Source organism: Actinacidiphila polyblastidii (assembly GCF_036353415.1).
Taxonomy (GTDB): Bacteria; Actinomycetota; Actinomycetes; order Streptomycetales; family Streptomycetaceae; genus Actinacidiphila; species Actinacidiphila polyblastidii.
Genome location: NZ_JAZEWV010000003.1, coordinates 288358 through 371761, shown reverse-complemented (window position 1 = coordinate 371761; position 83404 = coordinate 288358). Strand labels below are relative to the sequence as shown.

Sequence of the window (83404 nt, the reverse complement as noted above, 5' to 3'; positions counted from 1 at the left end):
GGGCGCAGCCCGGGGTTGTTGAGGGGCGCGGGGAACTGCGCGGCCAGCCACGACGACGGCTGCACGTCGTCACCGGCCCGGAGGGGGCTGTTGCTGTCGCTCCCGCACCACCGTCCGGCGGCCGGTTCCCCGCGCCCCTGCTCGGGCGCAGCCCGGGGTTGTTGAGGGGCGCGGGGAACTGCGCGGCCAGCCACGACGACGGCTGCACGTCGTCACCGGCCCGGTGGGGCTGTTGCTGTCGCTGCCGGACCACCGTCCGGCGGTGGGTCGCCCGCGCCCCTGCTCGGGCGCGATGCCCACCGCATTCCGGGCGCAGCCCGGGTTCCAGGGCGCGAGCCCAGCGCGGTCCGGGCGCCAGCCCGGGGGAGGGGGCGGCGCGGCAGCGTCAGGGCTTGAGGGCGCGAGCCAACCCGGCGGTGGTCAGCAGGACATGCTCGGACTCCGCCGCCACGGCCGCGTTGAGCCGCCCCAGCTCGTCGCGGAAGCGACGCCCCGCCGCGGTCGGCGGGACGACGCCGGAGCCGACCTCGTTGGAGACGGCGACGGCGGTGCGCCGGGTGGCGCGCCACGCGGAGGCGAACTCCTCGGCGCGCCGCCGCACCTCCCGCTCCGCCCCGTCGCGCCACGCGCGGTCCTCCCACGCGTTCGCCGCGTCCATGACGTTGGTGAGCCACAGCCCGAGGCAGTCGACGAGCAGCGGCGGCCCGTCCGCGGCGAGCAGCGGCAGCAGGTCGCAGGTCTCCTCGGTGTGCCAGCCGGCCGGCCGCCGGTCGCGGTGGGCGGCCACCCGGTGCGCCCAGTCGGGATCGTCCTCCCGGGCGCCGCCGGTCGCCACGTAGACCACCTCGGGGTAGGCGGCGAGCCGCCGCTCCGCCTCCGCGGACTTGCCCGACCTGGCGCCGCCCAGCACCAGGGTGCGCCGCGGCACGTCCGGCACCTGCTGGAGGTCCCCGGCGGCCAGCGTCGTGCCGTCGGGCACCGCGCGGGCGCCGAGCGCGGCGAGCTGCCGGCCGAGCTCGGGCTCGGGCGGCGCGCTGTGCCCGATGTGGACGGCCACCACGTCCGTGGTGGCCGTGACGGCGCCCGCCGCCCGCAGCCGCGCCAGCGCGTCGGGCCGGCCCACGACGTCGAGGAGCACCAGGTCGTACGGCTCCCGGCCGTGCTCCGCCAGGCCGGCCGGCGCGCTGCCCGGCGGCAGGTAGAGCGCGCGCAGCCCGTCGGGCGACTCGATCGCGTAGCCGGTGCCCGGCGCGTCGGTGGCGACGGCCAGCACCCGGTGGCCGGTGGTGAGCGGCAGCCGCTCCCCGTCGGGCACCCGGGCGGGCGCCGGCAGCCCGGCCGGGATCTCCACCGGCGGCCCGTCGTGCGGGTGCGACAGCAGGACCAGCCGCAGCCCCGCCAGGCTCCGCCCGGCGCGGGCCGCGGCGAGCGCGACCCCGGGGGTCAGGTCGAGCAGCGCCACCCCGTCGACCAGGACGGCGGTCGCGGCGCGGGCGGCGGGGCCGGTGGCCAGCGCGCAGGCCGCGCAGGGGCAGTCGGGCAGCGGCAGCCCCTCGGGGCCGCCGGTGCCGAGCAGAGTCAGTTCCACGGGACGATCGTCTCGTGTCCGCGCGGGGCGGGCGCGCGGGGGCCGCCATGCGGAGACGCCGGTCACAGGTCCGCATAAGGCCGATACGCTGCGAGAGCAGCACGTAAGGATCACCGGAGGGCGCCCCCGGGCGACCGGCGCAGCGGCCTCAGGCGACCCCAACGACCGAGGAGACACACATGGCGTGGACGTGGCGGTTCGAGAAGACCGACGGCACGGAGGTGCCTCCGGCGGTGGAGCCGGAGGAGTTCACCACGCAGGGCGACGCCGAGTCGTGGGTCGGCGAGGTCTGGAAGGACCTGGTGGAGGGGGGCGCGGACCAGGTGGTGCTGTTCGAGGGCGAGACCAAGATCTACGGGCCGATGAGCCTGCACGGCGAGAGCACCGACGCCGCACCTGACGCCGCCGCGGGCGCCGCGGAGCCGGACGCCGCGGAGCCCGGCGCCGCCGGATCCGCCACGCCGGCCGGCGCGGAGGCCGGCGCCGAGCCCGCCGCGGAGGCCGCGTCCGAGGACGCCTGACGCCGCGGCCGCCCGACGGCGTCGGGGCGGCGGTCAGAGGGAGCCGAGGGTGACCTGGGCGGTCTTCCGGCTGCCGTCCCTGGCGTACACCACCGTCACCTGCTGGCCCGGCTTGTCCGCGGCCAGCGCCTCGGTGAGGGACTGCACGGTGGTGACCGGCGCGTCGCCGACCTTGGTGATGACGTCGCCTGCCCGCAGGCCCGCCTTGTCGGCGGCGCCGCCCTTGGTGACCGAGACGACCGCCACGCCGGCCGGCTGGAAGTCCTGGCCGACCACGCCGCGCACGGTGACGCCGAGCGCGGCCCGGCCGGAGTCGGTGACCTTGCCGCTGTCGATGATCTGGTCGGCGATCCGCTTCACCGCGCTGGACGGGATGGCGAAGCCGATGCCGGGCGCGGCGCCGCTGCCGAGCTGCGGGTCGGTCGCGGCGAGCGTCGGGATGCCGATCACCTCGTCGTCGAGGTCGACGAGCGCGCCGCCGCTGTTGCCGGGGTTGATCGCCGCGGAGGTCTGCACCATGTCGGGGATCGTCGCGCCGGTGCCGCCGCCGGAGGTGCCCTCGCTGACGGTCCGGCCGGTCGCCGAGACGATGCCCTGGGTCACGCTGCTGGACAGGCCGAGCGGGCTGCCCATGGCGAGCACGATCTGCCCCACGGCCACCTTCGAGGAGTCGCCGAACTTCGCCGGCCGCAGCCCGCTGGGCGGCGAGTCCAGCCGGATCACTGCGAGGTCGTTGGGCGCGAACGCGGCCACCAGCCGCGCCGTGAGCGGCTTGCCGCCGGTGGCCAGCGACACCTGGAAGCTCTTGGCGCTGCCGACCACGTGCGCGTTGGTGACGATGTCGCCCTTGTCGTCGTAGACGACGCCGGAGCCGAGGTCCTGGCCGGTGGTGATCTGCACGACGGTGGGCAGGACGTTCCTGACCGCGCCCTCGTAGGCGTTCTGCAGGTCCTCGGCGCCGCCGCCCGCCGCGGCCGCCGCCTGCCGGGCGGCCGCGCCCGTCGCCTGGTCCGACGCCCTGGTGCCGGCGGCGCCGGAGCCGGACGTGCAGCCGGCGGCCAGCAGCGCGGTCGCGGTCACGGCGGCCGCGGCGGTGGCCACGGAAACCAGGGAGCGGGTACGGGCGCGCGGCGATCGGCTCATGTCCGCATCCTCACGCGCCCGGCGGTGGGCGGCGCGGTCCGCGCAGCCGCCCGGGTGATCCGCCGCACGAGGCGGCGAAGCGCCAGGACCGCAGCCGTGGACGCGGCCCCGGAGGGGCGGACCCTGGGCCGTGTCCGGCACATCCCGCCTGTGTCGCGGCGCCTGGCACGCACGCTCGCCGCGTCGCCGGCCGTCAGCGGACCGCTGCGCTCTCCGGCCCCCGCCTTGCGATCGCACGCACCAGACACCGCGAGACCCGCCCTGCGGGCGGACGACGCCATGTGTCGGACACGGCCTACGCCCGTACCCCGCACAGGTGGGTCAGCGCCGCCACGCCCCGGTAGGGGTCGGTGCGGCCGGCCTGCTCCTCCGCGTCCAGCAGCAGGTGCAGCTCGTGCGGGTCCTGCGGGGCGCGCGCGTGGTCGGCGGCCGTGTCGGTGAAGACCCGCACCCCGTACCAGGCGCGCAGCGGGACGCCGAAGCCGTCGAGCACCGCGGTGAGCGGGCCGCGGCGGTCGGCGCGGGTGGCCAGGCCCAGCCGGTTGGTGTACCCGTCGGAGCGGAAGGCGTCGGACGCGCCCGCCCAGTCGCCCTGCAGGCCGGGGCGCATGGCCAGCGCGTCGCCGTTGCGCACCAGCAGCGAGAGCAGGCCGCCGGGGGCCAGCACCCGGGCCAGCGCGGCGAGCAGCGGCTCGGGGTCGGGCAGGTACATCAGCACGCCGTGGCAGAGCACCACGTCGAAGCAGGCGGGGCCGAAGTGCCGGCCGGTCTCCCGGCCGTCGCCGCTGAGCGCGACGAAGCGCTCGCGGACCTCGGCGGGCTCGGCGGCGACCGCGGCGCGCAGCTCGGCGAGCATCCGCGGGTCGGATTCCAGCCCGGTGACCAGATGTCCGGCGCGGGCCAGGCGCAGCGCCTGGGTGCCCTGGCCGGGCCCGATGTCGAGCACCCGCAGCCGGCGCCGGGCGTGCGCGCCGGCGGGCTGCGGGAAGAGCGCGCCGAGCTGCTCGTCGAGCTGGCGGGCCACCAGTTCCTGACGGACGGTGTTCCGCAGCCCGCCGAGCCCGGCCAGCCATCCCTGGGCGCCGCCGGTGAAGCCGACGGCGCCGGGGTTCAGGTCCGCGTCGTGCGGGCCGTAGGCCGCGTTCAGGGCTTGGCGCCGCGCCCGACCTGCGGCCTCGGCAGCCGCAGCCGGCGCATCTGGAGCGTGCGCATCAGACCGTAGGCGACCGCGCCCTTGGTGTTGCCGTCGGGGAAGCGCCTGCGCAGCTCGCCGCGCAGCCGGAAGCCGGTGACGAAGGAGTCGCCGACGATCATCACGATGACGATCAGCCACAGCAGCAGCGAGATGGTCTGCAGCGAGCCGATCCGCACGATGCTGAGCACCAGGATGAAGACCGCGACGGGCAGGAAGAACTCGGCGACGCGGAACCGCGAGTCGACGTAGTCCCGGGTGAACTTGCGCACCGGTCCCTTGTCGCGTGCCGGCAGGTACCGGTCGTCGCCGTTCTGCAGCGCCTCGCGCTGCTTGGCCATGTCGGTCCTGCGGACGTCGCGGGCCTGCCGGGCGGCGGCCTTGCGGTCGGTGGGCACGACCATGGCCTTGCGCCGCGCGGTCTGCGCGTCGGATCGCTTGGGCGTGGGGCGACCCTTGGGAGCCTGCGGGTCGCGGATCTGGTCCTCGTCGAGCACCGCAGTGCTGGTCGAGGACCGCTCATCGTGGGAACGGCGTCGGAACACGTCTCCAAGGTTACGTGGTCCGGGCCCGGACCCCCAGCCCCTCACCTACTCCCTGCGCCGGAGGTCACCGAACCGTGATCGTCCTTGCGGATGACCGCATCCGCACCCGAACAGTGCGGTAATGGAACCAGGGCCCGTAGGCTTGGGTCTGTAGAGGTGCTGGAGCAGTTGCCGAGAAGGGGGCGCGCGAGGCCCATGAGCGGTGTCATGAAGCGGATGGGACTGATTTTCCGCGCGAAGGCCAACAAGGCCCTGGACAGGGCCGAGGACCCGCGCGAGACCCTCGACTACTCGTACCAGAAGCAGCTGGAGCTGCTGCAGAAGGTACGCAGGGGCGTGGCGGACGTGGCCACCTCCCGCAAGCGCCTGGAACTGCAGCTGACCGAGCTGCAGAAGAAGTCCGCGACGTACGAGGACCAGGGCCGCAAGGCGCTCGCGCTCGGCCGTGAGGACCTGGCCCGCGAGGCGCTGTCCCGGCGCGCCGCTCTCCAGCAGCAGGTCAGCGACCTGGAGACGCAGCACACGCAGCTGCAGGGCGAGGAGGAGAAGCTCACGCTGGCCTCCCAGCGGCTGCAGGCCAAGGTGGACGCCTTCCGCACCAAGAAGGAGACCATCAAGGCCACGTACACCGCCGCCCAGGCGCAGACCCAGATCGGCGAGGCCTTCTCCGGCATCTCCGAGGAGATGGGCGACGTCGGCATGGCGATCCAGCGGGCCGAGGACAAGACCGAGCAGCTGCGGGCCAGGGCCGGCGCCCTGGACGAGCTGCTCGCCTCCGGCGCCCTGGACGACCCCAGCGGTCTGGCCAAGGACGACATCCAGCTGGAGCTCGACCGGCTCTCCGGCGGCAGCGACGTCGAGCTGGAGCTGCAGCGGATGAAGGCCGAGCTGGCCGGCGGCAGCAGCCAGCAGGCGATCGAGAGCGGCCAGGGCGGCCAGGGCGCGCAGGCGCAGCCGCAGGACACCCCCCGGTTCGACAAGCAGTAATGGCCGGAGGAGGCCGTCGTGATCGTACGGATCATGGGGGAGGGCCAGGTCAGTCTGGACACCGCCCAGGTCGCGGAGCTGAACACGCTGGACGACGAGCTGCTGGCCGCGGTCGAGTCGGGCGACGAGGAGGCGTTCCGGCGCACGCTGGGCGCCCTCCTCGACGGCGTCCGCCGGCTCGGCAGGCCGCTGCCGGACGACGCGCTCGAGCCGTCGGAGCTGATCCTGCCGTCGCCGGACGCCACCCTCGCGGAGGTCCGCGCGATGCTCCACGACGACGGGCTGATCCCCGGCTGACGGCCTGATCCCCGCCGGGCACGCCGATCCCCGGCGTACGCGCGGCGGGCACGGGATGGGCCGCACCTCGGTGCGTCCCTTACCGTTGCATACCGTGCAGTACGGATCCGGTTTCGTGGTGACCCCCTGGCGGTGGCTGCGCGCCCACAAGAACACCGCCGACGCGGGGCTCGCCGCGGTCGCCTTCGGGCTGATGCTGATCGGCTCGGTGACGGGCGTCGACACCTACCGGCTCGGGCTGCCGGACACCGTGCTCGCCGCACTGGCCTGCGCCTCGCTGGTGCTGCGGCGCCGGATGCCGTGGGCGGTGCTCGGCTGCACCTGTGTGCTCTCCGCGCTGTTCATCACGCTGCGCCCGGTCGACGGCCGCGTCCCGGTGGTCCTGGCGGTCGCCGTCGCGCTGTGCACGGTCGCCGCCCGCACCGACCGCCCGACCACCTGGGCGACCGGCCTGGCGGTGTGCGTCGGCCTCACCGCGCTGGCCATGGTCTTCGGCGACGGCCCCTGGTACGGCCAGTCGAACTTCGCGGTCTTCGCCTGGACCGGCATGGCCGCCGCGGCCGGGGACGCCGGCCGCAGCAGACGCGCCTACGTCGCGGCCATCGAGGAGCGCGCGGTGCGGGCCGAGCGCAGCCGCGAGGAGGAGGCCAGGCGGCGGGTCGCCGAGGAGCGGATGCGGATCGCCCGCGAGCTGCACGACGTCGTCGCCCACCACATCGCGCTGGTCAACGTGCAGGCCGGGGTCGCGGCGCACGTCATGGACAGCCGCCCCGACCAGGCCAAGCAGGCGCTCGCACACGTCCGTGAGGCGAGCAGATCGGCGCTGGACGAGCTGCGCGCCACCGTCGGCCTGCTGCGGCAGTCCGGCGAGCCGGAGGCGCCGATGGAGCCGGCGCCCGGCCTCGGCGTGCTCGACCAGCTGCTGGAGGGCTTCCGCCGGGCCGGCCTGCGGGTCGCGGTGGAGTGCCACGGGCCGCGGGCGCCGAAGCTGCCCGCGAGCATCGACCTGACCGCGTACCGGATCATCCAGGAGTCGCTGACGAACGTGCAGAAGCACGCCGGGCCCGACGCCGGCGCGGTGGTGCGGATCAGCCGCGACACCGGCGCCCTCGACCTGGTGGTGGACGACGACGGCGCCCCTGGCACCGCGGCCTCGCTGCTGCCGCCGCAGAGCCCGCGGCGGGACGGCCCGCAGGTCGCGGCCGCCGCGGCCGGCCCCAGCGGCGCGCGGGACTCCGCGCCGCCCGGCGGCCACGGACTGCTCGGGATGCACGAGCGGGCCTCCGCGCTGGGCGGCGTCTGCCGCACCGGGGCCAGGCCGGGCGGCGGCTTCCGGGTGCACGTCACGCTGCCGCTGGCCGCGCCGCCGGGGTCCCGGCGGCTCCCGCCGCCGGCGCGGGAGGCCGCCGGATGAGCGCGGCCGGGCCGCCGCGGCCGCTGCGGGTCCTGCTCGCCGACGACCAGACGCTGATGCGCGGGGCGCTGCGGATGCTGGTGGAGTCCGAGCCGGACCTGGTGGTCGTCGCGGAGGCCGCGGACGGCGACGAGGCGGTCGCGCTGACCCGGGCGGAGCGGCCGGACGTGGTGCTGATGGACATCCGGATGCCCGGCGCCGACGGCATCGCCGCCACCCGCGAGATCACCGCCGACCCTGAGCTGTGCGGCACCGCCGTGCTGGTGCTGACCACCTTCGAGGCGGACGAGTACGTGGTGCGGGCGATCCTCGCCGGCGCGGCCGGCTTCCTCGGCAAGGGCGCCGAACCCGCCGAACTGCTCGGCGCGATCAGGACGGTGGCCAGGGGAGAGGCGCTGCTGTCGCCGGCCGCGACGAAGAGCCTGATCGCCCGGTTCGTCGCGCAGCAGCAGGACGGCGCCGGGCGGCCGCGTGCCGTCACCGGCCTGGAGACGCTGACCGTGCGGGAGCGCGAGGTGCTCCGCGAGGTCGGGGGCGGGTTGTCCAACGACGCGATCGCGGCCCGGCTCGGGGTCAGCCCGCTCACCGTGAAGACCCACATCAACCACACCCTGGCCAAGCTCGGCGCCCGCGACCGGGCACAACTGGTCGTCGCCGCCTACGAGTCGGGGCTGGTGCGCCCGAACCCGCGCTGAGCGGGGGCCCAGGTGCGGCTCACAGGAACGACCGCGAGGGCACGTACGGCGCGGGCGGCCGCATGCCGCGCAGGCACACGTAGCCGGCGTTCACGATGTCGAGTCCGGCGGCGATCCCGACGTCGAGCGCCCACTCCTGCTCCGCGGTGAGGTCGCTGACGTGGACCGCACGGCCGTGCGGCACGGTCAGCAGCGCGGCGGTGAGCAGCCGGGTGGCCAGGCGCCGCGAGGTGGCGGCGAGCAGCTCGACCCGGCCCCCGGACACGTAGCAGTAGCCGCTGCCGGCCAGGTCGTCGACGACCAGCAGCCCGTGGTGGCGCAGGAGTTCGTCGTGGTCGGGGCCGTGCGCGCCGCCCCGGGTGCGGCGGTCGACGGAGTCCATCATGTCCCGGTTGCGCGCGGTGCCCTCGTGCACCGCGCCGTCCAGCGGCTTGAGCCCGGTGGGGTCGACGGTGCCGGTCAGCCGCATCGCCGGGTGCAGGGTGAAGCCGGCCCTGCGGTAGGTGCGGGCCGCGACGGGGTGCCGGGAGCCGCAGACGATACCGCGCAGGCACGCCTGGCCGTGCACCATCGCGCGGGCCATCAGCGCCTTGCCGACGCCCTTGCCCTGGGCGCCGGGCACCACCGCGAGCAGGCCGAGCCCCCAGGTGCCCTCGCGTCTGCTGGACAGCACCGCGCCGACCGGGCCGGCCTCCTCGTCCTGGGCGATCCAGCAGCCGCCGGGGTCGGTCGCCGCCAGATGCCGGGTCCGGCCGCGCTCGCGCGCGCCGTCGGCGGCCGGGTCGTCCACGGGGGAGCCGCTGCCGGGGGAGCTGCCGGGGGAGGCGTCGCCCCGGAGCGCGCGGGAGGCGCCGAAGGCGGCGGCGCTGATCTCCCGCACGACCTCGGCGTCCTCCTCGTCGTCACGGATCGGTCGAAGGATCACCGATCCATCTTTGCGCCGTGCCTTACGGCAGGGCCAGCATCTGTTCGAGGGCGAGCTTGGCGAAGTGCTCGGTCTCGGCGTCGACCTGGATGCGGTTGACGACCTTGCCGTCGGCGAGCGACTCCAGCGTCCACACCAGGTGCGGCAGGTCGATGCGGTTCATGGTCGAGCAGAAGCACACCGTCTTGTCCAGGAAGACGATCTGCTTGTCGGGGTGGGCCTTGGCCAGCCGCCGCACCAGGTTGAGTTCGGTGCCGATCGCCCACGCGGAGCCGGCCGGCGCCTCGTCCAGCGCCTTGATGATGTACTCGGTCGAGCCGACGACGTCCGCGGCGGCGACCACCTCGTGCTTGCACTCGGGGTGCACCAGCACGTTGACGCCGGGGATGCGGGCGCGGACGTCCTCGACGGAGTCCAGCGAGAAGCGGCCGTGCACCGAGCAGTGGCCGCGCCACAGGATCATCTTCGCCGCCCGCAGCTGCTCGGCGCTCACGCCGCCGCCGGGCTTGTGCGGGTTGTAGACGACGCAGTCCTCCAGCGAGAAGCCCATCTCGCGCACCGCGGTGTTGCGGCCGAGGTGCTGGTCGGGCAGGAAGAGCACCTTCTCGCCCCGGTCGAACGCCCACTCCAGGGCGCGCCGCGCGTTGGACGAGGTGCAGATCGTGCCGCCGTGCCGCCCGGTGAACGCCTTGATGTCGGCCGAGGAGTTCATGTACGACACGGGCACGGTGACGTCCGCGACGCCGGCGTCGGCGAGCACGTCCCAGCACTCGGCGACCTGCTCGGCGGTGGCCATGTCCGCCATCGAGCAGCCGGCCGCCAGGTCCGGCAGGATCACCTGCTGCCGCGCCGAGGTGAGGATGTCCGCGGACTCCGCCATGAAGTGCACGCCGCAGAAGACGATGTACTCCGCCTCCGGCCTGGCCGCCGCGTCGCGGGCGAGCTTGAAGGAGTCGCCGGTCACGTCGGCGAACTCGATGACCTCGTCCCGCTGGTAGTGGTGGCCCAGCACGAAGACCCGGTCGCCGAGCCGCGCCTTGGCCGCGCGGGCCCGCTCCACCAGGTCCGGGTCGGACGGTGCGGGCAGATCGCCGGGGCAGTCGACGCCGCGCTCGCTGCGCGGGTCGGACTCGCGGCCGAGCAGCAGCAGCGCGAGCGGGGTGGGCTGGACGTCCAGCGTTTCTGTGGTGGTCACGGGCCCGTAGCCCTTTCTTTGCAGCAGCGCAGACCTTTTCGTCTACTTGACGCTATCTATCATAGCTCGTTCGCGTCAGTTTGACGATGCCGGTCTCGTCGATGTGACGCATTCGCGGGCTCGCTCCGGACCGGCGCGCCGTGTGCGAGCATGGATGAGGCCATCAGGACGCGGAATGAATCAGAGCGGGTACCGGTTAGGCATCGGTAGCCAGCTGTCCGTACAACCCGGGAGTGAAGCAGATGACGGTTCAGGACGAGACCACCACGAGCGAGGGCATCCTCCTGTCCGGCGCCGCCGCCACCAAGGTGAAGAACCTGCTGGAGCAGGAAGGCCGCGAGGACCTGGCGCTGCGCGTCGCCGTCCAGCCCGGCGGCTGCTCGGGCCTGCGCTACCAGCTGTTCTTCGACGAGCGCTCGCTCGACGGCGACGTGGTCAAGGACTTCGGCGGCGTCAAGGTCGTCACCGACCGGATGAGCGCGCCTTACCTGGGCGGTGCGTCGATCGACTTCGTCGACACGATCGAGAAGCAGGGCTTCACGATCGACAACCCGAACGCGACGGGCTCCTGCGCCTGCGGCGACTCCTTCCACTGAGTCGTCCGCCCCGGCGGACCCCAGCCACGAACGCCCGGCGTTCGCCGACCCCGGTCGGCGGACCGCCGGGCGTCGGCACGCCCGCCCCCGCCACCCGCACCATCGCGGCGTGCGGGCGGCGAGCCCGGAGGCGAGAGGCCGGCAAAGAAGCAGCAGAAAACGGCGGCACCCCCACCAGGTGCCGCCGTTTTCGTTGTGGCAGCCGATCACTGTCCCTTGATCGGCTGCCCGTCCGAGGTGTCGACGACGGTCCTGGAGCCGAGCGGCTGCTGGAGCGTCACCGTTCGGGTGAGCTGGCGGAGGATCATCGGGCACATCCTGCCCGCGGTGGCGGGCGTCTCCGTGACGTGTACCCGCACCTCGCTGCCGGATTCCTGGGCGGACGCCTGGTAGCCGGGGCAGACGCCGCCCCAGAAGGTCAGCGTGAGGGTGCGGCCGGCCGCCGCGTACCGCACCAGGTCCACCGCGTGCGGCGCCTTGGGGTCGGCCGGTGCGCCCGGGTCGACGCGCTCGGGGCCGCCGGGGTCGACGGGCGTGGCGGGGGAGACCGGCGAGGGTCCGCCGGGGGCGTTCGCGCCGGGGCCGCCGCTGCCGCCGGTGGTGACGTACGAGGGGTCGACGGCGGTCTGCGCCACCACGGCGGTGCGGGCCACGCCCGCCTGCGCGGTGTCGAAGAGCCACGCCGGCACCAGGGTCTGCGCCCCGGAGACGAACTGCAGCGCCAGCCCGAAGGTCGCGCCGCGCACCTGCACCTTGTGGGGCGCCGCCGGGACGCACGGCCGGGTGTCGTGCAGCGTCGGGCCGGTGGGCGTGGTGGTGGCGCCCGGCTTGCCGCCCTTGTCGTCGCCGCCTCCGGCGCCCTGGTCCTTTCCGGCGCCCTGGTCCTTGTGGACCTGCGGTTGCGGCAGCGGCACCGCGCACAGGTCGGGGTGCATCACCGGCCGCGCGTTCAGCTCCCCGAGCGCCGCCGTCGCGCCGACCACCGGGTACGAGTCGCCTCGGGTCAGCGCGGAGAGCCGTCCGTAGCCCATGGTCAGCGCGCCGTCCGCGCCGACCTGCAGGGTGGTGGTCCAGCCGTGGGTGGGCAGCCCGCCGACGACCGGGTCGGCGCTCACCGTGCGCAGCGAGCCCACCGTCTGCGCGGCGTCGGTCCTGGCTCCGGACAGGCCCAGCCCGGCCAGTACGGGCGCGGTCACCGCCTGCGCCTTCGCGGCGGACACCGGTCCCGCGCCGCCGGTGGTGGTCGTGCCGGTCATCGTGTCGATGGTCATCCCCGAGGTGTCCGTGCCGGGCACGATGGACGCCGACGACGACGAGGACGAGGAGCCGGCCGAGGACGACGAGCCGGACGACGAGCGCGCGTCGGGCCGGGCGGCCGCCGAGGGCGGCCCGTAACGGGTGTACGACCAGGTGCCGGGGGCGTCCTTGCCGACCAGCAGGGTGGGGCCGCCGCCGTCCGCGGCACCGCCGACCTGCCAGGAGCCCTGCACGGACTCCACCGGGGCGGTCAGCCCGAGCAGTCCGGCGAGCCGCTTGACCGCCGCCTGGTCGACGCCGCCGGCCGTCCGGTAGACCGGGGCGGTCTTCGGGCCCTGGGGCAGCGTGCCGGTCAGCTGGTAGGTGCCGCCGCCGGCCGCGGGGGAGTCGGCGGCAGCCGATCCGGTCGACACGCCGTCCGGCCCGTCGAACCGCAGCGGCTGCGCGGCCTTGCTGTCACCGCCGCTCCCGCCGGAGGAGGAGGCCGCCCAGTAGGCGCCGCCGCCGCCCGCCGCCAGGACGGCCGCGGCGACCACCGCCACCGTCAGCCGGGACCCGCGTGCGGGGCGGTCCCGGCGGCCGGCGTCGCGGCCTGCCGCGGGTTCGGGGGCGCCGACCGGTCCGGGGCCGTGGCCGTCGTCCGGATGGTCGTCGCTGGGGTGGTCGTGCCGCTCGGTGCTCACCGCGTACTCCTTCGGCTCCGTGTGACCGTCAGGTGCCGATGGGACGCGGCCGGCCGCCGTACGGTTCCACCGCCCGGCGGAAGGACCCGGTGCGGGTCAGCGGTGGGGCTCAGCGGTCCAGGTCGGCGGTGCGGGTCAGGCGCCGTACTCCGTCATGCCGCGCACCACGTGCGCGGACGCGGGCGGCACGGTGATGCCGTGCAGGCTGGCGGGGGCGACGACGGCCTGTTCGTGCGCTGCCGGGGTCTTCCAGTGCAGCGCCATCCGCCGGCAGTCCCCGATCAGCTGCTGCAGCGATTCGGGTTCGGTCGCGGAGGAGGGGGGCAGAACGGCAGGCGAGTCGGTGCTCATGATGCGACCCTAGGCATGCGCCACCGACGGAGAAAGCCCTACTATCGGGTAGTTTCTCCGTGTCCCCCTGATCCTCTTGCCTCTCAGGAGTCCGCCGCCGTGCGTATCGCCGTCACCGGATCCATCGCCACCGACCATCTGATGACCTTCCCCGGCCGGTTCGCCGACCAGCTGGTCGCCGACCGGCTGCACACGGTCTCCCTCTCCTTCCTGGTCGACGGACTCGACGTGCGGCGCGGCGGTGTCGCCGCCAACATCTGCTTCGGCATGGGCCAGCTGGGCACCCGCCCGGTGCTGGTGGGCGCGGCGGGCAACGACTTCGCGGAGTACCGCAGCTGGCTGGAGCGGCACGGCGTGGACACCTCGTCGGTGCGGATCTCCGAGGTGCTGCACACCGCCCGTTTCATCTGCACCACCGACAGCGACCACAACCAGATCGGCTCCTTCTACACCGGCGCGATGAGCGAGGCCCGGCTGATCGAGCTGCAGGCGGTCGCCGAGCGGGTGGGCGGCCTCGACCTGGTGTCCATCGGGGCGGACGACCCCGAGGCGATGATCCGCCACACCGAGGAGTGCCGATCGCGCGGCATCCCCTTCGCCGCCGACTTCTCCCAGCAGATCGCCCGGATGGACGGCGACGACATCCGGGTGCTGCTCGACGGCGCCGCCTACCTGTTCAACAACGAGTACGAGAAGGGCCTGATCGAGACCAAGACCGGCTGGAGCGAGGCGGAGATCCTGGACCGGGTCGGCACCCGCGTCACCACCCTGGGCTCCCACGGTGTGCGGATCGACCGCAAGGGCGAGGCGCCGATCGAGGTGGGCTGCGCGGAGGAGGAGCGCAAGGCCGACCCGACGGGCGTCGGCGACGCCTTCCGGGCCGGCTTCCTGTCGGGCCTCGCGTGGGGCGTCGGCTTCGAACGCGCCGCCCAGGTCGGCAACATGCTCGCCACCCTGGTCATCGAGACCGTCGGCACCCAGGAGTACGAGCTGCGCCGCGGCCACTTCATGGAGCGCTTCACCAAGGCGTACGGCGACGCGGCCGCCTCCGAGGTCAGGGACCACCTCAAGCGCTGAGCCCCCGGGGGGCCAGGAGGTCCCGGCACCGGGCACCCGTCCGCCGTCCGGCTCAGCCGCGGCGCCGCACCACGTACGCGGCGCCGCGCTCGGCCGGGCGCACGCCCACGTACTCCTGGCCGCGCATCTGGCACCAGGCCGGGATGTCGAGGCGGGCCGCCTCGTCGTCGGAGAGCACCGTGACCAGGCCGCCGACCGGCACCTGCCCGATCACCTTGGCCAGTTCGATGACCGGGATCGGGCAGAGCTTGCCGAGCGAGTCCACCAGCAGGCCGGCGCCCGGCTCGGTGCTCCCCGCGTCCGCCGCGGAGCCTGCGGAGTCGCCGGCGGCGCCTGCGGACCCTGCGGACCCGGCGGTGGGCGCGCCGAGCTGCGCGCGGACCTCGGCGACCACCCCGGGCAGCACCGCCAGGAAACGCTCCACGTCCTCCTCGGCGGTCCCCGGCGGCAGCGACACCCGGACGTTGCCCTCCGACAGCACACCCATCGCCTTGAGCACATGGCTCGGCGTCAGCGTGCTCGACGTGCACGACGACCCGGAGGACACCGAGAAGCCGGCCAGGTCCAGGGCGGTGAGCAGCGCCTCGCCGTCCACGTAGAGGCAGGAGAAGGTGACCAGGTGCGGCAGCCGCAGCCGGTCGTGGCCGACAACCTCCACGTCGGGCACGGTCCGCGCCACCCGCGTCCTGATCCGCTCCACCAGCGCGCCCAGCCGCGCCGCCTCCGCCGCGGCGGCGTCCCGCACCGCGCGCAGCGAGGCCGCGGCGGCGACGACGGCGGGCAGGCTCAGCGAGCCCGGCGCGCGCCCCGACTCCCGTTCGTCCGCGGGCTCCTGGGGTGCGTACCTGGTGCCCTTGCGCACCGCGAGCAGCCCCACCCCTGACGGGCCGCCCCACTTGTGCGCGCTGCCCGCCAGCAGCGACCAGCCGTCCGGCGGCGCCCCCCAGGCCAGCGACTGCGCGGCGTCCACCAGCAGCGGCACGCCGGCCGCCCGGCATGCCGCGGCGACCTCCTCGACCGGCTGGACGGTGCCCACCTCGTGGTTGGCCGACTGCAGGCAGGCCAGCGCGGTGTCCGGGCGCAGCGCCGCGGCGAAGGCCGCCGGGTCGACGCGCCCGGTGCGGTCGACGCCCACCTGCACGGTGTCGTACGGCTCCGCGGCGTGCAGCACCGCGGAGTGCTCGACCGCGGACACCACCAGGTGCCGTCCGGTCCTGCGCCGCCCGGCGGTCGCCCCCGCCACCGCCGAATGCAGCGCGCGGGTACCCGAAGGAGTGAAGACCAGTTCGTCCGGGCGGCAGCCGACCGCCTCCGCGGCGGCCTCCCGCGCGGCGTCGAGCAGCACCCTCGCCCGCCGCCCCTCGCGGTACAGCCGGGCCGGGTCGGCCCAGCCGTCGTCGAGGGCGGCGAGCAGCGCCTGACGCGCCACGGGGTGCAGCGGAGCGGCGGACGCCATATCGAAATAGGACACGACCGCACGCTACAACCCGGGCCGGGCGGGGTGTCAGAACGCCTCCGCGGAGCGGGACTCCGGGGGCGTGCCCTCCCTTAGGGGTGAGGTCCGGCGCGTTGGACCCCCTCCCCGCGAGACCCCGAAGTGCGTCCAGTAGGGTTTGGTCCGCATAAACATCCACACCTAGTGCCCGCGCACGGGCCGACCGACCAGCAGACGGCCGGAACACTCGGACGCGCGGGCGAGACTCTCGGGAAGGCGCTACGTGAGTCCCAACGGCTCCGACCTCCCCCACGGCCAGAAAGGCGTGGGCGGAGCTCCCATGTCGCGGCGCCCGGTACGGCGATGGCTGCCGCGGGTGCTGGCCGCGGGTCTGGTCCTGGCGACGGCCACAGGCTGCTCTTACAAGGACTACCCCCGTCTGGGCATGCCCAGCCCCGCCACGGAACAGGCACCCAGGATCCTCGCGCTCTGGCAGGGCTCCTGGGCCGCCGCGCTGGCGACCGGTGTGCTCGTCTGGGGCCTGATCCTGTGGAGCGTGATCTTCCACCGGCGCAGCCGGACGAAGGTCGAGGTCCCTCCGCAGACGCGTTACAACATGCCGCTTGAGGCGCTCTACACCATCGTCCCGATCATCGTGATCGCGGTGCTCTTCTACTTCACCGCCCGGGACGAGTCCAAGATCCTGGACACCTCGAAGAAGCCGCAGAACGTGATCAACGTGGTGGGCTTCCAGTGGAGCTGGGGCTTCAACTACCTGGCGAACGTGGACGGCAACCCGGCGACGCCCGTGGGCGTTCCGGCGAACCTGTCCACCATCCCGGCGAACAAGCTGCTGCTGCCCAAGGGCGCCGAGGGCGTCTACGACGTCGGCACCCCCTCCAGCGGCACCGAGGAGCACCCCGGCCCGACGCTGTGGCTGCCCGAGGGCCAGTCCGTGCGGTTCGTGCTGACCTCCCGTGACGTGATCCACGACTTCTGGGTGATCCCCTTCCTCATGAAGATGGACGTCATCCCGGGCCAGACCAACGTCTTCCAGGTGACGCCGAACAAGCTCGGGCTGTTCCGCGGCAAGTGCGCCGAGCTGTGCGGCCAGGACCACTCCCGGATGCTGTTCAACGTCAAGGTCGTCACGCCCGAGCAGTACCAGCAGCACCTCAAGGACCTGGCGGCGAAGGGGCAGACCGGTTACATCCCGGCGGGCATTGCCACCACGGGCAACGCGAAGAACTCGGAGCCCAAGACCACATGAGCATTCTCAACGAACCCCAGGGCGCGGCTCCGGCTGACGACTCGTACGAGGACGAGCTGCCCGTCCGCACCAAGAGCCCCGGCTCCGTGGTCATCAAGTGGCTGACCACCACCGACCACAAGACCATCGGCACGCTCTACCTGGTGACGTCGTTCGCCTTCTTCCTCATCGGCGGCGTCATGGCGCTGCTGATGCGTGCCGAGCTGGCCCGTCCGGGCAACCAGTTCCTGTCGAACGAGCAGTTCAACCAGGCGTTCACGATGCACGGCACCGTGATGCTGCTGATGTTCGCGACCCCGCTCTTCGCGGGCTTCACGAACTGGATCATGCCGCTGCAGATCGGCGCGCCCGACGTGGCGTTCCCGCGGCTGAACATGTTCGCGTACTGGCTGTACCTGTTCGGCTCGCTGATCGCGGTCGGCGGCTTCGTCACCCCGCAGGGCGCGGCCGACTTCGGCTGGTTCGCCTACTCCCCGCTCTCCGACGCGGTGCACTCGCCCGGCGTCGGCGCGGACATGTGGATCATGGGTCTGGCGCTGTCCGGCTTCGGCACCATCCTCGGCGCCGTCAACTTCATCACCACGATCATCTGCATGCGCGCCCCCGGCATGACGATGTTCCGCATGCCGATCTTCGTGTGGAACGTGCTGCTCACCGCGGTGCTCGTGCTGCTGGCCTTCCCGGTGCTCGCCGCCGCGCTGCTGTGCCTGGAGGCCGACCGGAAGTTCGGGGCGCACGTCTTCGACGCCGCCAACGGCGGCGCCCTGTTGTGGCAGCACCTCTTCTGGTTCTTCGGGCACCCAGAGGTGTACATCATCGCGCTGCCGTTCTTCGGCATCATCTCCGAGGTCATCCCGGTCTTCAGCCGCAAGCCGATGTTCGGCTACATCGGCCTGGTCGCCGCGACGATCTCCATCGCCGGCCTCTCGGTGACGGTGTGGGCGCACCACATGTACGTCACCGGCGGCGTGCTGCTCCCGTTCTTCTCCTTCATGACCTTCCTGATCGCGGTGCCGACCGGTGTGAAGTTCTTCAACTGGATCGGCACCATGTGGAAGGGCAGTCTGAGTTTCGAGACGCCCATGCTGTGGGCCGTCGGCTTCCTGATCACCTTCACCTTCGGTGGTCTGACCGGTGTCATCCTCGCCGCGCCGCCGCTGGACTTCCACGTCTCCGACTCGTACTTCGTGGTCGCGCACTTCCACTACGTCGTCTTCGGCACCGTGGTGTTCGCGATGTTCGCGGGCTTCCACTTCTGGTGGCCGAAGATGACCGGCAAGATGCTCGACGAGCGGCTCGGCAAGATCACCTTCTGGACGCTGTTCTTCGGCTTCCACGGGACCTTCCTGGTCCAGCACTGGCTCGGCGTCGAAGGCATGCCCCGCCGCTACGCCGACTACCTGGCGGTGGACGGCTTCACCACGCTGAACACCGTCTCGACGATCAGCTCCTTCCTGCTCGGCCTCTCGGTCCTGCCGTTCCTCTACAACGTCTGGAAGACCGCGAAGTACGGCAAGAAGGTGGAGGTCGACGACCCGTGGGGTTACGGCCGTTCGCTGGAGTGGGCCACCTCGTGCCCGCCGCCGCGGCACAACTTCCTCACGCTGCCGCGGATCCGCTCCGAATCCCCGGCGTTCGACCTGCACCACCCGGAGATCGCGGCCGTCGACGCGCTCAGCGCACGCGGCGCGACCACGGCTCCGCTGACCGGCGCGGACGACAAGGAGGGCCGGGCGTGAAGATCCAAGGCAAGATGTTCCTGGGCTTCGCCGTCTTCATCCTGGCGGTCGCCATCATCTACGGCGTCTGGTCCAAGGAGGCCGCGGGCACCACCGCGCTCTTCCTCGCCTTCGCCCTGTGCACCATGATCGGTTTCTACCTGGCGTTCACCGCCCGGCGGGCCGACACCGGAGCGCAGGACCGGGACGACGCCGACGTCGCCGACGACGCGGGCGAACTGGGCTTCTTCAGCCCGCACAGCTGGCAGCCGCTGGCGCTGGGCGTGGGCGGCTCGCTCGCCTTCCTCGGCATCATCTTCGGCTGGTGGCTGCTGTTCTTCTCGCTGCCGGTGATCCTCCTCGGCGTGTACGGCTGGGTCTTCGAGTACTACAAGGGTGAGAACCGCACCCAGTAGCCGGACCGCCGCGGGAGACCGCACCCGGGACGCATGACCCGGAGCACACGACACAGGGCCCGGACGCCACAGGCGTCCGGGCCCTGCTGTGTTCCGGCCCTTGCTGCGTTCCCGGCCGTGCCGGCCGCCTGCCCGCGCCGCTCGTTTGCACGCGCCCACCGAGCGGAAACCCACCGTGCTTCCTAGCGTGACGGTATGAGCCACACGCCCCCCAAGAACCAGGCGCTGCGCCAGACGGCGCTGACCTGCGCCCTCCTCATAGCCCCGCTCGCGGTGGGGCTGACCGCCTGCGGCAGCGGGGGAAACCCGCTCGCCGCCTCACCGCACGAGGCCGCGGCCGACGTGTCCTACGGGACCGCCGCCGGCGGCAAGGCCGACCCGAACAAGCCCCTCAAGGTCACCGTGAAGGACGGCAGCCGGATCACCGACGTGACGGCCACCGACGCGGCCGGACGCTACATACGCGGCCGGCTCAGCGCGGACGGCGGCGACTGGCAGTCCACCGCACCCCTCGCTGCCGGCGTCCACTACACCGTCCGGGTGAGCACCGAGGACTCCAACGGCCACCCCGGCCGCAAGGTCCTGACCTTCGACACCACCTCGGCGGACGCCGGCCTGCACGTCTCCTTCGGCCCCGACGCGGGCACCTACGGCGTCGGCCAGCCCCTCACCGCCGTGCTCAGCAAGCCGGTGCACACCAAGGCCGCCAGGGCCGCCGTGGAGGGCAACCTGCGCGTCTCCTCGACCCCCGCGGCCGCCAAGGGCTCCTGGTACTGGGTCGACGACAAGACCCTGCACTACCGGCCGCAGAGCTACTGGCCCGCCGACGCGACCATCAGCGTCAGCAGCACCCTGTCCGGCGTGCGCGTCCAGGACAAGCTGTACGGCGGCGCGGACAAGCCGCTCACCCTCCACACCGGCGACCGCATCGAGGCGATCACGGACGCCGGAACCGACCAGATGACCTTCAAGGACAACGGCAAAGTCGTGAGAACCATCCCGATCACCACCGGCAAGCCCGGCTTCGACACCCGCAACGGCATCAAGGTGGTGCTGGAGAAGCAGCAGTTCGTGCAGATGAAGAGCGAGAGCATAGGCATAGCCGCCGGCAGCTCCGACTCGTACGACCTGCCCGTCTACTGGGCCACCCGGGTGACTTGGAGTGGCGAATACGTGCACGCCGCGCCCTGGTCCGAGGGCTCCCAGGGGTACGCCAACGTCAGCCACGGCTGCACCGGCATGAGCACCGCGAACGCCGAGTGGTTCTTCGAGCACGTACGGCAGGGCGACGTGGTCCAGGTGGTCCACAGCCAGGGCCCGACGATGACGCCGTTCGACAACGGCTTCGGCGACTGGAACCTCGCCTGGAGCCAGTGGCAGAAGGGCAGCGCGCTGGGCGTCTCCGGCGGCACCGCCCCGCCCCCGGCGACCAGCGGACAGGGCCAGACGGACGTGAACTCCACCCCCGTCAACGCCCCGGCGCGGCTGCGCCCGCAGACGCTCTGACGCCCGCCGCCGGCTCACCCCAGCGGGGTCCGGCGCCGCAGGTCAGCGGGTCGCGACGGCCGTACCGGCCGGCGCGACCCGGCGGCGCAGCAGCGTCGCCAACGTCTCGCTGAGCGCCACCGGATCCACCGGATGGGTGACAGCCGCGTCCGCCCTGCTCCAGGTGGCCAGCCAGGCGTCCTGCGGCCGCCCGATCAGCACCAGCACCGGCGGGCACCGGAAGATCTCGTCCTTCACCTGCCGGCAGACCCCCATGCCGCCGGCCGGATTGGCCTCCCCGTCCAGCACGCACACGTCGATCCCGCCGCGCTCCAGCTCGGTGAGGACCGCGGGCATCGTGGCGCACTCGATGTACTCCACCGGTGGCAGGTCGGCCGCGGGCCTGCGGCCGACGGCGAGCCGGACCTGCTCCCGGGTGTTCGCGTCGTCGCTGTAGACCAGCACCGTGGCGGTCGCCTGCATCGTGGGTCCTCCTCGTGAAGGCTTTCTCAAGGTGCTCCGGATGCTACTCCCGCCAGCGGCTTTCCCAGAAGGGTTCGCTCGTTCGGGGGACACGCGCCGCGGCCGCCCCGACCGACTCACCGGCCGACCGGGCACCTTGACACACCGAAGGGGACCCCCGGAGTGAGCGCGAGATAAGCGACCGACATAATGTCGGACGTGGCGACAGCAACAGCAGTAGAAACCGGGCACGCGCACCCGTCGGTCAACCGGCCGAACCTCACCAGCGTCGGAACCATCATCTGGCTGAGTTCCGAGCTGATGTTCTTCGCGGCCCTCTTCGCGATGTACTTCACCCTTCGGTCGGTCACGGGTGCCGACTTCTGGAAGGAACACGCTCACGCGCTGAACGTGCCGTTCTCCGCGACGAACACCACGATCCTGGTGCTCTCCTCCTTCACGTGCCAGATGGGCGTGTTCGCCGCCGAGCGCGGCGACGTGAAGAAGCTGCGCTCCTGGTTCATCGTGACGTTCATGATGGGCGCGATCTTCATCGGCGGCCAGATCTTCGAGTACACGAACCTGGTCAAGAAGGACGGGATCTCACTCAGCTCGGACCCGTACGGCTCGGTGTTCTACCTGACCACCGGCTTCCACGGTCTGCACGTGACGGGCGGTCTGATCGCGTTCCTGCTGGTGCTCGGCCGCACATACGCGGCCAAGCGGTTCACCCACCAGCAGGCCACCGCCGCCATCGTCGTGTCCTACTACTGGCACTTCGTCGATGTCGTCTGGATCGGCCTCTTCGCCACGATCTACCTGATCAAGTAGCCGGCTGCGCACCGCCAACCACGGTGCGGGACTGACGCATCCAGAAGCATCGACACAAGAGATCCTGACACCGGGGTAATCCGTGAAAAAGCTCTCCGCACGACGGCGCCACCCGCTGGCGGCGCTCGTCGTCCTACTCTTCGCGCTCGTGGCCTCCGGGGGGCTGTACGCGGCGCTCGCGCCGGCGCCCAAGGCGCAGGCCGACGACTCGGCCCAGTCCCTGGCCATCGAGCAGGGCAAGAAGCTGTACTCGGTCGGCTGCGCCAGCTGCCACAACATGTCCGGCCAGGGCAGCTCCGACGGTCCGAGCCTGGTGGGCGTCGGCTCCGCCGCGGTGGACTTCCAGGTCGGCACCGGCCGCATGCCGGCCCAGCAGCCGGGCGCGCAGATCCCGAAGAAGAAGGTCATCTACAACCAGGCGCAGATCGACCAGATCGCCGCGTACATCGCGTCGCTGGGCCCCGGTCCCGCCATCCCCACCAAGGACCAGTACAGCCCGGCCAGCGCCGACGCCGCCAAGGGCGGTGAGCTGTTCCGCACGAACTGCTCGCAGTGCCACAACTTCGTGGGCAAGGGCGGTGCGCTGACGGACGGCATGTACGCGCCGAGCCTGAAGGGCGTCGAGCCGAGGCACATCTACGAGGCCATGCAGACCGGCCCGCAGAACATGCCGTCCTTCCCGGACACCACGATGCCGCAGGACGCCAAGGCCGACATCATCGCGTACCTCAACGAGGTCGACACCGCCGGCTCGGAGAACCCCGGCGGGTTCACGCTCGGCACGCTCGGCCCGGTCCCCGAGGGCCTCTTCGCCTGGGTCTTCGGACTCGGCGCGATGATCGCCACCGCCACCTGGGTCGCCGCCCGGACGACTAAGGCCAAGAAGTCATGAGCGAAACCGGATCCCACAACGACGTGTCAGAGAACCTGCCGAGCGAACACGGCGCCCGCGGCGGCGACGTAGCGGTCAAGTCCGACCCGTTCGCCAACCCCGGGCTGCCGCCCCACGAGCACCGGCGCCAGGACATCGACGAGAAGGCCGCCCGCCACTCCGAGCGAGTGGTCGCGGGCCTGTTCATGCTCTCGATGCTGGGCACCCTGGGCTTCATCGCGAGCTTCGTCGTCTTCCCGATCGACAAGATCATCTACGTCTTCCCGATCGGGCACGTCAGCGCGCTGAACTTCTCCCTGGGCCTGACCCTGGGCGTCGCGCTGTTCGCGATCGGCGCGGGCGCCGTGCACTGGGCCCGCACGCTGATGTCCGACGAGGAGGTCGCCGACGAGCGGCACCGCGTCGACGCGGACGACGAGCTCAAGGAGAACGTCCGCCAGCAGTGGATCACCGGCGCCAAGGAGAGCGGCTTCGGCCGCCGCAAGCTGATCCGCAACACCATGTTCGGCGCACTGACCCTGGTGCCGCTGTCCGGTGTGGTGATCCTGCGCGACCTCGGCCCGCTGCCGGAGAAGAAGCTCGACCACACCCTGTGGACGCGCGGCAAGGTGCTGGTGAACACCAACACCGACAAGCCGCTGCGCCCCGAGGACGTCATCGTCGGTTCGCTGACCTTCGCCAGGCCCGAGGGCCTGGAGGAGGCGCAGGAGGACTTCCAGGAGCAGATCGCCAAGGCCGCCCTGATGATCGTCCGGCTCAAGCCGGAGGACATCAAGGACAAGCGCGAGCGCGACTGGGCGCACGAGGGCATCGTCGCCTTCTCCAAGATCTGCACCCACGTCGGCTGCCCGATCAGCCTCTACGAGCAGCAGACGCACCACGTGCTCTGCCCGTGCCACCAGTCGACGTTCGACCTCTCCGACGGTGCCCGGGTGCTGTTCGGCCCGGCGGGACACCCGCTGCCGCAGCTTCGGATCAGCGTCAATGGTGACGGCAACCTCATCGCCCTCGGCGACTTCGAGGAGCCCGTCGGCCCGGCCTTCTGGGAGCGCTCATGAGTACCACGACCGATACGCCGACCCGCCGCGGACCGACCAACCCCGGTGAGCGGATCGCGGAGTGGACCGACGGCCGGCTCGGTCTGTACAAGCTGGCCAAGTCCAACCTGCGCAAGATCTTCCCGGACCACTGGTCCTTCATGCTCGGCGAGGTCTGCCTCTACAGCTTCACGATCCTCATCCTCACGGGTGTCTATCTGACGCTGTTCTTCCACCCGAGCATGAACGAGGTCGTCTACCACGGCCCGTACGCGCCGCTTCAGGGCGTGCGGATGTCCGAGGCGTACGCCTCCACGATGCACATCAGCTTCGAGGTCCGCGGCGGTCTGCTGATCCGGCAGATCCACCACTGGTCCGCGCTGATCTTCATCGCCGCGATGATCGTGCACATGATGCGCGTCTTCTTCACCGGCGCGTTCCGCCGCCCGCGCGAGATCAACTGGCTGTTCGGCTGGACGCTGCTCTTCCTGGGCATGTTCACCGGCTTCACCGGCTACTCGCTCCCGGACGACCTGCTGTCCGGCACCGGTGTGCGGTTCATGGAAGGCGCGGTGCTCTCCACCCCGGTGGTCGGCACGTACCTGTCGATGTTCCTGTTCGGCGGCGAGTTCCCCGGCCACGACTTCGTCGGCCGGTTCTACTCGGTGCACATCCTGCTGCTGCCAGGTCTGATGGCCGGCCTGCTGGTCGCCCACCTGATCCTGGTGTTCTTCCACAAGCACACCCAGTTCCCGGGCGCCGGCAAGACCGAGAAGAACGTCGTCGGCTCGCCGCTGCTGCCGATCTACACGGCCAAGGCGGGCGGCTTCTTCTTCCTGGTGTTCGGCATCATCTCGGCCATCGCCGCGGTCGCCACCATCAACCCGATCTGGACGATGGGCCCCTACCGGCCCGACCAGGTGTCCACCGGAGCCCAGCCCGACTGGTACATGGGCTTCTCCGAGGGCCTGATCCGCGTCATGCCGGGCTGGGAGATCAGGGCCTGGGGCCACACGCTGGTCCTCGGCGTGTTCATCCCGCTGATGGTCTTCCCGCTGGTCATGATGGCCATCGCGGTCTACCCGTTCATCGAGGCGTGGGTGACCGGCGACAAGCGGGAGCACCACCTGCTGGACCGGCCGCGCAACCGTCCGGTGCGCACCGGCTTCGGCGTGGCCTGGCTGACGCTGTACTTCGTGCTGCTGGTCGGTGGTGGCAACGACATCTTCGCCACCCACTTCCATCTGTCGATCAACGCGATCACCTGGTTCGTCCGGGTCAGCTTCTTCGTGGCGCCGGTCCTCGCGTACTGGGCCACCAAGCGGGTCTGCCTCGGTCTGCAACGGCGGGACCGCGACAAGGTGCTGCACGGGCGCGAGACCGGCATCATCAAGCGGCTGCCGCACGGTGAGTTCATCGAGGTGCACGAACTGCTCTCGCAGCAGGAGCTGCACGTGCTCACCGCGCACGCCCAGCCCAGGCCGATCGAGGTCGGCCCCGAGGTCGACGAGAACGGCGTGGAGCGCAAGGCGAACCCCGTCGCGAAGCTGCAGGCGCGGATGTCCCGCAACTTCTACGGCGAGCACAGCCAGATCCCCAAGCCGACCGCCGAGGAGTACGAGGAGATCACCTCGGGCCACGGCCACCACTGACGCACCGGCGCAGCGCGTCGCGTCGCCACACACCGGTCGGGCCCGGCACCCCTTGGGGGCGCCGGGCCCGACCGGTTTCCGCGCTGCCGACTCCCGATAGGGTGAGGGCCCACCCAGGAGCCGTTCCAGGAGCGTGAGCCATGAGCGTTGTGCACCCCGCCGGAGGCGAGACGACGGCTCCGCGGTCCTGGCCGGACGTGCTGAGCGAGCTGATGGCCGGACGGGACCTGTCCGTCGAGGACACGGCCTGGGCGATGGACCGGATCATGCGCGGTGAGGCGACCGACGTGCAGATCGCCGGCTTCGCCGTCGCACTGCGGGCCAAGGGCGAGACCGTCGACGAGGTCTCCGGCATGGTCCGCGCGATGTACGAGCACGCCAACACCATCGAGGTGCCGGGCCGGACCGTCGACATCGTCGGCACCGGCGGCGACCGCTCCAGGACCGTCAACATCTCCACCATGTCGGCGATCGTGGTGGCCGGCACCGGCGCGAAGGTGGTCAAGCACGGCAATCGCGCGGCCTCCTCCGCCAGCGGTGCGTCCGACGTGCTGGCCAAGCTCGGCGTCAATCTGGAGCTGACCCCGGAGCGGGTGGTGCAGGTGGCCGCGGAGGCCGGCATCACCTTCTGCTTCGCCATCAGGTTCCACCCGGCGCTGCGTCATGTCGCGAAGGCGCGCGCGGAGTTGGGGGTCGGCACCACCTTCAACTTCCTCGGCCCGCTGACCAACCCGGCCCGGGTCATGGCGCAGGCGACCGGCGTCGCCGACCTGCGGATGGCGCCCATCCTGGCCGGCGTGCTGGCCGAACGCGGCTCCTCCGCGCTGGTGTTCCGGGGCGACGACGGCCTGGACGAGCTGACCACCACCGCGACCTCCCAGGTGTGGGTGGTGCGCGACGGCAAGGTCGAGCAGCGCACCTTCGACCCGCGCGACGTCGGCCTGCCGCTGGTCCCGGTCGAGGCGCTGCGCGGCGCCGATGCGGCCCACAACGCCGAGGTGGCCCGCCGCCTGCTCGCCGGCGAGACCGGTCCGGTACGGGACGCGGTGCTGCTCAACTCCGCGGCCGCGCTGGTCGCCCTGTCGCCCGGCGACGGCCCGCTGGAGGAGCAGATCGCCGCCGGGCTGGTGGCGGCCGCCGAGTCCATCGACTCCGGCGCGGCCGCCGCCGCGCTGGAGCGGTGGGCGGCCGCGACGCAGGCGTGACGCACCGCGGCTGACCCGCCAGGGTCGAAGCAGCCGCGGTCGAGGCACCGCACGCTCCGGGCGCAGGACGAGTCCACTGATCGGACGCCGTCTTGCGCCCGGACGCGTGTATGGCACAATCCATTTCAGGTCACGAGTGACAGCGTCAAGGCCCCGGCTCGCTGTCCGGCAACCCTCCGTCCGAGGCGGGGTGCCCCGGGTGATGACCAGGCCGTGAGCAGCAAGGCCCACGGCAAGCCGGACATGGGGAGTTCTTTCATGAGCAAGCGAATGCGATAGGGCCTCAGGCCCCGGTTCTGCGTTTCCACTGCACTTCCGCCCGTCGTCGAGTCCGCGCCGCCCCGCTTCGCCGTGCCGTCCTCCGGCCGGAGCGGGCGCGATGCCGCCTGCCTGCCTCCAGGAGCCACGCCATGACTGTCACCACCACCTTCTCCGCCTTCTCTGCCTCCTCCGCTGCCGCCGCCGCTGTCTCCGGCGGGTCCGACGTCGAGCTGCGGGCCCCGCTGGCCGTGCTCGGCGGCGACGTCCGTGTGCCGCTGGTGACCGGCGGCGAGGTGGCGTACGCGGCGCTCGACTACGCGGCCAGCGCCCCGGCGCTCCGGCGGGTGTGGGACGACGTCGCCGCCTACGCGCCGTACTACGGCAGCGTGCACCGCGGCGCCGGGTACCTCTCCCAGCTGTCCACCGACCTGTTCGAGCAGAGCAGGGCCACCGTCGCCGGGTTCCTCGGCTGCCGCCCCGACGACCAGGTGCTCTTCACCCGGTCCACCACCGACTCGCTCAACCTGCTCGCCGCCGCCCTGCCCGCCGGCACCCGGGTGTTCGTCTTCGAGACCGAGCACCACGCGGCGCTCCTGCCGTGGCAGCGCGCCGAGGACGCCGAGGTGGTCTGTCTGGCCGCGCCGCGCACCCCCGAGCAGGCCGTGGCCGCGCTCGACGTGGCGCTGCACGGCGCGCCGAAGGGCCCCAAGCTGGTGTGCGTCACCGGCGCGTCCAACGTCACCGGCGAGCTGTGGCCGGTCCGCGAACTGGCCGCCGCCGCACACCGGCACGGCGCCCGCATCGTGCTCGACGCGGCGCAGCTCGCGCCGCACCACCCGGTCGACGTCGCGGACCTCGACGTGGACTGGGTGGCCTTCTCCGGGCACAAGCTGTACGCCCCCTTCGGCTCCGGCGTCCTCGCCGGCCGGCCCGACTGGCTGCGCGACGCGGAGCCCTACCTCGCCGGCGGCGGCGCCACCCGTACGGTCACCCGCGGCGCCGACGGCCGCGTCGACGTGCAGTGGCACGAGGGCGTCGCCCGGCACGAGGCGGGCTCGCCCAACGTCATCGGCGCCTACGCGATCGCCTCGGCGTGCCGGGCGCTCACCGAGGCGGGCTTCGACCGGCTGGTCGAGCGCGAGCAGGCGCTGCTCGCCCGGCTGACCGAGGGGCTCGCCGCGATCCCGCAGGTGCGGGTGCTGTCCCTGTTCGGGCCGGACGCGCCCCGGGTCGGCGTGGTGTCCTTCGTCGTCGACGGCTGGAACAGCTCGCACTTCGCGGCGGCGCTCTCCGCCGAGCACGGCATCGGTGTGCGCGACGGCCTCTTCTGCGCGCACCCGCTGGTGCGCGTGCTGCTCGACTCCGCTCCCGGCGAGCCGGGCGAGTGCGGCGCGCCCGACGCCGAGCCCGGCGAGCGCTCGCTCAACGCGGTCCGCGTCAGCTTCGGCGCCGGTACCCCCGCCGAGCACGTGGACCGCTTCCTCGCCGCCGCGCGCTCGCTCGTCGCCGACGGCGCCGCGTGGCGCTACCACACCGAAGAGGGCCGCTGCGTCCCCGTCAAGGGCTGACCCCCGGCCCCCTGCCCTTCCGGGCGGCAGCCCCGCGGTTGGTCACCGGGCGCAGGGGGGGGGCGTTGCGGGCGTTGCCGACCCGCCGGCCGGCGGGTGGCTGTTCGAGTGCGTTCCGGGCGCAGCCCGGGTTCTTGAGGGGCGCGGGGAACTGCGTGACCCGCCAGGGCGCGGCCCGCGGTGCGCCGCCGGGCCGCGGGGGCAGTCGCCCCTGACAGCCGGGCGCGCGCCCGGAGGGCGCTACGCGTCGAGGCCGATCGCGAAGGCGGCCTCGAGGTCGTGCTGGCTGTAGGTGCGGAAGGCGACGTGCGTGTCGGTGGCCTCGACCCCGGGAATCTTGCTGATCCGGCCGGGGATGATGTCCGCGAGGTCGTCGTGGCGTCCCACCCGGACCAGGGCGACGAGATCGTACGTGCCGGTCACCGAGTAGACCTCGCTCACATTGTCGAGCGCGGCGATCGACTCGGCGATCTCCGGAATCCGGTCGACAGACGTCTTGATGAGCACGATCGCGGTGATCACGGCTGGATGTCTCCTTGGGTCGACCCGATGACGACGCTCACCTTACGCCGTGGCCGGTAGCAGACCCATGCGCAGAAGAAGCCGAAGGCGAAGCCGACCACGTGCGCGAGATAGGCGATGCCCGGCCCGCCCTGCGCGGTCTGCGCCGCGAGCCACTGCAGGACGAACCAGAAGCCCAGCACCACCCACGCGGGGAAGCGCAGCGGGATGAAGAAGAGGAACGGGAACAGGCTGGTCACCCGCGCCCGCGGAAAGAGGTAGAGGTACGCGCCGAGCGCCCCGGAGATCGCCCCCGACGCCCCGACCAGGCTCTGCGTGTCCTCCGGGTGCCCGAGGGCGAAGCCGTAGGTGGCCAGGTAGCCGGCCGCGAGGTAGAAGAGGGCGAACCTGACCCGGCCCATCCGGTTCTCGACGTTGTCGCCGAAGACGTAGAGGAAGAGCATGTTGCCGATCAGGTGCAGCCAGCCTCCGTGCAGGAACATCGCGGTGAAGACCGAGACGAACGGCGACTTCCAGAAGCCGTGCGGCACCGGGCAGCCGGCCGGCTGGGCGAGCCGGCCGATCGGCAGCTGCCCGTGGAACAGCTCGGCCGGGATCACCCCCCAGCGGTCGAAGTACACCGCCTGCTCGCACTGGAGCGCGTGCCCGGTGCCGTAGGACGGGGTGAAACCGGAGAGCGGGCCGAGCAGGAAGACCACGGTGCACAGGGCGATCAGCCCGTACGTCACGACCGGTGTGCGGCGGACCGGGTTCATGTCGTGCACCGGGATGACCATGCACCGATCATGACGGAAGGGGCGTAACGGTCACCGGTCGCCTCGCCGCAGCGCGGCGCACCTCCGAGGCCGTAGGGTGACCGGGACGACCGCCCTCGCCGCGCCGCCGGCCCGGGGGCGGGCACCCTCCCGAGACGAGAGGCGCCGATCCGATGCCGGTTCCCCTGCCGACCGCCACCACACGCTGGCGCTGCACCCTGTGCGGCAATCTGACCAGGTTCGACGTGACGCGCTCGACCCGCGTCGTGGAGTACGTCCACCTCGACCTCGCGGGCGAGCCCCGTACCGAGGAGACCGACGTGCTCAGCGAGACCGTCGAATCCGTCCGCTGCCGCTGGTGCAACGCCCTGGACCAGGTCGAACTCGTCGACCGGCCGGGCCGCGACGGCGCCGCCGAAGGGTCCGCGGAAGACGCCGGGGCCGGCGAAGACGGCACCGCGCGCACCGGGGCGGACGGTTCCGCACAGGAATGACCCCCGTTGCGGGGACAATGGAAGCAGCAGGCGGCGGCCGGAGGGATCGAAGGGGGCCGGGAGGGCGCCGAGAACCGGACAGGAGTGATCGGTGGACGACAGCGGCGGCGAACCGGGCGCCGAGGCGAGCGGACCGCAGACGCGGGGCGACGGTGAGCCCGCGCTGGACCGCCCGCTGCCCGAAGGCGTGCGCCATCGCGTCGTGGCCCTCGCAGCCGACGCCTTCGGCGGCTTCACCTATCCCGAACTTCCGGTCTCCCTGCGCCCGTACGCCCGGTTCACGCCCAGCCGGCGGGTGAAGTACGCGGCGACCGCGCTGGCCGCCGCCCTGGAGTCCGACGCCGGCTTCCGGCAGAAGGTCGGCGGCAAGCTGCGCGAGTCGCAGCCGGAGCTGACCGGGGCGCTGGACGCCGGCACCCCGCCGCCCGCCGCCGACCCGCTCGACGTGGCCGCCGCCGCCTACCTGCTGCGCCCCGCCGGCTGGGCGAAACTCGTCGCCACCGCGGGCGAGGAGGCCCAGCGCGCCGACGCGGAACGCGCCGACGAGGAGACGCTGCGCGAGGTCGCCCGGCTGCGCGAGGAGGTCGAGGCGCTGCACGCCCACGCCCGCGCCGAAGCCGGCCGGGCCAGGGCCGAACTCGACACGGTGCGCAGGGAGAGCGACGCCCTGCACCGCAAACTCCGCGCCGCCCAGAGCGATGTGAAGCGCGCGGAGGCGGCGCAGCGCAAGCTGCAGAGCGCGCTCGACGAGGTCCGCGCGAGCGCCGGGCACGAGCGCGCCGCCGCCGAGAGCGAGGCCCGCAGGCTCCGCACCCGGCTCGCCGAGGCGGAGTCCGCGGCCGAGGCGGGCCGCAGGTCCGCCCGCGAGGGCCGCGGCGTCGCGGACGTACGGCTGCGGCTGCTGCTCGACACCGTGCTCGACGCCGCGTCCGGGCTGCGCCGCGAACTGGCCCTGCCGCCGCGGGACACCATGCCGGTGCGGCCCGCGGACACCGTGGACGCGGTGGCGCCCGGCCAGTTCAGCGCCCGCGACATCGCCACCCGCGCGCTGTCCGAGACCGACCCCGCACTCCTGGACCAGCTGCTCGCGCTGCCCCAGGCGCACCTGGTGGTGGACGGCTACAACGTCACCAAGACCGGCTACCCCTCGCTGCCGCTGGAGAAGCAGCGGCTGCGGCTGCTCGGCGGGCTCGCCGCGCTGGCCGCGCAGAGCCGCGCCGAGGTCACCTGCGTCTTCGACGGCGCCGACCTGGACATGCCGGTGCTGCTCGCACCGCCTCGCGGCGTCCGGGTGCTCTTCTCCAAGGCGGGCGAGACCGCGGACGAGTTGATCCGCCGGCTGGTGCGCGCCGAGCCGCCGGGCCGGCAGATCGTGGTCGTCTCCGCGGACCGCGAGGTCGCCGACGGCGTCGCCAAGGCCGGCGCCCGCCCGGTCGCCTCGACGCTGCTGCTCAAACGGCTCGCCCGGGTCTGATCGTTCCGGTCCCGCCGGCCGTTCCGGTTCTGTCGGCCATTCCGATCCTTCTGGCCCTTGTGTCCAGCGGTGTCCGGTTCGGTGCGAACGCCCGTACATGGCACGACTGTTCGCCCTGGAAGGACAACGCAGCGTCGAGCGGCCCTCACCGCGCGTACGGTGCCCGTAAATAATGTGCGAACCGATCGAGATTTTGCCTACAAGGATTTGAACCGATCACAGAAAGGTCACTAAGGTCGGGCGTCGAACCTCCGCGCAGTCGATCATCCAACCCGGATGGCGCTCGGGGGCCGCCCGCCAGCTGAACCGGTAGGCGGCTGAAGGAAGAAGGAGACCGCCTTCGTGGCGTCCCACCGTCGTCCCAAGCCGGCAAGCCGCACACGCGTGACCGTGCTGACCGCGACCGCGGCCGCGGCTGTCGCACTCTCCGCCCAGGCGGCGAACGCCGCTCCCGCCAAGCCGTCCATCAAGGATGCCAAGGCGAAGGTGGACGCGCTCTACTCGCAGGCGGAGCAGGCGACGGAGAAGTACGACGCGGCCAACGAGAAGCTCTCTACCCTCCAGAAGGACGCATCAACCCTTCAGGACCAGGTGGCGCGGCAGCAGCAGCACCTCAACACGCTCAGGGACGGCCTCGGCACCATCGCGGCCTCGCAGTACCGCAGCGGCGGAATCGACCCGTCGATCCAGCTCTTCCTGTCCTCCAACCCCGACAGCTACCTGGACCAGGCCACCGCCCTGGACCAGCTCAGCTCGCTGCAGGCCAGCTCGATGGACCAACTCCAGGACGCCAAGCGGACGCTGGACCAGGAGCGCGCCGAGGCCACCACCAAGCTCGCGGAGCTGCAGAGCACCCGCACCGAGCTGGCGCACCGCAAGACCGAGGCGAAGAGCAAGCTGGCGCAGGCGAAGGCCGTCCTCAACTCGCTGACCTCCGCCCAGCGCGCCGAGATAGCCCGGCAGGACGCCCTGGCCGCCAGCCGCGCCAGCGCCCGCGTCAACCTCGGCGACACCACCGCCGCCAGCGCCCGCGCCGCCTCCGCGTTCAGCTACGCGCAGAGCAGGATCGGCGACCCGTACGTGTACGGCGCGACCGGCCCCAGCTCCTTCGACTGCTCCGGCCTCACCTCGTGGGCCTACGGCCAGGCCGGGGTGTCCATCCCCCGCACCTCCCAGGAGCAGGCGAACGCGGGCACCCGGATCTACTCCGCGTCCCAGCTCCGCACCGGCGACCTGGTGATCTTCTACGGCGACTTCCACCACGTGGGGCTGTACGCCGGCAACGGGCTGGTGCTGCACGCGCCGAAGCCCGGCGCCTCGGTGCGGTACGAGGCGATGGGCGACATGCCGTTCGAGTTCGGCGTCCGCATCGTCTGACGCGCGCGTCGTCGGCAGGTGCCCGCGCGCCTGCCGACGGGCCTGACTCCCGTACGGCGTACGGGTGATGAACACGGCTCCGGCCGACCGCCCAAGCCGCCGTGACCTGCACCGGGGCGCGCCGCGCCCGCATGTGCGAGTGCCCGCCTCTTTGTGCTCTGTGTCACCGGGTCGCTACTGTCTGCTGCCGTGGTCTCCCATCGACGCACCTCGCAGCCGGGCCTGGCCGCCCGCACCACCCGTGTGACCGTGCTGTCCGCGGCCGCTGCCTCCGCCGCGCTGTCCGGAGCCGCGGCGCTGCCGGCCGCCGCCGACCCCTCGGGCGGCCCCCAGGACACCGCCGCCCGGCTGGACCGGCTCTACCAGCAGGCCGAGGTGGCCACCCAGCGCTACGACGGCGCGCAGGAGAGCGCCAAGCGGCTGCGCGCCGAACTGACCGCCCTCCAGGACCGGGCCGCCACCGGCCAGCAGCGCGTCAACGACCTCCGCGACGAACTCGGCGTGCTCGCCGCCTCCCAGTACCGTGAGGGCGCGATCGACCCCACGCTCGCGCTGCTGCTCTCCGACGACCCGGCGCAGGTCCTGGAGCGGGCAGCCACCCTGGACCGGCTCGGCGGCCGGCAGACCGACCGGCTGCGGCTGCTCCAGGAGGCGCAGCGCACGCTGCGCCAGCAGCGCGACCAGGCCGCGGGCAAGCTGACCGACCTCCAGCGGGCCGGGCAGGTGCTGCGGGCCAGGAAGCGGGCCGTCCAGCGGGCGCTGGCCTCGGCGCAGCGGCTGCTCGACACGCTGCCGGCGGCCCAGCGGGCCGGCTACGCGCCCGGCATGACGGACCAGCGCGCCTCCCGCGACCGCGTCGAACCGGACCTCCCCGCGCTGCCGGCCTCCTCCGGCCGCGCCGCCGTCGCGGTCGCCGCCGCGCGCCAGATGCTCGGGGCGCCCTACGTCTGGGGCGCCACAGGACCCAACGCGTTCGACTGCTCCGGGCTCATGCTCTACGCCTACCGGCGGGCCGGCGTCGCCCTCCCGCGCACCTCCCAGGAGCAGATGAACGCCGGCGCCCACATCCCCCTCGACCAGGTCCGCCCCGGCGACCTCGTCATCTACCGGGGCGACGCGAGCCACGTCGCCATGTACGTCGGGGCCGGCCAGGTCATCCACGCCCCCTACCCGGGCGCCCGGGTCCGCTACGACCCGATCGGCATGATGCCGATCAACTCCGTCACCCGCCCCTGACCACCGCGCCGGGCGCGCGCGGCCCGCGGTGTGCCACCGGCGGGTGGGTGGTTGCCCGCGCCGTTCCCCGCGCCCCTGGTGGGGCGGTGACGCCCGGCGCGGTCCGGGCGTAGCCCGGGTTTTTCGGGGGGTGCGGGGAACGGCGCGGCCCGCGGTGGGCCACCGGCCCGGTGGGGGGTGCCGGGGGGTCCCCGGGCCACCGGCCGGTGCGGGGGGCGACGTACGATCGGCGCATGGTGGGACGCCGGGCCGCGGCAGCGGCACTCGTGGCCGCGACCCTCGCGGGATGCAGCGGCGGCGGAGCCGCCCACGCCAAGGCGGCGCCGGACGCCGGGATCCGCACCGTCCTGGCGGCGCGAGCCGCCTCCGTGCTGCACCGCGACCCCACCACCTTCCTCGCCGGCATCGACCCGCACGCCGACCGCTTCGCCGCCGCGCAGCGCAAGGTCTTCGCGAACCTCGCCCAGGTCCCGCTGGCCGCGTGGTCGTACGACGTCGTCAGGACCGGCCCGGCCGTCTTCACGCCGCCCGCCGCGGCGGACGGCGCCCCGCGGACCGCCGCCGAGGTGCGGCTGAGCTACCGGCTGCGCGGCTACGACGCCCAGCCGGTCGTCTCGACCGCGTACCTGACCTTCGACCGGCGCGGCGGCCACTGGTACCTCGCCGCCGACGACGACGGCGCGGCGAGCGGCCACCGCACCGACGTGCAGCTGTGGGACCAGGGCCGGGTCCAGGCCGTCCGCGGGGCGCACAGCCTCGTGCTGGGGCTCGGCGCGCTGCCCCGCCTGAAGGGCTACGCGGCCGACGCGGACCGCGCCGTGCCGCAGGTCGCGCACGCCTGGGGCACGGGCTGGCCGGGCGAGGTGGTCGTCGAGGCGCCCGCCACGCTCGCCCAGATGGGCGCACTGCTGGACACCGGCCCGGCCGCCTACCGCGGCATCGCCGCCGTCACCACCGGCGAGGCGGGCGCCGGTTCCGGCGCGCCGGCGGACCGGGTGATCGTCAACCCCGACGCCTTCGGGCAGCTCTCCTCCTTCGGCCGGCAGGCCGTCCTCACCCACGAGACGACCCACGTGGCGACCCGCACGGCCACCGGCGCGGCCACCCCGCTGTGGCTATCCGAGGGCATCGCCGACTGGGTCGCCTACCGCGAGTCGGGCCGCACCGCGGACCAGCTCGCCCCGGAGCTCGCCGCCGACGTCCGGGCCGGCCGGGTGCCCGGCGCGCTGCCCGCCGCCGCGGACTTCAGGCCCGGCGCGCCCGGCATCGCCCAGGCGTACGAGGGCGGCTGGCTGGCCTGCCGGATGATCGCCGACCAGTGGTCGCCGCAGACTCTGACCTCGCTCTACCGCGCGGTCGACCGCGGTGGCGCCCTCGACGCCCGGCTGCGCGACGCGCTGGGCCTGGGCCTCGACGCGTTCACGGCGCGCTGGCGCACCTATCTGAAGGGGGAGTTGGCGTGAGCGGCGACGGATCGCAGCCGGAGGCGCCGGGCGCCGCCGCGGAGGCCGGACCGGACTCGGACTTCACGCCCGAGCAGATCGCCCGCGGCCGGGCGCTGCGCCGCGGGGTGCTGCCGCTGGTGCTCGCGGGGTCCGCCGCCGCGTTCGCGCTGACCGCCGCGCTCGGCCTGACCTCCGCGGGGGCCGGCCTGGTGGCGGCCTTCGGCGCCGCGTGGTGGGCGCGGGTGGCGGGCGCCGCGGTCACGCTGGTGCTGCTGCCGTTCGTGCTCGGGCTGCCGTTCGCCGCCCGCGGGCGCGTGGTGCGGGCCCGCTTCGGCCTGGTCACGCAGGGCTGGCGGGGCTGGGCGGTGGACCAGCTGCGCGGACTGCTGATCTCCCTCCCGCTGCTGCTGGGCGCGCTGTTCGCGCTCTACGGCCTGGCCGGCGCCACCCGCTGGTGGTGGGTGTGGGCGGCACTGGGCGCGGCCGCCGTGACGGTCCTGCTGTCCTTCCTCGCGCCGCTCGTCCTCGAGCCGCTGTTCAACCGCTTCACCCCGATGGAGCCCGGCCCGCTGCGCGACGCCCTGCTCGCGCTCGCCGCACGCGACGGCGTGACCGTGCGGGACGTCCTGGTCGCCGACGCCTCACGCCGGACGACGGCGCTCAACGCGTACGTGTCCGGCTTCGGCCGCACCCGCCGGATCGTCGCCTACGACACGCTGCTGACCACCGCGGACCCGCGCGAGGTGGAACTGGTCGTCGCGCACGAACTGGGCCACGTCGTGCACCGCGACGTGGCGCGCGGGACGGTGCTCGGCGCGCTCGGCGCGGGTCTCGGGGTGTGCGCGCTCGCGGCCGTCGTGACGTGGCAGCCGCTGCTGGACGCGGCCGGGGTGGACCGGTTCGCGGACCCGCGCTCGGCCTGGCTGCTGGCCGCCGTGGCGGCGCTGGGCGGCGCCCTGCTCGGCCCGGCGGGGCGGGCGCTCAGCCGCGGGGTGGAGCGGCGGGCCGATCTGCACGCCCTGCATCTGACCGGCGCGCCGGGGGAGTTCATCGCGATGCAGCGGCGGCTGACGGTCGCCAACGTCGCCGACCCCGACCCGCCCCGCCTGCTGCACCTGCTGCTGTCCACCCACCCGGCCCCCGCGGCCAGGATCGCCATGGCCCGCGCGCGGCCGGCGGGACGCCCGTAGGGCCGTGCGGCACGAGGCGTTCACTGCTCAGCGCTCAGCGCGAGGTGAGCACCGACGAGGTCTCCGGCAGCGCGCCCCCGCCGCGCACCCCGCCGGCCGCACGGACCGGCACCGTGGACGTCCACAGCCGCCGGCAGGCCACCAGGGACGCGCCGACCAGCAGCGCGTTGCGCACCCCGATCAGCAGGACGCCCCACGCGTCGCTGGCCGTCACATGGTTGAAGAACAGCGGGAACTCCAGCGTCGTGAAGAGCGTCGCCGCCAGCATCAGCAGCACCGGCAGCCGCTGCGAGCTGCCGCGTACGGTCATGCACACCGCGCCTGCGCCGATCAGCCACACCATGTACTGCGGGCTGATCACCCGGCTGGTGGTGGTGAAGACCAGCAGCGCGGTGAACGCCGCGTCGTACGGTGTCGCCGCGCTGTACGTGCGGGCCCGCAGCCGCCACCACAGCAGCCAGCACAACGCCAGCAGGCTCAGCGTCAGCGCCGCCGCGCTCACCAGGTGGACGTGCGGGCCGAGGAACTCCATCGAGCCGTAGTGCATCCGCACCCGCCCCTGCCAGCCCAGGTGCCGCCCGAGGTGGAAGACCATCGCGCCGAGCGACTCCACCTCGGTGCCGCGGTCGGCCTGCATGGTCAGGAACGACAGCGACCCGCTCATCGTCAGTGCGAACAGCGCCGTGAGCGCCGCCGCCGCGCCCGCCGCCGCCGTCCACGCGCGGCGGGTCGCCCGGCCCGGCGGCGTGCCGATCAGCAGCAGCACCGGCCACACCTTCAGCAGCGCCCCGGCGGCGGCCAGCGCGCCGCCCAGCGCGGGACGCCGCGGCAGTGCCAGCAGCGCGGCCACCGCGACCGCGGTCACCAGCACGTCGTAGCGCGCGTACACCAGCGGCCCCAGCAGCGCGACGCCCGCCACCCACACCCACACCCCCGGCATCCGGGCCGCCCGGCGCGCGTCGTACAGCAGCGCCGCCAGCACCAGCGCGTCCGCCAGGAAGGCCAGCGCGAAGAACCCGGTGGTGTACGAGACCAGCGGCACCGCGGCCGGCGCGGCCATCACCGCGGCCGCACCCGGCGGGTACTGCCAGGTCACGTCGTGCGCGGGGAAGGCGCCGTGCCGCAGCACCTCGAACCAGGGCAGGTAGACGTGCGACACGTCGTTGAGGATCACCTGCTGGGGGAAGCGGAAGACCTTGAAGACGAACAGCAGGATGCCGGCGCGGGTCACCACCCACACCGCGAGTGCACGGCCCGAGCGGCCGATAGGAGGACTTGTCACACGACGATCATGCGTGCCGCCGCGTCCCCACCGCCGGACGGACGCGGTGCGCGCGCCCGCCCGGGTGAACGCGGGCCGGCGGCGGCCCGCGGGAGCCTGACGGGGTGACGGACGCCCGCCCGCCGGGGGGCGGCCCCCCCCGCCCGCGCCCGGCGGCGTCCCCGCCGCGCCCGGCCCCTGGACCGAGGAGCACGGCGCCGCCGCGCCGCAGGCGTCCCGCTGTCCGGCCCCGCCGCGGGGACCTGCCCGCCGAGGCGCTCGACCCTGGCGGCCTCGCGGCCTTCCCCGGTGGCGGCTCGGCGCCGGCTCCGCAGCGGCGCGCCGGCGCGGGAGGAGCCGCCGGACCGGCGGCGTCCCCGCGCCGCTCTGGCAGACTCGCCGCATGGCTGAGCACGACCCCGACGGCGGCTACCTCCTCGACAACCGCCAGGTGCAGGCGGGCATCCGCTTCGGCGCCCTGGCCGAGCTGTTCGACCCGGTGACCTTCCGGCACGTCGACCGGCTCGGGATCGGCCCCGGCATGCGCTGCTGGGAGGTCGGCGCCGGCGGCCCCTCCGTACCCCTCGGCCTGGCCGAACGGGTCGGCCCGACCGGCACGGTGGTCGCCACCGACATCGACGTCGCCTGGACCCGGGAGATCGCCGGCGGCCCGATCGAGGTGCTGACCCACGACGTGGCGGCCGACCCGCCGCCGCCCGGCGGCTTCGACCTGGTGCACGCCCGGCTGGTCCTGGTGCACGTCGCCGACCGCGCCGAGGCGCTGCGCCGGATGGTCCAGGCGCTGCGGCCGGGCGGCACGCTCCTCCTGGAGGACGCCGACCCCGCGCTGCAACCGCTGCTCTGCCCCGACGAGTCGGGCCCCGACCAGCGGCTCGCCAACCGGCTGCGCTCCGGCTTCCGCACCCTGATGGCCGCCCGCGGCGCCGACCTCGCCTACGGCCGCACCCTGCCCCGGGTGCTGCGCGAGGCCGGGCTGCACGACGTGCGGGCCGACGCGTACTTCCCGATCACCTCCCCGGCGTGCGCCGTGCTGGAGGACGCGACGGTGCGGCAGATCCGCCACCACCTGACCGGCCGGGGCCTCGCCACCGACGAGGAGATCGACCGCCACCTGGCGAACGTCGCCGCCGGCCGCCTCGACCTCGCGACCGCCCCCCTCATCTCGGCGTGGGGCCGCCGCCCGTAGCCCCCGGGGCCCGGAGAACCGCGCCCACCGCCCGCCGGCCCGGTGTCGCGTGTCTGCCCCCCCGCGTCAGCGTGGTCCGCGCGCTCGGACCTGCGTCAGACCGACCCGCCGAGCACTGCCAGATGGGCTTCGGCGGCGCGGGAGAGGCTGTCGAGGAGGGCTTTGCCCTTGGCGGCGGTGGCCAGGGACGGCTGGCCGATGATCCCGTTGGCCGTGTAGCCGGCCATGCCGAGGGTGAGCAGGTGCGGCCGTTCGGGGGCCGAGTGGTCGGTCGCCTCGATGCCGCCGTGGACGAGGTGGGGCGCTCCGTGCAGGAGGAGGGAGGTCTCGAACTCTCCGCCGTGCATGTCCTCGGCGGCGTCGCTCTCCAGTTCGGCGTCCGCGCGGGCTTGGGCGCGATCCTCGTGGACGGGGAAGAGAGCGACGCGCGGGCCGCTGACGTTGATCTCCTGGGCGACGTTCGACAGGACGTAGTTGCCGCCGTGGCCGTTGACGATGAGCAGTCCGGGCGTGCCCGATGCTTCGAGTGAGCGCCAGATGTCGTTCACGATGGCGTAGAGGGTGGTGGCGCTGATGCTCACCGTGCCGGCCATCGGGGCGTGCTCGTGGGAGCAGGAGATCGTGACCGGCGGCAGGAGGAAGAGGTCGTGGTCCTCGGCGATACGGCGGGCGAGGAGACAGGCGATGGCCGTGTCCGTGATCAGCGGAAGGTGTTCGCCGTGCTGCTCGAAGCTGCCGACCGGCAGGACCGCGACGGCCTTGCCCCTGCGGTGCTCGTCACCCGACGTGGCTTGTGTGATCAGATCTTCCATGATCTCCAGCATCTCCCATGTGTGCCGCTCACGTTAAGCCGTGAGGCGCTCGCGGAGGATCTGGAACCGCTCGGTGAACGCCGCGACGGCTGACACGTCCGATCGTGCCCCCATCGCCGATGCGACGCTGTCCAGCTCGGCCAACGTCCGTGCGGACCCGGTCTGCTGGACGATGGCCAGTGCCCTGGTCGCGGTGTCGGCGGCCGACTCGGGTTCGCCGGCCCTGGCGTAGGCGCGGGCCAGCCGTGCGAGATACACGCTCCGGTCGTTGCGGTAGACCCGCGGCAGGGTCGCCAACGCAGCTTCGAGGAGTTCCACCGCCCGCAGGGGCTCGCCGAGGTCGGTCCAGCAGTTGGCGCGCTGGATCTCGATGTACGCCGGAGTGCAGTACGAGGTGTCGAGTTTGGAGTCGGGGCGGGCCGCGGTGAGCGCGGAGGCGAGGTCGTGGGCCTCGTCGAACTTCGCGAGCGCCGCCCTGGGGTTCTGCATCAGCGCGTACCCCTGCGCCTCCTGCTGCGCGGCGAGTGCGGTGATCTGGGGTGTCAGATCAGGCAGCCGCTGCGCCGCTCGCGCGAGTGCCACGGCTTTCTGCGCACTGCCCTGCGCCGCCGCCTGATGGCTCTTTCGATAGAGCACATACGACTGCAAGTGGTCGTCGGCGGCCTCCTGCGCCCACTCCATCGAACGGTCCGACCACGTGGCAGCGGTCCGGAAGTCACCGAGATCCTGACAGAGCCATCCCAGGAACTCCGTCACCAGGGCGCCGGTCCGGAGCAGCGCCTCCCGGGCTGCTCCGTCGGCGCGCTCCAGCAGACGCGCGATGCTCTGCGCATGGTGGACAGTGGAGGGGACGCTCTGCCGCGCGCCGAAGAAGTTGGCTCCCTTGTACAGCTCGGGAAGCTGGCTCTCGATGAGCGAGAGCACGAACTGGGGGTCGTTCAGATCGTCCTCCGCACTGGCGATCCACCCGTCGTCATCAGGGCCTGAGGGCATCCACGTGGGGACGGTGGCGGAGAACGGAAGGACCGGATGCCGGCCGTCGCTCGGTTCCCACTCCCGCCGGGCCAGCCCGAGCAGACGGCCGGGAATGCGCAGGCCGTCAGCGATGCGTTCCACGACGCTGATGTCCTTGACCACGCGTTGGCCGGCGATCACCTCGGCCACCCGGCTGGGAGTCATGTCGCAACGGCGGGCTATCAGCGAGGGGTAGATCCCGGCGCGGGCCTTGACGAGGCGGAAGATCTGCGAGAAGTCGCGTTGGCGGCACGCCTCGATCATCTCGGGATCGCCCAGTAATCGGGCGGGGAGTTCCTGGGGCGGCTGGTATCTGGTCATGGGCGGCGCTCCGTGAGAGGCGGTTCGCGCTGGCTTGCGTGGTCGGCCGGTGACGCGATGTTATCCATGGTGGGTAACCACGCTGGGCTATTCCCATGATCCGTCAGCCGAAAGCCTGATCCCCATGCAGCTACGACAGGCGAGTGTGGATGAGCGGGCGGTGATCCGGCGCTGGGGCCGGGACCGCCGGAATGTGGCTACGGCCCGTGGCGTCCTGCTGAAAGCGTTGACCGAGTGGGGCTTGGAGGAGATCGCCGACTCCGCCGTCCTCGTTCTCTCCGAACTCCTCACCAACGCTGTCCGCCACGCGCATGTGCCGGCCGGGCGGGAGATCGAGACCCGCTTCCGGCTCACCGGCGACCGCGTACGGATCGAGGTGCACGACTCCTCGGACGAGAAGCCCGTACGCGGCATGGCCGACGTCGATTCGCTCGACGGTCGCGGGCTCTGGCTGGTCGACACGCTGTCCGGCTCGTGGGGTGTCACAGCCCGGGACGGCGTCGGCAAAGTCGTCTGGGCCGAGTTCCGCCTCCCGGGCACCGGCGGGGATGACCGTGGCGCGTAGCCATTCCTTCGTGGCGATCACGCGGGGCCGCCACGAGCAGGTCAAGACGGCTCGCATGGTGCGGACGAGCGCGAGCGAGCTGCTGCGCGTCGGGCGTGGGCGTGGGGAACAGGGCCGGCTCCGGTGAGCGGTTCGGAGGGTGGCACGGTGCGGTCCCGCCTGCGCCTCGGGCAGTGGATCTTGGCAACGGACACTGAGAGCGGACCGCTGATCCACGAAGCGGAGTGCACGACATGCGACGAGAAGTCGGACGCGGCGGGCGACTGGGACCACTCCAGCTGTGGTGCCTGCGCCACGCCGGCCGCACCGGCCACACGGGTTTCCGCGGAACGGTGGTGGGCTTCTTCCGGGCGTCGTTGGAGGAGGTGCTGTGACGTCCCGATCCGGCGAGTCACGCGAGCGACGTGCGAGGACGCCCTCGCCTGTCTCGCCCGGCCCCCTGAGCTGAGCTGTTGGGCGATTACCCGCAACGATGTGACCGGACCACCCCTGTTCCTGGACGGCTGGGGGTCCGGCTGGCAATCCGCGAGCGGACCCCGGTGCCGACGGTACTCGGGACGCTCACCCTTCCCCGCGCACCGCGGCCAGAAGCTGTTGCCACTGGGGGCGCGGCGCTCCTGAATACGCGCTCACATCGTCGTCCGGATAGACTCCGACGACGTCCCAGCCGTCGCGGACGCACAACGTCCGGCAGTCTCTCGTCCCGGCGGCCACGTCCAACCCGGCGCCGCCGCGATCCCGACTGATCCGGCAGTAGATTGCTGCTCGCCTCCTCATAGTCACATAGGTACATCCTGCTGTGGACAAGACCCTGATCGTCACCAATGACTTCCCGCCGCGGCCCGGCGGCATCCAGTCCTTCGTGCACAGCATGGCGCTGCGGCTGGACCCGGGGCAGGTGGTGGTCTACTGCTCGACGTGGAAGGACGCCGCCGAGGTCGAGCGGTTCGACGCGGAGCAGCCGTTCCCGGTGGTCCGGGACCGGACCGGGATGCTGCTGCCGACCCCGCGGGTGACCCGCACGGCGGCCGGGCTGCTGCGCGAACACGGCTGCTCCTCGGTGTGGTTCGGCGCGGCCGCGCCGCTCGGCCTGATGGCCCCGGCGCTGCGCAGGGCCGGCGCGCGGCGGCTGGTCGGCACCACCCACGGACACGAGGCCGGCTGGGCGCAGCTGCCCGTCAGCCGCCGGCTGCTGCGCAGGATCGGCGAGGGCACCGACACGCTCACCTATCTCGGCGAGTACACCCGTTCGCGGATCGCCGCCGCGCTCACCCCGGAGGCGGCCGGGCGGATGGTGCAACTGCCGCCGGGCGTCGACGAGAAGACCTTCCACGCCGGGTCGGGCGGGGAGGCGGTGCGGGCCGCGCTGGGGCTCGCCGACCGGCCGGTGGTGGTGTGCGTCTCGCGGCTGGTGCCGCGCAAGGGCCAGGACACGCTGATCCTCGCCATGCCGCGCATCCTGCGCGAAGTGCCGGACGCCGCGCTGCTGATCGTCGGCGACGGACCGTACCGCGGTGACCTGGAGCGGCTCGCCGAACGCACCGGGGTGGCCGCGGCGGTCCGGTTCACCGGCGCGGTGCCGTGGAGCGAACTGCCCCCGCACTTCGGCGCCGGCGACGTCTTCGCGATGCCCTGCCGCACCCGCCGCGGCGGACTCGACGTCGAGGGCCTGGGGATCGTCTACCTGGAGGCGTCGGCGACGGGCCTGCCCGTGGTGGCCGGGGACTCCGGCGGCGCGCCCGACGCGGTGCTCGACGGCGAGACCGGCTGGGTCGTCCCCGGCGGCTCACCCGAGCAGGCCGCTGAGCGCATCCTCATCCTGCTCCGCGACCCCGACCTGCGCGCCCGGATGGGCCGTCGCGGCCGCGAGTGGGTCGAGGAGGCGTGGCGCTGGGACCTGCTGGCGGCCCGGCTGCGCTCGCTGCTCTGAGCCCCGGTTCTGAGCCCCGGCGCTGGGCCGCTGCGCCGAGGCCCCGGCGCGGCCGCGCTACTTCGCGTACAGCCCCTCGATCTCGGCGGCGAAGTCCACCGTCACCACATTGCGCTTGAGCTTCAGCGACGGCGTCACGTGGCCGGACGCCTCGGTGAACTGGGTCGGCAGGATGCGGAACCTGCGCACCGACTCCGCCTGGGAGACCGCCGCGTTGCCCTCGTCCACGGCGCGCTGGACGGCGGCCAGCAGATCGGGGTCGGCGGCCAGTTCCGCCGTGGTGCGGCCGGTCTTGCCGTGCTGCTCCGCCCAGTGCGGCAGGAACTCCTCGTCGAGCGTGATCAGCGCGGCGACGAAGGGACGCGCCTCGCCGACGACCATGCACTCGGCGACGAGGGCGTCCGCCCGGATGCGGTCCTCGATCACCGCGGGCGCGACGTTCTTGCCGCCGGCCGTCACGATGATCTCCTTCTTGCGGCCGGTGATGGACAGGTAGCCGTCCTCGTCCAGCGCGCCGAGGTCGCCGGTGTGGAACCAGCCGTCGGCCATCGCCTCGGCGGTGGCCGGCTCGTTGTTCCAGTAGCCGGAGAACAGGTGCTCGCCGTAGAGCAGCACCTCGCCGTCGTCGGCGATCCGCACCGTGGAGCCGGGCAGCGGCTGGCCGACGGTGCCGATCTTCGTACGGTCCCAGGGGTTGAAGGCGGTGGCCGCGCACGACTCGGTGAGGCCGTAGCCCTCCAGGACGGTGAAGCCGATGCCGCGGTAGAAGTGGCCGAGCCGGTCGCCGAGCGGCGCGCCGCCGGAGATCGCGTGGGTGGCCCTGCCGCCCAGCACCGCGCGGAGCTTGGCGTAGACGAGCCGGTCGAAGACCTTGTGGGAGAGCCTGAGCTTCAGCGAGGGCCCGGCCGGGGTGTCCAGCGCGCGGCTGTACTCGATCGCGGTCGTGGCGGCCCGGTCGAAGATCCGGCCCTTGCCGCCCGCCTGGGCGGTGGCGCGGGCGGAGTTGTAGACCTTCTCGAAGACCCGCGGCACGCCGAGGATCAGGGTGGGGCGGAAGCCCTGGAGGTCGTCGGTGAGGTTCTTGATGTCGGGCACGTGGCCGAGCCGGATCGGCGCCATCACGCTGGCCACCTCGACGAGCCGGCCGAACACGTGGGCGAGCGGCAGGAAGAGCAGCACCGAGGAGTGGCCGGTGCGGAAGAGCGGGGCGAGCCGCTCCACCACGTTGCCGCACTCGGCGAAGAAGGCACGGTGGCTGAGCACGCAGCCCTTCGGGCGGCCGGTGGTGCCCGAGGTGTAGACGATGGTGGCGGGGGAGTCGGCGGTGGCCGAGCCGGCCCGCTCGTCGGCGACGGCGTCGGAGACGTCGGTGCCCGCCGCGGTGAGCGCGTCGACGGCGCCCGCGTCGATCCGCCACACGTGCTTGAGCTGCGGCAGCCGCTCCCGTACGGACTCCACGAGGCCCTCGTGCGCCCCGGACTCCACGACCAGCGCGACCGCGCCGGAGTCGCCGAGGATCCACTCGACCTGCGAGGCCGAGGACGTCTCGTACACCGGCACGGTGACCGCGCCGGCGCTCCAGACCGCGAAGTCGAGCAGCGTCCACTCGTAGCGGGTCCTGGACATCAGGGCGACCCGGTCGCCGGGCTGCACGCCGGAGGCGATCAGCCCCTTCGCGGCGGCCCGCACCTCGGTCAGGAACGCCGCCGCGGTGACGTCCTGCCAGGTCCCCGTCGCGTCCTTGCGGCCGAGTACGGCGGTGTCCGGGTGCTGTGCGGCGTTGCGGCGGACGAGATCCGTCAGATTGCCGTCCGCGGGGACCTCGTACAGGGCCGGAAGGCTGAACTCACGCAAGGCGACTGCTCCTCATCGGTGCCACGGCGCACCCGGAGGGAAGTGGGACGGCCTGGACGTTACCCATCGGTAAAGCTCCGGCGATAGAGGGGCAGTACAGATGTTTTAAGCATCACACACCGAGGGCGGGGGGTGGCACCGCTCGCCGAACCCTAGACCAGCGGCCGCCGCCGGCGCAGGCGGCCCCTGACTATGTGCCCGCTATAGGGTGACGCCATGCGGGTGCATGTGGTGAGCGACGTCCACGGCGCGGTAGAGGCGCTCTCCCGGGCGGGCGACGGCGCGGACGCGGTGGTCTGCCTCGGCGACCTGATCCTCTTCCTGGACTACGCCGACCACTCGCGCGGCATCTTCCCGGACCTGTTCGGGGCCGAGAACGCGGACCGGATGGTCGAACTGCGCACCGCCCGCCGCTTCGAGGAGGCCCACGAGCTGGACCGCAGCCTGTGGGCCGGGCTGGACCGCCGCGCCGTCATCGAGCGGGCGGTGCGCAAGCAGTACGCCGAGCTGTTCGCCGCCTTTCCCACCCCCACCTACGCCACGTACGGCAACGTCGACATCCCCGCGCTCTGGCCGGAGTACGCCGGGCCCGGCACCACCGTGCTGGACGGCGCCACCGCGGAGATCGGCGGCCGCGTCTTCGGCTTCGTCGGCGGCGGCCTGCGCACCGCGATGCGCACCCCGTACGAGATCGACGAGGGGGAGTACGCCGCGAAGGTCGCCGCCCTCGGCCGGGTCGACGTGCTCTGCTCGCACATCCCGCCCGCGCTGCCCGAACTCTGCTACGACACCACCGCGCGGCGCTTCGAGCGCGGCAGCGAGGCGCTGCTCGAGGCCATCCGCTCGACGCAGCCGCGGTACGCGCTGTTCGGCCACGTCCACCAGCCGCTGCTGCGGCGCACCCGGATCGGCCGCACCGAGTGCGTCAACGTCGGCCACTTCAACCACACCCGCACCCCGTGGGCGATGGAGTGGTGACCGGGCCGTCGGTCCGGCGCGGCCGGGCGCGATAGCCTTCGACAGGGCTGGCGTCCGGCAGCCGGCAGCACGTTTCAGGAGGACCACGGCCATGGCGGAACACACGAGGTCGAGCATCACGATCGAAGCGGCCCCGGCCGCGGTCATGGGCGTCATCGCCGACTTCGGCCGCTACCCGGAGTGGACCGGCGAGGTGAAGGAGGCCGAGGTGCTCGCCACCGACGCCGCCGGGCGCGCCGAGCAGGTCAGGCTGCTGCTGGACGCGGGCGCGATCAAGGACGACCACACCCTCGCCTACCGCTGGATCGGCGACAGCGAGGTGCAGTGGTCGCTGGTGAAGTCCCAGATGCTGCGTACCCTCGACGGCTCCTACGCGCTCGCGCCGCTCGACGGCGGACGGGCGACCGAGGTCACCTACCAGCTCACCGTCGACGTGAAGATCCCGATGCTCGGGATGATCAAGCGCAAGGCCGAGAAGGTCATCATCGACCGGGCGCTGGCCGGGCTGAAGAAGCGGGTGGAGACGGCGCCGGAGGCCGGCGCCACCGGTGAGGGGACCGGGGCCGGCGCGTCCGGCGAACCGGCCTGACCGGTGGCCGCCGACACGCCCGTACCGGACGGACGCCCGCGCACGCCTGAGGCGTCGCCGCCGGGATCGTCGCGGCCCGCAACCCGGCAGCCCGCAGCGCGGCAGCCGGCGCCCCAGCAGCACGCAGCGCAGCACCCCGCACCGTCGAAAGCGGTACCGCCGATGCCCGTCCGCACCCTGCTCGTCACCGGCGCGGGCGGCGCCGGCCGCACCACCGTCGCCGCCGCGGTCGCGCTGGCCGCCGCCCGCGACGGCGACCGCACCCTGCTGCTGACCCGCGACGCCGACGCGGCCGCCCACCTGCTGCCCGCCGCCGCGGGCGCGGCCGGCGGCACCATGGCCGACGGGCTGCCGCGCCCCGCACCGGTCGACGGGGTGGACGGCGTCGACGGCCTGTACGTGGCCGTCGTCGACACCGCCGCCTCCTTCCGCTCCGGCGCGCTGGACGTCCAGGACCGGATCGGCAGCCTGCTCTCGCTGCTCGGCGCGGCCCCGCTCGACCCCGAGGAGCTGACCGAGCTGCCCGGCGCGGACGCGCTCGCGCTGCTGCGGGTGCTGCGGCAGGCGGGCGCGCTCGGCGCGGACTCGGCCTGGGACCTCGTCGTGGTCGACCTGCCGCCGGTGCGCGAGGCCGTCGCCCTGCTCGCGCTGCCCGAGCAGCTGCGCCGCTACCTGGGCCGGCTGCTGCCCGCCGACCGGCAGGCGGCGCGGGCGCTGCGGCCGGTGCTCGCGCAGCTCGCCGGGGTGCCGATGCCCGCGGAGTGGGCGTACGAGGCGGCCGCCCGCGCGGACCGCGAACTGGCCGCCGTGCAGGCCGTGATCGACGCGCGCGGGACCTCCGTCGCGGTGGTCGTCGAGCCGGGCCCCGCCGCCCTGCGCACGCTGCGCACCGCGCGCACCGGGCTCGCCCTCTACGGCCACCGGCCGGCCGGCGTGGTGGCGAACCGGGTGCTGCCCGCCGGGTCCGCCGACCCCTTCCTCGCCGGGCTGTCCGGACAGCAGCAGGAACACCTGAAGGAACTCGCCGACGCCTGCGCGGCGGACGGCGCGGAGCTGCGCGAGACCCCGCACCTGGGCCGGGCGCCGCACACCCCGCGCGATCTGCTCCGGCTGCTGGACCCGGCCGGCCCCGCCGGCGGCGGACCGGTCGAGCTGGGCCGGCCGATCGGGGTGGGCGGGCCGATCGGGGTGGGCGGGCCGTCCGCGGGCGCGGCGGCCGAGCCGCGCCCCGACCCGTGGACGGTGCAGGACCGGCTCGCCGACGAGGGCCAGTTCGTCTGGACGCTGCCGCTGCCCGGCGCCACCCGCGAGGGGCTCGACCTGGTCAGGCGGGGCGACGAACTGGTCGTCGACGCGGGCGGCTTCCGGCGGATCGTGCCGCTGCCGTCGGCGCTGCGCCGCTGCACGGTCGCCGGGGCGGCGCTGCGCGACGACGCGCTGCAGGTGCGGTTCACCCCCGATCCCGGGCTGTGGCCGCGCTGAGCCCGGCTGCCACCGCGGGAGTTCGGGTACCGTCGAAGGGAAGCCGAGGCAGCAGCGGCGAACACCCCGAGCGCCCCGTTTGGAGCCGATCATGAGCGAAGCCACGGACCGACCCGCCGACGAGGGCGCGGAGCGTCCCCACGCGGACGCGTGGGCCAAGGCCAGCGCGGAGGACATCGCGGCCGAGCACGCCCGCAGGCGGGCCGAGGGCGGACCGGACACGGGCAGCGCGGCGGAGGAGCTGCGCCGGCTCGCCGACGCGGTCGGCGCCGCGGTGACCGACCGGCTGGGCACCCTCGGCAACCCCGCGGTGCAGATGGCCGCGCAGGGCGTCCTCTCCCAGGTGCGTTCTGTTGTCGAACCCATCGTGGAGCGCAACCCCGACGTCTTCGACCACCTCGCGGCCGCGGGAGCCGAACTCCTGGCGGCTTACCGGTCCGCGGTGGCCGGAGCAGAGGGCCGCTGGACGGCCGGCGGAGGTTCCTCGCGTTCAACCGCTGAACACATCGACCTCGACTGACCCTCCCTCCGGTACGGTTCTCTTAGCGGGGAACGACCGAAAACTGAGGGACACATGGGACTCACCATCGGCGTCGACATCGGCGGCACCAAGATCGCGGCCGGAGTGGTCGACGAGGAAGGCTCGATTCTCGAGACTGTCAAGGTGCCGACTCCGTCGACTCCCGAAGGCGTCGTGGACGCGATCGTCGAGTCGGTTCGCCAGGTCAGCACCGGTCACCAGATCGAGGCCGTCGGCATCGGCGCCGCCGGTTACGTCGACGACAAGCGCGCCACCGTCCTCTTCGCGCCGAACATCAACTGGCGGCACGAGGCGCTCAAGGACAAGGTCGAGCAGCGCGTGGGCCTGCCCGTGGTGGTGGAGAACGACGCCAACGCGGCGGCCTGGGGCGAGTACCGCTTCGGCGCGGGACAGGGCCACTCCGATGTGATCTGCATCACGCTCGGGACGGGTCTGGGCGGCGGCATCATCATCGGCAACAAGCTCCGCCGCGGGCGCTTCGGCGTCGCCGCCGAGTTCGGCCACATCCGGGTCGTCCCGGACGGCCTGCTCTGCGGCTGCGGCAGCCAGGGCTGCTGGGAGCAGTACGCCTCGGGCCGCGCCCTGGTGCGCTACGCCAAGCAGCGCGCCGCCGCCACCCCGGAGAACGCCGCCGCGCTGCTGGCGCTCGGCGACGGCACCCCGGAGGGCGTCGAGGGCCGGCACGTGAGCGCGGCCGCCCGGCAGGGCGACCCGGTCGCGATCGACTCCTTCCGCGAGCTGGCCCGCTGGGCCGGCGCCGGACTCGCCGACCTCGCCTCGCTCTTCGACCCGTCCGCGTTCATCGTCGGCGGCGGCGTCTCCGACGAGGGGGAGCTGGTCCTCGACCCGATCCGCAAGTCGTTCCGGCGCTGGCTGATCGGCGGCGAGTGGCGGCCGCACGCCCAGGTGCTCGCCGCGCAGCTCGGCGGCAAGGCCGGACTGGTCGGCGCGGCGGACCTGGCCCGCCAGGGCTGACCCGCCGCCCGCGGAGAGGCGCCCGCGGAGAGACACCTGAGGAGAAGCACGCGCAGTGGAGGATCTGCCGAGTTCCACGACCGAGCCAGGGGGCTCGGCGGTCGTCCGCGTGCTCAGCTACAACGTCCGCTCCCTGCGGGACGACACGGCGGCGCTGGCCCGGGTGATCCGAGCCTGCGCCCCCGACCTCGTCCTGATCCAGGAGGCCCCGCGGTTCTTCCGCTGGCGCAAGGCCGCGGCGCGCCTCGCCGAGGCCACCGGGCTGTACTACGTGACCGGCGGCGCGACGGCCACCGGCCCGATGATCCTCAGCTCCCTGCGCGCGGACGTGGAACGCACCGAGGACCTGCTCATGCCGCACACCCCCGGGCTGCACCGGCGCGGCTTCGCGACCGCCGTGCTGCGCTTCGGCGGGGCGCGGCTGGCCGCGGTCTCCACCCATCTCAGCCTCAGCCCGGCCGAGCGCCGCGCCCAGGCCGGCCTGGTGCTGGAGCGGGTGGCCGCGATGGGGGAGCCGCACGTCGTCCTCGGCGGCGACTTCAACGAGCCCCCCGAGCGGCCCGGCTTCTCCCGGATCGCCGCCGCCCTGCACGACGGTCACGCCACGGCGCCGTGGGGCGGCGCGATCACCAACCAGCGCGCGCCGTTCCAGCGGATCGACGCGATCTTCACCACCGACGGCATCGAGGTGCTCGGCTGCGGGGTGCCCTCCGCGCTCCCCGGCGTCACCGACGCCGACCTGCACGCGGCCACCGACCACATGCCGGTGCTGGCCGCGCTGCGCGTCCCGCCGGCCTGACGGCCTCCCGGGCGCCGCGGCCGCGGGCGCGGCCCGCGCCGTCGGGGCGGTCAGACGACGGCGCCGCCGCCGGGCAGGTCGTCGTCGTCCTCACCGGTGCGCATCCGGGCGACCAGGGTGGCGAAGCCGCCGAGGAACCCGCCCACGCCCAGCAGGATCGCCCACCAGGTCAGGTCGAGCTGGAGGAGCACGAACGCCAGCAGCAGCAGCGGCCCGCCGAGCACCGCCAGCCAGGCGAACTTGGTCGTGACGTCGGCCTCCGGCAGCGGCGGCGGCTCGGGCGGCACGAAGTGCGCCTCGTCCTCGTCCTCCACCAGCTCGAAGTCCCGCGGCCCGGTGATCACCGGGTGGATCACGATGCTGCGGTTCGGCGGCGGCGGGGGAGGAGGCGCCGGAGCCGGCGGCGGGGCGGCGGCCGGCGGGTCCGGGACGTTCTCCGCCTCGGGCCAGGCCGCGGCCGTGCCGGGCTCGGGCTCCGCGTCGTACCCCGCCACCAGCGCCGCCCACGCCGCGTCCTCGTCCAGCGGCGCGGCGCCCTCTTCCTCGCGGTCGGCGTCAGCCACCTGCCGCCCCCTCCTCGGCCGCGTCCGCGACCGCCGCGGCAGCGGCGCCGGCCGGGCCCGCGGGGCCCGCGGACAGCCGCCGCACGAACTCGTAGGACTCCTCGAAGATCTGCCCGGCGTCGTGGTCGAGCGTCGCCACGTGGTAGCTGCGCTCCAGCACCCGCTCGGTGACGTCCAGCGAGGACACCCTGCCGAGCAGCAGCGCCGAGTTCGACGGGTGCACCACGTGGTCGACCCTGCTGTGCAGGAGCAGCAGCGGCTGCGTCACCTGCGGCAGCGCGGGCCGCACCGTGCGCCACAGCCTGGTCAGCTCGTACACCCCCTGCAGCGGCGTCCGCTCGTAGCCCAGCTCGCGGCTGCCCTCCAGCGCGATGTCGCTGGCGATGCCGGCCACCGACGGCACCACGTGGCGCAGCAGCGGGACGGCCTTCAGCTGCACGCTGTCGGCCTTCACCGACGGGTTGACCAGCACCAGGCCGCTGATCGCGGCGCCGTGCCGCTGGGCCAGCCGCAGCGCCAGCGTGCCGCCCATCGACAGGCCGCCGACGAACACCCGGGAGCACTGGGCGGACAGCCGCACCAGCTCGCGGTCGACCTCCGCGTACCAGTCCTGCCATCCTGTGACCCGCATGTCCTGCCAGCGCGTGCCGTGTCCGGGCAGCAGCGGCACCGACACCGTCAGGCCGCGCTCCGCCAGGTACTCGCCCCAGGGCCGCAGCGACTGCGGGCTCCCGGTGAATCCGTGGCAGAGCAGGACGCCGGTCTCGCCGCCTTCATGGCGGTACGGTTCGGCTCCGGACATGAGCGGCACCGGGGTCTCCTGTCGAGGCAGCAGGACGCAGAACGCGTTCGGGTAGTTCAGCGTACGCGGACGGCGTCCACACCGGTAAGCCCCACCGGGCCGCAGGGGCGTTAAGGTCATTGCGTCGGAAACTGGAGGCACGTTTGTTCTACGGCGCGATGAAGATCGTGATTGGCCACCCCATCAAGGCAGCCTTCCGCCCGTGGGTCGAGGGGTTGGAGAACATCCCCAAGGAGGGTCCCGCGATCCTGGCGAGCAATCACCTGTCCTTCTCCGACTCCTTCTTCCTTCCTGCGGTCCTCGACCGCAAGGTGACCTTCATCGCCAAGGCGGAGTACTTCACCTCGCCCGGCATCAAGGGGAAGCTCACCGCCGCGTTCTTCAAGGGCGTCGGGCAGTTGCCGGTGGACCGCTCGGGCGCGCGCGGCGCGGGGCAGGCGGCGGTCAAGGACGGCCTCGCCGTGCTGGAGCGCGGCGAGCTCTTCGGGATCTATCCCGAGGGCACCCGCTCACCCGACGGCCGGCTGTACCGGGGCAAGCCCGGCGGCCTCGCCCGGGTCGCGCTCGCCTCCGGCGCTCCGGTGATCCCGGTCGCGATGATCGACACCGAGAAGGTGCAGCCGGTGGGGCAGGTCATGCCGAAGTTCAGTGTGCGGCCGGGGATCAGGATCGGCCGGCCGCTGGACTTCAGCCGGTACCACGGCATGGAGTCCGACCGCTTCATCCTGCGGTCGGTCACCGACGAGGTCATGTACGAGATCATGAAGCTGTCGGGGCAGGAGTACGTCGACATCTACGCGACGGCCGCGAAGCGGCAGATCGCCGAGGCCGCGGAGCGGGCGTAGCCCGCGCTTCTCCCCGTCCGGGGGGCTGCGCTCCGGGTTCTCGCCGTGGGGCGCGCGCCCCTGGCGGCCGGCTTTCCGCCGGTGGCGGGTGGTCCGCGCCGTTCGGCCGCGGCCGGCGGCCGGCTTCCTGCCGGTGGTGGGCTGGTCGCGCCGTTCCCCGGGCCCCTGAGGGGGTGGGCCGCGTCGTCGGTGCGCCGCAGCGCCCAGGAGTGCGGGGTGGGGGCGGCCTCGGCCGTCTCCGGGGGAGGCCGCGCCGGCAGGCGCTACGGTGGCGCGGAGGAAGGGGGGCCGGATGGCCATGCGGATGTCCGTCGAGCAGCCGCTGTGGCGCGCGCTGACCGCCTACCGCGTGCTGACCCTCGGGTACGCGGTCGCCCTCTACGCGCACGCGTACGGCTCGCTGCGCCACCCGCTGCCCGGCGGCTGCTACATGGCCCTGCTCTCGGTGTGGACCCTCGGCACGATCGGCCGGGTGCGCGGCGCCGAGCGGTGCACCAGGCCGTTCCTGGCGGTGGACCTGACGATGGCGGTCGGCGGCATCCTGCTCACCGGCTGGGTGGACACCGCGGGCCGGATCGAGTCGGGCGCCTTCACCCTGCCGTCGATATGGACGGCCGGCGCGGTCCTCGCGTACGCCCTGAAGGGCGGCTGGCGCTGGGCCGCTGTGGCGTCCACGGCGGTGGCCGCCGCCGACCTCGCGGAGCGCGGCACGCCGAGCCGCGACACCGTGCACAACGTGGTGCTGGTCTGGGTGGCGGGCGTCGCCATCGGCTACGTCGTGGAGGTGGCCCGCGCCAGCGAGCGGACGCTGGCCCGCGCGCTGCAGATCGAGGCCGCCACCCGCGAACGCGAACGGCTCGCCCGCGACATCCACGACGGCGTGCTGCAGGTGCTCGCCATGGTGCAGCGCCGCGGCAACGCGGCCGGCGGCCGCGCCGCCGAGCTGGGCCGGCTGGCCGGCGACCAGGAGGCCGCGCTGCGCGCGCTGATCTCCGGCGCCCCGCCGGCCGGCGCCGCGCGCGGCGAACCGGCGGCGCGCGGCCCGCGGGACCTGCGCGCGCTGCTCGCGCCGCACGCCGCCTCCGCGCGGGTCACGCTGTCCGCGCCGGGCACGCCGGTGCTGCTCGACCCGGAGCCCGCCGCCGAGCTGGCCGCGGCGGTCGGCGCGGCGCTGGACAACGTGCGGCGGCACGCCGGCGAGCAGGCGCGGGCGTGGATCCTGGTGGAGGACGAGGCGGACGCGGTGCTGGTGACCGTGCGGGACGACGGTCCGGGCATCCCCGAGGGCCGGCTGGCGGCCGCCGCGGACGAGGGCCGGCTGGGCGTCGCCCAGTCCATCCGCGGCCGGCTGCGCGACCTCGGCGGCAGCGCGGACCTGGTGTCGGTGCCCGGACAGGGCACCGAGGTGGAACTGCGGCTGCCCAGGGGCGCCCTGGGTGTGCGGGAGGGCGGCGCGGACGTCGCGCCCGCCCTGGGCGAGACGAACGGGAGAAGCGCGAGATGACGGTCGGAACCGCAGGCGACGGCGGCCAGGAACCCGCGGTGACGGTGATGGTCGTCGACGACCACCCGATGTGGCGCGACGCGGTCGCCCGGGACCTGTCCGAGGCGGGCTTCCACGTGGTGGCCAGTGCGGGCGACGGCCCCGAGGCGGTGCGCAGGGTCCGCGCAGCCCGCCCCCAGGTGCTGGTGCTCGACCTCAACCTGCCCGGCGCGTCCGGGGTGCAGGTCTGCAAGGAGGTCGTCGCGCAGGACCCGGCGATCCGGGTGCTGGTGCTGTCCGCGAGCGGCGAGCACGCCGACGTACTGGAAGCGGTCAAGTCCGGCGCGACCGGGTACCTGCTGAAGTCCGCGGCCCGCGAGGAGCTGGTGGACGCGGTGCGCAGGACCGCGGCGGGCGACCCGGTGTTCACTCCGGGCCTGGCCGGGCTGGTGCTGGGGGAGTACCGCAGGCTGGCCGGCGAGCCCGCGCCGGCCGCCGCCGCGGACGGCCCGGCGGCGCCCCGGCTGACCGACCGGGAGACCGAGGTGCTGCGGCTGGTCGCCAAGGGCCTGAGCTACAAGCAGATCGCCCAGCGGCTGGTCATCTCGCACCGCACGGTGCAGAACCACGTGCAGAACACCCTCGGAAAGCTCCAGCTGCACAACCGCGTCGAGCTTGTCCGATACGCGATCGAGCGCGGCCTTGACAGGGCGGCCGCGGCTGACGGGGACGGCGACATGTGACCCAAGTCACGCTAGCTTGGCGGAGGTTGCACATCCGGCACAGCTGGCTTGCGACGAAGGGAAGAGTCCATGCGGGTCGGAGTCCTGACCGGCGGCGGCGACTGCCCCGGTCTGAACGCGGTCATCCGCGCCATCGTCCGTAAAGGCGTCCAGGAGTACGGCTTCGAGTTCACCGGCTTCCGTGACGGCTGGCGCGGCCCCCTGGAGGGGGACACCGTGCCGCTCGGCATCCCGGCCGTCCGCGGCATCCTGCCCCGCGGCGGCACCATCCTCGGCTCCTCGCGCACCAACCCGCTCAAGGTCGACGGCGGCGTCCGCCGGGTCAAGGCGAACCTCGCCGAGCGAGACGTCGACGCGCTGATCGTGATCGGCGGCGAGGACACCCTCGGCGTGGCCGCGACGCTCTCCGCGGAGCACGGCGTGCCGTGCGTCGGCGTCCCCAAGACCATCGACAACGACCTGTCGGCCACCGACTACACCTTCGGCTTCGACACGGCCGTGAACATCGCCACCGAGGCCATCGACCGCCTGCACACCACCGCGGAGTCCCACATGCGGGTGCTGGTGGTGGAGGTGATGGGCCGGCACGCCGGCTGGATCGCCCTGCACTCCGGCCTGGCCGGCGGCGCCAACGTGATCCTCATACCGGAGCAGCGCTTCGACCTCGCCCAGGTGTGCGCGTGGGTGGAGAGCCGCTTCAAGATCCGGTACGCGCCGATCGTGGTGGTCGCCGAGGGCGCGATGCCGCTCGACGGCGACCTGGTGCTCAAGGACGGCACCCTCGACTCCTTCGGCCACGTACGGCTGTCGGGCATCGGGGAGTGGCTGGCGAAGCAGATCGAGGACCGAACCGGGAAGGAGGCCAGGACGACCGTTCTCGGCCATGTGCAGCGCGGCGGCACGCCCAGCGCCTTCGACCGCTGGCTGGCCACCCGCTTCGGGCTGCACGCCATCGACGCGGTGCGCGACGGCGACTTCGGGAAGATGGTCGCGCTGCGCGGCACCGAGATCGTCCGGGTGCCGATCGGCGACGCCACGGTCTCCATCAAGACCGTCGACCCCCGTCTCTACGCCGAAGCGGGGGTCTTCTTCGGGTAGCCGGAAAACGCCGTTCCCACGACGTGACGTACGGCGCTTGCCGTAGCTGATCTCCCCGCCCTACCATCCGTGCACCCGGCTTGTCCGGCCGCTTCGTTTTTCCTTGAGCACCTGAAGGAGCGCCCGGTATGGCGCGTGTTGTGGCAGGGCACGCTGTGCCCGTCCTCGCGGTCGCAGGCGGCACCGCGTCAGGCAAGTCGACCCTTGCCGACGCGCTGGCGCGGCACCACCCGGAGACCGTGGGTCTCCTGCATCTCGACGACTTCTACGTGCCCGCGCACGATCCCCGGCGCGGCGTGCGCACCCTCAGCGCCACCGGCGCCGAGACGCTCGACTGGAACCATCCCGGGTCCATCGACGAGACCGCGGTCGCCGAGGCGGTCGACGCGATGGCCGCCGGCGGCCACCGGCTGGTCGTCGTCGAGGGGCTGTTCGCGCTGACCCTCGCCGCGGTGGCCCACCGGGCCACCTGGCGGGTCTACGTGGACACGCCCGACGACATCCGGCTGGCCCGCAAGCTCCTGCGCAAGATCGAGATCCTCGGGCAGGACCCGCGGATCTCCCTGCTGAACTACCTGGCCAGCGGGAGGGAGCGGCACGCCGCCCATGTCGCGCCCTCCCGCGCCCGCGCCGACCTGGTGGTGGACGGCACCGCGGACGAGTACACGATGATCGCCGAGGTGCTCACCCTGATCGGCCCGGTGCTCGCCGAACCGGTCACGCTGGCCGACCACCCGGTGCACGCCGGCCAGTTCGGCGAGACGGCGTGACCGGGTGACGGCGTGACCGGGTGACGGCCGGACCGCCCTGCGGCCGGAGCACTAGTGCGGCGCCGTCGTGCGCAGCGCCCGCGCCGCCTCCGCGACCAGCGCGGCGCCGTCCAGGCTCAGCACGGACTCCGGATGGAACTGGAAGCCCTGGAAGCCGGGCCCGCGCAGCGCGTGGACGTCGCCGCTCACCGGGTCGCGGCTCAACTCGACCCGGTGCATCGCCAGCTCCTCGGCGGTCGCGTCGTCGCAGCGCGCGGTGAAGGAGTTGTAGAAGCCGACCGTCTCGCGGCGGCCGAAGAAGTCGACGGACAGCTGGGCGCCCTGGTACGGCTCGTCCTTGCGGACCAGGTCGAGGCCCAGCTCGGCGGCGATCAGCTCGTGGCCGAGGCAGACCCCGAGCAGGCCGTGGCGGTGGCCCGTCACCAGGTCGGCGGCCAGCGCCCGCAGGAAGCGCATCTTGGGGTCCGCGGTGTCCGACGGGTCGCCGGGCCCCGGGCCGAGCACCACCAGGCCGGGGTGGCTCGTCGCGGCCTCCCGCAGCCCCGGCTCGTCGTATCGGCGCACGGTCACCGCCAGCCCGCAGGAGCGCAGCACGTGCGCGAGCATCGCGGTGAAGGTGTCCTCGCCGTCCACCACCAGCGCGTGCCCGGCGCCTGGAGCCGCCGCCTGCGGGACCGCGTCCGCGCCGCCGACCCCCTCCGCGGGCGAGGTCTGCATCCGCAGCCAGAAGGGCGCCAGGCCGGCCCGCCGGGCGTCCAGGGCGGCCCGCACCCGGATGTCGTCCGCGAGCCGTGGCCGCGGCCCTGCGCCGGGCGCCCGCGGCGGCGCCGGGCGCACCCCGAGCGCGGTCAGCACGCCGGCCGCCTTCGCGTGGGTCTCGGCGACCTCCGAGCGCGGGTCGGAGTGGCGCACCAGCGTCGCCCCGACCGGCACCTTCAGCTCGCCGTCCGGCGAGATGTCGGCGGTGCGGATGAGGATCGGCGAGTCGAGGGTCTGGGCGCCGCCGGCGTCGCGGCCGATCAGCGCCAGCGCGCCGGCGTAGTAGCCGCGGCCGCCGGCCTCGTACCGCTCGATCACCCGGCAGGCGTTCTGCACCGGTGAGCCGGTGACGGTCGCGGCGAACAGCGTCTCGCGCAGCACGTCCCGTACGTCGAGGGCGCTGCGGCCGCGCAGCTCGTACTCGGTGTGCGCGAGGTGGGCCATCTCCTTGAGCCGGGGGCCGACCACGACGCCGCCGAGCGAGCAGATGGCGGACATCATCTTCAGCTCCTCGTCGACCACCATGGTCAGCTCCTCGACCTCCTTCGGGTCGTGCAGGAAGGCCAGCAGGCCCTCCGTGGTGGGGCCCTGCCCGGGGTAGCGGTAGGTGCCGCTGATCGGGTTCATCACCACCGTCCCGCCGGACATCCGCACATGGACCTCCGGGCTCGCACCGACCAGGGTCCGCTCCGGGGTGTGCACCACGTACGTCCAGTAGGCGCCGCGCTCGCCGCGCAGCAGCCGGGCGAAGAGCGCCAGCGCGGCCCGCGGGCCGTAACCGGGCACGGTGCCGCGGAAGGTCCGGCGGATCACGAAGTTGGCGCCCTCGCCGCGGCCGATCTCGTCCTCGACGACGCGTCCGACGGTGTCCGCGTACGCCTCGTCGGAGACGTCGAAGGCGCCGCCCTCGACCCGCACCTCGTCCTGCGGCAGCGCCGCGAGCAGGTCGGCCAGCGGGAGTGCGCAGGACTCCTGCGGCCGCAGCACGGTCAGCGGAGTGCCGTCGTCGCGGACGTCGAAGCCGCGCTCGCGGATCTGCCGGAAGGGCACCAGCGCCAGCACGTCCACGGCGGCGTCGCCGCCCGCCGGGGCGCCGGTCGGCAGCGGGATGTCGGCGAGCCGCGCGGCGTGCTCGACCGGGCCGAGCAGCACCTCCACGACCGCGTCGGGGCGGCCGGGGGTGGTGCGGTGCAGCAGGGCGAACGGCGGGCAGCCGGGGGCGAGCAGGCGCCGTACGAGCTGTGCGGGAGTGGGGTTCACGGCGGTGGTCCTTCCGTCGGGAGCGGGAAGGGGCGGCCGGGGTGTGAGAACGCCGAAGGCCGCCCCTGGGGGCGGCCTTCGCGAGGTGCGTGGATACGCGCGGGTCAGCGGGCCGCCGGAGGAGCGGTCCACCACCAGTTCTGGTGCGGGGTCTGGTCGGCCGGAAGGGCCGGCAGCGCGATCATGCCGCCGACCCTACCGCAATCGCCGCTCAGCCGAACAGGTCGCTCAGCTGAAGAGGTTGTACTGGTTCCAGCCGGACCCTATGGCCGTGCGCGCCCCGTAGGGAGCGGTCGCGCTGCCGGTGCCCGGGTGCACGTAGAGCGTGCCGCCGGAGTCGCGGGCCAGGATGTCCGGCCTGCCGTCGCCGGTGATGTCGCCCGCGCCGATGATCTTGGTGTAGGACTGCCAGCCGGTGCCGGCCTTGGTGCGGGCCAGGTAGGGCGCGGCGGGGTTGCCGGTGCCGCGGTAGAGCCACAGCGTGCCCGAGGAGTCCCGGGCCAGCAGGTCCGCGCGGCCGTCCCCGGTCAGGTCGCCGGGGCTGACCAGCGCGTTGTACTGGCTCCAGCCGGTGCCGATCTTGGTGCGCGCGCTCAGGTGCGCCGAGGTGCCGGCGCCGGGGTGGTAGTACAGCGCGCCGGTGGAGTCGCGGGCCAGCAGGTCGGGCCTGCCGTCGCCGTTGAGGTCGCCGCCGCCCAGCAGCAGGTTGTACTGGTTCCAGCCGGTGCCGACCTTGGTGCGTCCGGTGAACGGCTTGTTTATGGTGCCCGAGCCCGTGTAGTACCAGAGCGTGCCGGTCGCGTCGCGGCCCACCATGTCACCGGTGCCGTTGCCGCGGAGCACCGACATCCGGGTCACCTGGTTGTAGGTGTTCCAGCCGGGACCCACCCGGAAGCGGGACAGGAACGGTGTCGCGCTCCTGCCCGAGCCCTGGTACTGCCACAGGGTGCCGGACGCGTCGCGCACCATCAGGTCGTTGCGGGTCGCGCCCAGGTCGGGCGCGGCGCTGGTGACGAGCTGCACGTCCGAGGCCGCCACCCAGGCGATCCGGTGGTTGAACTGGATCGGGTAGTACTGCACGGTGCCGGGGACCAGCGTGCGGTCGTTCGGCTTCGTGCCCGCGTAGGTGCCCGCGAAGTAGTAGTCGCCGGCCGCCTCGGGCCCGGCCGTCGCGTACGCCTGGCCCGCGGCCAGCGTGTTGTACTTCGACAGCTTCTGGATGTTCGGGACCTGCACCGCCACGCCCTTGGGCGCGTAGGCCGCGTCCTCCGGGTACGCCCGGCCGTAGACCTGGATGGTGGACGCGCCGGCCTTGGGCGTGACCACCTGCTGCCCGGTGGTGCCGACCGGGGCCGTCCACTGGCCGCCGGGGTTGTAGAACCACAGCTTCTTGCCGGCGTACCAGATCGCCGTCCAGTCGTTGCCCGAGGTGCCGGCCACCACGTACTCGCTGCCGGCCACCGCCTTGTCCGCCCAGTTGGCGCCGTCGCTCCACAGCGGGCTGCCCAGGTACGGGTCGGTGTTCCTGGTCCCGGAGGTGGAGGCCGAGGCGTAGAGGTAGACGAAGTTCGCCGGGTGCGCGGCGAAGGCCGCGCCGCCGTTGGTCAGCGTCGGCTGGTTGGCGGTGGTGAACGGCGGCACGATCCTGACCAGCTGCCCGGTCTTGAGCACGCCGCCCGCGCCCTGGTCACCCTGCGGGACGCCCAGCAGCGACATGTAGTGGTTCCAGTCCCAGAAGGGTCCCGGGTCCCAGTGCTGGGAGGCGACCAGGCTGTCGGTGACGCCCGGCACCTCGTCGTGGCCGAGGATGTGCTGCCGGTCCACCGGCACGTGGAACTTGGCGGCGAGGTACTTCACCAGCGTCGCGGAGGTGTCGTACTCCTGCTCGGTGTACCAGGAGCCCGCCTTCATCGCGTAGCCCTCGTGCTCCACGCCGATGGAGTGCATGTTGACGGTCTTGTTCGCCGCGTGCCACGCCTCGTCCTTGTTCTGGACCATCTGCGTGACGCGGCCGTCGTCGGCGACCAGGTAGTGGGCGCTGGCGTACACCGTCGAGTTCTGGAACTCCTGGATGGACCCCTCGTAGGTGCCCTCCATGTCGTGGATGACGATGTAGCGGATGTCCTCGGTGCCGGCCGACGGCGGCCCGGCGACCCGGCTCGCCGGGTTGTAGTTGCCGAAGTCGTCGTCGGTCGCCGGGGTGCTGTTCCGCTTGAACGCGGCGGGCACCCAGGCGCAGCTCAGCGTCGACGGGCAGTCCGCGGCGACGGCGGCGGTGCCGGCGTCCGCGGGCTTGACCGTCAGCGCCTTCTTCCCGACCTTGACCGGGTGCACCGACGGGTCCGCGGCGAGCACGACCTGCTGGCCGTCGTCGGTGACCCGGCTCTCGCCGGTGTCGATCGAGGTGAAGACGCGCTGCGCGAACCGGTCGGCCGCGCCCGCGTCGGGCGACTGGCTGTACCGGGCGACCGCCGGGTACCAGCGGCCGGCGTCCGCGGGCAGCGAGCCATACGCCTCCTTCTCCCACTGCGCGAGCAGAGCGGCGGCCCCCCGGACGCTCTGCCTGCTGTCGGTGCGCAGCTCCCCGGTGGACGCGCCGATCAGCTTCGCCGCGTCGTCCAGGGTGTGCAGCCGCGGGTCGGCGGGGTTCACCCGCGCCGGGTCTGACTTCAGTGCGCGGGCGGCGTCGAAGTGGCGGGAGACCGCCGGGTCGCCGCTGAGGTTCATCTCCGACAGCCGCTCGGCGTCGGTCGGCTGCTCCAGGTCCTGCGCGCGGACCTGGGTGAGCCCCATCACGTTGTAGTTGCCGGTGGTGCTGGGCTGCCCGGCGTGTGCGTCCCACCGGGTCTGGCGGTAGGAGACCGCCATCAGGACGCTCTGCGGGACCTTGAACTCCTGCGCGGCGGAGGCGAAGTCGGCCTGCAGCGCGGACGGACCCGTCGCCTTGGCGTCGTCGCCGCCGTCGGACGGCGAGGCGATGGCGAGCGTGCCGTAGGTGGCCAGCGTGGCCAGCACGGCGGCGCCCGCTCCGTACGCGATGAGGGACTTGCGTCTGCGATGCCTGCTGCGTGACACGGCTGAGACCCCGGCTTTCCGGTACGCCCGGGAGCGCACCCTCCCCTGGCGACCCCTCGGACGGTGATCGCCTCCGAAGGCGCAGACGCTAGCAGCAGCCCCATCGGTTCTGACGATCGGCCAGGCGCGTCGCGTATGTCTCACCCTCTGGGCGCACACAGAAGGGGGCCGGGCGACCCCGTAGGGTGGTGGCGTGACCGTGAACGCAGATCTCCAGGCCGGTGGCAACACCTGGCACTCCCTTCCCGCGGCGCAGCAGCCCGAGTGGCCCGACCCCGAGGCTCTGCGCGACGTGATCGCCGACCTCGCCTCGTATCCGCCGCTCGTGTTCGCGGGGGAGTGCGACCAGCTGCGTGCCCGGCTGGCCGCGGTGGCCAAGGGCGAGGCGTTCCTGCTGCAGGGCGGCGACTGCGCCGAGGCGTTCGACGCGATCGGCGCCGACCAGATCCGCAACAAGCTGAAGACGCTGCTCCAGATGGGAGCGGTGCTCACCTACGCCGCGTCGGTGCCGGTGGTCAAGGTCGGCCGGATCGCCGGGCAGTACAGCAAGCCGCGCTCCAAGCCGACCGAGACCCGCGACGGCGTGACCCTGCCGACCTACCGCGGCGACTCGGTGAACGGCTTCGACTTCACCCCCGAGGCCCGCATCCCCGACCCGCAGCGGCTCAAGCGGATGTACAACGCCTCCGCCTCCACGCTGAACCTGGTGCGCGCCTTCACCACCGGCGGCTACGCCGACCTGCGCCAGGTGCACGCCTGGAACCAGGACTTCGTGAAGTCCTCGCCGTCCGGCCAGCGCTACGAGGCGCTCGCCCGCGAGATCGACAACGCGCTGAACTTCATGGCCGCGTGCGGCACCGACCCCGCCGAGTTCCGCACGGTGGAGTTCTACGCCTCCCACGAGGCGCTGCTGCTCGACTACGAGACGGCGCTCACCCGCACCGACTCCAGGACCGGGCAGCTGTACGACGTCTCCGGCCACATGGTGTGGATCGGCGAGCGCACCCGGCAGCTGGACGGCGCGCACATCGAGTTCGCGTCCCGGATCAGCAACCCGATCGGCGTGAAGCTGGGCCCCGGCACCAGCCCGGAGGAGGCGCTGACGTACATCGACCGCCTCGACCCGGACCGCGAGCCCGGCCGGCTGACCTTCATCGTGCGGATGGGCGCGGACAAGGTCCGCGACAAGCTGCCGACGCTGGTGGAGAAGGTCACCGCCTCCGGCGCCCAGGTGGCGTGGGTGTGCGACCCGATGCACGGCAACACCTTCGAGGCGGCCTCCGGCCACAAGACGCGGCGCTTCGACGACGTGCTCGACGAGGTCAAGGGCTTCTTCGAGGTCCACCACGGGCTCGGCACCCACCCCGGCGGCATCCACGTCGAGCTGACCGGCGACGACGTCACCGAGTGCGTCGGCGGCGGCGACGAGATCTTCGTCGACGACCTGCACCAGCGCTACGAGACGGCCTGCGACCCGCGGCTCAACCGCAGCCAGTCGCTGGACCTGGCCTTCCTGGTCGCCGAGATGTACCGCGGGCAGTAGCGGCGGCCGCCACGGCGGACACCGCACGTACGGCGAAGGGGCGCGGATCACACCGATCCGCGCCCCTCGCTGCTTCTCCGCGTCCGGAGCGGCAGGTAAGGTAAGGGTTACCTCAGCTCCTCAGAGTCCTGGATCGGCGGTGACCGCGTGTACGTCTGCTCCTGCTTCGGCATCACCGAGCAGCAGGTCAAGCAGCACTCGGACAGCGGCCGCTGCACCCCGCGGCAGATCGCGTCCGCCTGCAAGGCGGGCACCGACTGCGGTTCCTGCGTCAAGCGCATCCAGGCGCTGCTCGGCCGCGGCGACAACCGCTCCACCGCCACCCGGCTGGAGCGCGCGGGCGCCGAGGCCGTCCCGTCCGGCGCACCCGCCGTGATCGCCCCCGCCGCGCTGCCCGAGGCGCCCGCGGTGCCGGCGCTGCCGCAGGTCCCGGCGCTGCCCGCCCTGCCGGGCGTCCGCGCGGCCTGACCGGCCTTCAGTCCTCCGAGCCGGGCTGCTCCACCAGCTGCGCGATGTACAGCGGCTCGCCGAGCTTCTCGATCAGCTCCAGCTGGGTGTCGAGGTAGTCGATGTGGTGCTCCTCGTCCTCCAGGATCGACTCGAACAGCCGCGCCGAGGTGATGTCGCTCTTGGCGCGCATCACCTCCACGCCGCGGCGCAGCCGGTCGATCGCCTCGACCTCGACCTGCCGGTCGGCCTGGAACATCTCCGTGACGGTCTGGCCGACCCGCACGTGGAAGAGCCGCTGGTAGTTCGGCAGCCCTTCGAGCAGCAGGATCCGGTCGGTGATCAGCTCCGCGTGCCGCATCTCGTCGAAGGACTCGGACCGGGTGTACTTCGCGAGCTTCGGCCAGCCGAAGTTCTCCTGCATCTTGGCGTGCAGGAAGTACTGGTTGATCGCGGTCAGCTCGGCGGTCAGCTGTTCGTTGAGGAACTCGATGACCTCGGGGTCGCCCTGCATGGCAACGCCGTCCTTCCCGTTGTGGCCCCCGGCCCGCCGGGGCCGGGGCCTGCGGCACCCACTGTCGCCCGCATCCTCGCACCGGCCGTCGGCTCGATCCAGTAAGCGGAGATTCACGTTCCGTGGAGCGCTCCGCGATGCCCTGGTCGGGAGCACGGTGCCCGGTCTGTCACCATGGAGGCATGGGTCAGGTCGAGCGTCGCGGGGGAGAGCTGCCCCCGGGGCAGCGGCTCCAGCGGGGCTGGCCGGTCACGCACTACGGCCCGGTGCCGCGGTTCAAGTCCGACCGGTGGGAGTTCCGGGTGTTCGGCGCGACCGCCGACGGGGACAAGACCTGCTGGAACCACGAGGAGTTCTCCTCGCTGCCGTACGACACGGTCGTCGCGGACTTCCACTGCGTCACCAAGTTCTCCATGCTCGGCATGGAGTGGGGCGGGGTCTCCGCCGGCACCGTCGTCAAGCTCGCGCCGCCCGCGGACGACGTCACCCACGTCATGGTCTGGGCCGAGTACGGCTTCTCCTCGAACCTGCGGATCGAGGACTTCCTCGACGACACGTCGATCTTCGCCACCCACAAGGGCGGTGAGCCGCTCACCGCGGAACACGGCTTCCCGGTGCGGCTGGTGGTCCCCCGGCTCTACGCCTGGAAGGGCCCGAAATGGGTCCGGGGCGTGGAGTACATGACCGCCGACCGCCGCGGCTTCTGGGAGGAGCGCGGCTACCACAACGTCGGCGACGCCTGGGCCGAGCAGCGCTACACCTACCAGGAAGCGCCCGGCGACGGCCCCGAACTGTGAGCCGCCCGGCGCCCCGGCGGACCCGGTCTAGGGCCTGCCGTCCGGATCTGCGCGGCGCAGGGACCGCAGCCGCCTGATGTCGGCGGCGGCGCCCTCCGGGCCGCCCGGCGTCTCGATGACGAAGGGAACGCCGTCGGTCGCCGGGTGCCGCAGCAGGGCCGCGAAGGCGTCGGCGCCGATCCGGCCCGCCCCGATGTTCGCGTGCCGGTCCAGCCGGGAGCCGCAGCCCCCGGTGGAGTCGTTGGCGTGCACCAGCCGCAGCCGGCCAGGGCCCGCCACCGCCGTCAGCTCGTCGAGCAGCCGCCGCGCGCCGTCCGCCGCCGCCAGGTCGTGGCCCGCGGCGAAGGCATGGCAGGTGTCCAGGCAGACGCCCACCCGCGGATGCCGGTCGAGCGCGTCCAGGTAGGGGCCGAGATCCTCCGCCAGCGAGCACAGCGAGAAGCCCTGTCCCGCCGTCGGCTCCAGCAGCAGCCACGGGTCGTCGTCGTGGGTCAGCTCCGCGAGCAGCGGCCGCAGCCGCTCCCTGACCTGCGCGAGCGCCGTCTCCCGGCTGCGGCCGCCGGTCGCCGAGCCGGTGTGCACCACCACCCCGCGCGCGCCGATCTGCCGCCCGCGCCGCAGCGAGTGCCGCAGGGACGCCACCGACAGGTCGACCGTCGCCGCGGTGTGCGAGCCGAAGTTGATCAGATACGGCGCGTGGACGTACGCGGGAACGCCCCGCTCGGCGCAGACCGCCCTGAACTCCTCGTCCTGCGCCGGGCTGCCGGGACCGGTCGCCCAGCCGCGCGGGTTCGCCACGAAGACCTGCACCGCCTCCGCGCCGATCCGTGCCGCGTACGCCAGGCCCTTGGCGGCCAGGCCGCCCGCCACCGGCACATGGCTGCCGACCGGGTTGCGCGGCGGGCGCGGCGCCCCGGGAACGGGCTGCGCCGCCGGAACAGGCTGCGCGGCCGGAACAGGCTGCGCCGCGGGGACGGGCTGCGGCACCGGCTCAGCGCACCCAGAGCGTGATCGTCGACCCCTTGGCGGCCTGGCCGCCGCCCGGCGACTGGCTGAACACGGTGTCGCCGAAGAAGAGGTCGATCACCCGCACGTCGAAGCCCGCGTCCCGCAGGGTCTGCTTCGCGTCGCCCTCGCTCATGCCCTTCACGTTCGGCACGTCGAGCAGCTGCGGGCCCTTGGACACCGTGAGGGTCACCGTCTCGCCGGCGCCTGCCTGGGTGTCCCCACCCGGCGACTGGAGGGCGACGCTGTCCTTGTCGGCGTCGTCGGAGAAGACCTTGTCCGGCGCGAGGACCACCTTCAGCCCGGCGTCCTGCAACGCCTGCTGGGCGTCGGTCACGCTGTCGCCGACCACGTCCGGCACGTCCACCGGGGCGCCGCGCGAGACGGTGAAGGTCACCGGGGTGCCCGGGGAGCGGCGCACGCCGGACGCCGGCTCGGTGGAGACGACCGCGCCCCTCGGCACGTCGCCGCTGAACGTCCGGGTGACCGCGCCGGGGGTCAGCCCCGCGGCCCGCACCGCGCGCTGCGCGTCGGCGAGCGCCCGGCCCTCGACCCGCGGCACCGCGATCACCTGCGGGCCCCTGGAGACGACCAGGGTGACCGTGCTGTCGGAGCGGATGCGCCTGCCGGGCGCCGGGTCGGTGGAGATCACGCTGCCGCGCGGCACGTTCAGCGAGAAGTCCTGCCGGACCCGCGCGTCCAGCCCGGCCGAGGAGAGCTTCCGCTGCGCGTCGGGCTGCGGCAGTGCGAGCACGCCGGGCACGGTGGTGAACCGGCCGTCGGCGACGTACCAGACGCCCGCGCCGACGCCGAGCAGCGCGAGCAGCACCAGCAGCACCGCGAGCGGGCCCCGGCGGCTGCGCCGCACCCCGTGCGCCGCGGGGGCGTGCGGGTCCTCGTCGACGGTCGGCGAGGGCAGCATCAGCCGGGCGGTGCGGTGCAGCTCGTCCGGCGGCCCGGCGGTGGCGGGCGGCGGGGGCAGCGGCACGACGCTGGTCGCGTCCTCCGGGCCGACGCGGACGCCGGCCGTGCCGGCGCGGACGCCGGGGGCGGTGGCCGTGGGCCGGCCGTCCAGCCGGTCGGGAGTGAGCGCGGCGCGCACCGCGCGCACCTCGGCGAGCAGCTGCGCGGCGTCCGCCGGGCGGGCCTGCGGGTCGCGCGCGGCGGACCGCGCCACCAGCGCGTCCAGCTCCGCGGGGAGCGCGGGCACCGCCGCGGACGGCGCCGGCACGTCCTCGTTGAGGTGCTGGAAGATCACCTTCATCGGGGTGTCGCCGTCGTACGGCTTGCTGCCGGTCAGCATCTCGTAGAGCACCACGCCGCACGCGTACACGTCGGTGCGCTGGTCGACGACGCCGCGGCCGATCTGCTCGGGCGCGAGGTAGGAGACGGTGCCGAGCAGCGCGCCGGTGTTCACGCTGGTCTGCGTGTCGACCGCCCTGACCAGGCCGAAGTCGGCGACCTTCACCGCGCCGTCGTCCCCCATGAGGACGTTCTCCGGCTTCATGTCGCGGTGCACCAGGCCCGCGCGGTGCGCGGCGCCGAGCGCCGCCAGCACCGGCTCCAGGATGTCCAGCGCCGCGCGCGGCGGCAGCGCACCGCGCTCGCGCAGTACGTCGCGCAGCGTGCAGCCGGCCACGTACTCCATCGCCAGGTACACGTAGCGGCCGTCGGTGCCCTGGTCGAACACCCCGACCACGTTCGGGTGCGCGAGGCGGGCGACCGCCTTCGCCTCGCGGATGAAGCGGTCGACGAAGCCGGTGTCGGCTGCCAGTGCGGGATGCATCACCTTCAGCGCGAGCACGCGGTCCAGGCGGGTGTCGACGGCCCGGTAGACCGTCGCCATCCCGCCGACCGCGATGCGTCCCTCGACCCGGTAGCGGCCGTCGAGCGTCCGGCCGACGAGCGGGTCCTGCACGGTGGTGTCCACGACGCCCGATTCTACGAGCCCGTGTTGCGCCGAATGGCTTTACGCGCCCGCTTGTGCCGCACTCGTGGCGTTCCGGAACATTTCCGTGACCTGACGCCTCCGGCGCCGCCACCCCCCACGTCCCCCCACGTCCCCCGGACGCCCCGCGCCGGCCCGTTCTCCAGCGCCCGCGGGACGCTCGGGCGCCACCCGTTTGTCGCGCGCCGCGGGTAACCGCCCGGCCCGCGGTTCGCCACCGGCCCGGTGGCGGTCGCCCCCGGACCCCCGGCCGGTGGCCGGTTGCTCGCGCGGTTCGCCGCGCCCCTGGTGCGGCGCGACGCCCGGCGGGGTCCGGGCGCAGCCTGGGTTTCGGGGGCGCGGGGAACGGCGCGGCCAGGTGCGGCGAGGGCTGTGCGTCGACACCGGCCCGGTGGGGCTGTTGCGGTCGTGCCCGGACCACCGGCCGGTACCGGCCGGCGGCCGGCTGCTCGCGCGGTTCCCCGCGTCCCTGGTGCGGCGCGACGCCCACCGCCGTCCGGGCGCGGCCCGGGGTTTTTGAGGGGCGCGGGGAACCGCGCGAGGAGCCACGGCGCGGCCGGTGGAGGGCCACCGGCCCGAGGGGGCTGCTGCCGTCGCAGACCGGACCACCGGCCGGGTCAGAAGGCGGGGCGTTCGGGGTCCAGGCCGGCAAGGCCGTCGAGGGGGGAAGAGGCCACCGCATGGTGCCGCCGCGGGATGCGCCCGGCGAGATACGCGAGCCGCCCCGCCCGCACAGCCCACCGCATCCCCTCCGCCATCACCACCGGCCGCTGCGCCCGCGTCACCGCCGACGCGAGCATGACCGCGGCGCACCCCAGCTCCATCGCCAGCGCCGCGTCGGACGCGGTGCCCGCGCCCGCGTCGAGGATCACCGGGACGGCGGCCCGCTCGACGATCAGCCGGAAGTTGTGCGGGTTGCGGATGCCGAGCCCGGAGCCGATCGGCGAGCCGAGCGGCATGATCGCCGCGCACCCGACGTCCTCCAGCTTGCGCGCCAGCACCGGATCGTCGTTGGTGTACGGCAGCACGGTGAAGCCGTCGTCGACGAGCGTCTCGGCCGCGTCGAGGAGTTCGACCGGGTCGGGCAGCAGCGTGCGCTCGTCGGCGATCACCTCCAGCTTCACCCAGTCGGTGCCGAGCGCCTCCCGGGCCAGCCGGGCGGTGAGCACGGCCTCGCCCGCGGTGTAGCAGCCCGCGGTGTTGGGCAGCACCCGGATGCCGTGCCGGGCCAGTACCGACAGCACCGACCCCTTCGTCGCGGGGTCGAGCCGGCGCATCGCGACCGTGGTCAGCTCGGTGCCGGAGGCCAGCAGCGCCTGCTCCAGCACGTCCAGGCTGGGCGCCCCGCCGGTGCCCATGATCAGCCGGGAGGTGAAGGCGGCGCCGCCGATGGTCAGCGGATCGGCGGTCGCCGTGGTGGTGGTCATCGGTCAGCCTCCCTGGACGGCGGTGAGGATCTCCACGCGGTCGCCCTCGGCGAGCGCGGTGGCCTGCCAGCGGGTGCGCGGCACCACCGTCTCGTTGACGGCGGCGGCCACTCCGGTGGGCGCCCGGGTGAAGGCGGCGACCAGGGCGTCCAGCGCGAGCGGCGCGTCGAGCGTGCGGCGCTCGCCGTTGACGTGCACGGTGATCGCGGTGCTCATACGGTCTGCTCCTGCCGTGCGCGGGCGAACCGGTTCGCGCCGAACGCGCTGGCGTACCGCGGAAGTTCGCCGGAGGGCGAGGTCAGCGCCTCGGCGAGCGCGTCGCCGGTGACCGGGGTGAGCAGCACGCCGTTGCGGTGGTGCCCGGTGGCCAGCAGCAGGCCGTCGACGGCGGTGGCGCCGAGCAGCGGCGCGTTGTCGGGGGAGCACGGCCGCAGCCCGGCCAGCGTCTCGGTGAGCGGGAGTTCGGTGATGCCCGGCACCAACTCGTGTGCGTCGCGAAGGAGTTCGTAGACGCCGCCGGCGGTCACCGTGGTGTCCCAGCCGCGCTCCTCGCTGGTCGCGCCGAGCACGAGTTCGCCGTTCTCGCGCGGCACCAGGTAGACGTGGCTGCCGCGGACCTCCGCGCGGACCGTGCGGGACAGGAACGGCGCGTGCGCGGGCGGCACCCGCAGCCGCAGGATCTGCCCCTTCACCGGGCGCACCGGCGGCAGCACCTCGTCCGGCAGGCCGGCCAGCCGCCCGCTCTCGCTGCCGGCGGCCAGCACCGTGCGGTCCGCGGTGACCGCTGTCCCCTCGGCGAGCACCGCGCCGGTCACCCGGCCGCCGGCGAGCGTGACGCGGGCGACCGCCGACCGGGCGAACCGCACGCCGGCCAGCTCGGCGGCGCGCAGCAGCGCCGCGGCCAGCCGCCGCGGGTCGACCTGGTGGTCGCCGTCCACCCGCAGGCCGCCGCGCACCCCGGGGGCGAGCATCGGCTCCAGGCGGCGGCAGTCGCGGCCGCTCAGCCACTGCGACTCCAGGCCCAGCGAGGTCTGGAAGGCGTGCAGGTCGCGCAGGTGCGCGCGGTCGTCCGTGTCGAGGGCCACGGCGAGCGTGCCGCAGCGCCGGTAGCCGGTGTCCAGGCCGGTGCGCTCGGTCAGCTCGGCGGTGAAGTCCGGATAGCGGGCCGCCGAGGCCAGGTTGAGGTCGAGCAGGGTCTGCTCGCCGTACTGCAGCTCGGTGACCGCGGCCAGCATGCCGGCCGCGACGCGCGCGGCGCCGCCGCCCGGGTCGGGGTCGGCGACGGTGACGGTGAGGCCCCGCTGGGCCGCGCGCCACGCCGTGACCAGCCCGATGATCCCGCCGCCCACGACGAGCACGTCGGATGTACGCATCAGGTAGCGCCCTCCCTTCGCCGGCATGACCCGGATCAGGTTCGTACGGTCGGCGGCCGGTCAGCCGCCCTCTCAGCCCGGTGCGTCCGGGCTCCCGCGAGTTCTCTGGCGTCCGACCCTATCCCCTCCGCCCCGCCCGGCCGCCGGTGCGGCGGACCCGGCCCCGAATTCCGGCCGCATCCCCGATGGCGGCGGAAAACGGCGGGCGCGCGGGCTACCGTGATCGCGTGACCGAGCGCGTGGTGATCGTCGGGGCCGGGATGGCCGGAGTGCAGACAGCGGTGGAGCTGCGCGGCCAGGGCTGGCGCGGTGACATCACCCTGCTGGGTGACGAGCCGCACCCGCCGTACGACCGGCCCCCGCTGTCGAAGGCGGTGCTGCTCGGCGCCGGGGACGCGCCGGTCGACGTGCGGTTCGACGTCGACTTCGGGGCGCTCGGCGTGGACCTGCGGCTGGGGTCGCGGGCGCAGACGCTGCACGCCGAGCGCCGCGAGCTGGACACGGACACCGGGACCGTGCGCTACGACCACCTGGTGCTGGCCACCGGCGCCTACGCGACCGAACTGCCCGGCACCGCGGGGCTGCCCGACGTGTATCCGCTGCGCACGCTCGACGACGCCGCCACGCTGCGCCCGGTGCTGGCCGCGGGCCGCGACCTCGTGGTGGTCGGCGCCGGCTGGATCGGCGCGGAGTTCGCCACCGCGGCCCGGCAGGCGGGCTGCGCGGTCACCGTGGTGGAGGCCGCGGACCGGCCGCTGGCCGGGGTGCTGCCGGCGTCCGTCACCGCGCACATGCGGCACTGGTACGAGGAGGCCGGGGTGGACCTGCGCACCGGCACCGCGGTGGCCGCCGTCGAACCCGGCGCGGTGGTGCTCGCCGACGGCAGCAGGCTGGTCGCCGCGGCCGTCGTCGTCGGCATCGGCGCGCGCCCCTCCACCGGCTGGCTGGGCGGCTCCGCGGTGGCGCTGGACGCCACCGGCGCGGTGCTCGCCGACGACCGGCTGCGCGCCACCGCCGATGAGGTCTTCGCGGTCGGCGACTGCGCGTCCTTCCCGTCCGGCCGCTACGGCGAGCGGCTGCTCGTGCACCACTGGGACAACGCGGTGCAGGGCCCGCGCACCGCCGCGGCCAACCTGCTCGGCGGCGACGAGCCGTACGACCCGGTGCCGTACTTCTGGTCCGAGCAGTTCGGGCGGTTCGTGCAGTACGCGGGGCACCACGTGGCGGCCGACACGATGCTGCTGCGCGGCGATCCTGCGTCCCCGTCCTGGGCGGCGGTGTGGCTGCGCGACGGGCTGCTGGTGGCGGTGCTCGCGGTCGGCCGGCCGCGCGACATGGCGCAGGCGCGCAAACTGCTCCCCCGGACGGTCGCGGTGGACCCCGCGCTCGTCGCGGACCCCGCCGTACCGCTGAAGTCCGCGGTGCGCTGACCCTCGGACGGCGGCGTGCCGCAGCAGTTGTCGGCGGCAGGTGGCAGGCTTGTCCCGTGACTGTTTTCTCGTCGGTTGACGCACACATCGACGCTCTCGTGCCCTCCTGGCTCACCCTGCCCGAGGTCGCGGATCGTCTCGGTCTCGAAGTGACCAAAATCCGCCCGCTGATCAAGGAAGGGCAGCTCATCGCGGTTCGCCGCGGCGAGAACAAGGCCCTGATGGTCCCCGAGGACTTCATCGGGGACGGAAAGATCCTCAAGGGCCTGTCCGGCACCCTCACCGTCCTGAAGGACGACGGGTTCTCGGACGAGGAGGCCCTGGAGTGGCTCTTCACCACGGACGAGACCCTGCCCGGCACCCCGGCGCAGGCGTTGCGCGAGAATCGCGGGACCGAGGTGAAGCGTCGCGCGCAGGCGCTCGCCGTGTAGTCCCGACCCGGGGGGCCCGATGACCGCCACCGCTGCCGCCACCGACACCGCTGCCACCGCCGCGGCCGGCGCTTCGAACACCGCGAGTGCGTCGAGCGCCTCCGCGCGGGCCCGGCTCGCCGCCGCCCGGCTGTACCTGTGCACCGACGCACGGGCCGGGCGCGGCGACCTCGCGGAGTTCGCCGACGCGGTGCTCGGCGGCGGCGTGGACGTCATCCAGCTCCGCCAGAAGGGGATCGAGGCCCGGGAGGAGCTGGCCGCGCTGGCCGTGCTGGCGGACGCGTGCCGCCGGCACGGCACGCTGCTCGCGGTCAACGACCGGGCGGACGTGGCGCACGCCGCCGGGGCCGAGGTGCTGCACCTCGGCCAGGGCGACCTGCCGGTGCCGGCCGCGCGGGCGCTGCTCGGCGAGCGGGTGCTGATCGGGCGGTCCTGCCACGCGGAGGCGGAGGTCGCCGCCGCCGCGGCCGAGCCCGGGGCGGACTACTTCTGCACCGGCCCGGTCTGGCCCACCCCCACCAAGCCCGGCCGTCCCGCGCCCGGCCTGGACCTGGTCCGCTACGCCGCGGCGCTCGGCACCGACCGGCCCTGGTTCGCGATCGGCGGGATCGACCTCGACACCGTGCACGAGGTGGTCGCCGCCGGCGCCCGCCGCGTCGTGGTGGTCCGCGCCCTGACGGAGGCCGCCGACCCGGCGGCCGCGGCCGCCGCGCTCCGCGCCGCCCTCCCGTAGCGCCGGCCCGTCGCGCGGGTGGGGCATCGTCCCTGGAGAACGGGCTCGCGCCCGCCCGCGGGCGGGTCCGGCCCGGCTCCTCGGCGCTCCCGCGCGTCCACTCCGTGGACGGGAAAGGGGCGTAGTGGCTGATAGCACCCCGGATGATGACGCACGGTCTCGATACCGGGCTAGCCTTCTGTCATGGCCCTGGGCACTTCTTCCACCCGCACCGACCGCGCGGTCACCATCCGTGAGCTGCTGGCCGGCGGCGGGCGCTCGTACTCGTTCGAGTTCGCCGCGCCGCGGACCGAGAAGGGCGAGCGCACGCTGTGGAACGCGATCCGCCGCATCGAGGCGGTCGCGCCGACCTTCGTGTCCGTGACCTACGGGGCCGGCGGTTCCTCACGCGAGGGCACCGTCCGCGCCACCGACCGCATCGTGTCGGACACGACGCTGACCCCCTGCGCCCACCTGACCGCCGTCAACCACTCGGTGGCCGAGCTGCGCAACATCATCGGCCAGTACGCCGACGCGGGCATCCGCAACATGCTGGCGGTGCGTGGCGACCCGCCCGGCGACCCGATGGGCGACTGGGTCCCGCACCCGCAGGGCCTGACGTACGCCGCCGACCTGGTCCGGCTGATCAAGGAGTCCGGCGACTTCTGCGTGGGGGTCGCGGCCTTCACCGAGATGCACCCGCGCTCCACCGACCCGGCCGCCGACACCCGGCACTTCCTCGACAAGTGCCGGGCGGGCGCGGACTTCGCGATCACCCAGATGTTCTTCGACGCCTCGGACTACCTGCGGCTGCGCGACCGGGTCGACCGCGCGGGCTGCACCGTCCCGATCATCCCCGAGGTGATGCCGGTCACCAACGTCAAGCAGATCGAGCGGTTCTCCCAGCTCGGCAACGCCCCCTTCCCGCCTGACCTGGCGTCTCGCATCCTCGCGGTGCGGGACGACCCGGCCGCCGTGCGGGCCATCGGCATCGAGTTCACCACCGAGATGTGCCGCCGTCTGCTCGCGGAGGACATTCCCGGGCTGCACTTCATTACTCTTAACCACTCCACCGCTTCGCTGGAGATCTACGAGAACCTCGGGTTGCACCAGCGGGCGGCGTGACCCCTAGGTGAGGAAGTCGGCACATGGGCTACTCGGTGCTCTACATCGCGTTCGGCATCGTCGCGCTGTGGCTGCTCGGTGAGGTGCTGCTCCAGTACAAGGCGCGGCTGCGCTGGCGCCTGCTGGCCTTCGCGGGGTTCATGGGCGTGGTCGGCGGGGTCGCGCTGCGCGAGGTGGCCGTGATCCTGCTGGGCGCGGTCGCCTTCGGCACCGGGCAGGCGTTCGTCACGCTGTCGTACAAGCGGGGATTCTCCACCGGCTGGGCGCTGGGCGGCCGTCCCGGCTCCAGCCGCCGCCGCAGGGGCTCGCCGCCGCGCCCCGCCGAGCCGGTCCTCGAAGTCACCCCGATCGAGGCGGAGTACGGCGCCGGCGTGCCGGAGGGCCAGGAGGTGCTGGCCGCCGAGCCGGGCCTGCGCGACGAGGACGGCCAGATCTACCAGCCGGTGCCGATGCACGACGACAGCGGCGAGTACCCGCTCTTCGACGGCCAGTCCAGCTACACGCCCGACCCGTACACCAGCGGCGGCTACGAGGGGTACGGCGCGCAGGGCTACGGCGGCTGGGACGGCGAGCCGCAGCCGGCCTCGGCCGCCGCGTCGTACGACGGCGCCTACCAGGGCGGCGGCTACGACCAGTCCGGCGGCTGGGGCGGCCAGGACCACGGCTACGACCAGGCAGCCGCCTACCAGCAGCAGCATCCGGCCGCGGCGGCCTACGACGGCTACCAGACGTACGACGCCTCCACCGGGTACAACGGCTACGGTGGCGACAACGGCCGGGTCGGCGGCGGCTACGGGACGGGCGACTGGACGCCGTCCAACGGCGAGCAGCAGCCCGCCGCCGACCCGTACGCGGCGTACGGCTACGACCCGCAGCCGCAGCCGTACATCCCGCAGCAGCAGCACCAGTCACCGTACGAGCAGCAGCCCCAGTCCCCGCCGCAGGGGCAGCACCGGGGGCACGACCAGCAGCAGGTCCAGCAGCAGTACGCCGACCCGTACGACCCCTACCGCTACTGACGGCCGCCGGGCGCGGACGGCAGCAGCCGCAGGGCGGAGCTGCCGGGACCGGTCGGCGGCCGCCAGGGTTGTGCGGGCAGCGCGGCGGCCACGTGCGGGAAGTCCCGCAGCAGCGTCGCCTCCTCGTAGCGGTGGCAGCCCTCGTGCCAGGTGAGGATGCCGGCCATCCAGTCGCGCAGCTCCTGCGCGTAGTGGAGCAGCGCCGTGCGCGCCGCCTCGTCGAGCGCGAACTCCTCGAACAGGGTGGGGAGTTGCGTGTCGGTGAGCCGCTGGAACTCGGCCATCCGCGCGGCCATCAGGTCCCCGACGACGTCCATGGCCTGCTGCGGCTCGCAGTCGAGGAAGTTCTGCACCACCAGCACCGCGTTGTGGATCTCGCCCTCGAACTCGATCTCCTTCTGGTAGGAGAAGACGTCGTTGATCATGCAGGCGAAGTCCTGGGCGGCCAGCTCCATGCCGCGCACCGGCCGTGACCGGTAGATCTCGTCGGGCAGCGCGGCGCCGTGGCCGATCCTGGACAGGCTCATCGTCAGGTCGGAGCCGAAGGTCTTGCGGCGCATCTCGATGTAGTCCACCGGGTCGGGCACCCGGTTCTGCTTCTGGTTGGCCAGCTCCCACAGCCAGCTCTCGCACATGTCCTCGATCGCGGCACGGAAGGTCTGCCGCTCTTCGCGCTCCATCGGGCCTGCGGTGCGCCCCCACAGGTCGGCGAGCGCCCGCTCCAGCGTGGTCAGCGGCGGCGGCACCGCGCCGGCGTCCAGCGGCATGAAGAGCTTGAAGCGCTCGGTGGCGACGCGCGCCGCCGACAGCTCGGTGGCCCGGCCGAAGACCAGCGGGTAGTAGTCGTCGCCGTAGGTGCCCCAGGTCAGCCAGTCGGTGGTCAGGTTCAACTGGTCGACGGTCGCCGCCGGATGGATGCCGGCCGCGCACAGCGCGAAGTCGTAGTCGACCAGCTTGCGCGGGTTCCACAGGCCGCCGGGCAGCGGGAAGCCGGGCTCCGCGTCGAGCATGCCCATGGCGCCCGCCCAGGCCAGGTTGTGCGCCCGTGCCGCCTCCAGATGCGGGCTGAGCGTGGTGGGGAACGGCATCGGGACGGCGGGCCGCCGCACCTGACCGGCCGGCCGGTGCGGGGGGTGCGAGAACGATCTGGCCCGCTGCGGCAGGGTGGCGGCGAGCGACCCGAGGATCTGCGCGGCCGAGGTGCCGAGCCCGGTCGGGCCGCCCAGCGTGGCGACGTCCCGCGCCCCGGCGTCCGCGCCGTTCATGTAGCGGCTGGAGCGCAGGTGCCACTCGTGGCCGCCGGACTGCCAGTCCTGCAGGCCCTTGACGTAGGCGAAGACCGCGAGGCGCTCCGCCGGGCTCAGCGCGTACTGCTCGTACAGCGGCTCCACCTCGGTGAACGCGGTGTGCTCGAACTGGTGCAGCCGCGAGGTCAGCAGGTCGTTCACCCGCTCGGCGGCCTCCTGGGTGCCCAGGCCGAGGAAGCGCTCCAGCACCAGCACGGCGTTGGACAGCTCGCCCTCCTCCTCGATCTCGCGCTGGTACGAGAACAGGTCGTTGCGCAGGTGCACGCCGTCGGCGAAGCAGTCCCGCAGCACCCGCAGCGGGCGGGCGGCCGCGATCCGCTCGGGCACCTCCGCGTTCGCCGCGTGCTCGATCAGGTTCGCCGACCAGGGCGCGCCGCCGACCTTGCGGCGCATCTCGATGTACTCGATCGGGTTCGACACCCGGCCCGCGTTGATGTTGGACAGCTCCCAGAGGGACTCCTCCAGCAGGTGCCGGGTGCTCTCGTGGAAGCGGCGGCGGAAGTCCCCCGACATCGACGGCACGGTCCGCGCCCACAGGTCGGCGAGCCCCGCCTCCACCTGGTTGGTCGGCTCGGGCACCTGCTGCGCGAGGTCCACCGGCATGAACGCGGGCAGCCGGTCCAGGTACTCCTTCGCGCCCGCCATGTCCTGGCTGCGCTTGAAGATGTCCAGGAAGTGGTCGTCGAAGAAGAACACCCACACGTACCAGTCGGTGACCAGGTCCAGTTCGGGACCCGAGGCGTCGGGGTGGGTGTACGCGCACAGCAGCGCGTAGTCGTGCGCGTCGAGGTCGGACTCCTCCCAGATGCCGGAGCCCTCCAGCATGTCCATCTCGCGGGCCCAGGTCCTGGTGTGCGTCCGGGCGCGCTCCAGATGCGGATTCAGCCGCGCCGGGTACGGCACGTAGAACCGGGGGAGTTCGAAGGGCTGCGGCATGTCGTCAGGGCCTTCCGCATCGGCGGTCGCAATTCCCTCGAACGTAGGTCGGCGCCCCGCCCGCCGGGGCGCTCGGCCCGGCATTCCGCCCGATGTGCTGAATTCCGGTGCCCGCCGGCATACTTCGCCCCTCGACGGGCCAGTGCCGCGCCGCCGGGTGGCCGGGTGGCCGGGTGGCCGGGTGGCCGGGTGGCCGGGTGGCCGGGACAGCGGCTGCCGGGTCCGGTCAGCGGCTGCCGCCGGGGCCGCCGGCGACCAGGTCCGCGGTGATCGCCGCCGACATCCCGGTGTGCGGCAGCCCGCCGCCGGGATGCGCCCAGCCGCCCACCAGGTACAGGCCCGGCACGCCCGACCGGTTGGCGGCCCTGACCAGGGCGCCGCCGGCCCCCGCGAGGGCCGGGGCCGGCACCGAGCCGCCGGGCGCGCCCGTCTCCCGCTCGGTGTCCGCCGGGGTGCGCACCTCGCGCCAGCACTCGCGCTCCCCCAGGCCCGGCAGCGCGGCCTCCGCGACCGCGGCCATCCGCGCCGCGAACGCCTCCGCCACGCCGGGCGCGGTCCAGTCCAGACCGCCGCCGCTCGTGTCGCCGCTCGCGCCCCCGCGCGCGTCCGGGCGGTGCGGCGGCACGGTCGCGGTGAGCGTCACCGCCTCGTGCCCGGCGTCGGGACGCGCCGCCGGGTCGTCGGGCCGCAGCACGGTCACCGTCAGCCCGCCCTCGGGCGGCAGCGCCTCGCGGCGGCTCGCGAACAGCCAGTCCAGGGCGGCCCGGCGGTCCGCGGCGTGCACGACCGTGCGGTGCGCGGTGCCGCCCGGACGCGCACCGCGCAGCGCCAGGTGGACGGTGACCCGTCCGGGCTCGCCGGGCGGCCCCATCGGCGGCCACTCGTCCTGGCGTGTCCACGGCAGCACCTGGTCACGGTAGAGGGCCGGCAGCGGCGCGCCGGCCACCACCAGATCCGCGGGGACGGCGCGGCCGTCGGCGAGTTCGACGCCGGCGGCGGAACCGTCCGCACCGGTCAGCAGCTCCGTCACCTCCGCATCGAAGTGGAACTCCACCTTCCGGGCGAGGCAGCGCTCGTGCACCGCCTCCGCCAGCGCGCGCACCCCGCCGCGCGGGTACCAGACGCCGAACGTCGCCTCCAGATACGGCAGGACGGTGGTGGACGCCGGGGCGGAGCGCGGGTCCAGGCCGTACCCCAGCGCCCAGCTCTCCAGCAGCGCCGCGAGCCGCGGATCGCCCAGACCTGCGGCCACCCCGGCGAGCGTCGGCGCCGCGCGCCGGAACAGCCCGCGCCGGCCCGCCGCCGGATAGGGATCGCGCGCGGCGGCCGCCGGGTCGCGCAGGACGTCCTCCAGCAGCGGGCGCCGCATGGCCTCCCAGGTCTCCCTGGCCCTGACCATGACCTCGCTCCACCGCTCCCCGCTGCCGGGCCCGAAGGCGCCGTCCAGCGCCTCGATCACGCCGGAGCGGGACGCGTTCGGCAGCGACACGGAGCTGCCGTCGGCGAAGAGGTGGTGTCCGGCCGGATCGACCTGCACCAGATCCACGCGGTCCGCGAGCGGCTCCCGGCCGGTCTTCACGAACAGGTCGCGGTAGACCGCGGGCAGCGTCAGCACCCCGGGACCGGTGTCGAAGGCGAAGCCGTCACGCACCAGACGGCCCACCCCGCCGCCGAACGTCCCGCCGCGCTCGTACACCGCCACCCGATGGCCCCCGGTGGCCAGCCGCGCCGCCGCCGCCATGGACGCCATGCCGGCGCCGATCACCGCAATCCGTGCCATGACCAGGACTGTAGAGGACACTCCCGGCCCCCCGACCCGGGGCCCACCCCCGGCCCCCCACCTCTGCGGGCCCACCCCGTCCGCGAGGCCGCCCTCGGCGCGAGCGCGGCGCTGGGCGCGAGGCCGCCTTCGGCGCGAGCGGCGGTTGGGCGCCGGCCCGTTTCTGAGGGGGCGCGGGGAACTGCGCGACCGGCCGTGGTGTGGCGGGTGGCCGGCCACCGGGCCGAAGGGGCAGCTGGTGCTGTTTCCGGGCCGCCGGGCGTTGGGTCGCGGCCCTCTCGGGGTGCCGCCCCGCACTCTTCGCGCGAGCGCGGTGCTGGGCGCCGGCCCGTTTCTGAGGGGGCGCGGAAGCTGAGTCCGGCTACTCAGGGCGCGGGTTGAGTAGAAGTACGGATGGTCGCCGCCGGGGAACACGGGAGAGTGGGGTGTGCGGCCGGGGAAGGAACGGGACCGCCGGCACGGGGCGGCGGACCGGGACCGGACCGGCCGTGCACGGGGGAAGCGCTGTTCCGGTCCGGCCGGTCACCCGGCCAGCCGGGCCGGAAGAGCGTCACCACGGCCGCGCCGCCACCCCGCCCACCCGCCCCTGGAGCAGCCGCGACAACGCCGCGTGCACCTCGTCGATACTCCGCTCCGGCTGGAACGCCTGCCAGTCGAGCGCCGCGACCAGCACCATGCCGAAGAGCGCGGACGCGGTCAGCGGCACATCGATCTCGTCGCTCAGCTCACCCGCCGCGACCGCCTCGCCCAGCACCTTCTCCACCACGGCGACCGCCTCCTGGCGGACCATCATCAGGGTGTCCTGCCAGGTGCGGTTGGTCCGCCACAGCTCGGCCACGTACAGCTGGGTGAACGACGGATAGCGCACGATGAAGGCGAGCCCCGACCTGATCATGGCGTCCAGGGCGGCGACCCGGCTGCCGCCGCGCGCCTCGACGCCCTCCGCGGCCTGCCGCAGTGAGGCGGTGAGCAGCCCGACGCCGTGCCGGAGCAGCTCCTCGAAGAGGTCGTTCTTGCTGGCGAAGTTGTAGTAGACGGTCCCCTTGGCGACCCCGGCACGCTCGGCGATCTCGTCGACCGTGGTGGCGGAGAAGCCCTGCTCGGCGATGAGGGTGACGGCTGCCTCGTACAGCCTCTGCCGGGTGGCCTGGCGTCGTGCGGTGGTCATGGCCCTGATTCTGCCTGCCAGAAGACGGGCACGGGGACCGGGGCGTTCACAAGGGCGGCCGCGGGTGCAGCGCGCTGACCGGAGCGACCGCGGCCGCGCTGTATCAAGGTCCCCGAAATGGGCGTTTGGCCAGGTCAGGGCCGATTGTCAGTGGTCGGCCCCAGTATGGGGGCAACGGACAAGGAGGCTCGTCATGGCAGCAGAGGTCAGCGACATCCACCCCGTACTGCGCCGCGCGGGCGCGTCCCCCGCGGCTCTCGACCTGCTCGCCCAGGCGCACACCGGGCTGCGGGAGGCCACCGCGCTGGAGCCCCCGCACGAGCGGTACGCCGCCGCACACCTCGCCGCGCTGCGCACCGCGGCCGCCGTGCTCGCGGTGCGCGGGCGGCCGGAGACGACCGAGAGGCACCGCCGGCGGATACGCAGCGCCTGGGCGGTGTTGCCCGAGGTCGCTCCCGAACTGGCCGAGTGGAGCGCCCTGTTCGCGGCCGGCGCGAGCCGCAGGGCGCGCGCGGAGGCCGGCATCGCGGGCGCCGCGACCGCCCGGGAGGCCGACGACCTGGTGCGCGCCTGCGCGATGTTCCTGCGCCTGGTGGAGCGGATGCTGCTGCTCGGACCCGCCGTCGGCGGGGACCTGCCGGCGGCCCCGGTCCCGGCCGGCTGAGGTACCGGCGCGCGGCCCGGGAGGCCATAGAGTTGGAGCCGCCCGAAGCTGACCGCCCGCCCCGCGAGGAGAGCCGCCCGCCATGTCCCGTCAAGGAGGGGTGGACCCGATGCGCCCCCGTGCCAGCCTCCGTACCGCCGTGGTGTGGGAGGTGCTGCGCGGCGCGCTGGAACGGCGCGCCAAGGTCGCGGACCGGGCCGGACTGGACGTGCTGGACACCGGCGGCGGCACCGGGAACTTCGCCGTGCCGGTCGCCCGGCTCGGCCACCGGGTCACCGTGGTCGACCCCAGCCCGGACGCGCTCTTCGCCCTGGAGCGGCGCGCCGCGGAGGCCGGGGTCACCGACCGGGTCAGGGGCGTGCAGGGCGACGCCCACGGCCTGCTCGGCGTCGTCGAGCCCGGCGGCTACGACATGGTGCTCTGCCACGGCGTCCTGGAGTACGTGGACGACCCCGCGGAAGGCGTGCGCAACGTGGTGGGGGCGCTGCGCCCGGCCGGCAGCCTCAGCCTGCTCGCCGCGGGCCGCGGCGGCGCCGTGCTGGCCCGCGCGCTGGCGGGCCATTTCGCCGAGGCGCAGCACGCGCTCGGTGACCCGGACGGACGATGGGGCAGCGGGGACTCGCTGCCCCGCCGCTTCACCGCGGAGGACCTGACCCGACTGGTCACCGACGCGGGCCTGCGGGCCGCCGCGGTGCACGGCGTACGGGTCTTCGCCGACCTCGTCCCAGGGGTGCTGGTGGACACCGAGCCGGGCGCGCTCGATGCGCTGCTGCGGCTGGAGCTGGCGGCGGCGGAAGAGCCCGGTTTCCATGCCGTGGCAACCCAGCTCCACGTGCTCGCCGAGCGGGGCTGAAAAGCCGC

Annotated in this window: 75 protein-coding genes, 3 pseudogenes and 2 riboswitches; of the genes and pseudogenes, 48 read left to right on the top strand and 30 right to left on the bottom strand. The window is 73.8% G+C overall.

All coding sequences use genetic code 11. The annotated features are described in order from the left end of the window. Positions 1 to 385: 385 nt before the first annotated feature. Positions 386 to 1588, bottom strand: coding sequence for a bifunctional adenosylcobinamide kinase/adenosylcobinamide-phosphate guanylyltransferase (locus V2S66_RS06760; protein WP_330793562.1), 1203 nt, complete (start codon positions 1586 to 1588; stop codon positions 386 to 388). A 179-nt stretch (positions 1589 to 1767) separates the two neighbouring features. Between V2S66_RS06760 and V2S66_RS06755 the strand changes: the two are divergent. Then, a pseudogene (locus V2S66_RS06755) lies at positions 1768 to 1968 on the top strand (hypothetical protein); the annotation flags it as partial. 174 nt (positions 1969 to 2142) lie between these two features. Here V2S66_RS06755 and V2S66_RS06750 read toward each other — a convergent pair. The 3 genes from V2S66_RS06750 to V2S66_RS06740 all read right to left on the bottom strand — a co-directional run bounded on the left by V2S66_RS06750 (position 2143) and on the right by V2S66_RS06740 (position 4989). Further along, positions 2143 to 3252 (bottom strand): S1C family serine protease, encoded by a 1110-nt coding sequence (locus V2S66_RS06750; protein WP_330793561.1) that lies wholly within the window; start codon positions 3250 to 3252, stop codon positions 2143 to 2145. Positions 3253 to 3547: 295 nt separating this feature from the next. Next, on the bottom strand, positions 3548 to 4321 hold the full coding sequence (locus V2S66_RS06745; RefSeq protein WP_330793590.1) for a class I SAM-dependent methyltransferase: 774 nt from the start codon (positions 4319 to 4321) through the stop codon (positions 3548 to 3550). A 74-nt stretch (positions 4322 to 4395) separates the two neighbouring features. Next, positions 4396 to 4989 carry a DUF3043 domain-containing protein gene (locus tag V2S66_RS06740; protein WP_330793560.1) on the bottom strand — a complete coding sequence of 198 codons (594 nt, stop codon included), beginning with the start codon at positions 4987 to 4989 and terminating at the stop codon, positions 4396 to 4398. A 195-nt stretch (positions 4990 to 5184) separates the two neighbouring features. Here V2S66_RS06740 and V2S66_RS06735 point away from each other — a divergent pair, with 195 nt between their 5' ends. The 4 genes from V2S66_RS06735 (at position 5185) to V2S66_RS06720 (ending at position 8382) form a co-directional block, all read left to right on the top strand. Next, complete coding sequence (locus V2S66_RS06735) at positions 5185 to 5976, top strand: PspA/IM30 family protein (protein ID WP_330793559.1); 792 nt, start codon at positions 5185 to 5187, stop codon at positions 5974 to 5976. A gap of 18 nt (positions 5977 to 5994) precedes the next feature. Further along, positions 5995 to 6273 (top strand): PspA-associated protein PspAA, encoded by a 279-nt coding sequence (gene pspAA, locus V2S66_RS06730; RefSeq protein ID WP_330793558.1) that lies wholly within the window; start codon positions 5995 to 5997, stop codon positions 6271 to 6273. A 94-nt stretch (positions 6274 to 6367) separates the two neighbouring features. Continuing rightward, a complete protein-coding gene (locus tag V2S66_RS06725; RefSeq protein ID WP_330793557.1) occupies positions 6368 to 7687 on the top strand; it encodes a sensor histidine kinase in 1320 nt (439 codons plus the stop codon). Further along, positions 7684 to 8382 carry a response regulator transcription factor gene (locus V2S66_RS06720; RefSeq protein ID WP_330793556.1) on the top strand — a complete coding sequence of 233 codons (699 nt, stop codon included), beginning with the start codon at positions 7684 to 7686 and terminating at the stop codon, positions 8380 to 8382. Before V2S66_RS06725 ends, V2S66_RS06720 begins: the two co-directional genes overlap by 4 nt. Positions 8383 to 8401: 19 nt before the next feature. On the opposite strand, the gene V2S66_RS06715 is transcribed toward V2S66_RS06720, so the two are convergent. Both V2S66_RS06715 and nadA read right to left on the bottom strand, forming a co-directional pair. Beyond that, a complete protein-coding gene (locus V2S66_RS06715) occupies positions 8402 to 9307 on the bottom strand; it encodes a GNAT family N-acetyltransferase (RefSeq protein ID WP_330793555.1) in 906 nt (301 codons plus the stop codon). Between the two features lie 22 nt (positions 9308 to 9329). Next, the gene (gene nadA / locus V2S66_RS06710; RefSeq protein WP_330793554.1) at positions 9330 to 10502 is read right to left on the bottom strand and encodes a quinolinate synthase NadA; all 1173 of its coding nucleotides are present in this window, start codon (positions 10500 to 10502) and stop codon (positions 9330 to 9332) included. 242 nt (positions 10503 to 10744) lie between these two features. Here nadA and V2S66_RS06705 point away from each other — a divergent pair, with 242 nt between their 5' ends. Beyond that, the gene (locus V2S66_RS06705) at positions 10745 to 11098 is read left to right on the top strand and encodes a HesB/IscA family protein (RefSeq protein ID WP_330793553.1); all 354 of its coding nucleotides are present in this window, start codon (positions 10745 to 10747) and stop codon (positions 11096 to 11098) included. Between the two features lie 206 nt (positions 11099 to 11304). Here the strand turns inward: V2S66_RS06705 and V2S66_RS06700 are convergent, their stop codons facing one another. Together V2S66_RS06700 and V2S66_RS06695 are read right to left on the bottom strand one after the other, a co-directional pair. Further along, a complete protein-coding gene (locus tag V2S66_RS06700) occupies positions 11305 to 13038 on the bottom strand; it encodes a hypothetical protein (RefSeq protein WP_330793552.1) in 1734 nt (577 codons plus the stop codon). A gap of 135 nt (positions 13039 to 13173) precedes the next feature. Continuing rightward, positions 13174 to 13389 (bottom strand): hypothetical protein, encoded by a 216-nt coding sequence (locus tag V2S66_RS06695; RefSeq protein ID WP_330793551.1) that lies wholly within the window; start codon positions 13387 to 13389, stop codon positions 13174 to 13176. 99 nt (positions 13390 to 13488) lie between these two features. Here V2S66_RS06695 and V2S66_RS06690 point away from each other — a divergent pair, with 99 nt between their 5' ends. Further along, positions 13489 to 14466 carry a carbohydrate kinase family protein gene (locus tag V2S66_RS06690; RefSeq protein WP_330793550.1) on the top strand — a complete coding sequence of 326 codons (978 nt, stop codon included), beginning with the start codon at positions 13489 to 13491 and terminating at the stop codon, positions 14464 to 14466. Between the two features lie 52 nt (positions 14467 to 14518). On the opposite strand, the gene V2S66_RS06685 is transcribed toward V2S66_RS06690, so the two are convergent. Then, positions 14519 to 15937 (bottom strand): cysteine desulfurase/sulfurtransferase TusA family protein, encoded by a 1419-nt coding sequence (locus V2S66_RS06685; protein ID WP_330793549.1) that lies wholly within the window; start codon positions 15935 to 15937, stop codon positions 14519 to 14521. A 247-nt stretch (positions 15938 to 16184) separates the two neighbouring features. Between V2S66_RS06685 and ctaC the strand changes: the two genes are divergently transcribed. From ctaC to V2S66_RS06665, 4 genes are all read left to right on the top strand, one after another. Further along, positions 16185 to 17171 (top strand): aa3-type cytochrome oxidase subunit II, encoded by a 987-nt coding sequence (gene ctaC, locus V2S66_RS06680; RefSeq protein WP_413966315.1) that lies wholly within the window; start codon positions 16185 to 16187, stop codon positions 17169 to 17171. Beyond that, positions 17168 to 18910 carry an aa3-type cytochrome oxidase subunit I gene (gene ctaD, locus V2S66_RS06675; protein ID WP_330793547.1) on the top strand — a complete coding sequence of 581 codons (1743 nt, stop codon included), beginning with the start codon at positions 17168 to 17170 and terminating at the stop codon, positions 18908 to 18910. Before ctaC ends, ctaD begins: the two co-directional genes overlap by 4 nt. Then, a complete protein-coding gene (locus V2S66_RS06670; RefSeq protein WP_330793546.1) occupies positions 18907 to 19305 on the top strand; it encodes a cytochrome c oxidase subunit 4 in 399 nt (132 codons plus the stop codon). The genes ctaD and V2S66_RS06670 overlap by 4 nt, the downstream gene beginning before the upstream one ends. A 195-nt stretch (positions 19306 to 19500) precedes the next feature. After that, positions 19501 to 20811: a L,D-transpeptidase gene (locus tag V2S66_RS06665; RefSeq protein WP_330793545.1), complete on the top strand. Its 1311-nt coding sequence runs from the start codon at positions 19501 to 19503 to the stop codon at positions 20809 to 20811. A gap of 42 nt (positions 20812 to 20853) precedes the next feature. Here the strand turns inward: V2S66_RS06665 and V2S66_RS06660 are convergent, their stop codons facing one another. Next, positions 20854 to 21273, bottom strand: a complete 420-nt coding sequence (locus tag V2S66_RS06660) for a response regulator transcription factor (RefSeq protein ID WP_330793544.1) — start codon at positions 21271 to 21273, stop codon at positions 20854 to 20856. A 189-nt stretch (positions 21274 to 21462) separates the two neighbouring features. On the opposite strand from V2S66_RS06660, the gene ctaE reads away from it, so the two are divergent. The 6 genes from ctaE to V2S66_RS06630 all read left to right on the top strand — a co-directional run bounded on the left by ctaE (position 21463) and on the right by V2S66_RS06630 (position 28698). Then, the gene (gene ctaE / locus V2S66_RS06655) at positions 21463 to 22083 is read left to right on the top strand and encodes an aa3-type cytochrome oxidase subunit III (RefSeq protein ID WP_330793543.1); all 621 of its coding nucleotides are present in this window, start codon (positions 21463 to 21465) and stop codon (positions 22081 to 22083) included. 82 nt (positions 22084 to 22165) lie between these two features. After that, the gene (gene qcrC / locus V2S66_RS06650; RefSeq protein ID WP_330793542.1) at positions 22166 to 22975 is read left to right on the top strand and encodes a cytochrome bc1 complex diheme cytochrome c subunit; all 810 of its coding nucleotides are present in this window, start codon (positions 22166 to 22168) and stop codon (positions 22973 to 22975) included. Further along, entirely contained in the window at positions 22972 to 24033 is a 1062-nt protein-coding gene (qcrA, locus tag V2S66_RS06645) for a cytochrome bc1 complex Rieske iron-sulfur subunit (protein WP_330793541.1), read from the top strand. The genes qcrC and qcrA overlap by 4 nt, the downstream gene beginning before the upstream one ends. Next, positions 24030 to 25664, top strand: coding sequence for a cytochrome bc1 complex cytochrome b subunit (qcrB, locus tag V2S66_RS06640; protein ID WP_330793540.1), 1635 nt, complete (start codon positions 24030 to 24032; stop codon positions 25662 to 25664). The genes qcrA and qcrB overlap by 4 nt, the downstream gene beginning before the upstream one ends. Before the next feature lie 140 nt (positions 25665 to 25804). Continuing rightward, positions 25805 to 26869 (top strand): anthranilate phosphoribosyltransferase, encoded by a 1065-nt coding sequence (gene trpD, locus V2S66_RS06635; RefSeq protein ID WP_330793539.1) that lies wholly within the window; start codon positions 25805 to 25807, stop codon positions 26867 to 26869. Positions 26870 to 26997: 128 nt separating this feature from the next. After that, positions 26998 to 27114: riboswitch (SAM riboswitch) on the top strand. 165 nt (positions 27115 to 27279) lie between these two features. After that, positions 27280 to 28698: an aminotransferase class V-fold PLP-dependent enzyme gene (locus V2S66_RS06630; protein ID WP_330793538.1), complete on the top strand. Its 1419-nt coding sequence runs from the start codon at positions 27280 to 27282 to the stop codon at positions 28696 to 28698. Between the two features lie 240 nt (positions 28699 to 28938). Here V2S66_RS06630 and V2S66_RS06625 read toward each other — a convergent pair whose 3' ends face one another. Both V2S66_RS06625 and V2S66_RS06620 read right to left on the bottom strand, forming a co-directional pair. Continuing rightward, positions 28939 to 29220 carry an Lrp/AsnC family transcriptional regulator gene (locus V2S66_RS06625; protein WP_330793537.1) on the bottom strand — a complete coding sequence of 94 codons (282 nt, stop codon included), beginning with the start codon at positions 29218 to 29220 and terminating at the stop codon, positions 28939 to 28941. After that, positions 29217 to 29996, bottom strand: a complete 780-nt coding sequence (locus V2S66_RS06620) for a rhomboid family intramembrane serine protease (protein WP_330793536.1) — start codon at positions 29994 to 29996, stop codon at positions 29217 to 29219. Before V2S66_RS06620 ends, V2S66_RS06625 begins: the two co-directional genes overlap by 4 nt. Positions 29997 to 30148: 152 nt before the next feature. Between V2S66_RS06620 and V2S66_RS06615 the strand changes: the two are divergent. The 6 genes and pseudogenes from V2S66_RS06615 to V2S66_RS06590 all read left to right on the top strand — a co-directional run. Beyond that, positions 30149 to 30382, top strand: a pseudogene (locus tag V2S66_RS06615) (hypothetical protein); the annotation flags it as partial. Between the two features lie 178 nt (positions 30383 to 30560). Next, positions 30561 to 31943 carry an NYN domain-containing protein gene (locus V2S66_RS06610; RefSeq protein WP_413966314.1) on the top strand — a complete coding sequence of 461 codons (1383 nt, stop codon included), beginning with the start codon at positions 30561 to 30563 and terminating at the stop codon, positions 31941 to 31943. Positions 31944 to 32285: 342 nt separating this feature from the next. Beyond that, on the top strand, positions 32286 to 33320 hold the full coding sequence (locus V2S66_RS06605) for a C40 family peptidase (RefSeq protein ID WP_330793535.1): 1035 nt from the start codon (positions 32286 to 32288) through the stop codon (positions 33318 to 33320). 189 nt (positions 33321 to 33509) lie between these two features. Then, positions 33510 to 34556 (top strand): C40 family peptidase, encoded by a 1047-nt coding sequence (locus V2S66_RS06600; RefSeq protein WP_330793534.1) that lies wholly within the window; start codon positions 33510 to 33512, stop codon positions 34554 to 34556. A 233-nt stretch (positions 34557 to 34789) separates the two neighbouring features. Next, positions 34790 to 36019, top strand: coding sequence for a hypothetical protein (locus V2S66_RS06595; protein ID WP_330793533.1), 1230 nt, complete (start codon positions 34790 to 34792; stop codon positions 36017 to 36019). Beyond that, positions 36016 to 37191, top strand: coding sequence for a M48 family metalloprotease (locus V2S66_RS06590; RefSeq protein WP_330793532.1), 1176 nt, complete (start codon positions 36016 to 36018; stop codon positions 37189 to 37191). The genes V2S66_RS06595 and V2S66_RS06590 overlap by 4 nt, the downstream gene beginning before the upstream one ends. Positions 37192 to 37225: 34 nt before the next feature. Here V2S66_RS06590 and V2S66_RS06585 read toward each other — a convergent pair whose 3' ends face one another. Beyond that, the gene (locus V2S66_RS06585; RefSeq protein ID WP_330793531.1) at positions 37226 to 38473 is read right to left on the bottom strand and encodes a glycosyltransferase 87 family protein; all 1248 of its coding nucleotides are present in this window, start codon (positions 38471 to 38473) and stop codon (positions 37226 to 37228) included. A 382-nt stretch (positions 38474 to 38855) separates the two neighbouring features. Between V2S66_RS06585 and V2S66_RS06580 the strand changes: the two genes are divergently transcribed. Beyond that, entirely contained in the window at positions 38856 to 39659 is an 804-nt protein-coding gene (locus tag V2S66_RS06580; RefSeq protein WP_330793530.1) for a class I SAM-dependent methyltransferase, read from the top strand. A 95-nt stretch (positions 39660 to 39754) separates the two neighbouring features. Here V2S66_RS06580 and V2S66_RS06575 read toward each other — a convergent pair whose 3' ends face one another. Both V2S66_RS06575 and V2S66_RS06570 read right to left on the bottom strand, forming a co-directional pair. Beyond that, positions 39755 to 40471: a creatininase family protein gene (locus V2S66_RS06575; RefSeq protein ID WP_330793529.1), complete on the bottom strand. Its 717-nt coding sequence runs from the start codon at positions 40469 to 40471 to the stop codon at positions 39755 to 39757. Positions 40472 to 40504: 33 nt separating this feature from the next. Beyond that, complete coding sequence (locus V2S66_RS06570) at positions 40505 to 41806, bottom strand: tetratricopeptide repeat protein (RefSeq protein WP_330793528.1); 1302 nt, start codon at positions 41804 to 41806, stop codon at positions 40505 to 40507. A 124-nt stretch (positions 41807 to 41930) separates the two neighbouring features. Here V2S66_RS06570 and V2S66_RS06565 point away from each other — a divergent pair, with 124 nt between their 5' ends. Together V2S66_RS06565 and V2S66_RS34710 are read left to right on the top strand one after the other, a co-directional pair. Next, on the top strand, positions 41931 to 42371 hold the full coding sequence (locus V2S66_RS06565) for an ATP-binding protein (RefSeq protein WP_330793527.1): 441 nt from the start codon (positions 41931 to 41933) through the stop codon (positions 42369 to 42371). 123 nt (positions 42372 to 42494) lie between these two features. Continuing rightward, positions 42495 to 42745: pseudogene (locus tag V2S66_RS34710) on the top strand (DUF7848 domain-containing protein). A gap of 187 nt (positions 42746 to 42932) precedes the next feature. Here V2S66_RS34710 and V2S66_RS06555 read toward each other — a convergent pair. Continuing rightward, positions 42933 to 43148, bottom strand: coding sequence for a recombinase family protein (locus tag V2S66_RS06555; protein WP_330793588.1), 216 nt, complete (start codon positions 43146 to 43148; stop codon positions 42933 to 42935). 22 nt (positions 43149 to 43170) lie between these two features. On the opposite strand from V2S66_RS06555, the gene V2S66_RS06550 reads away from it, so the two are divergent. Further along, on the top strand, positions 43171 to 44301 hold the full coding sequence (locus V2S66_RS06550) for a glycosyltransferase family 4 protein (protein WP_330793525.1): 1131 nt from the start codon (positions 43171 to 43173) through the stop codon (positions 44299 to 44301). A 57-nt stretch (positions 44302 to 44358) separates the two neighbouring features. Here the strand turns inward: V2S66_RS06550 and V2S66_RS06545 are convergent, their stop codons facing one another. Further along, a complete protein-coding gene (locus V2S66_RS06545; RefSeq protein ID WP_330793524.1) occupies positions 44359 to 46155 on the bottom strand; it encodes an AMP-dependent synthetase/ligase in 1797 nt (598 codons plus the stop codon). A gap of 216 nt (positions 46156 to 46371) precedes the next feature. On the opposite strand from V2S66_RS06545, the gene V2S66_RS06540 reads away from it, so the two are divergent. The 6 genes from V2S66_RS06540 to V2S66_RS06515 all read left to right on the top strand — a co-directional run bounded on the left by V2S66_RS06540 (position 46372) and on the right by V2S66_RS06515 (position 51519). Continuing rightward, a complete protein-coding gene (locus V2S66_RS06540) occupies positions 46372 to 47133 on the top strand; it encodes a metallophosphoesterase family protein (protein WP_330793523.1) in 762 nt (253 codons plus the stop codon). Between the two features lie 91 nt (positions 47134 to 47224). Further along, the gene (locus V2S66_RS06535; protein ID WP_330793522.1) at positions 47225 to 47722 is read left to right on the top strand and encodes an SRPBCC family protein; all 498 of its coding nucleotides are present in this window, start codon (positions 47225 to 47227) and stop codon (positions 47720 to 47722) included. 162 nt (positions 47723 to 47884) lie between these two features. Then, positions 47885 to 49204, top strand: a complete 1320-nt coding sequence (locus V2S66_RS06530; protein ID WP_330793521.1) for an ArsA family ATPase — start codon at positions 47885 to 47887, stop codon at positions 49202 to 49204. 91 nt (positions 49205 to 49295) lie between these two features. Beyond that, complete coding sequence (locus tag V2S66_RS06525) at positions 49296 to 49724, top strand: DUF5304 family protein (RefSeq protein ID WP_330793520.1); 429 nt, start codon at positions 49296 to 49298, stop codon at positions 49722 to 49724. Positions 49725 to 49778: 54 nt separating this feature from the next. Further along, the gene (locus tag V2S66_RS06520) at positions 49779 to 50720 is read left to right on the top strand and encodes an ROK family glucokinase (protein WP_330793519.1); all 942 of its coding nucleotides are present in this window, start codon (positions 49779 to 49781) and stop codon (positions 50718 to 50720) included. Between the two features lie 55 nt (positions 50721 to 50775). Then, entirely contained in the window at positions 50776 to 51519 is a 744-nt protein-coding gene (locus V2S66_RS06515) for an endonuclease/exonuclease/phosphatase family protein (protein WP_330793518.1), read from the top strand. Between the two features lie 50 nt (positions 51520 to 51569). Here the strand turns inward: V2S66_RS06515 and V2S66_RS06510 are convergent, their stop codons facing one another. Next, positions 51570 to 52082: a hypothetical protein gene (locus V2S66_RS06510; protein WP_330793517.1), complete on the bottom strand. Its 513-nt coding sequence runs from the start codon at positions 52080 to 52082 to the stop codon at positions 51570 to 51572. Then, positions 52075 to 52893: an alpha/beta hydrolase gene (locus V2S66_RS06505; RefSeq protein ID WP_330793516.1), complete on the bottom strand. Its 819-nt coding sequence runs from the start codon at positions 52891 to 52893 to the stop codon at positions 52075 to 52077. The genes V2S66_RS06510 and V2S66_RS06505 overlap by 8 nt, the downstream gene beginning before the upstream one ends. 134 nt (positions 52894 to 53027) lie before the next feature. On the opposite strand from V2S66_RS06505, the gene V2S66_RS06500 reads away from it, so the two are divergent. The 5 genes from V2S66_RS06500 to V2S66_RS06480 all read left to right on the top strand — a co-directional run bounded on the left by V2S66_RS06500 (position 53028) and on the right by V2S66_RS06480 (position 57823). Next, entirely contained in the window at positions 53028 to 53729 is a 702-nt protein-coding gene (locus V2S66_RS06500; protein WP_330793515.1) for a lysophospholipid acyltransferase family protein, read from the top strand. A 292-nt stretch (positions 53730 to 54021) separates the two neighbouring features. Beyond that, positions 54022 to 55233: a MacS family sensor histidine kinase gene (macS, locus tag V2S66_RS06495; protein WP_330793514.1), complete on the top strand. Its 1212-nt coding sequence runs from the start codon at positions 54022 to 54024 to the stop codon at positions 55231 to 55233. After that, a complete protein-coding gene (locus V2S66_RS06490; RefSeq protein WP_330793513.1) occupies positions 55230 to 55955 on the top strand; it encodes a response regulator transcription factor in 726 nt (241 codons plus the stop codon). Before macS ends, V2S66_RS06490 begins: the two co-directional genes overlap by 4 nt. A gap of 69 nt (positions 55956 to 56024) precedes the next feature. Beyond that, entirely contained in the window at positions 56025 to 57053 is a 1029-nt protein-coding gene (locus V2S66_RS06485; protein WP_330793512.1) for a 6-phosphofructokinase, read from the top strand. 128 nt (positions 57054 to 57181) lie between these two features. Beyond that, positions 57182 to 57823, top strand: coding sequence for a uridine kinase family protein (locus V2S66_RS06480; RefSeq protein ID WP_330793511.1), 642 nt, complete (start codon positions 57182 to 57184; stop codon positions 57821 to 57823). Positions 57824 to 57874: 51 nt separating this feature from the next. On the opposite strand, the gene V2S66_RS06475 is transcribed toward V2S66_RS06480, so the two are convergent. Next, positions 57875 to 59842, bottom strand: a complete 1968-nt coding sequence (locus V2S66_RS06475; protein WP_330793510.1) for an anthranilate synthase family protein — start codon at positions 59840 to 59842, stop codon at positions 57875 to 57877. Between the two features lie 228 nt (positions 59843 to 60070). Continuing rightward, complete coding sequence (locus V2S66_RS06470; RefSeq protein WP_330793509.1) at positions 60071 to 62917, bottom strand: N-acetylmuramoyl-L-alanine amidase; 2847 nt, start codon at positions 62915 to 62917, stop codon at positions 60071 to 60073. A gap of 193 nt (positions 62918 to 63110) precedes the next feature. Here V2S66_RS06470 and V2S66_RS06465 point away from each other — a divergent pair, with 193 nt between their 5' ends. Continuing rightward, complete coding sequence (locus V2S66_RS06465; protein ID WP_330793508.1) at positions 63111 to 64460, top strand: class II 3-deoxy-7-phosphoheptulonate synthase; 1350 nt, start codon at positions 63111 to 63113, stop codon at positions 64458 to 64460. A 147-nt stretch (positions 64461 to 64607) separates the two neighbouring features. Next, on the top strand, positions 64608 to 64928 hold the full coding sequence (locus tag V2S66_RS06460; RefSeq protein ID WP_330793507.1) for a (2Fe-2S)-binding protein: 321 nt from the start codon (positions 64608 to 64610) through the stop codon (positions 64926 to 64928). Between the two features lie 7 nt (positions 64929 to 64935). On the opposite strand, the gene bfr is transcribed toward V2S66_RS06460, so the two are convergent. Continuing rightward, a complete protein-coding gene (bfr, locus tag V2S66_RS06455) occupies positions 64936 to 65421 on the bottom strand; it encodes a bacterioferritin (RefSeq protein WP_330793506.1) in 486 nt (161 codons plus the stop codon). A gap of 182 nt (positions 65422 to 65603) precedes the next feature. Here bfr and V2S66_RS06450 point away from each other — a divergent pair, with 182 nt between their 5' ends. Beyond that, entirely contained in the window at positions 65604 to 66218 is a 615-nt protein-coding gene (locus V2S66_RS06450; RefSeq protein ID WP_330793505.1) for a sulfite oxidase-like oxidoreductase, read from the top strand. Positions 66219 to 66245: 27 nt separating this feature from the next. On the opposite strand, the gene V2S66_RS06445 is transcribed toward V2S66_RS06450, so the two are convergent. The 5 genes from V2S66_RS06445 to thiO form a co-directional block, all read right to left on the bottom strand. Further along, positions 66246 to 67094, bottom strand: a complete 849-nt coding sequence (locus V2S66_RS06445) for a deoxyribonuclease IV (RefSeq protein WP_330793587.1) — start codon at positions 67092 to 67094, stop codon at positions 66246 to 66248. Between the two features lie 115 nt (positions 67095 to 67209). Further along, entirely contained in the window at positions 67210 to 69153 is a 1944-nt protein-coding gene (gene pknB, locus V2S66_RS06440) for a Stk1 family PASTA domain-containing Ser/Thr kinase (RefSeq protein WP_330793504.1), read from the bottom strand. Positions 69154 to 69788: 635 nt separating this feature from the next. Then, complete coding sequence (locus tag V2S66_RS06435; protein ID WP_330793503.1) at positions 69789 to 70598, bottom strand: thiazole synthase; 810 nt, start codon at positions 70596 to 70598, stop codon at positions 69789 to 69791. Positions 70599 to 70601: 3 nt separating this feature from the next. Continuing rightward, positions 70602 to 70814 carry a sulfur carrier protein ThiS gene (thiS, locus tag V2S66_RS06430; RefSeq protein ID WP_330793502.1) on the bottom strand — a complete coding sequence of 71 codons (213 nt, stop codon included), beginning with the start codon at positions 70812 to 70814 and terminating at the stop codon, positions 70602 to 70604. Further along, complete coding sequence (gene thiO, locus V2S66_RS06425; protein WP_330793501.1) at positions 70811 to 71971, bottom strand: glycine oxidase ThiO; 1161 nt, start codon at positions 71969 to 71971, stop codon at positions 70811 to 70813. Before thiO ends, thiS begins: the two co-directional genes overlap by 4 nt. Then, a riboswitch (TPP riboswitch) is annotated at positions 71967 to 72079 on the bottom strand. (Overlaps the previous gene by 5 nt.) A 77-nt stretch (positions 72080 to 72156) precedes the next feature. Between thiO and V2S66_RS06420 the strand changes: the two genes are divergently transcribed. From V2S66_RS06420 to V2S66_RS06400, 5 genes are all read left to right on the top strand, one after another. After that, the gene (locus V2S66_RS06420) at positions 72157 to 73401 is read left to right on the top strand and encodes an NAD(P)/FAD-dependent oxidoreductase (protein WP_413966313.1); all 1245 of its coding nucleotides are present in this window, start codon (positions 72157 to 72159) and stop codon (positions 73399 to 73401) included. Between the two features lie 56 nt (positions 73402 to 73457). Beyond that, complete coding sequence (locus V2S66_RS06415) at positions 73458 to 73832, top strand: Rv2175c family DNA-binding protein (RefSeq protein WP_330793499.1); 375 nt, start codon at positions 73458 to 73460, stop codon at positions 73830 to 73832. Positions 73833 to 73851: 19 nt separating this feature from the next. After that, positions 73852 to 74565 carry a thiamine phosphate synthase gene (gene thiE / locus V2S66_RS06410; RefSeq protein WP_330793498.1) on the top strand — a complete coding sequence of 238 codons (714 nt, stop codon included), beginning with the start codon at positions 73852 to 73854 and terminating at the stop codon, positions 74563 to 74565. Positions 74566 to 74748: 183 nt separating this feature from the next. After that, positions 74749 to 75669 (top strand): methylenetetrahydrofolate reductase [NAD(P)H], encoded by a 921-nt coding sequence (gene metF / locus V2S66_RS06405; RefSeq protein ID WP_330793497.1) that lies wholly within the window; start codon positions 74749 to 74751, stop codon positions 75667 to 75669. Positions 75670 to 75692: 23 nt separating this feature from the next. Next, a complete protein-coding gene (locus V2S66_RS06400; protein WP_330793496.1) occupies positions 75693 to 76688 on the top strand; it encodes a hypothetical protein in 996 nt (331 codons plus the stop codon). Here the strand turns inward: V2S66_RS06400 and V2S66_RS06395 are convergent. The 3 genes from V2S66_RS06395 to V2S66_RS06385 form a co-directional block, all read right to left on the bottom strand. After that, a complete protein-coding gene (locus V2S66_RS06395) occupies positions 76682 to 78931 on the bottom strand; it encodes a terpene synthase family protein (protein WP_330793495.1) in 2250 nt (749 codons plus the stop codon). The genes V2S66_RS06400 and V2S66_RS06395 overlap by 7 nt on opposite strands. A gap of 226 nt (positions 78932 to 79157) precedes the next feature. Next, positions 79158 to 80711 (bottom strand): phytoene desaturase family protein, encoded by a 1554-nt coding sequence (locus tag V2S66_RS06390; RefSeq protein WP_330793494.1) that lies wholly within the window; start codon positions 80709 to 80711, stop codon positions 79158 to 79160. 550 nt (positions 80712 to 81261) lie between these two features. Continuing rightward, positions 81262 to 81879, bottom strand: coding sequence for a TetR/AcrR family transcriptional regulator (locus V2S66_RS06385; protein WP_330793493.1), 618 nt, complete (start codon positions 81877 to 81879; stop codon positions 81262 to 81264). Positions 81880 to 82072: 193 nt separating this feature from the next. Here V2S66_RS06385 and V2S66_RS06380 point away from each other — a divergent pair, with 193 nt between their 5' ends. Beyond that, positions 82073 to 82543 carry an SAV_6107 family HEPN domain-containing protein gene (locus V2S66_RS06380; RefSeq protein WP_330793492.1) on the top strand — a complete coding sequence of 157 codons (471 nt, stop codon included), beginning with the start codon at positions 82073 to 82075 and terminating at the stop codon, positions 82541 to 82543. Between the two features lie 82 nt (positions 82544 to 82625). Next, positions 82626 to 83396: a methyltransferase gene (locus tag V2S66_RS06375; protein ID WP_330793491.1), complete on the top strand. Its 771-nt coding sequence runs from the start codon at positions 82626 to 82628 to the stop codon at positions 83394 to 83396. Positions 83397 to 83404: the final 8 nt, after the last annotated feature.

Excerpts from the sequence above, each read along its gene's own strand:
- V2S66_RS06750 (WP_330793561.1), bottom strand. The coding sequence starts at position 3,252 with ATGAGCCGATCGCCGCGCGCCCGTACCCGCTCCCTGGTTTCCGTGGCC.
- V2S66_RS06735 (WP_330793559.1), top strand. The coding sequence starts at position 5,185 with ATGAGCGGTGTCATGAAGCGGATGGGACTGATTTTCCGCGCGAAGGCC.
- V2S66_RS06720 (WP_330793556.1), top strand. The coding sequence starts at position 7,684 with ATGAGCGCGGCCGGGCCGCCGCGGCCGCTGCGGGTCCTGCTCGCCGAC.
- V2S66_RS06705 (WP_330793553.1), top strand. The coding sequence starts at position 10,745 with ATGACGGTTCAGGACGAGACCACCACGAGCGAGGGCATCCTCCTGTCC.
- V2S66_RS06695 (WP_330793551.1), bottom strand. The coding sequence starts at position 13,389 with ATGAGCACCGACTCGCCTGCCGTTCTGCCCCCCTCCTCCGCGACCGAA.
- ctaD (WP_330793547.1), top strand. The coding sequence starts at position 17,168 with ATGAGCATTCTCAACGAACCCCAGGGCGCGGCTCCGGCTGACGACTCG.
- V2S66_RS06665 (WP_330793545.1), top strand. The coding sequence starts at position 19,501 with ATGAGCCACACGCCCCCCAAGAACCAGGCGCTGCGCCAGACGGCGCTG.
- V2S66_RS06660 (WP_330793544.1), bottom strand. The coding sequence starts at position 21,273 with ATGCAGGCGACCGCCACGGTGCTGGTCTACAGCGACGACGCGAACACC.
- ctaE (WP_330793543.1), top strand. The coding sequence starts at position 21,463 with ATGTCGGACGTGGCGACAGCAACAGCAGTAGAAACCGGGCACGCGCAC.
- qcrA (WP_330793541.1), top strand. The coding sequence starts at position 22,972 with ATGAGCGAAACCGGATCCCACAACGACGTGTCAGAGAACCTGCCGAGC.
- qcrB (WP_330793540.1), top strand. The coding sequence starts at position 24,030 with ATGAGTACCACGACCGATACGCCGACCCGCCGCGGACCGACCAACCCC.
- trpD (WP_330793539.1), top strand. The coding sequence starts at position 25,805 with ATGAGCGTTGTGCACCCCGCCGGAGGCGAGACGACGGCTCCGCGGTCC.
- V2S66_RS06630 (WP_330793538.1), top strand. The coding sequence starts at position 27,280 with ATGACTGTCACCACCACCTTCTCCGCCTTCTCTGCCTCCTCCGCTGCC.
- V2S66_RS06620 (WP_330793536.1), bottom strand. The coding sequence starts at position 29,996 with ATGGTCATCCCGGTGCACGACATGAACCCGGTCCGCCGCACACCGGTC.
- V2S66_RS06595 (WP_330793533.1), top strand. The coding sequence starts at position 34,790 with ATGGTGGGACGCCGGGCCGCGGCAGCGGCACTCGTGGCCGCGACCCTC.
- V2S66_RS06580 (WP_330793530.1), top strand. The coding sequence starts at position 38,856 with ATGGCTGAGCACGACCCCGACGGCGGCTACCTCCTCGACAACCGCCAG.
- V2S66_RS06575 (WP_330793529.1), bottom strand. The coding sequence starts at position 40,471 with ATGGAAGATCTGATCACACAAGCCACGTCGGGTGACGAGCACCGCAGG.
- V2S66_RS06570 (WP_330793528.1), bottom strand. The coding sequence starts at position 41,806 with ATGACCAGATACCAGCCGCCCCAGGAACTCCCCGCCCGATTACTGGGC.
- V2S66_RS06565 (WP_330793527.1), top strand. The coding sequence starts at position 41,931 with ATGCAGCTACGACAGGCGAGTGTGGATGAGCGGGCGGTGATCCGGCGC.
- V2S66_RS06555 (WP_330793588.1), bottom strand. The coding sequence starts at position 43,148 with ATGAGGAGGCGAGCAGCAATCTACTGCCGGATCAGTCGGGATCGCGGC.
- V2S66_RS06540 (WP_330793523.1), top strand. The coding sequence starts at position 46,372 with ATGCGGGTGCATGTGGTGAGCGACGTCCACGGCGCGGTAGAGGCGCTC.
- V2S66_RS06535 (WP_330793522.1), top strand. The coding sequence starts at position 47,225 with ATGGCGGAACACACGAGGTCGAGCATCACGATCGAAGCGGCCCCGGCC.
- V2S66_RS06530 (WP_330793521.1), top strand. The coding sequence starts at position 47,885 with ATGCCCGTCCGCACCCTGCTCGTCACCGGCGCGGGCGGCGCCGGCCGC.
- V2S66_RS06525 (WP_330793520.1), top strand. The coding sequence starts at position 49,296 with ATGAGCGAAGCCACGGACCGACCCGCCGACGAGGGCGCGGAGCGTCCC.
- V2S66_RS06520 (WP_330793519.1), top strand. The coding sequence starts at position 49,779 with ATGGGACTCACCATCGGCGTCGACATCGGCGGCACCAAGATCGCGGCC.
- macS (WP_330793514.1), top strand. The coding sequence starts at position 54,022 with ATGGCCATGCGGATGTCCGTCGAGCAGCCGCTGTGGCGCGCGCTGACC.
- V2S66_RS06490 (WP_330793513.1), top strand. The coding sequence starts at position 55,230 with ATGACGGTCGGAACCGCAGGCGACGGCGGCCAGGAACCCGCGGTGACG.
- V2S66_RS06485 (WP_330793512.1), top strand. The coding sequence starts at position 56,025 with ATGCGGGTCGGAGTCCTGACCGGCGGCGGCGACTGCCCCGGTCTGAAC.
- V2S66_RS06480 (WP_330793511.1), top strand. The coding sequence starts at position 57,182 with ATGGCGCGTGTTGTGGCAGGGCACGCTGTGCCCGTCCTCGCGGTCGCA.
- bfr (WP_330793506.1), bottom strand. The coding sequence starts at position 65,421 with ATGCAGGGCGACCCCGAGGTCATCGAGTTCCTCAACGAACAGCTGACC.
- V2S66_RS06450 (WP_330793505.1), top strand. The coding sequence starts at position 65,604 with ATGGGTCAGGTCGAGCGTCGCGGGGGAGAGCTGCCCCCGGGGCAGCGG.
- V2S66_RS06435 (WP_330793503.1), bottom strand. The coding sequence starts at position 70,598 with ATGACCACCACCACGGCGACCGCCGATCCGCTGACCATCGGCGGCGCC.
- thiS (WP_330793502.1), bottom strand. The coding sequence starts at position 70,814 with ATGAGCACCGCGATCACCGTGCACGTCAACGGCGAGCGCCGCACGCTC.
- thiO (WP_330793501.1), bottom strand. The coding sequence starts at position 71,971 with ATGCGTACATCCGACGTGCTCGTCGTGGGCGGCGGGATCATCGGGCTG.
- V2S66_RS06420 (WP_413966313.1), top strand. The coding sequence starts at position 72,157 with ATGGCGGCGGAAAACGGCGGGCGCGCGGGCTACCGTGATCGCGTGACC.
- thiE (WP_330793498.1), top strand. The coding sequence starts at position 73,852 with ATGACCGCCACCGCTGCCGCCACCGACACCGCTGCCACCGCCGCGGCC.
- metF (WP_330793497.1), top strand. The coding sequence starts at position 74,749 with ATGGCCCTGGGCACTTCTTCCACCCGCACCGACCGCGCGGTCACCATC.
- V2S66_RS06400 (WP_330793496.1), top strand. The coding sequence starts at position 75,693 with ATGGGCTACTCGGTGCTCTACATCGCGTTCGGCATCGTCGCGCTGTGG.
- V2S66_RS06395 (WP_330793495.1), bottom strand. The coding sequence starts at position 78,931 with ATGCCGCAGCCCTTCGAACTCCCCCGGTTCTACGTGCCGTACCCGGCG.
- V2S66_RS06390 (WP_330793494.1), bottom strand. The coding sequence starts at position 80,711 with ATGGCACGGATTGCGGTGATCGGCGCCGGCATGGCGTCCATGGCGGCG.
- V2S66_RS06385 (WP_330793493.1), bottom strand. The coding sequence starts at position 81,879 with ATGACCACCGCACGACGCCAGGCCACCCGGCAGAGGCTGTACGAGGCA.
- V2S66_RS06380 (WP_330793492.1), top strand. The coding sequence starts at position 82,073 with ATGGCAGCAGAGGTCAGCGACATCCACCCCGTACTGCGCCGCGCGGGC.
- V2S66_RS06375 (WP_330793491.1), top strand. The coding sequence starts at position 82,626 with ATGTCCCGTCAAGGAGGGGTGGACCCGATGCGCCCCCGTGCCAGCCTC.